This window comes from Acinetobacter sp. PFS20 (assembly GCF_052261015.1).
GTDB lineage: Bacteria > Pseudomonadota > Gammaproteobacteria > Pseudomonadales > Moraxellaceae > Acinetobacter.
Map to the genome: position 1 here is coordinate 3,228,869 of NZ_JBPVZE010000001.1, position 113,947 is coordinate 3,342,815.

Sequence of the window (113,947 nt, forward strand, 5' to 3'; positions counted from 1 at the left end):
TAAGTCTTCAGCTTCTACACCCGGTAGCTGTTTAAACTTCAATGTAATGGTTGTGTTTGTGCCATTAAAGTTGACGCTAAATGCTCGTCCAAACACCGAAGCGGCTGCATGAGGGGTATCACCTGAAAAGATCGTGAATACTCGGCCATTGTTCGCTTTGCTGAGCTTATATGCCAGATCAGTTGTGCTGGTACTATCCAAAGCCAAAGCGTTCGTGATTGTCTGGCCATATATACGAGGTGGATTTGCAGCAAGAATAAAATCTCCCACTGCCTCAACATCAGCGTCCGAAATTGGCTCAGCGATATCTAATCCATACCATTTAAGGGATTTATCCGCCAAATGTGTAATTGCATCCATCAAAGGTTCAGATGCATAACCATTGACTGGTACCGAAGCATGACCAACTGTTAAGCCCATTAGAGAAGAAACATCAGTGCCAGTTGCATTTGCTATCGCATATGAAATGGTTGAAGTGGTACCAGTTGTTAATGATGTAATTTCAAAGCGGTTATATACATCATTCCACGTTACAGAAGCGGTACCGAGCTTTGTGGTTAATGCCGAAGCCACACCATTTAAATTAGTCACAGCTGATAGATTTAATGCAGTGACAATTTTTTCAACACCATCAATGGTGATTTTCATCGAACCATCAGAAATAGCAGTAAAGTTCGCAATATCTCGCTGAGCTGTAGATAACACAGCACCTTTTAAAACTGCTGAACTAGCCGATTTAACCCAACGGCCAATGTATAAAACTCGAGGTTTTGGCACTTGCCCAAAGTATTTTTGAGCAGCTTTGTATTCTGGCGCATCAGTGCCAAAATCTAATGATACTGGCGTTGGATCTGAATATTCACGTAAACGCTCAACTGGATCTACTACGCCATCGGTAGCCCCCAATACAAGCAAAGAGCCAAAGCTACGCGGCCCTGCTGCTAAAGCCGCCAAACTAATGGAGACATTAACAACATCAGAGGTGGACAATGTCATGGATTACTCCTAGGAAATTCTATAGGTCCAGCATCTACAAATGACTTAACAGCAAACGTGCGGAATGTTTTCCGCTTGAATACCGCGGTTAGGTCATATCGATGTACATACTGATTATTGAGAAAGTCAGGCGCGGTGATGATCTCACCAACCTTGATAAATTTGATTTTTTGCGCTTTGAGCTGCGCAATGTTTTGCGGAATTGCTAGACCATCCTTAAGGACGTTTGCGATCGACTGGCCGTGGTCACCATAGAACGATAAAAATAGCGTCAATTCTTCATGTCGAATCGAATCCATTGATTCGTCTTTCTGGTCGAAGTAAGGCCCATCATCGGGAATTATTGACTTAACAGCGAAGGCACACCAATCCTCACCAATTTCAGGAAATGGCGGCGGATCCTTCTGGAAGCGTGGACGTACCATTGCACCAGGTAAAGTAGTAATCCCGACAATGAAAGCTTGAAAGATGTCCTCAAGTGCTTGGTCATAAGCAGATCCGCCACTAGGGGTGATATATCCCCCAGAAGCAGAGTCACCCATGATTTACCCCAGCGGCTTGAGCTCGCAAATTGCTTTTATGAAACCTTGCCCGTAGTGCAAATTGTCCAGCACTTGAGAAACAATGTAGGTCTTACCCTTCCATACAATCTCATCAGCTTTGGTGTTTTTATCACCGGCAATTAAAGCAAATTGCGTGTGAATGTTGATTGCACCCTTAATCAAGGTGCCATCTGCACGGCGGTCCATCTTGATACCGTTGTTAGTTGTAACTACGCCATTAAATGGTGTTGAGATGGTCGTCTCTTGCGGCCGTCCATTATTTCCTACGATGACTTCTGTACGCTTGCAAATAATGCCCGTGTACATAAAGTCAGGATCTAAGAGAACATCTGAGACATCAAGTTGAGGCACGTTTAATCTCCTTGTCCTTTTTCATAATGATGTAAGTTACCGACTTTCTGAGCTCACCTGTATCGATCAACGGCCGAACAAGACCAGACTCAGCAGATCCCGATTCAAGCTGCTTAAGATACTTCTTAGCGCCTTTACGTCCACGCCGTGATCGAGCACGGATAGTGGCTAGAGATAAGGGGGCAAATTCACCATTGACGAAATATGCGCGAACCGAATTCATTGCAATCATTCCAGCAGATTCAAGCAACATAATCATTCTTTGACTATTGCCGGCTAAACCAGCATCAACGGCTTTAACCAGTTTATCGCCTACCTTTTCTTGCACTTCCTCAACACCTGGCACAAGGAAAGGCCGTTCAGGAATATTCATGGCTGGTGAGCCATTTTCCTGAAGGTAGCCAATTTGAGCATTAGTGAGGCCATCACCATCAGTTCTGGCTTCACCGTGAGGAATGCCAACTAACACATCCATTTGCGACAATTCAGTGAAAGCTTGAAAGATATCCGCTAGCCCCTTGCCAGATGATTTAACACCGCTGCTCATAGCTGAATACCTCCAGCGCCCACTATCCTTATCAACATGAAGAATTGAATGCCGTAACTAGTCTGGTTCCAATAACCTGCATCAGGATAGAGAATCCCCGAAACATCCATTGATTTAGATACACCATCTACAGCCTTAGCAGTTTCATTCCCTACAACCTTGCCAGCCGCTCCAACTGAAGCTAATGCAGCGTTACGGGCAAATAAAGCCAAGTAGTGAGCAACAAAAAAGGTCAAGCCTTCATCGTAGAAATCAACCCAACGATCTTCAGGCAAGAGCTTTTTTCCCAATTTCAAATAAAAATTGAATTGGCTAGACGGATACCGACCAGTATCCGCAAACTCCGGCATGTTCTGCCGAAAGGTTGATTCATCCAACATGGTTACTTAGCCTTAGCTGCAGGTTCTTTTACTTTGTCGTCTGGTGTTGACTCTGGTTGTTGAGCTTTAGCCAAAAGAATTTGCAGATCATTAATCTGTTTATCCTTTTCCTTGATCTCACCAGCATGTGTATTGATTTGGTCTGTTGCCTTATCAAGCTGGATTTGCATCGCTGCAATAGCATCATCCTTTTCCTTGATTAAGCCTTCGAGCTCATTTGTATATGCAGAATTTGAAGGAATTTCCTGAGAGTGGGCTTTTACAAACCAATGCTCAGCAATTTCTTGATCAACCTCTTGCAAACCAGCTTCTAGCTTTAGAGTTCGTGGATTACCGTTTTCATCTTTACCCAGATTAACGGTCAATTGTTTTGGAAGGAGAATTTGTGCTTTCTTACTCATTGTGTAAATCCTTATAGCCCATCGCCGTAATACGCTGTTTCTGGGTAAACCCATTCAACAACACCAAGACGACCAAAATAGGTAGTCAATTGACGTAAATCGCGATATTCAATTGGGGTACGTTGCAAAGGCACCATTGGGAAACGAACACGATGTTGTGCTTGTGTATAAGCAAGCATACGGTCAGTACCGCCAGCACCACGGCCCACACACCATTTAGAAGGCTGAATATCCAAAGGACGGCCATTTTTGGCATTACAAAGAGAGTTGACCTTTAAGTACTCAAGAATAGAGATATTCCCCGCTTCAGAAACAATACGAGAAACAAGGTAACCAAATTGAACAGGTGGTAATAACAACTTATCTGGCACTACAGCAAATGCGGATGCAATCCAAGCATTGTTCAAGATGAGGTTTACATCATCTAAGATTTCTTGCACGGTTGCGGTTGCCCAAGAAGTGCCTACGTTAGTAGCACCTACTTTTGATGAGTTAAGCAAGCCTTCAACTCCAAGCATGCTATCACCGATATAAACTTGCTCGTCCACGTCCATGTTGTGCTTTAACAAGAGACCTGAGTATTTTTGGGTATCTATGGGGCGACCAACTTTAATTGCTGATTCTAGCTCTGGAATTGTCCAGCCAATCTGCATAGCCCAGAGTGTTAAGGGCTGTGCAGTTTTCCCGATATCCAAAGCAATACCTTGAATAGCATCCGCATCTTTACCTACCCAAGCTTTACCACCAGAGGAAGGACCGCCAGCAGCTGCAAAAGCACTATTGGAAAATGACGAGGTTTCATCGGCAATTGACACATCAGAACGCAAATCAATATCGCGTGACCAAGTGACATCTGCTAATGGATCATGAATCGTTTGATCTAAACGCTCCAGCTCACCTACTAAAAAAGCACCCGTGCTATCTTTAGTCTGCGAGTCAAAGGTCATCATCTGGTCACGTGTACGCGCACGAACTGGCGTTGCTGCTGTTCCCATTGCTACAGCTGCTGCCATGTTTGTAGCTATGAATAATTTTCTCATATTGTATTTTCTCCAGACACAAAAAAACCCGCATATAGCGAGCCGTGCCTTCAAATTGTGTTTTTAGATGTTGTATGAAATTTCTACATTGCCTTGAGCATCTGCGGCATGCATAAACATTGCACTAGGAACTACAATTGTATTTGCACCATCTGCCACTGCTTCAATACCACCCGCTGGTTTCGCCTCAGTGCCTGCCCCTACACGGACGTAAACAACTCCACCTTTTGCCGCTGTGCCTGCATTACATTTAACAGTCATGTAACCACGGCGCATAACATCAGTAATACCCGTTGCCAACGGTACAGCTTTACCCAATTCATTTTGTGCTGTTTGAGTTGGATAAGCGCGAACTAAAAGGCCATAGATTTTATCTACGGTATCAGCAGCAACTAATGTGACAAATTTACCCGTAGCTGTATCGATTTTTCCAAACAAACCGAATGCGGCGAATTGAGAGCCGATCGGATGTGATTCAATGGTTGAATGTGATTTTCGAGATACATCACCAGGAATGCCAGAAGGCATACGATATAGATATGCATTACCCATAATTTAGTAATCCTTATTTTTTATTCCAGTAAGCGCGGTTACGCTCATTGATCTGGTCGATGGTTAAAGGTTGACGGCCAAAGTCTTTTGTAGAAACACCTGAACGGAATCCCTTGGCATTGTTTTGCGATTTGATTAACTCTGCTGCTCCAGTAAAAGCTGCATCGATAGTGGCTTGTGGCATTGCATCAAAATCAGATTTACCACTGGTGAAGAGATCAATAGTCTGCTTAACATTTGGATCCTGATAAGCTTGCTTAAGTGCCGATCGTTTAACACCTAAAGCAACCTTGCCGACATCCGCTGCTTTTGCATCCATGGTCGGCAGACTAATACCTGGTACAAGAATTTCAGCACGAGAACGAATTTCTTGAAGAGAGTCGCCTGTATAGGTCTGCACACCTTTATCAGATAACTTTGCAGCTTCTTCAGCTTCTAAAACGTCATCCTTAGTTTCGGTCTCTTCCTCTTCATCCGTGTCATCGTCTTCGGTTTCTTCTTTTTCCGAATCTTTGGTTTTTTTCTTTTCCAAAGCGTCTAATCGAGCATCCATCGTATTTAGCTTTTTAAGAATTTGAAGGTTAATAGCATCACCAGTTTTACCTTCTTCGTCGTCGTTCTCCTCATCCTCTGTAGGAATTTCGAGCTCTTCGTCTTCCACAGCTTTAGCAATTTTTTCTGCTTCGTCTGCATCACCTGTTTTCACCAAATTACGAATACGGTCAGCAAAGCTGAGTTTCTTCTTTTTGACCTTGGTCGGCATAAAACTATCTCCAATCGAGCAGCGTGAACCGCATCGCCCTTTATCAACTAATGCAATATGGTTAACTACAATATTGCTCTGTACCCCTTTGCCCGGACTGATCTGTGTATATTCAGCATCGTAACCTAGGGAAATTTCTACTTTTCCTTTTTGCACAGCTTCTATGGCCGACTCATCCATAATTAACAAATCGCCCATTAAATACTCTGCGTCTTCACCCTCGCCCTGGTGAACGTTGTGGCCAGATCCTTTTGATAACTTCTGCCAATTTTTAGGTGTAACCCAATCGTCTGGATGATCGTCAACTACTGGTTTACCTTCTGTACTAGCTATGGTTGTTGGCGCAAATAAAACATCATCTCCACGGTAAACCTGAATCAAGCCCGTGTTGTCTGGTTTTACTGGCACCTCACCATCTCCATAAATCAAAATTCCAGTTCTGGCCAAGCGGACATCACGGCAAAGTAAATAGCCTTCTGGTGTAATTTCACGGGTACGGCCAATTTGCCCAGATGTGTAAATATTCGACCGATCAACCGTTTTTTGATCTTTCGTCTTTTTGTTTTTAAACATGGATCACCTTTTTGTAGTTATTAAAAAACCACTCTTAAAGAGTGGTTTAATAAAGTTTCTAATCATTTCAATGAATCGTGTCTAAATTCTGACAATCTCTTTAAAAGAGTGTCTCTTTCATTACCACTTTCAGTGTAATACTTTAAAATTACAGTGTTGAGTTCTTCATTGCTCTGACATTTTCTAACCTTTTCTATCCAATCATTAGTAAGTTTCTTGAAACCAACAATGTCAAATCTCAAAGATGAAGGATATTTAATACCATACCGCTCTAAAGTGAATAAGCAAAAGCCATATTTATCTTCAAATTCAACTTGCTTATCGTAAATTCTAATTAATATATTTGTGTATCTTTCTATTTCTTCTTCAGTCAAATCTCGAATAAACTCTATTTGAGCCATCTCAATCATTTGCTTCATTACATTACCTTGATAATGATAAAGAGCAATAATGTTGTTTTCATTATCAATTAATTTTTCACGATGCAACGCATATGTTTGCTGAATTTTCCAGGTTTTCCACATTCTCCAAGCAATAAATAAAGCAAAAAGAGTAGCTATAGCAGCTACAATTGTGAAAATTCCCGCGACAAATGTTATTAAGTCTAACGTTTCTTTTGATATCTGCATTCAAAAATCTCAATTATTATAAGCCACTAACATACCTTAGATTTATCTAATTAATCATCTGGGATTACTGGTTCAGCATAACATCTGCAATTAGGTAAACAACCAGCATGTCCTTTTAAGTTGTCCAAACTTGGCGGACTATCCCAAGCAACAAATTTGCCATTCATCACCTTATGGCTTGGCCGTACATCACCATCCTCACTTGTGCGCCAGATATATCCCTCAGAACCTAGATTCTCGGCTCTGGCTTGAGTGAATACACAAGATGCTCGGCTAACCTCAGTACGTGCAATTGTATTAGCTCTGGATCGAGTCACACGCCCCGTGGCCATGATCAATCCAGCTATCTCACTTGAACGGTTGCCCTCAATTAGCGATCGTGTGGATAGGTCATGTATGCGTTGAGCAGCATCAAGTGGCAAAGACTTAATAAGTCGCACTTGATCATTTAAGAGTTGTTGATATATGGCACCGGTATCAGTATTGCGGATCTGCTCTCTAACTCCTCGTGAAAGATCATTTGCATAGATGAGCCAAGTTTTCTCATCACGTAGTGCAACATCGGTAATGATTCTCCCTGCTGCATTTTGTGCCCAATGGTGGAGGGTATTGGCATAATCATTTAATGAAGCAACCATCAAAGGGTATTTTCGCGGGTCATTTACATCGAAACCCTTAACAATGGTATCGACATAGCCAGCAATTTTTCTAAGCTGCTGGCTGTACCGTATCTCGGTCTTTCTCGCCAGGTTCGGTGTTATTCGAGTTATTTGGCTCTTCATCGTCTACCTCACCTGGTGGCGGCGGATCTTCATCCTTAGCATCATTAATTTCATCATCACTGATATTTGAATAAATACCAGTAGTTTCACTGCTTTGACGAAGCTCTTTCATTGCAGTTTGACGAGAAATTAAACCTTGTTCCTCCGCCTTACACACCGCACTAGTAACCTTATCCGCAATTTCTGCTTTAGTAGAATCATCGATCTGCCATAGAGATTTAAAATCGAACTCAAACCCTTCTGGTACATCCCTACCTAAAGTTGATAACGAAATGATTCTAATCAGCTTATGGAGTGGTGTGCGTAAACGGCGCTCTTGCTGCTGGTTGATGTTGTCGTAATAGTTGGAAAGATCAGATTCACCTGTGGCATTTAAACCTGCTGGCGACTGACCAAATAAGCGGACTAACGGGATTTGAGAAGCACCTGAGAGCTGCTGCCCAAATTGAAGTAAAACAGCATCTAATCCTGAGAAAGAGTATTGATGTGTCTCAAATTCATCCTCAGCATCCATGAGTGTCATACCTTCATTGGACTGCCATAAGCGAATATGTTCAATCTGTTTTACCAGTGCTTCAAATGCTTTACCGCCAGCAGCAATGATTGATCTAAGCCCTTTTACCTTATAGGTCCTTAAATGGGCCTTATAGACTAATTGGGCCACACCCATAGAGGTACTATCAAATGCAGTAAGACGATCAAATAAACGTTCAATTACTGAGATGCCCCAAAGGTTCTCAGAGATACGTTGCCAATAAGGTAAGTTCACACCATCGAGACGGATAACACGGCTATGGTGAATACGCATACCACTTAAGCCAAAGGAATCGGCAACCACGTCATAGTATTTAGGTTTGCCAAAATCAACGCCAAAATCGGTGACTAAATCAGTAAGAGTTGGTGTAACAAGCCATCGATCCAGAACCAACAAGCCCTTAAACTGGCCCTTGCCGATAGTGTCGATATTTAACGGCGTACCAACGTTCTGACCATCTATAAGCATGACTGCAATAGCACCGCCATATAAGCGGCCCCATTTGATCGTATCGCTCAATCTGTCCCAAATTTCTAATTGGTCCATAACAGAATTGATTTTAATAGCATCGCTTGGATCTTCTAGGCCGCGTATATTTACGCCTTCACGCGTCATATCCTCAGCGACCACATCAACAACTTGACCGACTACCCAAGATGATCGATACATTGCTTCCAGTTTTACCCGGTCACGACTTAAAAAATCGAAACCATATGTTGACTGGTCATGTTGGCTTCCCGCGCCCAAGCCTAGGCGTGCTGCAAAGTTTTGAAAACTATCAGCAGTATATTTTAATAATCCCATAGATAGACTCTTTACAGCTTATTCCAGATGTTGATATCTGAAGTGGTAAGGTTAAAGCAGATCATGACAGAGTCGGCGCTGTTAGGTGACACAGTTCCATCTGGCTGCTTATTTACAAGAATTTTACCAACGGCGTTTTTTGTATAAGTTGGCTGTGATAGCTCCATGATGAGCTTAGTACGCTCTTTTTCTTCGATATCACTAGATATGGAAATAAGCATGTCAGGGTCATACTCCATACCATTTAAGGCGCGATATGTGTTTTGGAAAAGAAGGCGCAACCACCACCAAGACTGGGCTTTCAAATTGGCGAAGAAGTCTTTGTTTAAACGCTTCTCTACTATTTCACCTTCAGGATCATGAACAGCCCCAGAACCTCGGAACGGTTCTACATTTACCTCGTCCCAGCCTTTTTCTCGTTGCTGCTCGTTGATAACTCTAGCATCACCACGGACACCAGCGCCTAGTCCATCTGCGTCATAGAACATGGTTAAGTATTTACGCTCAAGGCAAATATCCATGCTCTTTTGAGTGGTATAGAAAATATCATCCCCTTTACCAGACCATGACTGGATATACTCCAAAACGATGCCATGACGACCAGCCAGTGAGTTTTTATCTCGTCCCTCATCAGCAACGTCTAAGCCGCCAATACGATCACCAGTAGGCTCAATTTTGAGCGTAACGTGCGCATCTACAGCAGCTTGTACCCAAGCACTAGGAATCAATACACCCTCTACAGAAGCGGCATAGTTAATATCGACCTCTTGCGCTAAAACGACATCGTCCAGTGTTGCAAGCTGCTTTTCATACCACGGGTAAATAACTTTGCCGTTATAGGTAACTGTCCAGTTCTTATCTGGATTAGCTCGCCAAGGCATAGTAAAGACGGAGTAACGGCCGCTGAATCGATCTTGGTGGAATCGGTCGCCAATACCGTTCGGTGTGGATCCTTTGATATGAACGTTCGTGTTTTGGGAAATTGCTGCATCTACAGCTTCTTGCCGTTCAACGAAGGCCCATTCATCCAAAAAGTACATCGTAGTACGACCACCACGGCCGATATTGTCGCCAGCTTCACCAGTAATGGTTGCGCCGTTATCCGGGTTGATGATGCGCATATAGTTATCATGAACTTTCTCGACAAAGCCCTTAGGTTTTAACCAATTGGGCATTTTGCTGAACATATCGCGGAATTTGTGGAATAGGGTTTTAGGGTCGCCCTTCTTATCTACAAGCTCTTCCTTACGGCTACCCACACCACCAGCAAAACCCTCAACGAATAACCAACGATGCAAGAAAAATCCAAGTACAACGTAGCTCATCCCTTCGTCACGAGACTTTTCAATCAAGCCATGTGTTTGTGTGCTCTCGCGCTCAATCAACCAATCGACAAGCTCGACTTGCTTAGGTCGCAACACAAAGGGAATATTTGCGGGTAATCCAAATGACATACCGCGCGGATCATATGTCCAGATCCAATTGTTAAACCAATGTGCTGGTTCTGTGCGGCACTTATATAACTCTGCCTGAATACTAAGTTCGTTTTGCTCAATGGCTGCCTTGTAGTAATAACGCCGTGTCATCTCAGTCATTACTTCAGGCAAGCGTACGTTAATAGTCCACTCTTTAATTAAAGGGGCTATTTCATCTAATGCGTATGTCATAGCTTTCCATTAATTGCTAAACGGGATAACTCTTGAGGGGTTAAATCTTTTAATTGGTCTGGTGTAAAAACTGGCTTGGCCTCTGGTGGCTTATCAGTATTTTCTGTTTTAACTGGCCCACCGCCAGCCCCTGTTATTTCCTTGCGATTGGTATAAAGCCCGCCGACCTCTTTAGCTGCCTGCTCCAATAAGCTTGGAACGATGACGGGGTTCTCCTTGAATTGCTCAAGGTCAATGAATCGCTGTAAGCGTCTTAAGCGGTAGGCAATATTAGCGATAGGAATAGATTCGAGATTTTGATTCATCTCTCTACGAATGCGGTAAAACTCAGTTTTAAATTCTTCGCTTAGGTCCTGCCCTGTCTTCTTTGTCGGGTCGTAGGCTTCACACTGCTGCTTAGTAACTTCGATACCAAATTCTTCTTGGACGCCCTTCGCTGTTTCTGTGGGTGTCTCATAGGTAGCAAGTGACCGTACTATATAGAGTTTTACCCGTTTATTTAGCCTTGCCATTTCTCTCTATCCGTCCAAGTACGTCCAAGTAGAGTGGCAAAAAAATTTAAACCACCTTCAAATTACAAGTGCCACAAGCGTAATGAACATCAGCACGTGACAACTGAGGTCTTTTATTAGCTGCTTCCACCATTCGTTTAACATCCTCTGTTGCTCCATATCGACGAACAACGCCCACAAACTCTTCAACATCATGTCCCTGAATAGCTAACTTAGGCATACCAGTTTCTCTGTTATAAGCTGGTGTTCCGTACTGGTCTTTCTTGTGTGCAATGTGGTAAAGCTCATGTTCTACCAATGCACAAAAGTCCACATCGTTCGCAATCATTGAATAAGAAGCGTCAAACGTAATTAAATATTCAGGTAGATATTCAAACTATTGGATGAATTGTTCTTCTTGTCGTTCTTTCTTCCAGCCACCAGCATTGATCATGACTTTTTCAGTTGTACCAATGACCTGACGCCCTTGCTTTTTAAAGCCAGATCTAGCCCACATCACAGCAATATTGGGATATCGAAATGACCGTAAATGCATGTGGTCAACGTTAAATAATTTTGATTTTGGATCTAGAAATACTTTGCCTATCCATTCCCACATTTCTGGTGCAGGTGCAAAGTTTGGCGTACCCATTTCGAAAATCCATTCTGGAGGCATTGGATGTACAGGAACATGAAAGCCGATTTCATTTTTCATAAATTCAATCCAATAAAAAACCACCCGAAGGTGGCTAAATAATTACGCAGGACAGTAACTTCTCCATTCCTTTTCTAAAACCTCCCTCTCTTGTGTGTTGAGAGCTCTTAAAGGGTAAATGTGGAAAATACAATCATGATATTCAATTATGATGGGATCAGTAATATGTCTATTTTTATCAATTTCAAAATATGAAATTTGATCGAACTTATAAGTAACTTCAGTTAAATCATCAAAAACAATTGCTTCAAAGTATCTAATTAACTTGTTAGACATAAATAAAATCCAAATATTTAAATTAAATCAATGTTATCAAAACAGTTCTTCATCCGCCAATTGCATTATGCGATATAATTTATCGAATATTTAATTGTTACTTTTAAATACTTAAAAGTAAAAAGCCCCGCCAATAATCGATATTTAGCGGGGCCATTTTGCGCCGTAATACGTCCGGCAAACGATAAAACTAACTTTTAGATGCGCGAAGAATCTCTAATACTTTGTTTGTTAGATCGTGAAGATCAACGCCGTGAGGATGCCAAAACTTATAAAACACATTGTCGCGATTATAGATTTGAAGGTAATAAGTTGTTGATGTGTAGCTTGGGTCAATTTCTGAAGCTTTAAATATCTTCACATCTTTTTCAATTTCTTGACCATCTAATTCACCGCCAACACAGAGTGTCATAAAATTTACCAGCTTTTAATTAGAATGGACTATAGCACAAAAGAAAACCTCCCTAAGGATGTAAAATTCAGCTAGGTAAATTTATGTTTTCGCGACCTAACCTAATATGATTCACAAACCATTTTATATATTGTTCACGTTCTTCAAATTCTGGACATTGTAATAAGTTTATTTCAGCAAAATTCTTATGCTGAAAGTAATAAGAATAAACCAATCCATAGCCAGAACGACTATAGTTAACCCTAAAAAATGTTTCAGCTTTAGTTAAAAACATAGCTGCTATTTTTCCTGTATTATCACTTAATAATTTAAAATCTTCTAAAGCAATAATTTCCTCATATAGGCTATTTAATTCTCGCTCTAATTTTTCTAATGACCAAGTCAGTGCCATCTTCTATCCCCTTTTTAATAGAGATAAATTTATAACACAGAAAAGCAAAAAGCCCATCGTTTGATGAGCTTTTGAATTTCAATGATTTGCATACAATTAGATCACTGTAATACAAATATGCCATACCCCGTGCGCACACTCAAGTGGTTTTTTCGAAAGTTTCAAATGCAAAGTTTGGATTACGGCTTTTGATATAAGCAAGTCCGCACTTTAAGTCTTGTCTAATTTGATTAACTGAAGTGTCATTACTTTGAGCTATATCTCTTAATGAATTACCCATTACGTGATGCGACCAAATTGCAGAGATCCATTCTTGTAAAATATAGTCTTCTATTAACTGCATATCTATAAACAATCTATGTACACCACGTGCTTCATTATCATTTAACTGGCAGCAAGTACCCTTACGACGAATACACAAGCGATCTTTCAAAGTTTCATCACTCATGTACATTGCCATAAGCTTTTCACGTTGTTTTTGAGTTATGCGTTTCGTCGGCATAGTCTTTACAATTCTAATCATGGTTTCAGTATCGCCATTTAGCCAAGCTCCAAGCTGGCGACACCATTCTTCAAAACTATACTTAGACCAATCGACCGCTTGTAAAATGTGTTGTACTGGCATATTCATATTCATCCCACCAATTGCTCAATTTGTTTAATCGCAACGCCTGCTTTCACTTGCTCTGTACTGAACCGTAAAACTGTAAAACCCATCATTGCTGCCGAGTTATATTTCTCCATATCCCCTATATAACCTTTGCCCCTTGTGTGACGACCACCGCTCCAGATCCCGCCTTCCACCTCTACTAAAATCTTTGTACCCGTAATTAAAAAATCCGACCGCCACTTTCGTTTCGGGTGGAATTTGTATTCCTGCTCAAAATTAATCTTGCAGGCTTTAAGATGTGTTGCTAATAAAACCTCCCCTACACTTTGTTCACGTGTTTGCTTTGCTGAACGGCGTTTTTTATTTTTCTGAATTGGAAATAATTCACGGTATTCAGCAAGGCTCATTGAAGTCATGCAGCCCCCTTTCCATTGAAACCAACCTGAATGAGATAAGGCATCAATTTTTGTTGTTGCTCAGGATCAGCAAGCTTAACTGCGATACGAGCTGCCAGTTGTTCATAGCTCTCGCTACCTTCTGCGTGTTTACTTGCGAACTCTGGATGAACAGAAAGTTTTTGAGCGAAAGAATAAATTTGTTTTGAACTAAGTGTGTTTGATTCACCCTGCGGGACTCGAACCTGTGTTCCATTGTTTTTAGCTTGTTCACGAGATTTGTATTTTCCACATGCGTTGATTAACCAGTCTGCAAAGTGGTAATTCATGAGTTCATCACAAAGATTCTTCTCTGAGTTGTAGAGTTCAAATGCTCGTAATTCACGATCAAACCAAGTCGCATTTTTGATCTGCTCGTAAATTTCCTGATCAGTTGCCAAAAGAATTTCTTCACCAAGTTTTTTTAAACTCATCCATGTTTTTTTATTTATAGATTCATCTGATAGATTCATTGATAGGTTCTGTGTCCCAATATTGGTACTGGTCTCGGTACCGTTTTTGGGACTGGTTACGGTCCCATTATTGGTACTAGTACCGCTTTTGGAACCAGTACCGAAATTGGAACTAGTTCCGTTTTTGGTACTAGTCCCCTTTTTGGGATTGGTTAAATCATTTTCTTCACGGCCCATCACACCAATTAACTGGTAAACCTTCACGCCATTTCCAGTTATTTCACCCGTGAACTTAATGAATGAACCAGCTTCAAGTTCATCTAAAACTTTGATAATCGTTTTACGGTTGAGAAGAGTATCTTTAACCATGCGCTTAATGCTTGGATAACACTTGTGGGACTCACCCGCTCTATCAGCTAAAGCCAATAAGACAAGTCTTTGACTAGAGGTTTTAACCTCAGCTTTAAAGGCCCAAATTGATGCGTCTAAGCTCATACAATCACCCATCTATCCGGCATAAGAAAAAAATCGCTAGCCCCCCCCATAAAGGGGTATCAAAAGCTTTCAATTCCTTTCTGAGTTGTTTCTCAATGTCGGCTTTAGCCAGACGCTTGTATTTCATTGGGCTTTTAAATATCTTTTTCCCATTTTTTAGCGCCTCAACATTTACTGTACGAGTAGCAAAATCCACTGAAGTAACATTTACTTGAACACTCATGAAACTTCTCCTTTCGCAATTAAAGCGTTGGCTGGGTATTTTGCTAAATCATCTAAAACGCGTTTTTTAATTTGAAGCTCTAGTGGAGTCGCTGGGCGAATATTTGTACCGTCAGCAAGACGCCCGTCCTCATCAGCAATTAAAATTCTTTCTTCCGAAACATAAACAACTGTTCGCAACTCGTTTGTCATTAGAGAGCTTTTATAGACAACAACATCACCCACCAAAAAATCCTGTGAGTTGCCTTCAGCCGTTTGATTTGATAAATTAGTTTGCATATTCATTGACCTCAAAATTAATGAATCCGAAACCACTCCTGTTCGCGCAGGTAGTGGTTTTTTATTTGAATAAAATTCGCATGTACTCAGGTGATGTAAATGCATGTGCCAAATACACTCTTGTTGCCTCAGCAATTGCAGGTGAACAATACACATCACTTTCTGGTACAACCTTCAAGCCAATGGCTGTCAACAAAGAGCTAATAAACTCAACTTCAGTCAATCCATTTGATTTCTTGTCAGTTTTCATTCGAGAAAGGATGCTTGCATCCACTCTTACCTTCTCTGCTACTTGTCTTTGGTTACTTGAATTTAATGCTTGCAATATGAGCGATTCGTTATTGCTGGCGCTTGCAGGCAATTCATTTAATAATTTGCTCATGGTTCAATTCCTAAGCGGTTAATACTTCTAGGTCTGCTTTAAGCTTCCCATCTGATTTGATTTGTAAAACTGCTTGAGTTGTCGCTGGTATTCCATTGTTCTCCCACTTCCATAGGGTCACAGTCGAATAACCAGTTTTTTTAGATAACTCTCTTTTATTTTTACAACCGTGATAATTCATTAAGTCACTAAGATTCATGGTCACACCAAGTTAACTATAGTTAATAGTTGGAATTTACCACTTGTTAACCATAGTTTCAATACGGTGTATTAACATTAGTTAATGTTTTTGGAAATTTTGTTATGTCTTTACACCAACGCATTAAACAAAAAATGGATGAAAAAAAGCTCAAAGCTGCTGATCTTGCAAGAGCAACCAAGAAGTCCCCAGTCGCAGCTAAAAAATGGCTGGATGGTGTAAGTGTTCCAACCGCAGATAATTTAAAAGTTATTGCAAAGTTTTTAGAAGTTTCTGATGATTGGTTATTATATGGTGGTAAAGAAGAACCAAAAATCGATAATAATATCTCAAAGAAAATAGCTACATTAGCTCCTGTACTTTCATGGGTTCAAGCAGGGCTTTTTACGAATGTTCAATCTGTGGACCTATCCCAAGTTGAAGAGTGGCTTCCCCTTCCTGATGAATGTACTAATTGTTTTTATCTAAAAGTTCAAGGTGTTAGTAATCAACCAGACTTTTTGGAAGGCGATTACATTCTTGTTGATCCAGATGTTTATTACAGTGATATGCAGTCTGGTGATATGGTTGTAGTGCGAAGATTTGAAGATGCAACTTTTAAAAAGCTTGTTATCGAGACAGATGGATCTCGCTTTCTACAGGCTCTAAATCCTAAATTTGAGCCGAATATCATTCCTTTGGATGAGCATTGTCATTTTGTAGGCCAAGTTGTTGACTGTATGCGATATACATACAGAGCAAAAAGAAGATCAAGACCCAAACATTCTTAAAACTGTGAACCTGGCGCAACATATTGATCTGCATGCCAGTTTTAGCGAGTTAAGTTATTAAAATTTTTAAAAAAGAGAACATAATGATCGCAACACTTAATAAATCAAAAACTGCGCTAACTATCAATCGTCAAGAATTTAAATTGGCATTGGAAAAAATTGGTGCAGGAATTGATAAACAAATAACCTCACTTAAAAAAGCCAAGCAGAGCTATGACGCTGCTGAAATGGCACGCGAGGTTATTAGCGAAGCCAATATTTTTGAAGCTATTATTGAAGGATTTAATGAAGTAGAAGAAACTAATCTAAAGTTAGCCGATATAACCAATCTTGAAGTAGCTCAAGAATGGATTGATGAGTTTTTGGAAAAGTATTCTGGGTTATGATGCGATTGAGGTAGTGATGCAATGAAAGAAATGATCTTCAAAACACATACCAAAATTCTTTTACTATTATTTGTATTTATTAGATTTGATCACCACCCTTATTTTAATAAATAACAGTAATTTATACCGATAAATCACCACTTTAGTCACCACCTTAACTAGCATAATTATTGATCTAAATATGAAAAAAATTGAAGTTAATTCCCGAAATATCAGCCATGTTCTTTACCAACACTTCTTATTGACAGTAGTGCTTAGAACTGGTGAAAGGTTTATTTATAGACTTCTTGAAGCAAGCACATTTAAAGAATTTATTGATTCAGAAGACAAAGATAAATTTTATAGAAGCCATATTGAGGCTAATAAGAAATTTAAGCGGATTCAGCTTTTTGTGTAATTGAAACCACGACTAGACACAGTCTTTTTCAACCCACCACCACGGTGGGTTTTCTTTTAGCTAATAAAAAATAAATTAAAGTTAATAATAAATATTAACCAATGTTAACTTTACTATTGACTATAAAATTAACCATAGTTAATATTTATCTCGTAGACAACAAAAAAGCACATCGACTCTTCTACCTTCCGATGTGCTTTGCAAACTGCGAGATAAGTATGAAACAAAACACTATCCCTAGTCAAACGACTGCACGCTTATATCAACACCCTACTGTTGAAGAACAGCGCCCTTCTCGTTTTGCCACTTACAAAGCTAATTCAATCGACTTTCTAAAGTTTATTGCCCTTTCAGTATTCCTTTGGGTAGTCATCTCATCTTTTATCACATGGATGTTTGGTGGCTAATCATGACTAATTTCAAAAAACACCCTGATGGTTACAAGTCTTACTTAGGCCGAGATAACACAGGCATTTATTCGGTGCGTATTGGCTGGACTGTTTATGCATCTAATGCAAATGGCACCGTTCTTTACAAAGTTAAAGATAACGTTAAGACGCCTTTAGACGTAGCTAAGTTCCAATCTGAATATCCGAAAGTTTGGGAAGTACTTACCCAAGAGATCAGCTTTCAACGTAAGAAAAAGCTGGCTATGGATCTTGGTAACTCGCACATCTCATCAATTGACCGCAAAGCTTATAAAACTAAGCGCGGCTTTACTGGCTCAAGATAAGGATAATAAAAATGGCTCTACCTATTATTACTGCTGACCAAACTTTATTGGTTCAAGCAATCATTGTGTACTTATATGCGGATCCAGGTTTAGGTAAATCATCAATGGGCTTTACCACAGAAAAGGCGATTTCATTCGACTTTGACCGTGGTGCTCACCGTACTGGTGAATTACGGCGTGGTGCTGTAGTACAGGTTCAACAATGGAAAGACATTACAAATTTAACTCCACAGGACTTAGCACCTTATAAAACTGTAGTGATTGATACGGTTGGTGCAATGCTCGAATGCATTAAATCCCACCTATTAGGTATTTCTGAAAACCGCCAAAAAGATGGAACCCTTAAATTAAAGGCTCAAGGCCTAGCAAACAATATGTTTAAAAGCTATGTACATATGCTCATAGCTCTGGGCAAGGATGTTGTTTTTATTGCCCATGCTGTTGAAAGTGAAAGTGGTGATCAAACAATTTATCGACCAGATCTTGGTGGTAAAAATCGTAATGAACTTTACCGAATTGCTGATGTCATGGGGTATCTAACTACTGTTCGTACTCAAGAGGGTAAATCAGCTCGGGTCATTAGTTTTAATCCATCCAATAGTCATCATGCGAAGAACGCTGGGGCTCTTGGTAATGAGGCTGGTGAAGTTTGGGTACCAGATCTAAAAGCTAACCCTACTTTCTTGGCTGACCTTATCACTCAAGCAAAGGACCACATCAACACTTTAACCCCTGCACAACTTGCAGCAGCTAAAGCTCAAGAAGAGTTAGAAAACTGGAAACAAAGCTGTGAAGAAGCTGAGCATGCCGGTGATCTAAATCAATTAACTGAATCGCTCGATAAAGAGCACATGTACTACCAGAACATGCGCCAAGCAATGTTAATGCGTTCAAAAGCCTTGAACTGCACGTTTGATAAAGAACGTGGTGTATGGATTAGTCCACCAGAGTTTAACGGTATTTCGGATGAGCAAAGAGACGAGCTTCAGAACTTTATCTCTGAGCGTGGTCTTGATGTGAAAACAGTTTGTGAGCACTTAGGTATAGATGCCCTAACCCAAATTGAAACGGCAAAACTGACGGCAGTTAAACAAGATATTGAATCTTTGGCTAAAACGGGGATGACAGCATGAAACTACTTAATAAAATTGAAGCAAAACTTGCTTGGGCCAATGGTGAATTACTTTTAGTAAATAATACTGAACGTAATGGCTGGGAACCATTTAATCCTTATGATTTTGGTTTTGACGTATTTGATAAATTTGAATTTCAACTTAAGCCTAGAACAATATTTATTGGCGAGTATGAAGTACCAGAGCCCTTAAAAGAAGCTCCTGATAAAGGCTTTACCTGCTCTTACCCTAGCCCAAATGCTGAATTAGGTGTACAGCAATTTAAGTGGAATGGCTCTAAAGGACAAGTACGCTTACTCCAACATGGCCAAGTTCATTCAAGCTTCGATAATGCCTTTGCCCATTGTTGTGCAATTATTAAAATCAGTAGCGGCGAATTTGCTGAAGATATTCTAAAACTTCTTAATAAGCCATCTGAAGAAGATCAAGATGAACTATTGAGCGATGAAGAAAATCAAAGCGAAAATACTGCTGAGATTGTCAATGTCCAAAAAACAACATCAAATGATGTTGAAAAAAAGCCCTTGCCTGAATCAGTTGCAGATACTGGAAACGGTAATGATGAATATCAAAAAACACTTGATACCCTTCTAAAGAGAGTATCGGAGTCAAAAACTCCTGCCGAAGTAAATGCTGTTTATCGATATACCCGCACCTGGTCTGATAAACAAATGGATCCCCTTCTAATTGCTACTCACAAACGACTTGAAGAGTTGGAAAATGAAAAGACTCCTTCAAGTGAACCACCTTCGTTAATGGTTCAGATCCAGAATGCACCAGATCTTACTACCTTGGATACACTTGAAATTGATGTGTCTGCACGCGATCCACAGATTCAGCCAAGACTGATGGACTTCGTTAAAAAGCGCCGTTTTGAATTAGAAACTGCAATTCAAAAATCTGAACCTGATTATTTACTAGGGGAACCATTCTAATGTCGAAAGAGAATATTCCTGAGTTCCTTTACGAGCCAAAGCTGCTACCCATGCAGCTTTTCGAGAAGTTCATTGTCTTCAATGTGAATGCTGGTTACCGCGGTAGAGGTACACCACACGGAGTGAACCTTATTAAAGGTAATAAAGCCACCCTCACCCTGACCAATGAAGGTGTGATGAACAAAGCAGCTCAAGAGCGATATAAATTAATGCTTTTGAAGTATTTCAAAGAAGGTCGGTCAGCAATGGATGAGCTAGATCATGAAGTTAAACGTATATATAAAATGGTGGCGTGAATGCTAAAAGATTTGAGAAATCTACCTGATGATGAACAACAAGAATATTTAGATCGCTTTATCATGGCAAATGAAGAACAGAAATTCCCACAAGAAGTGGTAGCTCTTTACTTAGATTGTTCGCCATGGACTTTAGCTAGAATGCGCTGCGATCAAACATCTATGCCATTCTCTAAAATTGGAAGACGTGTTTCTTATAAGAAGAAAGACGTATTAAAGTATGAACAAAGCAAGACTGTGCTGAACACAGCACAACTTGCTACGATATAAGGCGGTTATACCGCCTTTATTTCTTTTAATCTTTCCGCCCAAACTGATTGATAGTTAAAGCAATCAATTTTCCCTTGGTAAACTGCCTCAATCATATTCATTGATGCTTTTAATTCCTCATCAGGAATTTGAACATATCCACCTGTAACGTCAACCCTTGGACGAGCAGTATGATTCAGAAGTCTTTTTGTCACATAGATATTAAATCTTAATAGATTGCATATAGAGGCAAATGTACGACGGAAATCATGCATTGAAACGTAATAGTCAACTTCTTTGCCAACCCTATTAAGTAATGTATCCACTTTTGTAGCATGCATATTCCAAGAGGTAGGCATCTTTGTTGCGGGGAACACCCAATCGTTTTCTCTTAATAACCAGCGTTCTCGCAAAAGACTATGTAAATGTTCACCTATTGGAAAAGTATGATCTGTACCATTTTTGGTATCTCTAAAAGTTAAGGTACCATTTTTAATATTTACATCAGTCCACTTTAAAGTACATGCCTCCTGTTTTCGACAACCTGTATACATACACATTAATACTATATCTCGATGTGTATTTGACCTTGCTGTATTTTCAAGATTCACCTCATCTTCATAGTTAAGTACTGCTTTGTAATATTTGTGAATAATGTCTTTATGGAGATGCCTATCTCTACTCGCTATCTTGTTCCAACCTCTAGTTACAGAAATGATATCAACAGGATTGGTTTTAAGAATCGGATCTTCATCTGTTGAATAAAGAACATGGATGTACTTCCACAAAGTACCTAAAAGAGATACTGCTCCATTTGCTGATGATTCACTTATGTTTGATACTTCAATAAAACGATCTAAGACTTCCTGCTTCGTGATTTGAAAAAGCTTTCTATTACCCCACCCTAAATAAAGATTAAAGTATGTGTTGTATTGCTTTATGGTTTTTGGTCTAAAGTCATTTTTATCAATATAAATTTGAAGCGCTTCATTTACTGTAATGTCTAAAGGATTACTAACACTTTTTAATCTTGTTGGTTTTTCATATTCGTTGTTTGAAATTTTCGCAAGAATCATCTGAGCTTTTGCTCGGGCATTAGTCGCAGGAATATCTGTGGTCTTCCCAATCGTTACCCGAAATAACTCGCCTTCATGTCGACGCTCAACGATATATGTTTTACTTTTATTGGTTACCCGAACAGCAAAACCAATGAGCTCTGAGTCTCGATATATTTTTTGACCTTTATCTGTTAATGGAATAGCATCAACATTAGATTTGTTGAGTTTCATGTCTTAAACCAGTTTTAGCGAACTTTGATTTAAGCATGTTTCTCTACAGTCTACAAATAGTCTACAAGCGCTTTTTAGTCTCAATAAAATACGCACTTTTTCTAATTTAAGCTATTATTTTTTATAGAATTTATAAAACAACACAACCCACAAGCACACTATAAAAAAAGTAGAATCCGCCGAGTCTGGTTTGGATTGTAAGTGGTTGGAACAAGTTGTAAACCTTAGTAGTTTCAATAGGTTAAAATTAGAGATAATTGTATATTCAAAGCATCCCAACCCCACAATTTTAACACTTTGTTTTCCCATACAAATAACTAAATTATTAATAGCTTACTTCGCCTTTAAAAGCTTTTTTTATTGATAAGAAAGACTAAATGAATATAAGACAACTGTAATTTAATTTGTACAATCTGTTAACTTGTGTAAAAATACATTTAATATTCATAAGGTATTTATTCATCAGATGTTTTTTCTTATTTTTTTAATTTGCCTTTTTCTATTTTTACTTATTCTAAAACAACATTACCGTTGATTACCTTTTTACATCTATCTTTTCTTTAAAAGCTTTTACACCATCTTCAAATTAGAACAATTAAAAAATCAAATCTAAACCTCATGACTATTCGCATGAGCAACTCAATATAAAAACAGACTCAACTTCAAATTCTAACAGATTATTAATAAGTTACTGTAACAACTATCGTATCTGAGTACTTACCAGGTGTCGTTGAAATAGTTGTACCCTGCGGAATTTTCCCATAAACGTTTGTACTTTGGGCACTGCCTGAGCCTGTTTTAGAAACACCTCCAGAACCTCCCACCGTGTTTACACCACCAGTAGTGTCCCATACCGTACTATTGTTAGAATCTTTATATAATTGATAAGGAATATACTCACTACTGCCATTTGTCATACGTCTAAAACCACCAACAATACGGTTATTTCCATCGCCCAAATAAATACTGTATGGCGTACTATTATTACAAGTCGTGTTCACTACTCCTTGAGCTGTGTAATCACGACTCGTCGTACCAATATCATTAATATTGCCAAAATCCACATTTGATGTGGAATCTAATTGGCACAAACTCGGTACAATATAATTAGCAGTGATAGTGGTATTACCTGAATCCCAGCCCCCCCCACTATTTCCCTCACAAACACTGCTCGAATTTGCTTGCATGTCCCAGAATAGTTGAATGGAGCCTGTATAAGTTCCTATTGGATAGGTGGTTAAGGAACCCGATCTCGCTGGAACTTTAATACTTACTGAGTAACTAATAATATTACTTGGTGCAACCGTTGTAACTGGACCGTACCAAACATTTGAAGTTTGATTCGTAGTAGAAGAGCCAGCCCCACCTACAGTTGCCGTAACCGTATAAGGTAAGGTCACACTATTATTCGCAGTGGTTGCCCCTGTAAATACAGTCTTCATACACATGTATTGTGATATTTGAGCATTACTTCCCACATTCGTACAGCGAATGGTTCCCGTATAGGTAATAGTAGCATCACTATTAATAGTGGCAGCCGTATAGGTATACGTACCATTAGTGGTTCCAGTTACCGCACAAGCAGCATGTGCAGAGCTAAAAAATGCATATAATATAAAAAACAAAACAGGTGCTAAAATATACTTTATGGCCAATGAAAACTTTTCATTCTTCATCCAAAAACTATGACTCGCAGTAGTTATCGACATACATAAGGCCCCAATTTTTTAGCACTGTATTGCTTATTTTCATACGCAAAATTAACTTGGCATGAGCCATGATCCAGTAGATCGACTTCAAGCTTGTTTTGCTTTAAGAGGTTTGGAATAAATACTTCACCGTCATAGCCAACTACACCATTTTGTTGCCCATTAATGCGAACTGTATATCCCGGTAATAAAGGTGAATTATTTTGGTCAACAAGCTTCACTAATCCAGAAATAACCTGATGAGCATCAAAGTCAATCAAAGCTCCTTGGCGATAACCTACGAATGCTGTTTGGTTAGTGGATTTAACATCCCACTCTAAAGGTAAATATGATGGATCTAGATAGATATGATGAAGCTGATAGGGTCTTAAATTTGCAATTAAGAATCGACCAGTTCCATCAGTTGCTCCTAAATTTACCCCGCCATTTAAAATTTGGCTTTGTGGCCCAGCATTGGTCACGACTGCGTAACCATCACCAATTTCATGGGCTGCAAAAATTCGCCCTGCTGCCGCAACCAATGATCCTGTGGCTGAAAGTGCAACTTGGTCGTTATCCCCAATTCGGTTGTATCGACCAGTTAGGTAAGCTGCGCGAGCACGGTAAGAGGCATAGAACGATGCATTGTTTTGATTCGCATCCTGATCACGCTCAACATAAGCTCCCCATCCAAATGCACCGATTTGTGGATCGCTAAATCCATTTATTTCTTGTCTATACGTTGTTTTACCACTTTCATTAGAAATACTTGTAATCGCATTGATTCGGGTAGAGGGTGTGTAACGCAGCGCAAAGTAAATGCCATAGTCTTTTTGGTGTTCATAATCTTTATACGCTGACGCATAAAAGCCCCAGTTTTTGTTCAGGCTTCCGCTTAAATTGGCAGACACTAATTTATTAGAGTTGTCGCTATATTTGATCTGATTATAGCCCAGATAAGCACCATAGCCTGCGTAAAAATTATAGTTCATGCCTGCCCTAAAAATCTCATCTGCCAGCGCACTGTAGCTCAGATAGTTCTGTGGTTCAGGAGTCATCTGGTTATCTTTTAAATATCGAACTTGAGACACACGGGCAAGGTCAAAGTAATTATCAAACACTTTGCGGTAGCTAGTATTAAACGAAATATTCTTACTAATGCGTCCTTCTAAACCCACTAGAGCAGAATAACCGTTTTCATCTTTATACTGACTCGCTGCAATATCAGCATTAATCACCCCAAAACCAAAAAGATTCTTGGCAAAACCAGTGCCTAGATTTGATAGGCCATCTGTTGAAGCCTCTACCCCACCACTTAAGGTCAGCGAATTGCTGTAGCCATATCGAATCGCACCCGAAGCAAAAGTGGCATCATCATAATCGTTGGAAAACAGTCCGTAGTTATAGCGTGGAACACCGACATCTACTGAGAATTCGTTAATACCTTTTGCCAAAATTTTGGATGAAAAATAGTAAGCCTGTTTGGTAATGCTCTGCTGACCCGTTGCATCGGTGGTCACAAGAGTGACTTCATTGCCTGAAATAAACGGGAGCTGTTTAATGTCAAATGGACCTGATGGCACAAGCCCTGAATAAATCTTTTGCTGGTTAACGTATAAATCTAAAGTCGAAGGCAATGCAGCCGAACCGGAAAATTGTGGCAGTGCCGAGGTGACAAGATCACCTCGTTGAGTATAAGCACTCGACCATTGGAAACCAGTCAAACGTACACTGCTACCCCAGTCAGAACTATTGGAAATAAAATCCCCTAAGGTATATATCCTAACTTTTTCAGGATCTACATATTGCCACTTACTTTCTAAGCGCACCCATTTTTCATGGCTATAACTATTTTCATTACTACCGTTGTATAAAACACCTGAAGAAAAGTTACCAATTGCGCTGTTAAAGATCCCTTCTGCCGAACCTGAGAAAACATTCTCGTCATTGGTTATGGTGTTATACAGACTATAGTTCAGAATAGCCGCATTTAAGGGCTTCATTTTCAGCAAATGTGGGTTGGTACTCTGCTGACCATTTAAATCAACTGAATAATCCGTCAGCATGTTCGACGAAACTTGTAAATTTAGAGCCTGTTCGTTCTCTAGATACTTAAACTGAATTCCTTTTAGTTCATTAATACACACCCATTGATTATCCGGGATATGTTCATCCATTTTTATTCTTAAAACTTTCAAATCACGAGTACGGATATACAGCTTTCTATCTTGATCTTGGCGTACCGAAATCAAATCTGTTGAAATACTCGAATTAATAGAAATCTTTAAGAAAAGCTGTGTATACGCCTTATCAGAAATGAAGACCTGATGAGAAGAACTTGTAACTTCCGGAATACTTGGTAAAGCAGCATTGGTGCTATCTTGCAATGATTCAGCAAAAGCATGGATCGGCAAGTACATAACACATAAGGCACTTACGAGATATTTCATGTGTGCCTCTTTAAAGAGATGTTTGCTTACCGTTAATATTCAATGAAATATTATATTTATGATCCGTTTGAAATTTAAAATCAGGACTGATATTAAAATTTCTTGCTTTGCCAGCAAGAATATAACCATTCACTGTATTTACTTTAATTGCATAACTTTTATTTGCTGTTGTATCAACAATAGTTAGATTGCTTAAAAGTGCATGTCGATTTCCAATATTATTAATTATAAGAGAGGAATTATTTTGCTCTTGCTGAATTGACCAAGTAAGTTTAGTCATTGCGTCCTTATTGACTACAAATAGGGGCAATGAAGAACGTAGTAGTACGTTAACCCCCTGATCTACTTTACGGTTATCAATCGGTTTTGGTAACTCATCAATAATTATACGATAGGTTTGTTCACCAGAAACTGGTACTGGATTAATTCTAACTACACGTAAGTTATAAGAATCATTAGGTTGTAATTTTAAAAATGGTGGACTAATCGCGATCTCATCTGTAGGTATTAATTGATCTTGCCCAGCATTTTGGCGCCATTCAAATACACGTACCTGCAAATCACTACTTTCATTTGACTGATTATACAAACTAATTGAGGACGCAGCTTGATCACTTAATATTTCAACACTTACAGGCGAAAGACGAATTGATGCAGCATTCAGCATACTAGGCAAAAATAATAATAAACTTGTAGTAACAAAGATATTTTTTCTCATGATTTGCCCAGAACGACTTTTCTCAAATTAGGCTAGCTCTCTAAATCAAGAGCTAGCAATGACACAATAAAACTTATTAAAAATTAATAAGTTACTGTTACAGTCACAGTATCAACATAGCTACCAGCACTTGGTAAAGTTGAGCCAGCTGGAATACGACCATAGACGTTAACTGTTTGTGGTGCACCAGTACCAGTACCGCTATAAGCAGTAGTTGCAATACCAATCGCTGTTGCACGGTTAGTGTCAGAGAAAAGGTTGTAAGGAATATATTCGTTGCTAGTTGCACCACCAATCATACGACGTTGAGTCGTTTGAGCATTTTTGCCAGCATCGAAAGCCAAAGTCCATGGCACAGTGTTGTTACATAAAACTTTAATTGCAGTACCACCTGTCGTTGTGGTGTCTGCGTCTACATTGCTTGCAAGAGAACTTAAAGTACCAAAATCTAAAACTGCGTTAGCTGTTGTACCTGTAGCTGAAGTATTCAATACACAGCTATTTGTAATTGTTGCTTTAACGGTCAAAGTACCTGTTGCAGTTGCAGCATTTGCGGCATTGATAGACATTAAACCCAAAGTAATTACTGATAAAATGAGAGAATTTTTCATGGTTAAAAACCTTTTTACATTACGCCAATAAAATTAATAGATGTAAAAACTAGCCTTCCCCATCACAATCACTAGCTTTTCTGATTGTTTTTTCAAAGCGTTATTTTTTTACTCTACTTACGGCGCATAATACAAAAAAACAACAAAAACACTAATATAAGTTTCATTCTAAATATCAATTAACAATTCAACTTCTGATGAATTTCTCAATTATAAAAATTTTTAGGGTTTAGCGCGCTTTTTATGTCGATTTTCGATAATTTCATCTAGCTTTTGTTAGTTTTACTAAAAAAATTATAGATTTTCATTAGTTAAAGTTTACCATCACTTTTAGTATTTTATATTTTTTTAATTTTTGGTAAAAAAATTATGGACAAAAAGTAAGCTACTGATTGTTCTATATATTTTAAATGAATAACAAAAGAATATTTTATGAATAAGAAGTCTAAGTAACTTATAGATATTTTTAGGATTTTTCAATAATTTTCAGCAATTGCACACTATTTCCTTCTACGAGAAGGAGGGCGTGTTAGCTTAACTATTTCTAAAAATTAAATGAAAAATCAAACCAAGAAATCCACCGACCATAGCAAAACCTAACTGTATATAGGCTTTACCATACCAAGCTAATTCCCTAAATTGATAATCTGCACTTTGCGACCCCATTACTAAAATATTTTTAATATCCCAGCTATGGAATCCTTTAGGTCTTTCTGCAAAAAAATCTAGAATAGGTGTAAACCCAAAAACAAATAAAATACCCAATAAAGGATAAACAATAGATCCAGGAAATATAGGATTATTCTTTCTTTCCATAGAGTCAAATATTATAGTTGCAGCAACTAATATACTTTGTACTAGAGCGACTTTTTTGAAAGTATCTAGATCAAAACCTAGATAGAACATTAAGGTTAAGAAAAAAACTTCTGTGAGAAAAACGGAGCAGATTAATAGTTTCCAATTCATTTCAGTCCTTAAATGATTTTTTAGAATCTTATATAGTTGTAGTAATGTGTATTAAAAAAATATTTCAATTTATTTATATTAGCAAAAAATAATTAATTAGGACAACATCAATTAAATCAAAAAATATACAAATAAAAAAGTTATTATTAATTAAATCTAAAGTTAAATCTAATTAATCCATATCCCTTTTAATGAAAATACTTAATGGAAATATTCTTTATTACAGCTAAAAATTTATAAAATATATCAATTTAATAATTAAGTATTTGATAATTTATTCAATCTCCTAAACCTCCAAATTAGATAATAATAATCGCTTAAATACTTTTTTAAAAATCTATTTCTAAATTGAGTGAACCACAGCTGTACTGTTTATTTTCTCTTGAGACTAACAATTCCACACTTGTAGTTTCACTTACTTATTGGCAAGGTATGTACCAGTAAAACATTAGGAATTTGTTCCAATATGGCGAGTCCAGCACAAATCATTCGACATAAATTTCTCAATACATTCTTTTCGCGCCATTCTCTCTGGTTCTTATGTATTTTTACTGCACTGAGCATTACATGGTTTCGAACCGTATACACCCCTCATAGTATCTATTATTTTATTTCAGATACTCTCCTTAACGGGTTATGGGTGCTCACGGGTGCGCTAAGTTTATTAGGCCTTTATGATGTTTTGCAGAATAAACATTCAATTCTAAGAAACTACCCAATTATGGGGCATTTCCGTTTTTTATTTGAAGATATACGCCCAGAAATTCGCCAATACTTTATTGAAGCGGACCAAGATGCTCTACCTTTTTCTCGTATGCAAAGAAGTCTAGTTTATCAACGTGCTAAAAATGAAAATGCAGATAAACCATTTGGTTCAATCATTGACGTTTATCAAGAGAATTATCGATTTATTGTCCATTCAATAAGTCCTTGCCCACCAGCAGATCCAAAGAGCTTTCGTATTCAGGTGGGTAATGCACAATGCCTTCAACCGTATAGTGCATCAATTATGAACATCTCTGCCATGAGTTTTGGTAGTTTAAGTGCCAACGCCATTCGTGCGTTAAATAAAGGTGCACAGTTAGGTGGTTTCTATCATGATACTGGCGAAGGTAGTTTAAGCCCTTATCATCTGGAAAATGGCGGTGATATTGTTTGGCAAATTGCCAGCGGTTATTTTGGCTGCCGTACCTTAGATGGGAAATTTGACGAACAAAAGTTTGCCAAGCAATCTCAATTACCACAAATCAAGATGATCGAGCTGAAGCTTTCCCAAGGCGCAAAACCAGGTCATGGTGGTATTTTACCTAAACATAAAATTACTGCAGAAATTGCGCAAATCCGTGGTGTTTCTCGTGATCATGACTGTATTTCTCCTGCAAAGCATTCTAGTTTTTCTACCCCTATTGAAATGATGTATTTCTTGCAGAAATTGCGCACATTATCTGGTGGTAAACCAGTTGGTTTTAAACTTTGTATTGGTCAACCTTGGCAATTCATGAGTATTGTTAAAGCAATGCTAGAAACAAAAATTGTTCCTGATTTTATTGTGGTTGATGGTTCTGAAGGTGGTACAGGGGCAGCGCCAATCGAGTTTAGCGACAATATTGGTACTCCATTACGTGAAGGCCTACGTTTTGTTCATAACACCCTTGTGGGTGCAGGACTCCGAGATCAAGTTAAGATTGGTGCGAGTGGTAAAATCATTAGTGCCTTCGATATTGCCAGTACTTTTGCGCTAGGTGCAGATTGGGTTAATTCAGCACGTGGTTTCATGTTTGCTGTTGGATGTATTCAGGCACAAAGCTGTCACACTAACCAGTGTCCTGTAGGTGTTGCAACCCAAGATAAAGACCGTCAAAAAGCAATTGATGTACCCACTAAATCAGAACGTGTATTTAATTTTCATAAAAATACATTGCATGCCTTATCAGAAATGATTGCTGCAGCCGGTTTACGTCATCCTTCGGATATTAAAGCCCACCATTTGGCTCAGCGAGTAAATGACCGTGAAATTAAGAACTATGCTCAATTGCATTTTTTCTTAAAAGAAGGCGAACTTTTACAGTCTGAACTTAATAATGACGATGATAATTTTTATTATCGTATGTGGAATATGGCAGATGCTAATCACTTTTAATTTATATTAATTTGATATGTTGAGCATTACATTCATAGTGTGATGCTCTTCCACATTTAAAACAAATATGTGATTTTCTTAAATTTCATTCCCCTTTTAATTTGTCTTTAATAGATTTTTCACCTAATATAAAAGTATAAATAACGTACACACTTTAATTTTATTTAATAAAAATTTTTTAATGTTTATAACAAAAAGGTATCTCATCATGTTGAAAAAAACATTCATCTCTTCTTTTGTCGCACTAGCAGTAGGTTTAAGTAGCTATGCTGTTGCTTGTACACGTGCCGTATATTTAGGCAATAACCAACATATTATTACTGCTCGCTCAATGGACTGGAAAGTTGATACGGGTACAAATTTATGGATTATGCCAAGCGGGGTTAGTCGTGATGGTAGTGCTGGCTCCAATTCAATAAAATGGACGTCTAAATATGGAAGTGTAATTGCCACAGGCTATGAAGTTTCCACAACAGATGGAATGAATGAAGCTGGCTTGGTTGCTAATATTTTATGGTTAGTGGAGTCTCAATACCCAGATGTGAAAAAAACGGATAAGCCTTTACTTAGTATTGCGGCATGGGCTCAATATGTACTTGATAATTTCGCAACTGTCGATGAAGCCGTTAAAGCATTAGAAAAAGAACCTTACACGATTGTGACCGATAATGTTCCAGGCGAAACACGCCTCACTACCCTACATTTATCTATTTCTGACAAAACAGGTGATAGCGCAATTATTGAATATATTGGTGGAAAACAAGTGATTCACCATAGCCGCAGCTATCAAGTCATGACTAACTCACCTACTTTCGATAAACAACTTGCACTTGCCGAATATTGGAAACAAATTGGTGGAACAATCATGCTCCCCGGTACAAATCGAGCATCTGATCGCTTTGCACGTGCATCTTTTTACATTAATGCAATTCCTAAAAATGATGATAGTAAACAGGCTCAAGCCTCTGTATTTAGTGTCATTCGAAATGCGTCTGTTCCCTATGGACTCAATACGCAAGAAGAACCGAATATCTCTTCAACTCGCTGGCGAACTGTGGCCGATCATAAACAGATGCTTTACTTTTTCGAGTCAGCACTATCACCAAATGTATTTTGGGTTGATTTGAAAAAGATTAATTTTAAAGATGGTAAAACGCGTAGACTAGATTTAGGCCCTGATCAAAGCCATATATATGCAGGTGATGCCACGTCTTCTTTTAAAATTGCAAAACCATTTGTATTTTTAAGCCCATCTATGCGTTAATTTATGTCAAAATTTATACACTTAACATAAATAATATTAAGCATACTCTCTTGGAATTTATATGATGAAGAAATCTCTACTCTTATTGGGTTCATGTCTACTTACAGCGGCTTGTAGCACCACACAGGTTAGTACAACCGCTCCTAAAGAGGTAAAGACAGCGGGTCAGCTAAACTGCTCCCCAACTGAACTATGCCCAAGCTTGCTCGTGAAATGGAACGAGAATCAAAAAGATCAGCTTCGTGTAGATGTTCATTTAAGTAGTAGTTATAACTTTTATGATATTAACGAGTTAACATTTGATATTGATGGGAAACGATTTAACTATCAACCTGCTCAATCAACTGAAAAAACGAATGTGAGCCGATTAGTTCCTAAACATTCTACCACTTTCTTTATTATTCCAAGTAAATTCTTGCAAGAGTTTAAAAGTGCTCAAAATGTAAACGTTTTGATAAAAACGGATAAGGGAACAATCGAACGCAATATGTATAGTCCACAAAAGCAGTCTTCGGTTTATAAAAACTTTATGCAGCTTTATCAAAATTCAAAATAAAGTACAAAGATTAAATAATGCATCTATCCAATTTTTTTGGATAGATGCATTATTTTTTAATAATAAAAATGTTTTGGCTTCGCATGTAAAAATGCTGGAATCAATCCCGTTAAAGCTGCACGTATATCCGCACGCTCATTAATTAATTGATGAGACCCTTCTTCTAGCATTAATAACGTTTGTAGTCTAAATTTACGACGAATAAATTCAATGTTGTAACGCCAATCAACTGTCTGATCGAGAGCACCTTGTGCAAGCCAGACAGGAATACGACAAGCTGGCCGCTCTTCCATTTCTTGCATCCATTTAGACATTGCCAAAATCCAGTCCATGCCCATCATTCGAGGTTGCAAAGGATCTTTTAAACGAATGAAACGTAAAAATTCAGGATTATGATTATTACGTCTAAAGTGTCTTGGTACTTGGCGCTTAATACGGCGAATAATACCCAATCCAACTGGGTTATGCCACCATGCTGTTTTTGCAGGACGAATCAAAGGAGAAAGTAGCAAAACTCTATCTACAATCGGATCTTGGCGTTTTTCAGCATATTCCAATAAGTGATGCATCCAGATTGCGCCACCCGTACTTTGACCAATTCCTACCCAAGGTTTTGGTAACTGATCTGCATGTTTTACATATTGATAAACAGCCATTAAAACTTGTTGATAGTGATCAAAATTTTGAATACTTGCTGGTGAGCCATTGCTTAAACCATGCCCTGGTAAGTCATAGGTAATGACACTAAAGCCTTGTTCAAGAATTTCACGAATAATGGGCTGATAAATACCACTATGCTCAAGATAGCCATGTAATAAGCAGACAGTACCTTGTATTTTTTCTACTTTAGGCTTGAAAACTTGCACATGTAATCGGAACAAAGGCATTTGAACATAGCCCTGCCAATGATCACATTCAAGTAAATGCAAACCATATAACTTACGGTAAGCTAGTAAATCTCGAGACGGTTCTTCTAAGGTATTTAAATTAAGTGGACTTAAAACCTGTGGCGTAAGATCACGGTTAGGAACCGGCAAATCTAATTGTTTTAATACGGCAGGATTGAGAAATGGGATATCTGACATTAAGGTACCTCTCGACAATCGCTTGAGCCAAACAACATGTCGCGAATTGTCGCAAGTAATTCATAATTTGCACGACGGCTATGATCGTAATTTTGCACACTTGGTTGCCAGCGTGTCAGTGGTGTTGGCATTGGAGCCACCACAGGTATTGTTTCTATACCATTTAAAGCAAATAATCGGCGAGTACGTGGCATATGGTATTCATCTGTAACCAACATGACCGTCGGTGCTCCACCCTTTTTCTGAAGCAATAGAGAACTAAATCTTGTATTCTCACAAGTATTCATACTACGTTTTTCTAGTAACTTTGCATCAACGCCGCGCTCTTTTAACCAAGCTTGCATATAAGGTGCTTCAACACCGCTCAGTACAATAGGAAGCTGATTTTGTTTTTCAACTTCTAAAGTTTTTTCCAGTCTCAAGCGTGTATAACCATTAACTACAATATCTTTTCCATTTTTATCAAGCGTCAAACCACCACCTAATACAACAATTGCATAAGGTTGTGTTAACTTTTTAGATGAGGCTGGTAAAGGGTTTTTACGAACATACTCGATTTTCTGTTCAGGCTCGCTAACAGCTTTCTGGTGTTCTGGCACTACAGGTTTTCTTGCTAAAAACTCGGTATATTGCTCTGTAAGGGCCTTATTTTCTGAACTATTAATAAAGAGTGCCTCATCAATAGGGCTACTTGCTTCATCAGCAGCATCAATTTCTGAGTTTTTCACGACTAAAGGAACAGTTACAGAAGCGGCCGCCTCTGAATCTTGTTCCTTTTCTTCTAAAAGAATAATTTGCTGCAAAGCCTTATAGTTTTCTTGAAGATAAGTCAGATCTGTTGTCTTTTTTTCACGTAAAGCTTTTTCGGTCAGCTTTAAATACGCTTGACGAGCAATCCATAGATTTGAACCCGGCTCTAAATTATCATGTTCACTTAATGCAGCCTGTCTCTGACTTTCAGCGGCAACTTGATTCACATCGACCGGTACAAAATAATTAAGTCCAGCTACAATTAATTTTGAATAAAACGGCGAATATAAAAAAACCACGAAACAGCCTAATAGTACAAATAGCACGGTGACTACTTGTACTAAACGTACCATTAAGTGTACTTTTGGCATAAAACTATTCCGTATGATTTTCAATTAAACCTAAACTGTTATAAAGCACAGGCTCTGGTTCTAACATAATATGGAAATGCTGATCAACATCATGTTGTACAGCTTGATAAGTTTTCTTTACATCAGTAAGAGATGCATTGGCATAATTCACCAAAACTAATGCCTGTTTATGAAACATCCCTACCATATCGAGTTGCTTCCCTTTCCAACCCGCCTGATCAATTAACCATCCTGCTGCAATTTTAACGTTTCCACTGGCTTGAGGATAATGTGGAATTGTTGAGAATTGTGTGATTAGACGTTCAAATTCTTGAGGATTAACAATCGGATTTTTAAAGAAACTACCTACGTTTGGATACTCTTTTGGATCGGGGAGTTTACTTTGGCGAATATGGATCACTTGATTTTGTAAGTTCTCAGCAGTCTGATTGTCTCCCACTGCTTGCTTCAAATCACCATAGTTAAGTTTTAAATTTGGCTGTTTAAGTAATTTAAAAGTGACATGTGTGATGATGTAACGGTTCGGATCATCTTTAAAAATACTATGGCGGTAAGCGAAATGGCAGTCAGCCGCTAAAATTGTCTGAGTTTCTTTTAATTTACGGTCATACACTTGTACCGATTCAATAAACTCACCAACCTCTACTCCATAAGCACCAATGTTTTGTACGGGTGAAGCACCCACTAACCCTGGAATAAGTGCTAAATTCTGCAAACCAAACCAATTTTGCTGAGTGCTATATAAAACAAAATCGTGCCAAACCTGCCCTGCACCTACTTTGACTTGAACAAAATCATGATCTTCAGATAAAACTTCAATTCCTTGAATATCAAGATGAATCACTAAGGCATTGATCTGCTGCGGCAACAACATGTTACTACCGCCCGATAACACAAGTACATTTAAATGATGCTGCTTAGCAAAATCCAAAGCTTCTTCAATATCCTGAATATTACCGACTTTTGTGTAATGTGAAGCTGTTGCATCTAAACTTAATGTATTGAATGGCTTAAGCTGTACCTGATTCTGAATTTGCATTGTGTTGAAAAACCTATTCTTAAACATTCAATTGTTTTTTTAAAATATTAATCCACGCCAAACTACTAGACTCGCATTGGTCAAGTACGCGCTCGAAGCCATCAGCACCACCATAATATGGATCAGGTAAGGCTTGTTGTGGATATTCAGGATCATGCTCACTCATTAAAGCTACTTTTGCACGAATTTTATGAGTACCAAACTGAGAAACCGCGCTTTGTAGCATGTCATGAATATCATCAAAGTTTTGGTGATCCATTGCTAAAATCAAATCAAACTCTAAAAAGTCTTGAGTTGAAAGCTGCCTTGCACGTAAAGACGATAAGTCATACCCTCTTTTTTTAGCGTGCAACTGACTACGCTGATCAGGTGCTTTATTTGGATGATAATTACTCGTTCCAGCTGAATCGACAATGACATTAAGTTGATGTGCATCACAATAATGTCTGAAAACCACTTCAGCCGTGGGAGAACGGCAAATGTTTCCTAAACAGACACATAACACCTTATATTGTGTTTCCATTAGAAACTACTTCCAAGCATTTGAATTAAATAGAAATTAATATGGAGCATGTAAAATCCTGACAAAACTACCAATGATTGTCAGAATCGAATTGACCATTGTGACGTGTTGCATTTTGTCAAAACTCACATGGCTTGAAAAGGAAAATAATGTTTATCAATAGATTAAAAGTTGATAAATCAGTCGACAAAGTAGCTGACCTTCTAATTTTGAATAAAATAATAAAGCCCTCCGAAGAGAGCTTTTACATCTTAAAACAGGTTAGCAACTACTTAATGTACAACTTATGATTTTCTAATACAACTTTAGTAAAAGACCTAAAATAATCATTTAACGTTGCTAATCAACTCAATCATTTCCTTCGTTGGCCTTAAGCTACCTAATTGCCACTGTTCAGGCGGATATTCATCAATTCGTATCCAGACATGTTCTTGAAAAGCTGGATTTCCCTTTCCTTCTATCTCTACAAATAAATTTGTTATTCGTTTGAAAAGCTCGGCTTTACTATCTTTATCTAGTAAACCCTCTATAGTTTGTATATTTATAAATGGCATAATGCTACCTGAATTAAGTCTAGGTCTAAATTATAGACTCATGTTAATTGGAGCTCCCTAGAATGTCAAATATTATTCCAGATCATAGATTTTCAGTAGATGTATGTGGAATCTTCAAAATTGCTGAGATATTGAACGATAGCTGGACAATCCTATTGTTAAGAGAAGCTTTTTACGGCGTAACAAAATTCAATGATTTTCTGGAAAATACAGGTATATCGAAGCAAATTTTATCTAATCGTCTAAAACACCTCATCCAATTAGAAATATTTGAACTATCAATTTATAAAGAAGTGGGTGTACGAGAGCGCAAAGAATACTTACTCACCAAAAAAGGTAAAAGCTTAAATATTGTTTTGCTTGCCATGCTTGAGTCCGGTAGTAATTTTATTGAAGCAGATAAAGATGTTGTGAAAATTTTTAAGAAGAATTCAGAAGATCAACTCAAATTAAAGCTTGTTGATTCATCTAATCAAATCATAGATCTTAATAATCTGGAACTGAAACTCACTCCTCACAGAAATAAGGAATAACTTTTTATTTAGATATAAAAAAAGCCCAAGTATTATGGGCTTTCAAGCAACATGAAGACAAAAATCATTTATTTTTAAATAATTTATCAGTCATATTTCTATCAATCTTACTGCGATGCCCATTCTCAAAATATCGATCAACATGGCATAGTTTTGTGTTGGTATCACAGAACACACCATTTGAGAGTGTAAATGCTGAAGTATCAAAATCGCCTTGAGAGAATGCTCTGTTGGCTTTGGGAGTTCCTAAGTATTTGGCTGTAAGTTTTTTAGATACACCCTTCTTGTCAGCACAAATATATTTATCACAAATTACACCTTTTTTAGGTGAATAGACGCTAGAGCTTGTTTTCGCCATTGCTACGGAGCTCAGCATGAAGCAAGTGCATCCAATAACACTAAGTAAAGTTTTAGAAATTTTCACTTTTTGAACCGAATAAAATTATAAATTGTTAAGACATTATATGAATTAGCAGCCTTCAGGAAAATCTACTGAACAGTATAAATAACAAAAAGCCCACCTTTCGATGATCTTTTAAATTACTTGCATGATCTCCGTTTATCGTCTGAATCTAACCACATGAAAGTAGTGACTATCTCATATAACACTCAACATAATCGCCTCAGAACTACTTTATTTTAAGGTGTCTTATGCTAAGTTATTTGAAGATTGAATCTTATAGAACCATTCGACAATAATTTTCAAAAATAAGGAAATAATGTATATGAGCCATTTTCAATTTCAAACCGTTCCAAATATCATCTCTGGCTTAGGCTCTATACAAGAATTACAAAATGTTTTGTCTTCAAAAGCTTACCGTAAGCTATTGCTAGTCACAGATGCAGGCATGGTCAAAAATCAATTACACCTGCCCATTCTTCAAATTTTAAATACGCTCAATATTGAATATGTTATTTATGCAGATGTTCAGGCTGACCCACCAGAACAAGTGGTCTTAGATGCAGCCAATTATGCAAAACAGCAAAATGTAGATGCCATTATTGGTTTTGGTGGGGGCAGTTCTTTAGATGTTGCAAAAGTAATCGCTTTACTCGCCCACCCCAACCAAACACAAAGTTTGCAAGAGATGTATGGTGTAAATCAGGTCACTACAACTCGCCTTCCGCTTATTTTGATTCCTACTACGGCTGGTACTGGCTCAGAAGTAACGCCAATCTCAATTGTGACTACGGGTGAAACGACAAAAATGGGGATTGTCTCTCCAGTACTGTATGCCGACACAGCAATTCTTGATGCCACCTTTACTCAAAACCTTCCAGTCCATATTACTGCTGCGACAGGTATTGATGCGATGGTGCATGCCATTGAGGCATATACTTCTAAGCACAAAAAAAATATATATACCGATATTTTAGCCAAACATGCACTCAAGCTACTAAATCATAACTTACCGAAAGTTCTTAAAGATGGTAAAGATTTAGAAGCACGTCAAAATATGCTTTTCGGTTCAATGCTTGCAGGTCAAGCGTTTGCAAACTCGCCTGTTGCTGCTGTGCATGCTTTAGCTTACCCACTGGGCGGTCATTTTCATTTGTCGCATGGACATACCAATGCTTTAGTACTGGTTGAAGTATTAAAATTTAATGCACCTAATGCAAAAAAATACTATGCAGAACTTATGCAATGGCTCGATCCATATAGTAATGGCAGCACTGATGGCTTGTGTGATCTGTTTATTGATCATATGCAAAACCACTTAGACCGTAGTGGCTTGACCTTAAAACTTAGAGATTTGGGTATAGATGAGTCGAGCTTACCTCGGCTTGCACAAGATGCCATGTTACAAACTCGCTTGCTACAAAATAATCCACGAGACATGACAGAAGCCGCTGCTTTGGCAATTTATCAGGCGATTCATTAATGACTAAACCAGTTTTAAAAAACCGAGATCAATTTAAGTTCTTTTTAGATATTCAAACGCGTTGGGCAGATAACGATATTTATGGTCATGTGAATAATGTGACTTACTATAGCTATTTTGATACAGCAGCCAATGCGTTACTGATTCAAAAAACAGGTTTTGATATTCATGAAGCAAAATCAATTGGGTTAGTGGTTGATTCAGCTTGTAGCTTTAATCAGAAATTGTCATTTCCAGAAATTATTCAAGTGGGTGTTGCGATTGGGAAAATCGGCACCACATCTTTACGCTATGAATTGGCAATCTTTAAACAAGGTCAAGACCAAGCCTCAGCTCAGGGACATTTTGTTCATGTGTTTGTTGATCGCGAAACGCGTAAAACTGTACCTATTTCTGAGACAGTTCGTGAGGTTTTAAAGAGTTATTTATTATAAAAAACGGGGCAAAAAGAAAATAAACTACTCTTTTTGCCCCCTCTCTACTTATATCATTGCAGGATCACTAAAGGAGTCTTCACCCGTCTCAACTCGACCAGCAAAACGTCGGTAATAATACGGATCACTTTGACTGGTGATTTCAAAATCATACCAATGTCCCACGTCAGCCAAAGCCCAATGTTGCTTAACAACCTGTCCCGCTTTTACGGTAAGTTGTAAAGGCGCATCTTGTCGATATGCACAAGGTTTTACCGTCAATATTGCATCCTTGGTACCATCATTCATGAGCTCTACGTATACATCACCGTTGGCAATGTCATAGCACACTCGAATTTCAGGTTTAATGCCCCTATCGATAATACGTTGAGTATCGCCTTTAAAATGACGATGATAACCATTTGGACCAAGTACCCATAGGTCGTAACGACCTAAATTATCTTTTAAAGCGTCCCATTCATCATCTAGAGTTTTATTCGGCTCGACAATATAACGCTTTGGAATACGGTCCAAGTTGAGCTTGTCATATACATGGAAAACCGCTGCCTGTTTCCCCGTATTAGAGAAAATCAATTGCACTTTACCATCGGCTTTACAGCGCGCGCTGGTATGCAACTCGTAAGGTAGCGCACGTGACAGGCGTATGCCACTTTGCTGAATCGGCAACTTAATATCCGTTGGTACAGGCACAGCTGGTAAGGCTTCTTGATTTTCTCTTAGCTCATCTGCCTGCAAACGTGTTTGCTTACCATTCAGCTGCGGTAAAATATCTGCATTTGGTGTTTTAAAGTTAAATGCACTGGTTAAATCACCACACACTGCACGGCGATATGGACTGATATTCGGCTCTTTTACACCAAAACGTTTTTCTAAAAACATGAGCACGGAAGTATGGTCAAAAACTTGCGAGTTGACCCAACCACCACGGCTCCATGGGGAAATCACATATAACGGAACACGAGGACCCGGACCATAAACTCGTCCATCAGGTGTAGGCTGAGAATGGCTTCCTTCAGGCGCAGCATGGTCAAAATATTCATCCTGCATATCGGCACTACTTAATGTCGATTTACCTGCATACTGGCCATTTTTGAAACGAGATGGCGCTGATGGTGACGGTACGTGGTCAAAGTAACCATCATTTTCATCGAAATTGATAATGAGTGCTGTTTTACTCCAAACCTCTGGCACAGCAGTTAATGCATCAATAATTTCTTGAATAAACCAAGCCCCTTGAACTGGGCTTGAAGGGTCTGGATGTTCGCAGTAAATCGATGGCGCATTAATCCAAGACACTTGCGGTAATTTCCCTTCACGGATGTCGCGTTTAAAAGCGTCAAGATATTCTTCTGGTTTATTACCCGGCAACGTATTTGCAATGCCTTTGTACAATGGGTTTTTGGCATTATCGGTCGCAGCATCATAAGCTTTATACGGTAGCTTTTGACCTGTATCGGCATATGGTTTATTCGGCTCACCACCACTTGAAACTGGATAACCAGATGCAATGTTCGCCTTTCTAAACGTACGAAATGCACCAAGCATGTTATCACCCCATTCATCTGGCATATTTTGATAACAAATCCAGTTTACACCTGCTTCTTCTAAACGTTCGGCATAGGTCTTCCACGTATAACCGCGATCTGCCGTCGCTGGGTTACCATCAATCCAGTCCCACTCATTGTTTACAAATGAACGCTTGGTCGGTGTCGCCCCATTTGTACCTGTTAAATGATAAGAGCGGTTTGCATCTGTTCCAGTGTGCATAGAGCAATGGTAGGCATCACAAATCGTAAAGGCATTCGCAAGTGCAAACTGATATGGAATTTCTTTTTCTTTAAAATAACCCATGGATATATCAGTTTTATGGGTTGGCCAATTCGCCATACGCCCATTGTCCCAAGCCAACTGACTATCGTTCCACGTATGCGGAGTACCATCTGCACGCTGCGCATTATTGGCTGTACCATCTAAATGAAAAGGCGTTAAAACTTGCCCATTACTTCTAAGCTGCTCCCAAACACGGCGGCCACTTGGCAGAGGAATTGTAAAACGATCGGCAAACCCTCGGACGCCTTTTAACGTTCCAAAGTAATGATCAAAAGATCGATTTTCCTGCATTAAAATAATAACGTGTTCGACATCCTGGATGGTGCCAGTTTTATTGTTTGCAGGAATTGCTAAAGCTTTTTGAATACTAGATGGGAAAGCTGCCAATGCCGCAGCACCAAAACCCATATTTAAAGAATAATTTAAAAATTTACGACGTGTAATCATGATCAGGTTCTTTTTATTATTGAAGTTTATGGTGCACAGCGCATTACAGGCTTTTTACCTGTTTCTGGTGTATTTGAATTATCATTTGATGAGTCGTTACAACCACTCAGCAGAATCGCGCCGATTAATAAAAAATATGAATATTTAAAATAATTTATTCCAGTGCATTGCCTTTTCATTGCTATGTACAATCCATTTAAAATCTAAAATGGCTAACATAGAAAAGTACAATGACAGTGACATGACCCAAATATTTCAATCCAGTGAAAAATATGAAAATTCTATTATTTTCATATTCTGCACCAGATCAAAACTCAGTTAAATTTAAGGCTTTAATTGAATATTTTGTAATTCGCCATCAAAAGTTTCTATGAGACTCTTAATGATAGGTTGTTGCTGTAACAGCTCGGCTGCTCGGTGAAAGGCTTTTTCTTTACGCGCACTTTGAATGGTATATGGTGTAGATGTATTCAAAGCACCATATTCAACTGTAAATTGAGTATTCGGCCATTGCTCATTTAATGCATCAATAAGGCCTTGCTGTAACTGGGTCAGCATATTTTCGTATTCCTGAGGAATATGGAAAATAGTATTGCCACCAATTTCACCCGTCATCACACCATGCTGCGCAAGTTCTTGAACAGCTGGAGAAAGCTGACTGTTTCTAAACCAATATTCCCATTTTTCAAGTGTCCAATCACCTTCTAAAACTTGAGGAGCCAGCTTCAAGATATCTTGAGGCATCAGCTGTACGTTATCAGTTTCGCCAGGCTCTTTCACAACTGCAACTGTTTCTGTTTGAACCATTACTTCGGCTTGCACAAATGACTGTTGTTCAATAACAGGTTCAGAGACAAGATCAGGCGCATCTTGGGCCAACGAAAATTCAGTGTTAGGCGTTTCAAATAAACCCATAGGTTCAGCAGTGAAAGCTGGTTCAGGTTCAATATTTTTAGTTTGTGTTTCTGCCTGAACTTGTACTAACTTTTGTTCTGGTACCGGAATGAAATCTTCCTCTAGAACACTAACAGTCTCGTGAACAACTGCTGACTCAAGCCCAATCAACTCATGATGATTTGGGTCAAATACCATTAAATCCTGATTAGACTGAGGTTCAGGTTCAGGTTCAGGTTCAGGTTCAGGTTCAGGTTCAGGTTCAGGTTCAGGTTCAGGTTCAGGTTCAGGTTCAGGTTCAGGTTCAGGTTCAGGTTCAGGTTCAGGTTCAGGTTCAGGTTCAGGTTCAGGTTCAGGTTCAGGTTCAGGTTCAGGTTCAACCATAGCCGGTTGACTAATAACTTCAACAGGCTGAACAGCACTTACAGGAGCAATATCTTGAACTTGTTGCTGTACTTGGTGATTTAGCCCTACTACTGCTTGCTCATTTTGTTGAACAGGCTCTGATACTAAAATTTCATTTGGCGCTAAAGGACGGAATGCCAATAAGCGTAAAACGCACATTTCAAAACCTTGCTCTTGCGTCACAGCAAGTTGCAAGTCTGAACGACCTTTACATGCGATTTGGTAATAAAGCTGCAAATCTTGAGCAGAAATCAGCTTAGACAGCTGCATGATTTTGCGATTGATTTCATCGCTATATTTCAAACTCAAATCAGGTAGATATTGCAAAATTGCCAATTCATGCAATGTCGAAATCAACTGATCAAGCACAAGTGAAACATCTAGCGCTTGATGTCTAAATTGCAATAAAAGCTGACTAACTTTCTCACGTTGGTTCTGATGAATCGCTAAAATCAAATCATAAATAATCGTACGGTCAATCAAGCCAAGCATTTCTTTAACATCTTGATGATGTACAGAACCTTGACCATAAGCAATCGCTTGGTCAGTTAAAGATAATGCATCACGTAATGAACCTTGAGCAGATTCAGCAATCTGCCAAATTGCATCTTGATCGGCATTAATTTGTTCTTTTTCAAGAATAGCACCAAGGTGCTTGGTAATTTCATCAACAGCTAAAGGGCGTAATGTAAATTGCAAACAACGTGAAATAACCGTAATTGGTAGCTTTTGCGGATCAGTCGTTGCAAATAAAAACTTAACGTGTTCCGGTGGTTCTTCTAATGTTTTTAATAACGCATTAAAGGAATGCGTCGATAACATATGTACTTCGTCAATCAGGTAAACTTTAAAACGACCTTGCGTTGGCGCATAAGGAACGTTGTCTAAAAGTTCACGTGTATCTTCTACTTTTGTTCTTGAAGCAGCATCGATTTCGATCAGGTCAATAAAACGCCCTTCGTTAACTGCTTTACAGGTTGCACAGACTTCACATGGTGTAGAAGTCACACCCGTTTCGCAGTTCAAACACTTGGCTAAAATACGTGCAATTGTAGTTTTACCTACACCACGCGTTCCTGTAAATAAATAAGCATGGTGTAGACGACCGCGTTCCAATGCACTACTTAATGCACGAGAAACATGGTTTTGCCCCACTAACTCATTGAAATTACGTGGACGGTATTTTCTAGCAAGTACTTGATACATGTATGCTCCTTTTTACAGGCATAAGCATACTTTGTTTTTAAAAGAGTGTGAACGCATAAAGCTCATATCCGTACAGATAAACTGCGAACTGGCTACTTTTCTCTACCAGAACCCTTTATTTGTCTAAGGATGATCATGATGTAGCTCTTGATCAGTTACACCCTCATCCATCGTTTGGACCAACCCAACACCATCCTTAATTTCAGCCGAATAATTTCCCTTCTCGGTAAAAATCTGCATGATCGTATAGTGATCTTTTTGACTTTGAGTAATCGTAAAGAAATTTTGGTTTGGATCGCCCTGATCAAATTTTCCAGTCCATCGAACAATATCTTGGTCAACAGGTTCAATCTCTACAATTTTGCCCGTGCGATTAATGCCATATTCCAACATTTGAAATTTAACAGTGTCGCCCACTTTTTTAAGTTCAATCACATTTGGGTCATATTTAATGACCATACCTTTAGCATTTTTAAGCAGCGGAAAATTAACATTCGAAGGTAATTGATCCTTTTCTATTTCATTAAAAACAATCTGTTGCCTAGACAACTTTTCCTTTTCTGACGGACTCAAATTCAGCATATTTTGACGAGCAAATTCATTTTGGCGATCTGCGACTTTTGTCCCAGACTCTTGCCGACTTTCTAAAGGCGACGTTAAAGCAGAAGAGCTTTGCTGTGAAAAAGCAAACCAGATTAAAACTGCTAACGCCATGCAAGCGATAGCAGTTCCTATTAATAATTTATTTTTCTTCATTATTTACAGCTAAAATAGAAATTAGTTATATAGAGAAATTTTCTGCGCATTCAAGTTAATGACACTGACAGCATCGATCTTCCCTTCTTCACCTAAACGTACACCATATTTAGGGTTATACAGATACGGACTCGAATAGAAATTAATATTATTACCACCCATTGCAGTACTTCCTAACGGATGGGCAAAACCTGAACCAATGTTGGTTGAACCATTATGGTACAGACCAAGATTATGCCCGACTTCATGACGCATGGCCGCGAAAGAACAACCTGCAATATCATTTGCACCAATCATGTTATATGCAGAAGCATTAATCCAAGCCCAACCACAGCCACCGTCGCCCGGTTCATTACCTTGATAATAAACACCGTCTGCCAATACACGTTTACGCTCATTTTGTACCGTCGTGTCATCTCGTCCAGTCGAGATCGCCTCTTTTAAAGTGGTAGCAGGGATTTTATAAGTTAAATAGCCAACATCTCTTAAGTAAAAACGTGCATTTGAATTTTCAGCGGTTAAGTTTGTTAGATTTACGCCTTCAATCATTCTAAGTTTTGCAGCGCTCTCTCCTAAAATTGAATTTACTTCTGGGCTAGAAACCAACAACATATCAATTGTATAACTATCTACTGTCCAGCCTTGAGCGGTGTAAATAAAACGGCGATTTTCACCATTTTTAATTGCAGTAGACAAGCCATTAGCTGCATTAATATATGTGTCTGTCGATGCATTCGACACAATAACGACCTTATCCCCGACTTGAGCTTTAGCGGGTAGTTGCAAGGTCGGCTGCCAATTTGATGTAGACAATTTCACCTTTAAAGTGGGCTGAGTCATATTCGGTAAAGTTGCAGGGATTGTTGCCGTTGAATCAATTATCTTTGTAGGTGAAGAGATCAGCTGCCAATATCCTTTGTCGCTTACATACATAAACTCATATTGATCGCCTGTTTTAAGCGTTAAAGTCGCTTGGCTATTAATATTGGTGTTATTAATTTTTGCAGACCAAGTCGCTGTAGACTTAATAATAATTCTATCCCGATCACTTGCAGTGGTAGGCAAAGTGAAATTGGAAACCCAGTTCCCATCTCCAAATGCAATTTCGGTAAGCGGACTACTTACCACGGCTAAAGATGTTCCAATTTGCTGAACATTTAGCTTCTGAGGTTTTATATATTCTGGAACCCATTTTCCTAAAGCAGAATAATATTTAAACCAATATTCAGATCCATTTTTTAGTGTAAAACTGCTCGGGAATAGTAAATTTGTTTTATCAATCTCCGAGCTTGCACTTGCCGTAGAAACAATTTGTACGGTTGTTCCGTCACGTACATCACTCGGTAATGCAATGGTTTGTGCCCATTTGTCATTTTGAATAAGTACTTTTTGCATGGATGCAGTTGTTAATGGAACAACTTCATAGATTGCACCATTGGTAGGACTCACTGTTGCTAACTGAGCAATCCATTTATTTTGACTGCTATTAAAGATGAATTGATAAACATCTCCACTATTTATTTTCAACACTTCTAATGGAATATTCGTATTAGAAGTATCTAAATAACTACTATAGGCGGCACTAGAACGAACTGTAATTTTGTCCGAATTATTAGCGCTTGCCGGTAAAGAGAGATTTTTGACCCAATTTCCATTTGCTAAAGAAAATTCTAAATCTGAATAACCAGATGGTATTGATCCACTATTATTATTCTGATTTGGTGAAAGTACAGTTGCAGCATATACAAGTGAAGACGCAACAATTGCTCCAATAATAAGTGATGTTTTTAATTTAAAATTCACAGCGGCCTCTTTTATTTGTTTTTAGATTTTCGCATAGCAGGTTAACAAACCATTTTTTTACAGTCAATTTTCGATCAATTCATTTTTCATTAAATTTCAATAACATGAATATTGAATCATTTTGAAATAAAAACATGAAACCTATTAAAGAATAGTTTGTTTATGAGAATTAAATAACCAATTTTCGATATGAAGAAAATATTAAAAAAGATATTTAAGGATAAAAAGAAAGATAGTCTCTCTTTTTATCCTTTAGTTTTAATTTACTTTCTTAGGAAAACTAAACCAGACAAATACAGTTAGCAGGAAGAAACAAATGGCGGAGATTGTAAGCACCCAACTATGCGCATAGCTAAAAGCTTGCTGCGCAACCGCAACTAACTGCTCGCCCAAAGGTTTTTCGAGGCTAGCTGCTAACTGCATGGTTTCACCAATCGAGATACTGGCTTTCTCAATTAAGTTCGACGGAAGCTCTGCTGGCAAAATAATTGAGCGACTATAAAACCAAGACAACATTAACCCGAAAATAGCGACACCTAAACCAGCTCCAAGTTCATAGGCCATACCTTCAATCGCCCCTGCTGCACTTGCCTTTTGAGGTGGGACGGATGACATAATGGCGGCAGTTGAAGCCAGTAAGGCAATTTCAATGCTAAAGCCTAAAAAGACCATACACGTCCACGCTAAAAAATGATCGGTCGAAAAGTTAAGCTGGGCAAGCCCCCATAGACTAAATCCACTTATTAAAATACCAACAGTAGATACAAGTCTAAGCCCCCATTTATTTAAACAGATTCCGGCTAATGGACCACCTAAACTAATCGCGATCATGAATGGAATAATAAACATGGCTGCCTGTAATGGTGAAAACCCATGTACAAACTGCAACTCTTGAGACAAGAGTAATTCAAAGCCAACCAAAGCAATCATGGAAACAACAGCCATAACAATGCTGGTAGAAATCACTGGATGTTTAAATAACTCCAAATCAATCATTGGCGTGGTCGTTCTTTTTTGGCTTCGAATGAAGTGGATTAAAGTACTTATTCCAACCACAAACATCACAACCGTAAGCATCGAGAAGTTGTACATCGCCGATTTGATTGAATAGATGAGGCTTAAAATGGCTACAACTAAAATTAAAGCTTGCCCTAAATTAATTGGCTGATCAGTTTTCTCTTGTTGTTTAGGAATGATCATCGCGATCATGACCAAAACCACTAAAATAATCGGTATATTAATGAGGAACACGGCTCCCCAATGAAAATGTTCTAGTACAAAACCACCAACCAATGGACCAAAAGCTGCTCCACCACCACCCACTGTAGACCAAAGACCAAGTGCAAAATTTCTCTGCTTCTCTTCGGTAAAAGCATTACGAATGCCTGATAAAGTGGCAGGAATAAGCATCGCTGCCCCTAACCCCAAAACAGCACGTGAAGCAATTAAGGCATAAGCGGTTGGAGAAAAAGCCGCAGCTAAGGAACCAACTCCAAAAATTGCAGTTCCAATAAATAATAATTTTTTAAAGCCAATACGATCACCAAGTGCACCCATCGGCAAAATCAAACCCGCCATAATCAGTGAATAAATATCAATGACCCATAAAAGCTGATTGGCAGTTAAATTCAATGCTGCACTTAAAGATGGTGTTGCAACATGCATCACCGTTGCATCAATCGTAACGGGTAAATATATAAGGACGATAATTGTCAGGATTAACCATTTTTTTTGCATAACGCTCTTCAATATCCAAAACTTGGACATGTGTTCAAATTGTGGTTATTATATACACAATTGGACACTTGTCCAACTTTTAAATTTAATGTAATTTGTGTCGAATTCAGTCAGGTGAAACAAACATGGCCTATCTTAATCGCGATCAACGCAGAGAAATGATTCTGCAAGCCGCCATGCAAGTTGCTTTGGCTGAAGGTTTTGCAGCCATGACAGTACGTCGAATCGCAACAGAAGCACAAACCTCTACCGGACAAGTTCACCACCACTTTTCTTCAGCATCTCATTTAAAAGCTGAAGCCTTTTTAAAGCTGATGGAACAGCTTGATGAAATTGAACAAACTCTCCAAACAACCAGCCAATTTCAAAGAATCTTCATTTTATTGGGTGCAGAAAACATCGATAGACTTCAGCCTTATTTACGATTATGGAATGAAGCTGAACTCTTAATTGAACAAGATATTGAAATACGAAAAGCTTATAACCTTGCTATGCAGAGTTGGCATGAAACGATTGTGCAGGCCATTGAATATGGCAAACAAGAAGGTGAATTTAAAAACATATCCAACTCAACAGACATTGCGTGGCGACTCATTGCGTTTGTCTGCGGATTAGAAGGTATTTATCAACTTGGATTACAAGGTTTAGCTGAGGAAGACTTCAAGCGCCATACCGAAGCGATTATTCGCTTAGAATTATTATAAGTATTGGGCTGGTATTGCTTAAAAATACCAGCTTTAAAATACTAAAATTAGAACCAACCTTTACGGCCTTTTAAAATTTGGTCGGTACACCGTAAGGCTTCTTGAGTCAGCCCCCACAAACGGTAATCGCCCGTGATTGAACCAATTTGAAAGTTATGAGTATAGGCAAAACTCAGGTCGCGCTCAGGATCGCACCACGCTCCTGAACCATTGTAACCAATATGTCCAAAGCCATTTTTAGCGCGTTTACCCATGGTAATAATGCGGTGATATCCTAAGCGCCAATTCATCGGAATTGGCATGACACGATCACGTGCATAACTTTGAATGGTACTGAGCTCTTTAAATATTTCTGGGCGAATAACTTGCTGTCCATCCCATTCACCGTGATTTGCCAGCATCGCATAAATTTTAGCAAGACTATTTGCAGTAAACGTGCCGTTCGCCGCTGGAATGACTGCTTGTAACCCTTCATCACTAAAGAAACTAAAATGCTTCATTCCTTTTGGAATCATGGCATCCTGAAAATCTTGCGGATCTTGCCCCGTCCACGTAATCATTTTTTCAGAGAGTGAACTCTTGCGTGCTTGAGGCTTTTTAGGTTTTTCAACTTGGGGAGCCGCTGGTTTTTCAGGTTTGGGTTGAATAATTAAACGTGCTACACGGTCTAGCTCACTTGCAGGTGTACCAAAATAAGCGCCGTCTAACTGCAAAGGCTCAACGAGATATTTTTGCATGAGCTGATCTAAAGATTGACCAGTTGCTTTTTCAAGTACTCCACCGACAAGCCAGCCAAATGTTAAAGCTTGATAAGCATTGCCCTCTCCTGCAAGGAATCTAGGCTTAGTCGCTGCAATCACAGTTAACATATGAGACCAGTCGAGCATTTCTCTTGCACTTTCGATAATATTTCGAACATCAAACATACCGCTTTGATGACTTAGCACATGACGTAAAGTCATTTGCTCTTTACCATTTTGAGCAAACTCAGGCCAATAAGTCGCAATCGGTTTGTCGTATTCTAAAAAACCTTCACTTACTAAAATATGCGCTAAAGTTGCGAGTACGCCTTTACCTGTAGAGTAGCAAACTGCCAAAGTTTCAGGTTGCCAAGCTTCATTTTGTGATTTTAGACCGGTGTAGATATCTACAACTTTCTGGCCTCTAAAATAAACCGCTAATGCAGCTCCACCTTGTCCGGTTCTAGCATCTTGAAGACGGCTGAACTGGTGAGCTAAATCAATAAAACGTTCATCTAAAATACCGTGATAGTTATGGGTATCGGCCAGTAAAATTTGTTTAATCACATGAAGTTCCTTGCATTTTTTGTTATTTTGCTCAAAAGCAGCCCAAACATCTGTTCAGGCTGCTGATATTTTTATAATGCTTTTACAGTTCCTGCAACATGCGGTTTTTGTGATTTGGCATTACGAATCAAGAAATCAGTCTTTTTATCTGCATTTGCAGTTAAGAACTCAACTTTTGACGGTAAGAACATTGGTAGCTTAAACCATACATCTGCTTCATAAGCATTTGGTAATTCAAGGTTCGCTAGTGCTTTAGCTTTGCTCCACATGCCATGTGCAATTGCTTGCTTAAAGCCAAATGCTTTTGCTGTAATAGCATGAATATGAATTAAGTTAAAATCACCAGACACTTTCGCATAACGGCGGCCTGTGTTTTCTAAAATATTCCACTCAGCCTTTGGAACATAAGCTGGTGCTTGTTCTTCTTTGGCTTTCTCACCCACTCTTTTCTCAACTTTTTGGCGAGATAAATAAGTCGTTAAGCCTTCCATTACCACTTCATTGCCAACTTTAGCCGTGGTAATAAAGTCAAACTGAACACCTTTATCATGCGGTTTTAGTTCCCCAAATTTACATGACAGAGTGAGTTTTTCAGTCACACCAATCGGTCTAGTTTGTTTAATCTGGTTACGGATATGAACTAAACCTAAAATTGGAAATGGGAATGCTTCTGCTGTCATCATGTGCATTTGCAAGCTTTGAGAAAGCACAGCCAAATAAATTGCGGGTACAAAGCCATTGTTTTTAAAGCCACATACTTCGTTATAAGCTTTGAGATGACTCTGATCAATTTCTAGACTATCAACCACATATTCAACTTGCGGTAAGATTTTTGGCCCTTTAGGCTTTTTAAAAATTAAACCTTGTACCACTTTTGGATAAGCCAATGCCGCTTTTGGTAGCTGGCTAAAATGACGAGTATTCATACCTAACCTTTTATAATTTATAGATTTTTGAATAAAAAAGGGATGCACAAGCACCCCTTTTTAGCTAAAAGTGCTTAAGCGCCCAACAAGCTTTGACCACACACACGTACAACGTTGCCATTTACGCCTGTAGAAGCAGTTGATGCAAACCATGCAATCGTTTCTGCTACATCAACAGGTAAACCACCTTGTTGCATTGAGTTCATACGGCGACCAGCTTCACGAATTGCAAATGGAATCGCAGCAGTCATTTGAGTTTCAATAAAGCCAGGTGCTACTGCGTTAATGGTAATACCATCTTTTAATATAGGTGCAGTAAATTTCACCAGACCAATCACACCAGCTTTAGATGCAGCGTAGTTGGTTTGACCAAGGTTACCAGCAATACCACTAATTGATGATACACAAACAATGCGACCATTTGCATTTAGACCATCGTTTTCTAACAAGTAGTCATTTACACGTTCAGCAGCAGACAAGTTAATGTTAATTACTAAGTCCCAAAGCTCTGGCTTCATGTTTGCCAAAGTTTTGTCACGAGTAATACCTGCGTTATGAACGATAATATCTAAACCGCCTTGTTTTGCCGCAGCAGTTTTAATTTTTTCGCCAGCATCAGCAGCAGTAATGTCAATTGCCAATGTAGAACCACCAATGTCAGCAGCTACACGGTCAAGGTCAGCTTGTTGTTGTGGTACGTCTAAACAGATAACGTGAGCGCCATCACGTGCAAGCACATGTGCAATTGCCTCACCAATACCACGGCTCGCACCAGTTACTAATGCAGTTTTACCAGCAAGCGGTTTTGCCCAATCAACATCAACCACATCTGCTTTAGACACACGAACAACTTGACCAGACACATAAGCTGAACGTGGAGAAAGTAAGAAACGTAAAGTTGATTCAAGGTTTGCAGCAGCGCCTTCATCAGCATAGACAACTTGAGCAGTAATACCCTTTTTAAATTCTTTACCTACAGATTTGATAAAGCCTTCAAGTGCACGCTGAGCAATCGCTTGTTTTACAGTTTTTGCAGTTTCAGGAGTTGTACCAATGACAATAACACGACCAGAAGTCGCAACTTGACGTGCAATCGGGTTAAAGAATTTATAAAGTTCGTTTAACTGTTCTGAGTTTTGAATACCAGAAGCATCAAATACGACTGCTTTGAATTTTGATTCTTTGTCGCCTGCATTAAATGGGCGTAAATTTAAACCAACTTTTGCAGCTTCTTGTTGTAATGCAACATTATTGCCTACATAGCTGTCAGCATGAATATTGCTAAGTACTTGTGCAATCGCACCAGACAATACACTTGACGGCGCTGCGCCAACCAATACTGCACCATTCACTACTGGCTGAGCACTTTCAAAACGCTCTAATGCAACTGGTGATGGTAAACCCAGATTTTTAACAACGAATTTACCAATAGGAGATTGTGTAAATGCTTGGTATTGATCAGTCATGATTATTATCTCTCAAAGAAATGAATTTTCTACGACAGGCTTCATTATGTTATGAGATGAATAGCAACAATATGAAATCAGTCGTTCATTAGAGTTACTCCAAATCATACTTGAGTTCATCTTTGGATGTCTTGACCTGAATGCTATCTACAATGTCATTCTAGTCAATACAGGTCTATTTGAATTGTGTTAATGTAGCTTATAAGAATATCGTTAATATGCTTGGAAAAGCCTTATGAGCAAGACAACTCAAGAAAATCCAGCAGTCGAGAATTCTGCTGAGGAAAAAGTGTCAAATACATCAAAGCCGGCTTTTAACACGGCTAAGCGTAACAGCACAACTCCTAAAGCAGCAACTAATACTCCAAAAACGACACGTACTCGTTCAACGACTGCACCTGCACGTAGCCCTCGTAATAAGAGCGCTGCTACAGCAACCTCATCTACATCTTCTAATAATGTAGTTGCAGCACCAAAAGCAACAAAAACCAAAACTTCTGTTCAACAGGATAAAACCATGAGCCAAAACACTGTTCGCCGCGTTGCAATTATTGGTGGCAACCGTATTCCATTTGCACGTTCAAATACTGCTTATTTTAAAGCGTCTAATTCTGACATGCTGACAGCAGCATTGAATGGTTTGGTTGAGCGCTTTAACTTACAAGGTAAGCGTATTGGTGAAGTCGTTGCGGGTGCTGTTTTAAAACATAGCCGTGACTTCAATATGACTCGTGAAGTTGTATTGAGCACAGATCTTGCTCCTGAAACTCCTGCTTATGACATTCAAATTGCTTGTGGTACAGGTTTACAAGCTGCTTTTGTTGTTGCAAACAAAATTGCACTTGGTCAAATCGATGTAGGTATTGCAGGTGGTGTAGACACAACTTCTGACGCGCCGATTGCTGTAGGTGATGGTTTACGTAAAGTTTTACTTGAGCTCAATGTTGCTAAGACTGGTAAAGATCGTCTTAAAGCATTAACAAAAATTGATTTTAAAAAACTACTTGATGCACCAAGCAATGGTGAACCACGTACTGGCCTTTCAATGGGTGAGCATCAAGCAATCACTGCATTAGAATGGGGTATTACTCGCGAAGCGCAAGACGAATTAGCTGCAAGCAGCCATCAAAAACTTGCTGCTGCTTATGAACGTGGTTTCTTTGATGACTTAATCACTCCATTCTTAGGTCTTAACCGTGACAACAACTTACGTGCAGACAGCACAATTGAAAAACTTGCTAAATTGAAACCAGTTTTCGGTAAAGGCGAAACTGCGACAATGACAGCAGGTAACTCAACTCCGTTAACTGATGGTGCTTCTGTTGTCTTGCTTGCTTCTGAAGAATGGGCAAAAGAAAATGGCCATGAAGTTTTAGCTTACCTTTCTTTCTCTGAAACAGCAGCTGTTGACTTCATTGGTAAAAATGGTCCTAAAGAAGGCTTATTGATGGCTCCTGCTTATGCAGTACCTCGTATGCTTAAGCGTGCAAACCTTAAACTTCAAGATTTTGATTTCTACGAAATTCATGAAGCATTCGCATCTCAAGTGTTGTCTACATTGAAAGCTTGGGAAGATGAAAAATTCTGTAAAGAACGTCTTGGTTTAGATGCACCTTTAGGTTCAATTGATCGCTCTAAACTGAACGTAAATGGTTCATCTTTAGGTGCAGGCCATCCATTTGCTGCAACTGGTGGCCGTATTTTAGCAACTGCTGCTAAATTGATTAATCAAAAAGGTTCAGGCCGTGCATTAATCTCGATCTGTACAGCAGGTGGTGAAGGCGTTGTAGCAATCGTAGAGAAATAATTTTACGATTCACCTTTAAAAAAAAGCACCCTGATGGGTGCTTTTTTAGTTTAACAACTTAATTTTTAATGCAGTGATGCTGCTTTAGCATCTGGGAAAAACTTATCTTCGATATGGTCATAACACCACTGGAAAATAAAGGTATAAACCAAAATACATAAGGTTAAACCAATATCTAAAATAAGTGCATCAATGACACTCATCTGAAGCATATATGCAATCATCGGTACTGTTGCAATCAACAAGCCGCCTTCAAAACCAATGGCATGTAAAATCCGAACAGGGATCGTTCTTTCCCAATTATATTTATGCTCTACTTTTTCGAAATAGTGGTTAAAAATCATATTCCAGAAAACTGAAACAACTGCCATAAACACACCGAGTGTTCCGGTTACATCCATTGGCATATCAAAAATAAAACTTAATGCAATCGCAATGATGACCAATAAAATTCCTTCATAACTGATTGCATGAATGAGCCTTCTCTTGGAAATCAACATTTTTAAATACTCAATAATAACTTGGATAATGTGCATTTTATTTTTATAATATTGATTAATCCAATCAGGTTCTTTCAGTTTTTTTGACAGATGAATATTAATCAAGAACAACTACTCATGTTTCAGGCCGTGATTGAAACAGGCTCTTTTTCAGCAGCAGCGCGAAAACTGGGTAAAGTCCCCTCTGCTGTAAGCATGTCTATTGCCAACTTAGAAATTGATCTAAACCTGACTTTATTTGACCGTAAAGGCCGTGAACCCGTCCCTACTGACGAAGCACGGGTATTATACGAAAAGACATCTCAACTTTTAATTGAGATGAATCAATGGAAACAACACGCTCACGCGTTAAGTACAGGGTTAGAAGCCAATTTAACTCTTGTGATTGTCTCTGAACTTTTACACACCAATTGGACCGACTATATTTGTCTTTTAGAGAGCCGCTTTCCAGACCTACAAATTAATATTGTGTCTGCCCCTCAAGAAGATGCACTTCAAATGCTATTAGATGGCTCTGCCCAACTTGCACTGATGTTTGAACGCGAACACCTAGATAACAGAGAACAATTTGTAGAACTTAAACGTGAAGCTTTAATTCCGGTAATTTCAAATAGCCATCCCCTCGCAAGCCAAAATCAGGTTTCTTATGAACAAATCCTTACTACACGACAAATTGTAGTTGCAAGCCGAGATGAGACTTTAAAACCTGAATTGCTATTTTCGAAACATTACTGGCGTACAGACAACCACCACTCTGCTTGTTTAATGATTTTACGCAATCTAGGTTGGGGTGTTCTTCCTCAAGAAATGTTTAAAGAAAACCCTGAATTAAAAAACAAGCTTAAAGTATTGGATTTATTAGATTTCACTCCAAGATTTGAATATTACGTCGACTTAGTATGGAGCCGTGAAAGTGAACTCGGTGCGGCTGCTAGATTTCTGATTGAATATATCCGTAAGCAACGAATGCAACAGACACCTTAAAATTATTTCAATTGAGATGCAGAACCTAAACGTTTTTCTTTGAAATATAACAATTGATATATCGACAGCATGAATAGACTTTGTGCTATAAAAGAAAACATAAGATTTATTACTGAAGATGTTGAATATCAATGACTCATACAGCACTTGACCAATTAAAAACATTAACGACCGTTGTTGCCGATAGTAGTGACCTTGATGCAATTCGTAAATTTCGTCCATTAGACGCGACGACAAACCCTTCGTTGATTACGGCAGCAGCAGAACAACCTGAAAGTAAAGAGCTGATTGAAGATGCTTATTATCAAGCCAAAGAAGAAGGCTATAGCAACGATGAGTTAATCGAAAGAACGATTGATATTTTGACTGTAAAATTTGGCGTAGAAATTTTAAAACTCATTGAAGGTCGTGTTTCTACAGAAGTTGATGCTTCACTTTCATACAACACTGAAGCAACCATTAAAAAAGCACATGAATTATGTGAACTTTACAAAGGTTATGGTATTGATCAGTCACGTATTCTGATTAAAATCGCGTCAACTTGGGAAGGTATTCAAGCTGCTAAAGTACTCGAAGCTGAAGGAATTGCTTGCAACCTCACTCTCCTTTTCGGTTTACATCAAGCTCAAGCTTGTGCAGATGCTAAAGTAACTTTAATTTCACCATTTGTAGGCCGTATTTTAGACTGGTACAAAAAGGCCGAAGGTGTAGACGCTTACCCAATCGAAAAAGACCCAGGTGTGGTTTCAGTTAAGAAAATCTACACTTACTACAAACAGCAAAATATTCCTACTCAAGTGATGGGTGCGAGCTTCCGTAGCATTGATCAAGTGCTTGGTCTTGCAGGATGCGATTTGCTAACGATCTCTCCTGGTCTACTTACTCAGCTTGAACAAGATACGCGTACAGTTGATGCGGCACTTGATGCCTCTGAAGCAAAACAAGCAGAAGCGATTGTTCGACCAGCGCAAGATGAACAAAGCTTTAAAGATGAACTTAATCATGACTTAATGGCATTCCAACTTTTACAAGGTGGTGTTGATGGCTTTATTAAAGCTCGTGACCAATTAAGTTTTTTATTACGTCAATCTTTCGGAATTGATGCGGAAATTAAACCTTAAAAAACTGCACTTTTCATACAAAATCACCGATTTTTGTTATCATGGCAAAAATCGGTTTTTTATTGGGTTTCTCGTGTTCGGCATAACAGATCTAACAACATATATTATTGGTACATTCCTAATTGTGTTATTGCCAGGGCCCAACTCTCTTTATGTGATGTCAATTGCTTCACGTTACGGCATTAAAACCGGATATATGGGCGCATTGGGTATTTTTACCGGCGATCTCATTTTAATGTTGTGTACCGTACTAGGAGCTGCATCTCTACTTAAAGCATTTCCATGGGTATTTGTTATTCTTAAATTAACAGGTGCACTTTACCTATCTTATTTAGGCTTTAAACTCTTACAAGGTAGTATTCAAAGGTGGAAACAACGTAATCAACCACAACCAGAAATGGCTGATTTACCCGCTTTAGATAAAATTCATCCTTATAAAACCGCCTTAAGTATTAGTTTACTTAACCCTAAAGCAATTTTATTTTTCCTATCTTTCTTTGTTCAATTTGTTGAACCCGACTATGCCTATCCTGCTCTAAGCTTTTTAATTTTAGCGGTTATTTTACAGGTGATTAGTTTTAGCTATTTAACGGCATTAATCTTCTCTGGAATTAAACTTTCAGCATTTTTTAAACAAAACCATAAAATTGCTGCGAGTAGTATTTTTTTAGTCGGAATTCTATTCTTCGGATTTGGTCTAAAACTAGCAACCTCAACAATCTAATCATCGTTACCTATCCGTTTATGCACTATAAAGTTAAAACATGATGAGCTGTTAAAATGCCAGCATGCCATCTGTTTTAACCTCATTGAGCACAAAAAATGTTCTGACTTGTCTTACTCCAGGTAAGGCAATAATCTTTTCACTATGGAATCGGTTAAACGCAGCTAAATCTTTAACACGAATTTTTAGAAAATAATCGACCTCTCCCGCCACCAGATAACACTCTAGAACATTTTCCAAATCACCTGATGCTTGTTCAAATGCCTGAAAGCTATCAGGCGTTGAGCGATCTAAAACCACACCAACGAGTACTACCGTATCACGTTGCACCATGCTCGGATTGATCCGAGCACGCACATCTAGAATTGCTCCAATCTTAAAAAGACGCTGAGTATGATTCCAACAAGATGAAGTACTTATGCCTACGAGCTTAGCCAATTCGGCATTACTTAAGCGTCCATTTTCTTGTAATGCACGCATAATTTTCAATTCGAGTGGTGATAAATTCTCAGCTTGCTCTTCCATAAAACAATATTCCAAATTTAGTGTTATTTATGGAAGGAATAATATCATTATTCGACATTTTAAAAATATTATTTCCATTTTAGGTTAAAAATAGAAAGCACCTTTTTTAAAAAAATTGTTAGATTTAGCGAGCTGAAAGTAAAGGCAGAAACATATTAATTTTTCAGGGATTTAGAACATTTAGCTATGCAAAAGATTCTTCAAGATTTTTCTATTCCAGCCGTATTCGCGGGTTTCATTACCTTTCTTATTGGTATTAGTGTTTCGGCTATTTTAGTGATACAGGCTGCCCAAGCTTTAGGTGCTTCACCTGAACAAATTACCTCATGGTTTTGGGCTTTAGGTTTGGGTCTTGGTTTATCAGGACTTATTCTTTCATGGAAATTTAAATACCCTGTAGCAACTGCATGGTCAACCGCTGGTCTCGCTTTAATTATTGCAACTGGCGGTGGATATAGCATAAATGAAGCAATTGGTGCTTTTTTAGTGGTTGGTTTACTGACTGCGATTTTAGGTTTTTCAGGAATTTTCCAAAAAGCGCTTTCCTATATTCCGCAAAGCTTAACTAGTGCCATGCTTGCAGGCGTTTTACTCAAATTTGGTATTTCACTTTTCGCCAGTTTACAAAATGATTGGGCATTCGTTTTATCTTTGCTCGTCATTTATATCATTACAAAAAGATTATGGCCGCGTTATAGCATCGTGTTCACAGCACTTGCTGGTGTTGTGCTCTGCCCTGTATTTTTAGAATTTCATATGCCTACGCTTCACTGGTCTTTGGCTAAACCTGTTTGGATTAGTCCTGTCTTTAGCTGGTCGGCTCTTTTGGGCTTAGCCTTACCTCTTTTTGTGATTAGTATGGCTTCGCAGTATTTACCCGGAATTGCCATGATCAAAAGTTACGGCTATAAACCACATGTTAACCAACTGATTGGCTGGACTGGTTTAACCCAAGTTTTGCTTGCACCTTTTGGTTGCTATAGCGTCAATATTGCTGCGATTAGTGCAGCTGTATGCCTTGACGATCAAGTTCATCCTGACCCAAGTAAACGTTATATTGCTGGCATGAGCTCTGGTTTTTTCTATGCATTGATGGGACTATTTGCAGCAACACTCACAAGCTTACTCATGTCTTTCCCTCATATTTTTATTGTAGCTTTAGCTGGCATCGCATTACTTGGTACCATTAGCCATAACATTGCGCTTGCCTTTGGCCCTGTTGAAGACCGTGAAGCCGCATTATTTACCTTCTTATGCAGTGCTTCGGGCATTCAATTTTTTGGTATTGGTTCAGCATTTTGGGGTCTGATTGTCGGTCTGATTGTATTTGTAGTACTTAAATTTAAGGTTAAAAAAAGTTAATAAAAAAGCGTTCATAGCCCCATTTTTAATGCTATGAACGCTTTTGAATCTTATTTTTATAACTCTCTTACTACCACTGATTTTGCCATTTTGTCATGCCAGCCTTGTTTTTTAGCATCAAATGCCACCCAAAAAAGACCAATACCAAACACTAAAATTGACGGAATATAGCCAACATATCGAATAATACTCTGCGTAACTGTTAGCTTATTACCTGTTTTTTCATCTAAAACTTTTAATCGCATCAAACGCTTACCTGGAGTACCTGCAAAATACAGCCAACATGAAACTGAATACAATAAAGGAAATGCATAGTTCACAATCAAATCGAACCAATAATTTTGTGGCTTAGCACTTAAACCTGTTGCAAAGACTAAGTCGTAATCCCCTTGATAAAAAATCCATGCTGCAGGAATAATAGCCAAAAAAAGAATAAGAGTATCAATGATCATTGCACCAAATCTTAACCAGAACCCTGCATACTCATACTTATAAGTCATGCTCACCTCGCTTTGTTATTGTTTAATAGCTAAAAACGCTTTTACAATTTTACTTTTATCCTAAATGAAACTTTTTTATTTTTAAATACTTAAATAAATTTAAAATATTCTACTTTTATATTTTATTGTAATAATGCTGATCAAAAAAACGTTATTGCATCAATATTCATCAAAAAACTAATATTTTTAGAACTGAATTTTTTCATTTCAGTTCTATTGGAACAATATTACAGGAAATTAAAATATAAAATCATATTATATTTATTTCCAAAATAGAATATCTAATTTAAATTCTTTTTTTAATAATAATGCTGCAAATAATAGAGCTAATCCAATAACAATTAAAAAAACACTTAAAGTGACTAATCCATAAACAATAGCTACACTGCCTAATATAGTTAAAACATAAAATATAATTACACTGAATGTTGGCATTTCAATTTATTCCACTACTTAAAATAAAAGCAATTTATTCTATCGAGTTTATAAACGATTGCTGTTTTCAAATGTTGGCTACACTATTAATTTGTATCATCATACAATAATCATGTTATTAAATATATTTAGTGTTACTTTGCTTTAATAACAAGTGATGAAGTTCACATAATTTTTATTTAATTTCAAAATAATGTTTTTCAGTGACAAGTTTAATTTTTAGATTTTTATATAAGCGTTCTTTTGAATCTTCAAGTGAAGGAACAACTTTTTCTGCAAATTTATCTTCGGTCATCAATCTGGCATAAGTTTTATAACCGATAACTAACTTTTCGGGTTCTTTGCCTGTTTGACGGAACTCTTCAATAAGTTTATTAACTTTCTTTGCTGTTAAATCAGCCATCTTCCTCACTCTCCCCTTAATTCACTATTTTGTTATACGTTTTCTATATGACAGAAAGATGAACAGTAATTTTTTGTAATTTTCATGTAAATATTATCGATTCTTTAGCAATGCCACCTAAACACCATCTCAACCAATAAAAAAATAAACACAAATATATGATTTAAAATAAATTTATTTAATTTCTCTTTCCAATGACTGAATAGATGTTTACCGTGAATGAAATATGTTAATCTTTAATTAATAAATGCTTCATACATATAACAACTGTAAATAAGAGGAATAACATTATGAATTACCAACATATTATTGTACCAGTCGATGGTTCGGAAATTTCTTTAGCGGCAGCAAGACAAGCAGCTCATATTGCAAAAGCATTTGGGAGCAAATTGACCGCTATTAGCTTAGTTGCGGTAGATCCTTTTAGCGGGGTAGATTTTTATTACATCTCACCTGTTGTAAAAGATTATTTTGTTGAAGCACGAGCAAATGCAGAAAAAACACTCGCAACTGTAAAAGCTTTATGTGCCGAAGAAGGTATTGATGCCGAAACTCAAATCATCCAAGGTGAAATTTCTTCAGATGGTATTTTAAAAGCTGTAGAAGACTTAGGTTCCGATTTGATTGTGATTGGTTCTCATGGTCGCAAAGGCTTCCAAAAACTTATTTTGGGTAGCTTTGCTCAAGATGTTTTAAACAGTACCAAAATTCAGGTATTGGTTGTAAAAGAATAAACTTTTTAGATGTAAAAAAACCCAATCCAACGATTGGGTTTTTTAATAAAATAAATTGCATAAATTTTACACTAATCAAAAATCCAGCTAGAATAGTTTCTTATTCTTCCAATTTCGTGAGTCACGCCAATGAAGTAAGTCTTTTTTCTCATCAATTTTTCTTTTTTTGATGTGCAAAATAGACTATTTTTTGTGATTTAACGTCTCTGCTTAAAACTACTTTCCTATTTTGTACATCCTGTATTTATGAGGTTTTTTTATGACTCAGCAGGCATGTGTAATATCACAACTCTCTTTAGAATTTCCATCTAAAGTCATGTTTCAACAACTAAATTTTAATCTTGAACCGCATCAAGTATCTGCTTTAATTGGCCGTAATGGTCAAGGCAAATCTTTGCTTATGCAAATGTTAAATCAGACGCTTAAATCAGATTTAGTTCTGACATCTGGGCAAATATCTTGGCATGTAAAGCATGCATATTTACCTCAATTGCATCGTTTGACAGCACTGACCATTGCCGAAGCATTAGATATCTTAGATATTTATCACGCTTATAAAAGAGTTGAACAAGGTGTTGCCAACTTCGATGATTATGATTTGTTAGACGGTAAATGGGATCTGCCAACCTTATGGAATAATTTATTGGAGTCTACGGGTTTACCAACAGATTTAGACTTTCCAGTGAAAAATCTAAGCGAAGGTCAAAAAACCAAATTGGCATTAAGCTGTTTATTTCTAAAATCAGATCACTACTTGCTACTTGATGAACCTAGTAATCATCTAGATCAGCAATCTAGAAAATGGTTAATTGATCATTTGAGGAAACACCCAGCAGGTGCGCTTATCATTAGTCATGATCGTAGTTTACTGAATGAAGTAGACCATATTTATCATTTGAATGAACATGGGTTACATCACACAGCGGGAAACTATGAAAAATTTTATGGCCAGTACCAAATTCATGTTGCAGCTTTAGAGCAATCTGTTCAACAAGGCCAACGCGACGTTAAACACATGAAGCAAAAGCAGCATGAAGTATTAATGAAAGCTCAAAAACGTGAACGTGCTGGCAATAAGTTAAGAGAATCAAATTCTCAAGCCAAAATTTTGCTCGACTTTAAAAAGGAACAAGCAGGCCAAAGTATTGCTGCTATACAGTCTCAGCACCAACGACAAATTTCGAACAGTCAAAATGATTTAACAGACAAAAAAATGCGTCTTGAAACCGTCAAGCCACAACAGTTTGTCTTCCCCACTTTTCACAAGAAATCTGGAGAAATTCTTCGCATTAAAAAACTTAAACTGAAATATGGAACGCAAAAACCCATAGATTTAGCGGTACAGGCAGCCGAAAAAATTCACGTAACCGGTCAAAATGGTATTGGTAAATCGACACTACTCAAAGCAATTCAAGCTCAAAACAAACAGCCATGTGACAGCATTCACTTATTTGTAGAGTGCTTTTATCTGGACCAAAACTTTAGCTTTTTATGTGATGAAATGACGGTGATTGAAAATCTAACCCACCTGAATAGTGAGCTTTCAGAACTAGAATGGCGAAATCTATTAGGTCAACTTCGAATTCGAGGTGATAAAGGTACACAACTTTTATCTCAGCTCAGTGGTGGTGAAAAACTCAAAGTAGCCTTATTGGCGCTTAGCCAGATACATCCTACCCCTGAACTCTTGTTATTAGATGAACCAGAAAATCATTTAGATATTGAATCTAGAGAACTATTAGCTACCGCTATTCAAAGCTATGAAGGCGCTGTATTACTCATTTCACATGATCAAACTTTTGTTGAAAGTTGTGCTATTCATGAGTCTTTTTCTTTAGCCGATTAATCTTTATTGATGTCTTTTTCAAATTTACTAGTTCTCTTTTGAGAACTAGTAAATTCTAGCAACCATTATTTTTTTACTTTATTTAATATTTCAATTTCTAAATTATATGTCACAGTTTTATTTTTACGAGCACTATTTCGCATTTGATAAACTTGAACAATATAATCTCCATCAACTGGTAAAGTAAGTTCACCTTTAGATCCTACAGTTGAACCAATTAATAATGCCTTATCCTTGCCGGGCTTTTTACCTGGGGCAAAAATATTAACATAGGCTAAATTACCAAGACTATTAATATTGAATTTCAATATTTGACCATTCTTTGCATAAACTCTATATCTCACATCATCATAACTATGAAATTTTCCAGTTAATGTGGTATGAGTAGAACCTTGTAAAAAATTAACTTTTTGCTCAACATTTTTAGCTAAAACTGTGAATGATGCAGTTGAAATTAGCGTAGATAACAATAAAGTTTTAATGATTTTTTTCAATTTATAATCCTCAAAAATATTTTTAAATTATTATATTAAAATATTTTTTATAGAGTTTTACTTTATGTATGAGTTTAACAAGTAGTAGTTATTTTTTATAATTAGTAACAAATAAGGTATCTCAAAGTTTAAATATGATTAACTCCGAGATACCCTTTTTTAAAAAATATTAGAATCGATAACCTACCCCTAAATAGGTAATCAGTGGGTCAATATCAACTTTTGTTGTGGCATGTATTAAGCGAGTCCCCGTATTTTGATTGATGACATCAATTTGGGCATTGTTACTTAACTTTGCATAAGACACAGAAGCTACCGTATACCATGAATCATTAAAATCATAGGTAAAACCAGCGGTAAAAATAGGCGCTATCGAATCATCTGCATCGACATTAACGACCATTTTTCCACTCGATTCTTTTCGGTCTAAAGCCGCTCCAGCTTTGCCATCCAACACGTTTTGGATCATATGGCCTGCAGACACTAAATCAGAACGAATTCCATCGTTGAGTTTAATATCATTAAAATGAGCATACATTAAACCCACTCCAACATACGGTCTAAACTTATTTACCCCACTTTTACCAAACTGATATTGTGCTTCTATGGTTGGCGTCCATGCTCGAATAGTTGCAGCTTTAGATTTATTGCCTAGGTTGGTAATAGGAATCGCCTGACCTAAAGTAAAGCCATCAGGGAAAAGGTATTTCACTAAGTCATTAGGAGACATTGCGATTCCACTTAACGGTGCTAGGATCTCTCCTTTTCCTTTAACATCAACTTTAGGTGGAATTCCGCCAATAAATTGTAAAGACACATTGTCATTCAGATAATAGTTAAATGTTAAACCTAATGTGTCTACATCATCGACTTCTAGTCCCGCATCTTGCTGTTGCCAGTTTTCCAATCCCTCAATTCGTGCTGTACCAGCAACTTCAGCTAGAATATTACCCTTACCATCGGTAAGTTGCTCTTGGATTTCGGGTTGGGCTAGAAACTCTGTAAGGGTTTCTTTTAAATTCCAAACCTCTCCACCCATATCAGTCATAGTGGCATTGGGATCAATAGAGTTTAAAAAACTTGTTGTTGAAATAGTGCCGACTTTAGCTTCTGTTCCATTTTTAACTGCGGTATTAATATTAAATGGATTAGCTTTACCCTGTGGCATTACATGTAGCCAACCAGCAGAGACAGAGAATCTTTTAAATTCCTGCGCATAACTCATGCTTGTGATTACAGATAATGAACTCAATATTGCTATTTTTATTACTCTTTTTTTCATTTTTATTCCATCCTAGAAATATATTGCTGATTTTGCAATATAGATATGGAATATAGCCAAGTTGCCTTTTTTATCAATCAGTATAATTTTTAAACCAAATTGATTTAGATAAATTTATCAATTTATCTCTTTAATTACATGAAATAGTTATCCAATTTTTCTGACGAATGACATAATTAAAATTAAAAACAATTTAACGAACGGTAAAATAACTAAATAGAATTAGTCTTATTTGACTAGCTGTTATGCTTGAGTTATTTAAATTAGAATCTAACTAGACTTTTAATTTTCGTTTATAGACATTTCAATAAAAACCTACGAAGAGAGCTTATCTAAAGAAGTTACCTCGTATAGCTAATCAATAAATCTGGAAGAATTTTTAATGAATATTATTATTCGTGATGAACAAAATGAGGATATCGAAGCGATCGAAAACCTAACTAAAGCAGCTTTTCAAAATGCTGAGCACACGAGTCATACCGAACATTTTATTGTTAATAGTTTAAGAAACCACGGTCAACTCACTATTTCTCTGGTGGCAGTTGAAGACGGTTCTATTATCGGGCATGTTGCTATTTCTCCAGTTCAAATAAGTTCAGGGGAAATAGGTTGGTATGGTTTAGGCCCTATTTCAGTTCATCCAGATAAACAAGGGCTGGGTATTGGTTCCCTTCTGATGAATAAATCACTAGAAAAATTAAAAAACTTAGGTGCAAAAGGATGTGTTTTATTAGGTGATCCCAACTATTACAGCCGCTTTGGTTTTAAAAACTATCCTGAGCTAATTTTACCTGATGTACCGAGTGAGTATTTCCAAGCCTTAAGCTTCTCAGGTCATTTTGCTAAAGGCTATGTAAACTATCATGAGGCATTTAATGCAACGCAATAATAAAAATTATTATCTTTCAAAAGAAAACTCCTAAAATAGGAGTTTTCTTTTTTTACTTTGAACACTATTGATATAAATAATCTAGTTTTATTTAATACGCTCAATCTTAAAAACTTCAATATCGGTAGGCTTAACTCGATGTGTATCTACCTCTCCTACAATACGCACTTTATCCCCAGCTTTTAGTTGTAGAGGCTTCCACAAGTCATCATCAATATCAATTACAATCGAACCGGTAGCATCTTTAAACTCGAAATGATCACCAGCAATATGCTTTACGATCGTACCCGTCAAAGTTACTCCAGATTCATCAGCCAAAGTTTTTGCTTTAGATACTGTGACTACATTTTTTGTCGCTTCTTTTATTAATGTAGCATCGGGTTTAGCTAATACCGCATTACTGCCCAATAAAGCCAACCCAGTGAAAGTTGCTAAGAATATTTTTTTCATTACCATGACCTAATTTTTAATGTTCTTAGTTATATAAACAAATTCTTTTAAAGTTATAGATTTAGCTTTTGTGGCTTTTTGTATCTTATAAGAGAGTTTCTTTAATCATGTCATGTAGAAGCACCAAATAATTTACGGCAAAAATTTAGAAAGACTCCATAAGGTCTTCCAGAAACGCTAACAATTAAAAGAATAGAACTGACAGCCGTAACTATCTGCACTAAAGTTGCTCCATTAAAAGCAAGTATCAAAATATAAAGTGGAATCTGGAATGTTAAATTAGCGAATGTGTCTAGCAAAAAGCTTTGTACAGCTGTTTTATGTCTTGCCCATATTTTTTTAAAAATCCAATCGCGATAAAACCCATATGGTCGACCAATCAGTAGAGAAACAGGTATTGCGGTAGCACGTATTTTAAATGTTTGTTCAAGTGTCAGACCCATAATTACTAGTTCAACAAAAGTACCTATGGCTAACGAAAATAGAACCATTGCAAATGTATCTGCAAAGAATTTCTTTAGGTTCTCTTTTGCAACAACCATTTATAGCCTTTAGTTTTGTCATGAATTTACTTAAGAAAGCATGTTTCTTAAGTAAATTAAACCCAGCATTAAAATATAACTTAATTGTTAAGCTACAAGTTGGCCTAAATTCAATAAAATATTTATGGCTTCTGTCTCATCCTCTGTTTGCCCAACAATCATTCTGTCATATGAAATTCCACCAATCTCAATATAAATTTTTGGATGAGGAAGCTGAGGGATATAAACTTTGAGCGGTTGATAAAGAGCAAGAAGATAACCAAATGAATCATAAGGATAATGATCATCTTTTAATGTCTTCTTTATCACCATATAAGTGTTCAGAATATCTAGAATAAAACCATATTCATTTTCAGAATGAAATTTAGCGTCCATACCTACCTCCTTGATTAATTAATATTTTTATAATCAAATTTAAAGGTTAAATTTCTGATCTGATGGTGTTTAAACCAACACACTTTAAATATAGAGTTATATTTAAAGTGATTCATGTTGAATTAAATATATTTAAAACCAAGTATATTAGTCAACATATTTTTGAACAGTGCCATTAAAAATAAATATTTCGAGTTGCAAATCACACTTTAAGATTAAAATAAAAAGATATAAAAAAACCCATCTTACGATGGGTTTCGAAATTCACTTGGATTATGAATCTTTGTCCATTGAATGAGGAGTAGTCGTTTTATCTTGCTGCTTTGTGTCATTTTCACCTTGGCAAGCACTCACACTTAAAGAAATAATGGTAGCTAAACCTAAGGTAGCCATAATTTTTGTCATGTTTCACCTCATGAATTATTCAGATAGTGAGTTAATAAATACTTTTTATTAGTTTTACGATCAGCATAGGTTTCTAGGCTTTTTTGTAGATTTAACGCAAAAATGTAAAGCGCTTTACTTTCACCTTTCAATATTGACTTAAAATTGACTATTAAACATTAACTGAGTGTCTGAGCGTTTTAATGAGTAATTCATATAGGTGGTCTACAGCTTTTGACTCTAAAGAAGACCTACTCCGATAAACAGCAGCCTCCATCGGCTCTAATGGCCCAAGTCCATGATCTGCACCTAATATAGTTAAATGCTCAGGTGCACTGCATTGTGTAAACACAGCAATTGCTAAACCACTTTCAACTGCTGCAATTTGACCAGCCAAACTTGAACTGTTGTATACCACACGGTAACGGCGCCCTTGTAATGCCAAAGAATGAATAGCACTCTTTTTAGCTTGGCTGGTACTTTCGTAAACTGCAATTGGAAGCGGATCTTCTCGCCAGAGTTCAAATTGTGGAGAACCAACCCATACCATTGGTTCATGAAATAACAGTGTTCCTTGACGAGCGTTATCTCTTGAAATTAATGCCAAGTCTATATCACCACTTTCTACTCGTGGAATTAAAGAAGTCGACTGCTCGCAGATCAATTCAATTTCAACACCTCCGTAACGTGGTGCAAAACGTTTAAGTACGGGCGTTAAATATTTAGCAGCATAGTCATCAGGTACTCCAAGGCGTATACGGCCCTTTAATTCATCTCCATGAAATGCCATTTGAGCTTCTGCATGTAAGTCAAGAATTCGGCGCGCATAACCTAAGAGTAGCTGTCCTTGCGACGTTAATTCAATTTGTCGATGTGTTCGTATTAAAAGTTGGCAATGCAGCGCGTCTTCTAGTTTTTTCAGTTGCATGCTAACCGCAGACTGAGAGCGATATAACTCAGGTGCTGCATTCGACAATGAGCCTGTATCTACGACTGTGACAAAACACTTTAACCAATCAATCTGTAAGTTTTTTATATTCATTACGATTTATCTATTCGATTTTCAAATAGTATATAAAAGAATTATGCGCTTTTCTTTATCTATTCTCTCTCCCATACTGAAATTAGAAGAAGTTAAAACAATTCATTTTTCTAAAAGAAGCTATCCGTGAATTGATTAATGTCTGAATAACACGTTAATAGCGACACCTACTAACAATTTCATCACTTCGTATTTCTTAGGTATTACGCACTAGGAGGAGGTTTTATGCGCCTAAATAAACAGATGCTTGCATCACAAAGTGCGACATCTATTTTCGTTTTACTTTGGGGAAGTGCCGCAATTTTTACTCGTTGGGGACTCGATAATGCCTCACCCATAGCCTTATTAATTCTGCGCTTTTCAACTGCTTTAATTGCTCTGTCGGTATTGGCTATTTTTAGAAAACGATTCTTACCCAAGCATGGAACCCGAAAGCAAGTTTTACTAACGGGATTACTCATGATTGCAGGTTATTCAATCTGCTATTTTAAAGCGATGGCTCATGGGGTCACTCCTGGCTTAATGGCCACAATCATGGGAATACAACCCATTTTAACGCTTTGCCTTCTAGAAAAGAGATTACAAAAAGAAAGGCTTTTCGGTTTACTCATTGCTTTAGCTGGACTCATTCTTTTAGTCTGGAAAAGCCTAACAATGTCGTTTATTGCGCCAATCGGCATATTCTTTGCCTTGGCTGCCCTCATCTGTATAACCTTTGGGGCTATCATGCAAAAGAACATTCAACAGGCTCCGACAGATGTCTTACCGCTACAATATATAGTTAGCCTTGTGGTTTGCTTATTTATAGTTCCCTTTGAACATTTTGAAATAACGTGGAATTCGCAACTGATTATTTCAGTCTTATTTCTTGGAATTTTAATTTCTGTAGTTGCGCAGCTTTTACTTTATCGACTTTTAAGTCAGGGCAATATTGTCAACGTGACAAGCCTGTTCTATTTAGTTCCCATTGTTACTGCGCTCTTAGATTTTCTAATTTTAAAAAATACATTACCTCTGGCAGGTTTAATTGGAATGATTGCAATTTTACTAGGCTTATTGCTTGTATTTAAAAAGAAATAACTCATACAAATAATATAGAACCCTCAACTGAGGGTCTTATTCTGAGTAAAAAATTAATCTAAATTTTTCCAGTCTGTACCAATTTGGGCTAATGCTGGAAGCTCATCACTATTAAAAACATTAGAATTACGGTCAATAGCAAATCGATAAATGGGCATAGAATCAGCTTCAGTTTTCTTAAAGAAACTGAAGTTTTCATTAAGATGATAATTCCCCCCTTCTATTGATTTTGTTGCTGTTCCTGAGGGTATATGAGTATAACTTTCACACTCTACTTCAACATTATTTCCGGCAAGATCTTGGTAGGAAAATTTCATGTGTTAATCCTTTCTAAATTTTTATGATTGAGAAAAACTTAACATGCTATCTGGCTAGATTATTGAAACTTTTTTAACTAATTGTTTAAGTGTGTATCTTTGGTTAAAACTAAAAATGTTATTTAAGATAAAAATCCTATTTCAAATGCTTCTGCTCTCACTCATAAATCTAAAAATTTTAAAGCCCGCTCATCAAGTTCTTTAAGTTCCTCAAGGGTATATAACCGCCCCTCTGGATCAAAAAACTTATCAAAATCGAATTGCCCTTCTTTATATAATTTATATCGTTTAGGTCCTAACCATTCTTTTTGAAAGAAATCATCTGTCAGTTTAAAAAACTCTTTAAAAGAAGTATTTGCATCTAGCTGACCAGTTAATTGTTCGCGCTCATCTTTAGGAATATCTTTAAATTTTCTTTCATCCATAATGAAAGCTCGACTACCCACTAGCTGACCATCCTCAAGTGTTGGAACTAAAATGCTGCGGCAATGAGGATGTAAAGGAGGAACTTTTTTTGCCGGATCGTTAAGCTGCCATACTGAACCATCAAGTGAAGCACATGTTTTCGATGTCCTTCCATCAAGAACGCTTACAAATCGGACATATTCAAACTTTAATTGTTTATAGCTATTTAAATATGCCTGATTGGATATATGGCTTCGGATAGTACGTACGGTTCGTTCAATATCTGTTTTAATACTATTGAGTAGCCCATCTTCATATTTAAGACGTTTAGTTCCATGAATACGCTGAATAATTTGGAGGGTTGTAGCGCCAATATTAAGCCCATCTCGAATCGCATATTCAACTCTTTGACGAGCTAGCTCAGCAATTTTAGAGAGTAGTTCATCTACTAATGCTCCACCCGCTAAAGGAACGCGTTTAGCAGCTTTATAGAGTTGCTCGCCTTTTAACTCTTTATGTTGACCACCAAAAATTTTTGACATATATCTGGCTTCATAGAAAGCCAATGCCACAGCAGATATTGTAAAAGTGTCAATGAGAGCTTCATTAATCAAATTAAACCACTGAGAAATTAACGCACGTATCTCTCTTAAATTAGCTGTTGAATAAATTCCACCAGCCAATGCTGCTTTTTCCTTTTCATTTAGCCCATCTAATAAGTTAGCCAACTTAGCAAGCATGGTAACCGTTTCAGAATTAAATAAATTAATAAGTTCGTTGACCGATCTTGATGATGCTCTATATAGATAGGCCTGATGCTGAGTCAGAATATCAAAAAGTGTTTTTTGATGAAGATTAGCCATAAAAATTTACCTCTACAGAAGTGCTTTTTTATTGTTTTGCTATTTATATTTCCAGTATCACTAGATTAAGTTATGACTAACAAGCACACCTACGTAAAGTTATTTAGCTAAATGCTCATCCTTGTAATGCGTTTTTTATAAACGTACCTTAAACCTCATCTAAATAGGATCTTTCTTGCTGAGTAAAACAGCATTACTCGGAATACTTTTAAGTATTTTCTTTTGTTGTTTCAGCCATTCTTTATAAAATTTTTTATCAGATTGTTCCGAAAAGTTATCTTTAGGCTTGTTATAGGAAGCATCACGCATATTTTCAGATCGTACACACGGCCAATTGTTTAATTGGGGTGTCAACACAGCATTACTTACCAATGAAAGCTCTTCTAATCTAATCAAATTCATCTCTACTTCCTTACTTCCCTCTAGCGTCCTCACTCTTCAATTAATTCATACAAAGCTTTATTTTGAATAATCTATAGACGGCTATTGTTTATTCCCTAAACCGATCCAATTAGGGCTACACACAAATAACATGCCTTCAAAAATGCAAAGTGCAAATTTTGTGTATTGATTTATCAAACATGTAAGTTGCTATAGGAATGAATAAATTGAGTTTAAATAGAGTGATGAAGATATTTAGAATGTTTTCTTCTTTGTTGCTTCAATTTCAGATATACTGAACTTAGTATGAGATGAGCCTTATATAGTTCATTGCTAGATCAATGAACGACTAAGCCCTTCGCTTTCGAGCAAGGGCTTTTTTAATGCCTAAAATTTGAGAAAACTTATACTTATATGAACTGTCTGGTCGGCCATCGGTTTGCCTTTATAGATCAGGTCTGTTAGATTGGTCTTGTTCATCAACTCCTATTGTCGATGAATACTGAAGCCTGATTCGTAGCATCAGGCTTTTTTAATGCCTAAAATTTGTATAAATGATCTTGTCTTATCTTACTTTTAGCCAAGTGCCGACTTCTTTTAATACATCAACTAAACCATTTAATTTCTTGCCATCTTCCGTTAATGAGTACTCAACTTTAACAGGAACCTCTGCAAAAACCTCTCTGTTAATAAACCCTTCTTCTTCAAGAAAACGCAATTCTAAAGTTAACATTCTTTGTGAAATATTAGGTATTGCGCGTCTGAGTTCATTAAAGCGCATAGGTCTTTCGATGAGAAATGAAATAATTAACATTCTCCAGCGGCCACCCAATACTGTCATTGCCTCTTCTACAGAACAGCCAGAAATATTATCTTTCATTGCTTAATTAGGTATAAAAAATATACCTATATAACAAAATAGTGCCTAATTTACAATCTATACCTAGTGGTAAATAATAGTTTTTTATCACGAAAAGACTGACCAATATTATGGAATATAAAGAAGTTGCTAAAAAAACGATTAATCATTTGTACTCAGCACATGCATCTATTCGTACCTCAGGCATCGACCCTCAAATCATTGCTTTAGCTGAGTTGTATGTGTCACAAATTAACGGCTGTGCTTACTGCTGCGCTTTTCATGCTCAGGAATTAAGAGATATGGGAGTAAGCCAAGAAGTCATTGATAAAATTCCGGGCTATAAACATTCGAATGCCTTTTCAAAAAAGCAGCTTCTTGCTCTTGAACTTGCGGAGGCAGTCACTTTTCTATCTGACAAAATTGAAACTGTAAAAGCTCATTTAGCTGAATATTTTAGTGAAAGAGAGATTGTAGAGTTAACGACTAGCATTTCACTTATGGGAGCATTAAACCGACTCAGAATCACTTTAGGTGATAAAAGTTAATTTATTCACTTCCTATATGAAAAAGCCCTGATTATTTGGGGCTTTTAATGAATTTTTGACAAAGTTTAATAAAAATTGAAAGTACTATTTTGACGATAAAAATAATTTCTTTTCCATTGCACGGCGATTCACCAGCCCTTGCAAACGCTTACCACCAGCATTTACCCATACATCAAACTGATTTGCAGCCTCTTGGTAATCACCTAAATTTAACTTTTTGAGTAAGGTCGAGTTTTTAAAAGCGCGTACTCCAATATTATACGTTAGAGAGACTAATGCATCGAATTGATTCTGTTTTAAAGGAACTGTTACCGAACTATTTATTGCATGTTCAAATATTTTTAAATCATGCCTCATATAGGTTTTTGCCTGTTCAAGTGTGCATCGGTCTCCTTCACTTACACGCTTACCATTAGGATATCGCGTTGTGCCATATCCAATAGTCCATACCCCATTACCATCATCATAAGCACTGAATTTCAACCCTTCAAAATTACAGATTTGGTTTACACCCTCCAAACTAAGAGACATCTCATCAATAGCGATACCTACTAATTCATCACCATTATCAGTTGCCGTAGCAATGAAGCTATCTGTGGCATCATTTGGCCGAGACTTGATCGTAAAAATCTTACGGAGATAATCCAATATTTTTTGCATTTAATGCCCTGTCATCTTACTTTTTCTCTGTCACCCAAAGCGTAATATATCCTTTAACTACAGGCTGTCCATCTGCTCTATATGCATCAATTTTTACTTGCATATCTCCAACTTTCCACGCTTCCTCAATTGTTGCCACTAATTTAATATCAGAATCTGCCTTAGCTACATAATTTACGCTCATGCCTTTAGGTAACCATCTTAAATGCTGAGGCACAGATGCTTCAGCTAACACGCCCATGACAAACTCCAATCCATTACATATAGCAATAACGTGTACAGTCCCTATATGATTTTCGATTGATTTATTTTTTTTGATTGAGGCTTCACACACATTTAAATCTAATTTTTGAATCATTGGATTTACAGTCTGAAAATATGGAGCCACTCGACTAACAACTTTTGATAATAGTTTTAATCCGCCCGGTACATTTTTCAAAGTCTTAAATGCGAGCAGAATATCATTGACCGGTGGAACTGCTTTATTTTTGATTTTGTTGGTAAATGTAGAAATATAAATACTCATAGTTTTACTTCAATTCGAGAATTAATCATTCAATAAATATATATGTACCTACTTCTACACTCATTGCTTAGTTCTCAATTTTTTGAGTCATTAATGATAATGATTAAATAACCTCGAACGTAGCGTACTGTTTGACTAGAAATCCCAAATATTAAAAATGCCCAATATTGAATTGGGCTTTAAATTATTCTTCAATTTCGATGGGATCACCATCTTCAGGGCGAATGTGACGCTCACCATCATCGGCCGGATCTACACTCGAGCCATCTTTGGTGATGCTGTTATATAACTCATCCTCTTTTTTATCATCGATAAATTCTTCATCGGCAAAATCGAGAGGCTCTTCATCATCGTCAAAATTTAAGGGTTTTTCTTCATCTATCATGAGATTCATCCTCTACTTAACTTGTGTCTTTCCATGCTTAAATAATTAATGGCTACATTCAACCCTAAACAATCATCATTTGTGTAACTGACACTTTCGGATACGTTTTAGTTTTTGTTATTTTCAAGATGGTTCAAAATACTACTAATTTTTAAAAGCAAGTAACCAAACAGTAGTCCATTAAATATAATAAAAAGACCGACTGTAACCATCTCTTTAGACCAGACTTGAATAATGTCTAAATTATCATTTCTTGTTTCAACTTGCCCATATGACAAAATAAAGGCTATTCCCAAAACAATTCCAAATAAAATTATGCCCCACGCGACAATTGAGGTAGCCTTACTTTCACTATGGGGTTTGCTTACTTGACTCATACTTTTTCATGTCACATTTTAGGACTCATATCAATTTTTTATATTAATTTAAGGCCTATTTAAAGTTTTGTTTATGTTATGTTTTGATAGCAATGTAAGTAATCTTTATATTTTGTTTACCTATACATGAACTGTCTTATTTTCAATTTAAGATAATATGTTGCTTTTAATTTTGAAAGAAATTTATATACAATTTTAACTAACTACCTCCGCTATTTATAAAATAAGAGAGCAAATTTATATACATTAATAGTTTTAAATTTGCCCCCACGCTGAAGAAGAACTTGCTTATTTAGCCTGAAATTTCATATTGAATTTTCTTGCTTGCTTTCTTACTTCAGGATTTGAAGGCAAAGCAAATGGGCTTGCACGCCAGATCGCTTTTTCAATACTTGTTTTAAATTTTTGTTCTTCTTTATCTAAAAAGATGATTTGCTCAATTTCTCCACTGTCAGTTAAAAATACTTTAACGCTTGCACTCATACCAGCTGAAGACATTGGAATATCCCATATTTTATAAATTTTCTTTTGATATTGCTTTTTATATTTTTCAGCTTCTGAAGTAATTTTATTATCGGTAACTTGAACAGATGTAACCTGTTTATGGCCAGTCGCACACCCAACTAATAAAAATAAAGAAGCAATAATAGTGAAGTTTTTCATTTAAAATACCTTTTTTCAATAATTAAAATTTAACAGTTTAAATTTAAAAAAACCACCCGAAGGCGGTATTAATCACTGATTATCCCTAGCCAGTAAAGGTAGTAGGTCATCCCGATCTATCTTTGTTTAAATTAATTTTTTATTTTTCTTTAAAAGGGAACTTCATAGCGAAAATTCATATTTGAGTTTTCTGGCATATTATAGACGTCTTGATTGGTAACAATTCCGTGTTCAGGTGTTTTAAAACTATTAAATGCTTTATTTTCTGGAGCAATTGGAGCGTTATTTAAATCATTTTCTTGAGAATTATATGGAGATGAAGCACAACCAATCAGCCCAAAACCCAATAAAGATATAAGTAGAAATGTCTTCATAAATTTTGACTACCGTTAAAAAACTACACAACTTAACAAATTGAACAGCTATTGTCACACCAAAACTATTTAGCAATACTTAACAATAAATTTATAAAGCCGGCATTAATAAAATGAGTAACTCTATTTAAATCATATAAAAACCCATAAATCTGGACCATATAACTTTTAAAAACTGGATGTATTAGATAAAGCCTACAGCTCTTAATCTATCCTCGATTTATAACGAATGATCCATCAATTAACGCTTAGATTTTGAGGACTAACATGCGCCTACATTTTATTGTTCATGAAGATTTTGAAGCACCCGGAGCGTATGAAATATGGGCTCAAAATAATGACTTCAAAATTACATATTCAAGAGTATATTTAAATGAAGCTTTGCCATCTTCAGCTGAAGATATAGATTTTCTTATTGTAATGGGTGGCCCACAAGATCCAGATACGACACTAGAGATGTGCCCTCACTTTAATTCATTAGCTGAACAATCAATCATTAGAAAAGCCATTGAAGCAAATAAAGTAGTTATCGGGGTATGTTTAGGGTCTCAATTGATAGGTCAAGCTTTAGGGGCCAACTTTGAGCATAGCCCTGAAAGAGAAATTGGCAAATTTCCAATTATGCTTACAGAATATGGCATAACAAACTCTAAGTTTTCACACTTAGGAAAAATGACCGAAGTTGGGCATTGGCATAATGATATGCCGGGTTTAACTCCCAACGCAAAAATCATCGCTTTTAGTGCAGGTTGTCCAAGACAAATTATTGAATATTCAAAATTAGTGTATGGATTGCAATGTCACATGGAATTAACTTCAGAAGTCGTTGAATTGCTGATTCAACACTCAGAAACCGAGTTAAATCAGGCTCAACATTATAAATTCGTGAATAGTCGTGAAGAATTACGGAATCACAATTACCAAGAGATGAATCAAAACCTCTTTATTTTTCTGGATAAACTGAAAGAAGAATACTCAAAACAACATTAAAAAAATGAGTGTAAAAAGCCTTTTCAATTTGGCTTTTACACTCGCCTATAGATCTTATTATTTACTAGATGATCAAATTCACTCAAAATTTAATCTCCAAAAAAATCAACTTTAATGTTACAATACAGTGATTTACTCAATTTCAATTGGACTTCAAAAGAAATGAATAGATTGTTATTAATTTTTTTATCTTTAAATATTAGTCTTTTTTCTCCCGTAGCTTTTTCTGCAACAAACACATTTCAAATGAAACAAGAATATACCCCACCTAACTTTAATCAGCATAAGAGCATGCTTGCAGTAAACGCAAATTCTCAAGAACATAAATTTAATGGGCAACCAAAAGAGTTTTCTAATTCTGGCACTAATCATCAAAATGTAGATTTTTTTGAAATTGCAAAACAATATCAAGAAAAGGAAACTAAGCCGTCTTACTCTGCTGAAGAAACAGTCAATATGAGTGATCATGAGCGTAGTCTTTACTACATTAGAAACCATGATAATGTTGGCATTCAAAGAGAAATTAATGGTCAGCAGTTTAAATCGCTAAAACAACAGCGCGATAAAGGCGTGATTTCAAATGATGTATATAAAGAAAAAGTCTACAAAATCTTAAGTCAGCCTTCTATTAGATAAGTTAAAAGCCCTCGCGAGAGGGCTTTTGAATATTACTTAGCAGCTTGTGGAGTATTTCTAAAACTAATTGCCATACGGTTATATGCGTTCATCAAGCTAATGGCTATCGTCAAATCAACTAGTTCTTTTTCATCAAATACAGAATGAGCAAGTTGGTAAACATCATCAGGTACTCCTGTAGTAGAGACTTTGGTTACTGACTCAGCCCAAGCTAAAGCTGCTCGCTCCCGTTCATCAAATAGATGATCACCTTCTTGCCAAGCCTGAACTAAAGCTAGTTTCTCGATGGCAACACCTTTCTTGATTAAGTCTCTCGTATGCATGTCCAAACAATATGCGCAATTATTAATTTGCGATATACGTAGATAAACCAATTCTACTAACTCTGTTGGTAAACCGCTTTGCACTACATAGCTATAGACACCACCTAGAGCTTTAACGCCTGCTGGAGCGACCTGATTATAATCAATACGTTGGGCCATAATAAACACCTATTTACTTTCAATTATTTTACTGGGGTAACTAATTCTTTATCATCAGTATCTACAACAAATACTGCCAATAACTTTGCTGGTTTGGTCTTACTCACATTACGACTAATAGAATGAACTGCTCCTGGCTCTTCAAACCAGCTTTGACCTACCTGATAAATTTTTGACTTCTCATTATTCACTTTAGACTCAATACTTCCCTCAACTACATAGGCATATATAAAAGATGATTTCGCATGGGTATGAGGAATAGAAGCACCACCAGGTGGATAATCGACTTCTAATGCAATAAGCGACTTACCCGGTATATTCGGAATTGCGTGTTCAAAATTAGGTTTAACTTTTTCCACTGGCTCATGTGCCATAGAGGGTGCAATACATGCAAACATTAGACCTAAACCTAAAAAGAATCTTTTTTTGATCATTTCCATTCAAATTAAACCTACATAAAGATAGGGAGTTGTTTTTATTTTATAGATCCGTAGTATAAATTCATGAACCAAAAATGCATTAAAAGGCTGTACCACGAATGTACCAGCAGCTCAAAATTAATTTAGATCGCAAATTAAAAATACCATTAGCAGAACAAATACGCCTTGAAATTGAACAAGCCATTATTTCTGGAACGCTACAACTCGGTGATCGTTTACCCTCATGGATCGTTTTAGCCAGTCAACTCGGTGTTTCTAGAGGTACTGTAAAAGTTGCATATGAAAGGCTTGCCGATGCTCAATTTATCATTGCGTCTAGATCGCAAGGTACACGGGTTGCCTACCAAGCAGTTAAACCAATCTCTACTCAAGAAGGTCATAAAAATAGTTCGTTTACACAGATGTATTTAGATATGACATCTATACATGGCATTTTCCAATTAGGTGTTCCCTCAAAAGAAATCTTTCCTGCAAAGTTATTTTCAAAAATTAGATCAAGTTCTGTACGTAATGAGTCAAGTGGGTGGCCAAGTTACCCTGACCCTCGGGGTGAATATAGTCTTCGCCGAGAAATTGCTGCTTATTTAGCCTTATCAAGAGGAATTCAATGTACTCCTGACCAAGTATTTATTACTTCTGGTTTCTCTGGTGGGCTAGGTCTTACACTACATGTTTTAGGATTAGGTGGGAAAAAGGCATGGGTTGAAGATCCGGGTTTCCCTTTTTCTAAACATGCGCTTGAAGTTGGAAGAATGCAAATATGTCCAATCCCTGTTGATAAAGATGGGATAGATGTAGAGTTTGCAATGAAAAATGTACCCGATGCTTCCCTTGCATTAGTCACGCCAGGACAGCAAGCACCTTTAGGAATGTCTCTTTCTTTGGCTAAACGATTAAAGTTACTTGATTGGGCTAACCAGAATGAAAGCTGGATTATTGAAGATGATTATTTAGGAGAATTACAATTAGATGGTCGAGCAGCACCTGCCCTATTTTCATTAGATACTGCTGGAAGAGTGATTCATTTGGGAAGCTTTAGCAAAACGATCAGCCCCAAATTGCGAATCGGATTTGCAGTAGTGCCTTTTCACATGATTAATCATTTTGCAGAAACGACAGCAACATTAGCACCAGCTCCGTCTCCATCATTACAACATTCAATTCAAGAGTTTATGCATGAGGGACATTTTTTAAGACATTTAAGACGAACAAAGAGAACTTATAACGCTCAGCGTGATGAATTAATAAAGTGCTTAAAAAGCTTTAATCTTCAAACATATACGGCGGGCTTATCAGTTCTTATTAATTTACCGTCCTCGTTATCTGATCAAAAAATTGCTAATGAAGCATTAGCTTTCAATCTGGCTCCCTCTCCATTATCGCTTTGGTATCAAGACGCTCAAAATGCTGTTTCAGGTTTAATGCTAGGGGTTGCAACATCGCCCATATCAAAGGTAAATCAGTCCTGTGAAAAGTTAGTTGAAATCATCGAACAACATAAAGTTCAGGTTTAGGAGCTTTATTCTATACTTCTGCTCTTAACACCAATTTATTTTAGAAATTGTTTAAAATTCTGAGAAAAAAACATAAACCAATTTATAAAATTTTGTTACTTTTTCGCTATAATGATTATAATTATCGTTTAGGATTTCGATACATCAACATGGAACGCTCATCTTCTCTTTCACTCCCAAATTTTAAGTTCAAAGTTTCTACACTGAGCTATGCAATCGGACTGGCTTGTACTTATTTAGCACTTCCTGCACATGCTGAAGATACAGCTACTAGTGCATTACCGACCATTACCATTAAGGCACAAGGTAACTGGTTAGAAGAAGCAAATGCTGAAACTGTTCACAAGCATGCTGGCGCTCGAACTATTGTTGACCGCAAACGTTTAGATGAAACTGCTGCAACCTCAATTCGAGAAGCTCTAAAACAAATTCCTGGAGTTCAAGCTCAAGATAGTAGTGGAACAGGTGGTAGTGATGTGTCTCTCAATATTGGGGTTCGTGGTTTAGCATCTCGCCTATCACCTCGCTCAACTGTTCTTGTTGATGGTGTTCCACTTTCATTTGCACCTTATGGTCAACCACAGTTATCTTTAGCACCTGTTTCAATTGGTAATATTGAGTCAGTCGACGTAGTGCGTGGTGCTGGATCTGTTCGTTTTGGGCCTCAAAACGTCGGCGGAATTATTAACTTTGCGACCCGATCAATTCCTCAAGATTTTAGTGGAACTGTTAGCCTAACTTCAGAATATGCATCTGGCACGGACCAAGTAAAACTGAGCCCTAATCTATTTGTAGGGGGAACTTTAGACAACGGATTAGGCCTTGCCCTGTTATATTCAGGGACTAAAGGAAACAATTATCGAGAAGCAAATAATAAGATTGATATCGATGATGTAATGTTAAAGTCTGCTTATCAATTTAATGATAAAGACTCGGTCGCTTTAAATCTTCATCATTATGAAGGTCGAGGCGAAATGCCAGAGGGTTTAACTCAAGCCCAATACGCGGAAAAACCTTATCAATCTTCTGGTGAAAAAAACTATTTTGCAGGTCGACGTACTGATGTCTCTTTACGTTACAACCATAAAGATGAAAAAAATAACTTCGAAGTTCTGAGTTACTACATCGACTCTTTCCGCACAAGTAATCTTGAGACCGTGTTAGCGAGTGGTGACAAGCGCCTCGACTCTGCTCCACGCGATTACAAAGTCTATGCGATTGAACCGCGTTACTCTCGTATTTATGAACTTGGTAATACTCAAAATGAATTGACAGTTGGCTACCGCTATTTAAAAGAAGAAAGTTCTGAGTTTGCTGGCCGTACTGCATCTTATGCAGCAGATTCATCAGCTCCAGATTTTGCTCCACGTAGTAGCAGCGAAGGTGGTACTAAAGCGCATGCAGTATATATCGACAACCGTATGGAACTCGGCCGCTGGACAATCACACCGGGCGTACGATTCGAATCAATTGAAACCCATAATAGCTTTACTGGCTATGACAAAAATGGGATAGCGAATACAGTTCATCCAAAAATTGATTCAGACGAATTTTTGCCAAGTTTATCTGTGATGTACTCGGCAAATGAAAATTGGAATATATTTGCAAACGCTGGTGTATCTTTTGGTCCACAGCAATACAGCCAATTAGCACGTCTTGAAGGAACAACCGCAACGGCTACAACCGAAGGTTTACACCCTGAAAAATCGAATAACTATGAAATCGGCACCAAATATCTAGGTAATGGTTTAAATGCCGAATTTACTGTGTTCTATCTAGACTTTGATAAAGAGCTTTCTCTGGTACGTGATGCTGGTAATAACGGAATCTGGACAGACTTAGGGGCAACCAGCCATAAAGGTATTGAAACTGGTATTAGTTATGATTTTGGTCAATTAACAGATGCATTAGAAGGCTTAAAAGTATATGGGAACTATACTTTCACCAAAGCAGTCGCCGAAGCAGGTCAATTTAAAGATAAAGATCTACCGTTTTACTCGCGCCATGTCGGTAATGTTGGCTTAGGTTATACCGTGGATAAATGGTCGTTAAATGCTGACATGTTTGCACAATCTAAGCAGCATTCACCAGATCTTCCTGATAGTAATGTCTATCAAACAGAAGAAACTGCTGATGGTAAATATGGAGATATTCCGGGTTATACCACTTTTGCATTACGTACCTCTTATGACTTAAGTTCACAAGTTAAAGGTTTAAAAATTGCTGGCGGAATCAAAAACGTTTTTGATAAGCAATATTTTACGCGCTCAACAGACTCTACTGGAGGTAAGTATGTTGGACTGCCACGTACTTTCTATCTACAAACCTCTTTTGACTTTTAAAGCCCAATTAAATTGAACAAAAAGCCCTCACCAGAGGGCTTTTCTTTAAGCATTAAAGTTTTCGCCAATTTAAGCAAGCATCGACATAAAATATTCTAATAACTTATCTCTTTCATCGATCTTATCTTCACTTAAAAGTTGAACCATTGCCCCATCAATCACAAATAAAAACATGTAGGCGTCTTCAAGTGTAGCGGTAACTTTTATAGTTAAAATCAGCTTATAAATTTCTTTAATGAACCAATTTCGATAATCAATCACGAGTTTATAAGCCGTTGGATAAACCTTTTCAATTTCAAAAATGGCTTTAAATGGCAACCTATAAAAGCCATCTAAGTTCGCATGTAAGGAATAGATTTTCTTTAGTTTATCGAACACCATAAGTTCTTGGTACGAATGAACAATTGAAAACACCTCGTCTTTTAATGCATCTATTTGAAAAGTTAAGCTCATCTGAATGAGCCTTTCTTTGGAGTGAAAGTAATTATAAAAAGTGGCTTTGGGAATTTTGGCTTCCTCAACAATTTGGTCAATTCCGATGTAAAACCCATGTTGATTAAATAAATCTTTTGCAGCGTGGAGCACGCGCAATGCTCTAAATGAAGATTCTAAATTTGGCATATTTGTACTATTTAAAATAATTTTTTGTTGTTTATAAAAAGAGATAACAATGCCGTCACTCTTAAAATGAGTGCTAAATACAGGCATGCAAAAACGGCACAAAAAAGGTGTGCTCGCCTATCTCAGGTTTATTGTTGCTATGATTTTTAGTCGTAATTGATTTAAAGGTTAAAACCTATAGTCGATTAAACCTTTTTTAAAGACCGTTTAAATGATATGAATAAAGAAATTTTGGCAAAGACCAATAAAGAAGAAATAGTACGCATGAGCGAACTCCTTTGGGTAATAAAGAAGCTTCACCACACTACTGTCAAATAATGGTGGCGAAACGAGAGAGGGTTGACAGACTGATACCCAAAAGATCAGCACACCCGAGGGTGTCCCCCTCCCGTTCCGCCGCAGAGGGGGCACGCAGGGATGCCCACAAAAAAGAAAGACTTTTTCGTGTGCTTTGGGTATACAGCCTGTCAAAGCCGACTGGCAATGTGGCCAGCAGGCAAAGAATAATCGGAGCGGTTTTGGGTGTCAATGTGATATTGGCTAGAAAACGGTTAAATAATTATTGTTTTTCATTAGATTAGAGTATTTAATTATTTATTAAAAAACTCATTATTAGCTCATCTTTAGTTAATATGAACCACTACTTAATAATATATTTCATCAACTACTTTAAAATAAGGATAATTATGTTAGACCTAGACGAAATGAATGGGAATTTTTTTAATTTTGATCATGTAGATACATTCAAGCTAGAACATGATCCTATAATGAATTGCTACAACCTTGTTTTGATTCTATCTAAAGATCTACATGATCCTTCAGCCCCAAAATTCACTGTATGCTTTAACCATATTTCAGATTTAAGTCTCAATGATAGTTTTAGAAATAATTCTCAACAATTCCCTTCTTTAATTATCGAAAAGCATAAAAATCAGTGGGATAATGTTAATTATGAAATCAGACAAGTGGAAGATGAAGACTTAAGTTTCAAATGCAAGAGTTTTACTGCTTTCTTAACTTAATCTCTTATTGGTTCCGCAAAGAACACTGTTTAAGCATACTTACTAAAACAGTGCTCTTCACTCTTTTATTTATTCGACATGTTCATCATTTTAGAATGATCCATTTCGCCCATTTTAGAGTGATCCATTTGAGACATATCTGCCATGTTGCCATGCTCATGCTGCATCTGGTCTTGTTGCCCTTTTTCATCATTGTTCATGCTACAAGGTTTTGAGCATTTTTCTTGAACTTTAGCGTTTGCCTTAATTTCCGCATTCGCAGCCACTGTTTGCTTAGTATCACCTGCCCAAGACTGAGTTCCAGCGATTAAAGTGCCAACACACATAAGCGTTGTTAAACTACGACGAAATAGAGCTTTCATTTCTGGGTCCAAAATTAACTTTATATAAATACCATATAGGCTTCAAACGAACATCTACGTGACCTGAAAATGACATTTTTGTAATCTACACCGAATCATGTCTTTATAACGTTATTATGTTCTAAATGAATGATATGAGATTTTTTATAAATGAGAATCTTATTGGTTGAAGATGAAATAAAAACAGGTGATTACCTTAAACAAGGCCTATCTGAAGCTGGATATATTACCGATTGGGTTACTGATGGATTAACAGGTAAACATCAAGCCCTTTCCGAAGAATATGACTTGATTATTTTGGATGTGATGTTACCGAAGTTAGATGGTTGGACGATCATTAGCGACATCAGAAAAAGTGGCAAAACCATGCCGATTCTTTTTCTCTCAGCGCGTGACCAAATTGAAGATAGAGTAAAAGGTTTAGAACTAGGGGCCGATGATTATCTAGTAAAACCTTTTGCTTTTGCTGAACTGTTAGCCAGAGTAAAAAGCCTACTCCGCCGTGGGCAGCAAAAAGAAGACAGCAATATTATTAGCATTGCTGATCTTGAGCTTGATTTACGTAAACGTCGTGTCACTCGAGCTGGTCAACGTATTGACTTAACAGCCAAAGAGTTTGCACTGATGGAATTATTTATGCGTAGACGTGGTGAAATTTTACCTCGTGCCCTTATTGCATCTCAAATATGGGATATGAATTTTGATAGTGACACCAATGTTGTAGAAGTCGCTATTAAACGCTTAAGAAATAAAATAGATACTAACTTCAGTCCTAAGCTAATCCAGAACATACGTGGAATGGGCTATGTTTTAGAGGTTGAAGATGCCGAATAAACTGTTTAATGCGATCAGTTTTCGTATAGCAATTATTTTCTCTTTCTCTACTGTTCTTATCTTAATGATTATGGGATTGGTCATTCACCAACTCGTCATGCATCATTTTGAAACTCAAGATAGAACTCAATTAGAAGGAAAAATTCAACTTGTAGAAAACTTGCTTGAACAGAATTATCAAAACCCATCTGAATTAAACGTATATTTAAAAGATGCCTTAGTGGGACATCATGATTTAATCGTGCAAATAGAGCGGCCAACTGGTCAAATTATTTTTAGCTCATCGCCTACCGTGCTTAACAGCAAAACATTAGTAAAATCTAAGCATGGCCCGTGGCTTGAGTGGAAAGTTCAAAATAAAATATATCATGGCTTAGTTTATAAAAAGTCTTTTGATCAAAACACTGCTATTCCATCAGCTCAAATTATTGTCGGTATTGATACATCGGAACACCTACATTTTTTAAACGATTTTAGACGTCAGCTCTTATATATCGGGGTTATCGGTACAATTTGTTTAATGCTGTTGGGTTGGGTTGCTGCTTGGCGAGGGCTCCGTCCAGTTCAAAAAATGGCAAAGGTTGCAGAAGGCATTTCAGCTCAACATCTTTCCGAGCGGTTAGAAGTCGACAACACACCAACTGAACTAAGATCACTAGCTATCGCATTTAATGACATGTTAGATCGGCTAGAAACCGCTGTAGGCAAACTCTCAGATTTTTCATCTGATCTAGCTCACGAAATTAGAACGCCGATTAACAACTTGATGACTCAGACTCAAGTTTGTCTATCTCGTAGTCGAGATATCAACACCTATCAGGAAGTTTTATTTTCAAACTTGGAAGAATTCGAACGTTTAGCCCGAATGGTGTCTGATATGCTCTTTCTTGCCAAAGCAGAGCATGGTTTGCATAGAGCGAACCTACAAAAAGTAAATTTAGTTAAAGAAGTCACGGTATTATTTGACTTTTATGATGCGATTGCTGCTGAAAAAGGAATGACACTACAACAAACTGGCCTAGGTTACGTCGAAGGTGACCCTTCGATGTTACGCCGAGCACTTAGCAATCTTTTATCAAATGCAATTAAATATGGAAAATCAGATTCGGTCATCAAAATTAAATGCCAACAGAACATTGATACAACTGTACTCACAATTCAAAATGAAAGCTCGCCCCTATCACAAGAGCAACTCTCTCGGTTGTTTGATCGTTTTTACCGTACCGATGCATCCAGACAGCGAGTTGAAGAAGGCACAGGTTTGGGCCTAGCAATTACCAAATCTATTCTTGATGTACATGGCGCTACAATTCAAGCTAGCTACGCTGAGGGACAAATAATTTTTAAAATTATATTTAAAAAATAACTCTATTTCTGATTTCGCGTATTCATTCAAATATTGAATTGAAGTATGTAAGTGGTCTAACTAGAAAATATTGCCAAAACAGAAAAAGCTTTTAGGGCTAATGCATGCTGAAATTCTAAAAATGACAAAAATGTAATTTTGAAGTCATCCCCCCGTTTCTCTCTATCTTGAATAATAGGTCTACAAAGCGTGTGACCAATAAAGCACGTTCTTTATTTTAATTTGGTCATGACTGAATCAAATATTCGTTTTACGAGGATAACAACATGAAGTTTTTTCACAATAAGATGACTGCTCTACGAAACGTTTTAGTAGGAGCGACTCTAGTTGTTGCTGCTTCAAATGTATTCGCACATGTCAGCCTTGAAAGCGCAAGCCCCAGCATTAATGCTGTAGTCGTAAGCCAACCTAAAAATATAACGCTTAATTTTGGTGGCGAAGTTATGTTAATGAACGTCAAGTTACTTGATGCTCAACGTACAGATATCCCTTTAAATTACCAAGTCAGTCATGATTTAAAAAAATCATTTAAATTCGCTGTACCTAACCTGAAGAAAGGAAAATATACCGTAGTCTGGACCACAATGGGAGCCGATGGTCATAACATGAGTGGCGAATACAACTTCACGATTAAATAAACCAGAAAAATAAAAAATCATGATCAACATGCTATTTGCTTTATTGCATGTTGACCTAACCAGAGAAAAAATATGATTTCTGAAATTTGGATATATGCCACATGGTTAATTAAAGTCTTTTTATATCTAGGCGTCTCTTTTGTTATTGGGGGTGCTTTCTGCTATTTCTTGCTTGGACACTATGTAGAAATTAAAAGAATTATTATCAAATACATCACTATCGGTGCAGGGTTAGGATTTGTCTCAAGTACGCTTGGTTTCTTCATTCTCATAGGAAGTTTTGCCAATACTGGCCTTTCAGGTATGTGGGATAGTAACTACATAAACATATTGATAAATACCCCTACAGGGCATGCCCATATCATTCGATCAATCGGTTTTCTGCTTTTATTGTTCTTGATGCTCATAAAATTAAGCAGTGGAACTAGCCAGATTTCTAAAATTGAAGGAACAATTTTCGCGCTACTATTAACGTCGATTGTTTTCAGTTTTTCTCAATTAGGTCATGTCACCAATTTACCCTTATTTGCCCAAATTTTACTGTCAACACATGTATTGGCAATGTCTTTATGGATGGGGTCGCTCTACCCGCTATGGAAAACAAGCAAAATAATTAAGGGTTTACCTTTAAAAGAGCGTATGCATCTTTTTGGAAAGATTGCAGCCGTTATTGTCGGAATCTTACTTGCCTGCGGTGCCAGTATTGCCCTGCTTTTGCTTAAAGATTTCAATACGTTGCTCAATACTCCGTATGGTCATGCGTTCATTATAAAACTACTTTTTGTTCTAGGTATTTTGCTGCTAGCTGCCTTTAACAAATGGTATTTCACCCCTCGCTTACAATATTCAAAATTTGCAAATCAGTTGGGTTATGCCATTTTATTTGAAATGTCTTTAGGCCTAGCTATTCTTTTAACCACTAGCTACATCACAACTGTCGTTGGTATTGAATAAAGAGGAAATCTATAACAGATCAGCCTCTATTTAGGATAGTTTGAATTTTAATCATTATAGAGTGAAATCAATAATGATTAAAATTCAAACTACAATTTAGTAATTCAACTTTATTAGATAATATTATTATTTATATAATGTATGTAATTCGAACCATCAAACAATTAAATTTTTCATTAGCCTATTAAACATACAGAGTAAAATCTGTAATATAATGCTAATAAGAAAAAATCGGTAAAATTTAAATAATAATAATTAGTAACTATATATATTAAAAACCAGTTATTTTTGAGTATATCTAACGAATCCAAAAAGAATATTTTAAAGGCCGAGCCTAAATATTTTGATAAATTATGCAATATACAGATCTGTCTGTATAAACACATACCCTTCTTAAATATATTATACTTTAGTCTAATGTTTTTGTGACGAAATAAAAATAAGATGTCGGCTGGGTAACGAGTGAATAAATAATTACACCCAAAATATCATTAATAAATCAGGAACATAACAATGACTTCGCCTTTAATGAATAATTACCTTAACTTTGCTTCTGGGATTGCCCATCAGCAGTATTTGCCAGCTGAAGAAGGTATTCTTAGAGCATTTAACGATGGTTGCACCCATTGGTATGTGGATGGAAGTTTGCATGGGGAAATGGTTCCAGACTGGTCTTCTGAACGAATCGAAAATCTAAATAGCTTAATCAAAAAATATAATATTCAACCGATTTTCCATGGTAACTTCAAAGCACCATTAGGTAGCGATGTTGATTATTTACGAGAAGCAGCCGTTGTATATGTTAAAAAAGAAATTGATATTGCCGCAAAAATTGGGGCACCTTTAGTTATTCACGGTGGTGGTATTGTAGAACCAAAGAAAATTGTATTGGCTAAACAAAAAGCTCTCGATAACTATATTTTATCTGTTAAAGAATTAGCTGAATATGCGGCTGAAAAATCAGTTGATATTTATTTAGAGAATTTATCAAATTATAAAAACTATCGTCCTTTCCATTATGTGTTTACCCATATGGAAGAATACGATTATGTTTTTAATAAAATTGACCACAAAAATGTCTATTTCTTCTTAGATGCAGGACACGCAAATGTGGGTGAAGGTGACCCAGTTGCTGTGGTAGACAAATACCATGACAAAATTAAAGGTATTTCTTTTAGCAATAATAATGGTGAACAAGATCAACACTTTAGTATTGGTCGAGGTACTGTAAATTATTCTGACTTTATCGAAACAATTAACCGCCACAATTGGAAAGGTCTTGTTGCCTTTGAGGTGAGAGACAAAACCACTTTAGATTCAGTTAAAGAATTGGCAAGCGCATAAAACTAAAAGCCTTCTGAGGAACATCAGAAGGCTTTTTTTAACTTAAGTAATTCATTTTTAAAAGGATATATGTAGTGAGTGGTTTACTAGTTTTCATAACAATTGCCTTTCTTACGCTGTCTAGTCCAGGCCCTGGCGTTTTATTTACAGTTACAAACTCAATCAATTACGGCGTCCGTACAGCCCTATTTGGAATTATTGGGTTAATTATTGGCATGTTTGTCATTGCAGTCATTTCGGCAAGTGGAGTGGGTTTAATCATTACCAGTAATCCCACTATTTTTACTGTATTGAAATTTGTTGGTGCATTTTATTTAATGTATCTAGGTTATAAAAACTTTGTAAAAACATCACCTTCTCAAGATTTATTAGACACTGAAACAAGTGAAAAAGCGGTAAGTAAATCTAAATTATTCTATCAAGGATTATTCGCATCACTTCTCAATCCGAAAACGATTGTTTTCTTTATTGCCTTATTTCCACAATTTATTGATATAAAAGAAAAAATAATAAACCAATTTTTAATACTTTCTTTAACTTTTTGCCTAATTGGTTTCTTAATTCATTTGGTATACGCTAATTTTTCTTCAATTTTTAAAGAAAAAATGCTGTCTGGAAATAACTTCGCCAGATTAAACAAAATCAGTGGTTGTATCTTTTTTATTCTCGCTGTTTTACTGATTACTCAATAAATGAAAAAACAGTTATAAACGCTTTTAAGCTAAAAGCGTTTATCCTTTAAAGTATTTCCGCACTCATCCGACGTCTGTTCTACAAATTTAAGCTTGAAGAGATTGCTGATTTAATCTGGATTGAATCAGCAATCTATATGCCCTGCTTTATAAACCTATTGTTTTAACTTAACTTAATTTTATTTAATGTCATACATAAAGCTTTTTTATCGGCCTCTTTAAGTTGAGGATGCTGTACAGACCACATATAGCTACAGCTATGAGGTGCTTTGTTATTACTTTTCTTGAGCTCATAGGCAATATTTTTTAAAAGCTCAGTATTTAGCGTACTAATTTTTAAACGTACTTCGGCTAAATCTTGCGGTTTCCAATTGGTTTCTGGACTCGACAACCAGTCTGCGCGATATCGGTACTGAATTGCTTTGGCAACATTCATTTGAGTCACAATAAATGGCTTAACTGTTTCACTATTTAGGCCAAAAGAATCAGCTTCAGAAAGTGATTGATCAAGAACTTTCTTTTCTTGAGTTAAATCTTCAATCGGCAAATGCTGTTCTGCTTTATAACCCGCGACATCTTTCATATAAGATAAACGCTCGTTAATTAAACGAGCAGTTTGATCATATTGATATGCTTGCGCTAAAGAAGTAACACACATGAAAACTGCCAACGTACAAACCACTTTAACAGCTGGCTGAGCACTCTTAATTTTTGTCATGTAAATACCTATCGAAATTATTGTTCTGTCGTCATTCCAGATCAGTACTGTATTTTAACAACATGCGAAAGTAAAATTTCAAGATAGGCTGAGTTCTTGGCTCCATGCCGAATTAGGCTGCTGATAGATATGTTGGCACACTTGCTTAACAGATGAAATGAAATGCTGGTTCTGTCCATCCCATTTTTCAATCATGCAATAGCTAATATGAATGCCTTTAGGATGAAACTCTCTTGCTAATGACTGCGCTAAAGCACGAATACCCGCAAACATGCTTTGGCTTAACACATCATAATAAGTCGAGTTGTTAAATAGTGCGCCAAGAAAAATAACAGTGCCCCGCTGCTGCTTTAACATCGGCTTAATCACAGCTTGCGCCACACTCACCGCACTTAAACCTGTGGTCTGCCAATTGTGTTCAATCTCTTCTAAAGATAAAGCCTCAATATTGGGCGAAGATGAAAAATTCGGCTGAAACACACAGAGTTCAATTGTATGTCTTTGATTGGAAATATAACGCACCAAGCTTTTTAAATGATCTGCATTTACTAAGTTCAAATGAACTGCTGTTACGCCATCGTTGATGGAGTGAACTTGGATTTTTTGCACAGCTGAATCATGCACAACTTGATAAAGGTGTAATGGAAATTGTGCGTTTTTATCTAGAACTACAAAATCACGCTCGATTAGATGTAAATCATGACCAGCAACGACAACACAGCCCTGCTTTTTTTGAAATCTCTGACATATTTTTTTTAGCATTTTCGTCTCTCTCAAAATTTTTCTTGGTAAGGGCGTAAATCGAGTTCATGTGTCCAAAGCTTCGGCGTTTGTTGGTAAAGCATCCAATAGTTTTCTGCAATGGCATCAATATTGAGGCCACCTGTGCCACGTGTAAGTCGGGCTAACCGCCCCAGACCAAATAATGCTTTATTTACCCTATCGCCATCGACCATTCCATCAATAATCACATGAGCAATATGTATGCCTTGTGATTTATAAATTTGAGCTAGATTGAGTGCATAAGCCCGCAAAGCTGATTTACCCATGGTAAAAGCTGCGAAAAAAGGTTTCCCTCGCAAAGAAGCGCTCGCACCTGTAAAAATAAGCGTACCGTGGTTTTGATCTTTAAAGATTTTCAGACAGCTTTGAGAAACTAAATAAGCTGATAAAAAAGTGGATTGCCACATTTGCGTAAAAAATGACAGTGGACTTCTTAAAAAGATTGAGGGAATATTTCCCCCCACATTATGAATGACAGCAGTAATACGCTCATTTTGACTAGTGATTGTGTCAAACAAAGCTTGTACTTGTTTTATATCCTCTGCATCTAGGCGAAATGCAACTGCGTCTCCACCTTTCGAATGAATTTCGGCAGCCACTGCTTCAATTTTCTGGAAAGTACGCCCAGCGACATAAACTTTTAAACCTTCTTTTGCAAAGCGATGGCAGACTGCTGCGCCAATACCTTGTAATGCCCCAACGCCAATGACAACTGCACAATCTAATTTTTTATCTGGTGTTGCTAATGTCATGGTCATTTCACCCTGTTTGTTTTTTATACCATAAAGCAATAAACGGACGATCCAAAATTTCTTTACTAAATTTTTTGCTTGTGCGTACCACTTCACCAAGTTGAGCGACCACAGCAATGTCGGCAATGGTCTGAGAGTCTCCAACTAGCCATTCACTTTGCGATAAAACTTGTTCGATACGGTCGAGGTGTCTTCTAAACTCTGCTTCAACATTTTCAGCTTTCATTCGACCTAGACCTTGAAAGAAAAGCTGTGTTTTTAACTCGGCTAAAATAAATCCTTTTACCATTGGTCTTTCATACGCTGGGCGGCCTACGCTGCTAATACGAATGGCTTCTTTTAGAGCTTCTGGGTCATTTACGCGTAAATAGACTTCAAAGAAATAAAGAGATTCATCTGCCCAGTCTTCCCACAGCTCTGCAAGTGCTTTTTGGCTTGGATCTTCTGGATAAAGCCGTGGTGTATCTGGATAAGTTTCTTCTAGATAGCGGGCAATTCGAGTACTGTCTTGAATCCGCTGTCCATTATGGTCAATTACAGGTACCTTGCCCACTTTACTGAGTAAAGGAACTTTAGCCCCCAGAATGCCGTTATAGTTCACTGTTTCAAATGAGATTCCTTTAAATTTCAAAATTCTTGAAACTTTCTGACAAAATGGGGAAATTTCCCATTGATGCAAAATAATATCCGACATTAGTTCACCTTTATTTTAATTGCCTATTTAGCCAACTAGTTCTTTTTTAGAACTAATCAATAAATATACAGAATGTATTTTTAAATCAAACCATTTTTAATGACGAATAAGTTTTAAAATGCCAAAATTAATTGATTTATATCATTTTATGTTTAGCCATTTTTAATGAATATAATTGAAATTACGCGGAACCATGCGACTAAAATAGAACCGCGTATATTTGATAAATTAATAAGTCACCGTAACAACAACACTATCAGAATAAGTGCCTGGTGTACTTGCAATGGAAGTACCTTGCGGAATTTTTCCATAGACTGGCGTAGTTTGAGCGCTACCTGTTCCTGTGCCAGACACTCCACCCGCCCCTCCAACATTAGTCACGCCTCCTGTAGCATCCCAAACCGTACTATAGTTGGAGTCTTTATATAACTGGTAGGGAATAAATTCATTATTGCTATTAATCATACGTCTAAATCCACCCGCTATACGATTGTTTCCATCTCCTAAATAAATGCTATATGGCGTTCCATAATTACAAGTCGAATTTACAGCTCCTTGTGCTGTGTAATCACGCTTGGTTAGGCTAATATCATTTATATTGCCGAAATCTACAGTCGAGGTCGAGTTTAATTGGCACAGACTTGGAACCACAAAATTTGCTGTTAGCAGTGTATCGCCTGAATCCCAGCCACCAAGTAAATCACCACATGACAAACCCAAAAGATCCATATCCCAATACAACCGAACCGAAGCCGTATATGTTCCTTTAGGATAGGCAATGAGTGATCCCGTTCGAGCTGGTACTTTCACATTTACTGAGTAACTCACAATATTATTTGATGCGATTGTTGCTACTGGTCCATACCACACATTAGAGGTTAGATTATTGGTAGAAGACCCCGCTCCACCTACAATTCCGGTTACCGTGTAAGGTAATGAAACATTGTTAATTGCATTTGTGGTTCCCGTAAATACGGTTTTCATACACATGAAATTAGAAATCTGGGGAAGTCCTAAATTCGTGCAAGTAATTGTGCCTGAAAGGTTTACAGTTGCATCACTATTAATATTTGCTGCAGTGTAGGTAAAAGTACTATTAGTAGTTCCGCTTACTGTACAAGCAGCATGTGCTGGACTAAAAAAAGCATAAACGAGATAAAATAAGCAAATGCCTATAAAGTATTTTAAAGACAATGAAAATTTCTTATAGCTCTCTATTTGAGCCTTATTCATAATATTTAATGACATATATAAGGTCCCAATTTCTTAGTTGAGTACTGATTACTGTTATATGTGAAGTCAACTTGGCATGAGCCATGATCCAAAAGATCGACTTCAAGTTTATTTTGCTTTAATAGGTTTGGAATAAATACTTCACCGTCGTAGCCAACTACACCATCTTGCTGACCATTAATATGAACCGTATAACCTGGTAATAACGGTGAATTGTTTGCATCAACAAGTTTGACTAATCCAGAAATGACCTGATGAGCACCAAAGTCAATAAGACCACCTTGGCGATAACCCACTACTGTTTTCTGATCTGTAGACTTCACGCTCCAATTCAAAGGTAGATACGATGGATCTAAATAAATATGGTTTTCCTTATATGGCATGAGGCTTGGAATCAGAAATCTTCCAGAATTATCGGTTACGCCTAAATTTACCCCGCCATTTATAATCTGACTCTTCGGCCCAGCATTGGTCACAACTGCATAGCCATCACCAATTTCATTAGCCGCAAAAATTCGCCCTGCTGCCGCAACCAATGATCCTGTCGCTGAAAGTGCAACTTGGTCGTTATCCCCAATTCGGTTGTATCGACCAGTTAGGTAAGCTGCACGAGCACGGTAAGAAGCATAGACCGATGCATTGTTTTGATTCGCATCCTGATCGCGCTCAACATAACCTCCCCATCCAAATGAACCGATTTGTGGTTCTGATAAGCCGAATATTTCTTGACGGTAACTCAGCCTGCCACCATCATTAGATACACTTGTAATCGCATTGATTCGGGTAGATGGTGTGTAACGCAGCGCAAAGTAAATGCCATAGTCTTTTTGGTGTTCATAATCTTTATACGCTGACGCATAAAAGCCCCAGTTTTTGTTCAGGCTTCCGCTTAAATTGGCAGACACTAATTTATTAGAGTTGTCACTATATTTGATCTGGTTATAGCCCAGATAAGCACCATAGCCTGCGTAAAAATTATAGTTAATGCCTGCCCTAAAAATCTCATCTGCCAATGCACTGTAGCTTAAATAATTTTTTGGTTCATCATCGGATTGGTTATCTTTTAAATATCGAATTTGAGACACACGGGCAAGGTCAAAGTAATTATCAAACACTTTGCGGTAGCTGGTATTAAACGAAATGTTCTTGCTAATACGTCCTTCTAAACCCACTAGAGCAGAATAACCGTTTTCATCTTTATACTGACTCGCTGCAATATCAGCATTAATCACCCCAAAACCAAACAGATTCTTGGCAAAACCAGTGCCTAGATTTGATAGCCCATCTGTTGAAGCCTCTGCACCACCGCTTAAGGTCAGCGAATTGCTGTAGCCATATCGAATCGCACCCGAAGCAAAAGTGGCATCATCATAATCGTTGGAAAACAATCCGTAGTTATAGCGTGGAACACCGACATCTACTGAGAATTCGTTAATACCTTTTACCAAAATTTTGGATGAAAAATAGTAAGCCTGTTTGGTAATGCTCTGCTGACCCGTTGCATCGGTAGTCACAAGTGTGACTTCATTACCTGAAATAAACGGGAGCTGTTTAATGTCAAATGGACCTGATGGCACAAGGCCTGAATAAATCTTTTGTTGGTTAACGTATAAATCTAGTGTTGAAGGAAGTGCTGCTGAGCCAGAAAATTGTGGGAATGCTGAAGTGACAATATCACCTCGTTGAGTATAAGCACTCGACCACTGGAAACCGGCCAAACGTACACTGCTACCCCAGTCAGAACTATTGGAAATAAAGTCTCCTAAGGTATATATCCTGACTTTTTCAGGATCTACATATTGCCACTTACTTTCTAGTCGCACCCATTTTTCATGGCTATAACTATTTTCATTACTACCGTTGTATAAAACACCTGAAGAAAAGTTACCAATTGCGCTGTTAAAGATCCCTTCTGCCGAACCTGAGAAAACATTCTCATCATTGGTTACGGTGTTATATAAACTATAGTTCAGAATAGCCGCGTTTAAGGGCTTCATTTTCAGCAAATGTGGGCTAGTAGCCTGCTGGCCGCTTAAATCGACTGAGTAACCCGTCAACATGTTGGAAGGAACTTGTAAATTGAGAGCCTGTTCATTCTCTAAATATTTAAATCTGATTCCTTTTAGTTCATCAATACATACCCATTGGCTATCAGGAATGTACTCATCCATTTTCACTCTTAAAGTTTTTAAGGCACCTGAACGAATATATAGTTTTCCATCCTTAGATTGCTTCGCAGCAACTAAGTCTTCAGAGGCATTAGAATTAATAGAAACATTTAAAAATAATTTAATGAAATTAACATCTTGACCCTGCTCATTCGTCTCTAATTGTGTATATTTATTATTACTACCAACAGATTTAGGAACACTGGGAACTGCAGTATTCGTATGATCTTGTAACTGTTCGGCAAAAGAATATGCAGGAAAATACGTAACACATAAGACACCTATAATGTATTTCATATAAGCCTCTTAAAGTGTGGTTTTCTTACCATTAACTGTTAGAGATACGCTGTATTTATGATTTGGTTGATAGGTAAAGTTACTAATCGAGTAACTTCGCGATTGCTCCGCAAGGATATAACCATTTACGGTATTTACTTTAATGGGGTAACTTTTATTCGCTGTTGTATCAACAAGCATTAAATTATTTAAAAGTGCATGCCGGTTTCCAATATTACTAATATTTAAGGAAGGTGCTTCCTGATTTGTATCAATCTTCCAATTCAATTTGGTAATGGCATCTTTATTGACTACAAATACGGGTAATGATGAGCGAAGTAATACATTTACGCCCTGAGCGGCTTTACGGCTATCAACTGGTTTTGGTAGCTCATCGATAATAATACGATAAGTTTTTTCACCAGAAACAGGTGCTGGATTAATTCTGACTACACGTAAGTTATAAGAATCATTAGACTGTAATTTTAAAAATGGTGGACTAATGGCAATCTCATCTGTAGGTGTTAACTGATCTTGTCCATTTTTTTGAGTCCATTCAAATACGCGAATCTGCAAATCAGTACTTTCATTTGACTGGTTATATAAACTAATTGAAGCTGCATTTTGATTACTTAATATTTCTACATTCACAGGCGAAAGACGGATTGTCGCGGCGTTAATAGAGCTAGATAAAGATAAGAATAATCCCGTAATAATAAAAATATTTTTTTTCATAATTTGCTCAAATATGACTTTTTAATGTATTAGCCCTTTTAAAAGGGCTAATGTATTTTTAATTCATACAAATTAATAAGTTACTGTTACAGTTACACTATCAACATAACTACCTGCGCTTGGCAAAGTTGTACCAGCAGGAATACGGCCATAGACGTTCACTGTCTGAACATTACCAGTCGCAGTCCCACTGTAGGCAGTGGTTGCAATACCTATTGCAGTGGCACGTCCTGTGTCTGAGAAAAGGTTGTAAGGAATATATTCATCGCTAGTGGCTCCACCGATCATACGTCGTTGGGTTGATAAAACATTTTGACCACCATCAAATGACAGAGTCCATGGCACAGTATTATTACAAAGGACTTTAATTGAGGTACCACCTGTCGTGGTGGTATCAGCATCGACATTACTAGCCAGTGAACTTAAAGTACCGAAGTCTAAAACTGCATTTGTTGTCGTTCCGGTTGCAGAGGTATTTAAGACACAACTATTCGTTACGGTTGCCTTAACAGTTAATGTACCTGTTGCTGTAGCTGCATGTGCTGCATTGAGAGAAAATACTCCCGCAACAACTGCTGATAAATAAAAAAAAGTCTTTTTCATGGCCAAAACCTTTTAAACTAAATTGTCGAATTAATAGATATAAAAAATTTAACCCTTATTCTTACAATCATTTTTATTTGACTGCTTTTTTAAAGCTTATTTTTTTATCTACTTTTCATCATAATACATAAAAATAAATAAAATGCATGTTCACGTTATTATTTTTATTTCCAATCGATAAAACAAAGTTACCTAAACTTGCCCTATGGATACAAAAAACAATATTTACAAAACCTAAATATATGATTCAACTTGTTTTAATAAAATTATTAGAAAAAAATATTAAGTTAAATTTAAATAAATATTACAGGATTCAGCTCATCTTAAAAAATTAGATACTATTTCTTAATTTATTTATTTTTATATTATTTATCTCTTTAATTTTCATTTTATATTATTTCTTAAAGGTACATCTTCAAAAACTATTAAATATTATAATTTATACAACAATAAAATGATAAAATTTAGAGCTACACATGAACTATAACAACGATAGTTTTGTTTATTTTAAGCGTTAACTAGCTATTAAATATATAAAAAACAAAGGCCTCTTAAGAAGCCTTTATTTAGTAAATTTAAATAATTAAACGCTTAACATACTATTTAAAGTTTCAGAAACGTTTTTCGATTTCACTTTAGGTTGCAATGCTTGTAAAGCCTGTTGCACTTGAGTACGTTGTGGTTCAGCAAGTGTATACCAACGTGACAATACCTGTAACAGACGTGAACCTAAAATTGGGTTCTTTTCATCAAGGTATTGTGCAAGGTTAATAAAGTGAGCTACACCAAAGCCCCAAGTGTTTTCAGGGTTATTTGACAACCCTCCACTTACCGCACGAATACGGTTTGGAGTTGTTAAATCATAGTCAGGATGTTGAGTCAGGTACTCGATTGTTTCTGCTGTCGCATTTGGGTTTGCTGCCTGAATCATGAACCATTGATCTAAAGATAAAGCTTCATCTTTAAAACGGTCATAGAAATCAGCAAGTGCATCTTGAGCTTGAGGTGCATTTTGCCAAACCAACACACGTAATGCCCCTAAGCGTTCAGACATATTACCTGTGTTTTGATATTGCACGTGTGCAAGTTCAAATGCAGTTTGATCGCCCTGTCGAGCCATCATCATCAGCATAATGTTCTTTAATGCACGCACCCCCATTGCCAAAGAAAATTCTTTTTGCAGATCTGGGTCAAGTGTAAGGTAAGTATCTTTCCAGAATGAACCTAACTCTTGTGCCAAACGATTCAGCAAGGCTTCACGTTTGACATGAATATCAGATGGTGCATAGTTCTGATCAATACGACTACCCAAATAACCTTCACTTGGTACATCAAACAAACGCGATGCTAAAAGCGGGTCACGACCCACTAACTCAGGTAAAGTGCTTTGAATCGCTTGAATGTAAGCATCTGCTGAATGGTCTTCTAGCAAGATACGTTCAAGCAAGGTTTGGGTGGCTTGCCACTGGTTAAAACCATTCGTTTCGTGCTGAATTAAGAATGCTAATTCTTCATCGGTATAATCAAACACAAGATTTACAGGCGCAGAGAAATTACGAAGTAGAGACACCACTGGTTGCTCAGTCACGCCAGTAAATTCAATGCTTGCCTCATCTTGATCGAACAAGTAAACGCCATCTTTAACATCGTTTACGAATAGGCTCTCACTGTGCAATGTATATTGCTCACCTGTTTTCGCATTAAATAAAGCTAAAGCCACAGGAATTGGAACAGCTTTTAAATTTGGGTATTTAGGATGTGCTTTCAGGCTTTGTTTAAAGCTTAAACGGTAAGTTTGTGCTGCTGCATCATATTCACCTTTTGCTTCAAGCTTTGGTGTACCTGGTTGGTTATACCAAGTTAAGAATGCAGATAAATCTACGCCAGAACCCGCTGTTAAAGCAGCAACCCAGTCTTCTACAGTCACGGCTTGGCCATCATGACGGCGGAAATATTCGTCGGTTCCTTGACGGTATTTTTCTTTACCCAACAAAGTCGACATCATGCGGTTAATTTCCGCACCTTTTTCATAGACTGTCGCTGTATAGAAGTTATTAATTTCTACAAAGTGGTCTGGACGTGGCGGATGCGACAATGGACCTGCATCTTCGGGGAACTGATGAGATTTAAGCACAGCGACATCATCAATACGTTGAACCGCAGCAGATTGTAAATCTTCTGAGAAAGATTGATCACGGAATACCGTTAAACCTTCTTTTAAGCAAAGTTGGAACCAGTCACGGCAAGTAATACGGTTCCCTGTCCAGTTATGGAAATATTCATGGGCAATCACAGACTGAACACGCATAATTGCTGCGTCAGTTGTGTATTCTTCATCAGCAAGTACACATGACGTATTAAAGATATTTAAACCTTTATTTTCCATTGCACCCATGTTGAATTGGCTTACCGCAACAATCATATAATTGTCGAGGTCATAGGCACGGCCATAGTGTTCTTCATCCCAACGCATAGAATGCTTTAATGCTTCCATTGCGATATGGCATTTTGGAATGTCTTTCTCAATCGCATAGATTTCTAAAGCAACATCACGCCCTTCAGACGTCGTATAACGATCTTTAAGAACAGCTAAATCACCAATGACACAAGCAAATAAATAGCTTGGTTTTTTAGTCGGGTCTTGCCAGATCGCAAAGTGACGGTTTTCACCTACCTCACCTGTTTCAAGCAAATTACCATTGGCAAGTAACACTGGATATTTTTTGTCTGCTTCTACGCGTGTCGTAAAGACTGAAAGTACATCTGGACGGTCTGGATAGAACGTGATTTTGCGGAAACCTTCAGGTTCATTCTGGGTTACAAACAACTCATCTGCTTTATATAAACCTTCAAGCTGAGTGTTGGTTTCCGGATGAATAATCACTTGAGTCTGTAAAATGACTTCATCTGGTGCATCAGTGATCACCAATTGTTCACTATCGAGTGAATATTGTGCAGGAGTAATATCTTGACCATTGAGCTGAATAGATTGCAACTCAAGATCACGGCCCAATAACACCAAGTCTCCAGCAGTTTGGCGCTTCATCACCAATGTTGAATCAACAATTGTTTTATCGTCATATACTTGAATATCAAGATTAATTGATTCAACTAAAAACGCAGGTTTTTGATAATCTTTTAAATAAACTGTTTGATCTGCCTGAACTGGAGGCTGCGCCGCAATATTCATCTTTATTCCTTATATACTCGTCTAAAACGGCAGTATGAGTCGCCATGAAATATCATACGCCAAGTCATACATACTGTATTTGCTTACCTTTATAAAATTAATGGGACTTCATTGATACATTTCAAATTAGAATCTGGTTTTATTAGCACAGATTAGACCAAATTTACGATAATCGTTGTTTATATAAGCAATCTATACAATAAAAATAAAACACCTTTAGCTTTTAACATTTTTTAGAGTCAGCTTACATTTTGGGCATGGTTCTTGCCTATTTAAATAGACCAATATGGGTATTTCAATAAGAGCAAGAGGTGTCAATATGGAATTAAAAGCACATTTTCATCGTTTAGAAAATATTAAAGCGATTCATGATTTACACGCAGCAGGACTCGATCACCATGTGATTGCAGTGTTCTTAACTGCGGAAGGTATCTCTATGACGACTCAGGAGGTTAGCTCCATTGTGAATACTTACGATGCACTAGGCAAAGTAAAATTACCAAGTAAAAAAGTACAGGCACTTATTAATGCCAAAAAACTTGGACAGAATGATGAGAATTTGCCGTGCCCTGTTTAATCAACAATTTAACTCGAGATGAAGACCTAAAATTCTCACATAGATTTTAGGTCTTTTTATTTTAACAACAAACGGAACTCGCAATCTCAGCCATACACAGTACGGCTGTGTATAATAGCCCCATCATTTTTCATTTTATGTTCGGAGCAAAATGGCCTTACAAATTCTACAGAAACAACTGGATGAAAGTAGCCATTGTCCTCTCTGCCAAGCTTCAATGTACTGGGTAGATGCCGAGCAATTTGAACAAGACGTTCAATTTCATGAATGCAGTCATTGTCAGCATCGCGTATTTAAAGATGAAAGAATGACTTGCCACTGTGATCAGTGTACAAAACAACGTAAAAAGCTTGTACAACAAACCCGCTTACAAGAACAACGCCAATTTAAGTCAAAAGAGCAGCCACAACGCAGTCTGGAACAGCTTAGCTTCTTACATAAACTTTTCTTGCTGAGTCTTTTAGATGAATATGCGCGTGAAGAGATTACTCATGATGAATATATTCATTGGGACAAAGTTAAATACCATCACATCACCCCTAACTGGATGTTTCAGAGCTATTTAATTAAACAGTTGCATAAAGATGGAATTTTGAATGCAAATGATCAAACTGATGATCCACAGTGTTTTCACTTAAATATTCGTTTAGATGGTTATAGCGATCCAAGTTTATTTAGTGTGGCTCAACAGCTACGCAACTGGTTTTATGAAAATTTAAGTGCAGGAATTCCTTTTCGCAGTGCAGACGAAGTGAAAGACGTACTTTTTCAAGTGCTCTATCAAGAAATTATCCAGTTTATGCAGTTCTATTGTCGAACTTGGGGAATCCAAATTGCGGGCAATACAAATTTTCAAAGCTTTTGTTATCGTTTAATGGATTCACTCGCAATTGGACAGATTTATTATCTAGTACAGACTGCGCTCGAATATCTTTATAAGCAAAAAGCCTTACAGCCCCGTAATGATAAATTTATTAACACCAATTTGTTAAAGAAAACTTTAGAACAATATCGCGAGAGAGCGTTAATTGAGAAGTGGGAAACTTCTATGCTACCTCGTCCCCACAATATTCCTTATAGTAAAATGAGCTACATTCTATTGAACCGTTTCTTAGGTTATGACGAACAGATATTTGTGCAGCCTGTATGGAAAGCATGGCGAAAAATTGAACCACGTTTAAATTTTTATTCTGTGAAACGTTGTATGTATTGTGGCTCAAATGATTTAAGCGTTGACTATGATGCCGCAGATTATGTGTCTTTGATTTGCCAAAAATGTAAGCATCAAGACCACTATTTTACCCACTAAAACTTTAATCACTCTGGCTTAATAAGGATAGATAATAAGATGACATCGACATCTAGTTTGATTGAACAGGTCATTGAAGCTTGGCAAAGCATGCAGGCAAAAACGCCTCTTGTGCAATGTATTACCAATAGCGTTGCAGCTAACTATACAGCCAATGTATTACTCGCTTCTGGTGCTTCCCCTGCCATGATTGATAATCCTTATGAAGCAGAAAGTTTTACTAAAATTTCATCAGCTTTAAGTATTAATTTAGGTACTCCCACCTCAGAGCAAATGCAAGCTATGCAAATTTCTGCAAAAACGGCGCAAATGAGTAATATTCCCTGGGTGCTTGATCCTGTGGGCTATGGGCCAGTTTTAGCTTGGCGCAGTCAAATGACAGATGAACTTTTACAGTTTAAGCCGAGCGTTATTCGTGGTAATGCTTCAGAAATCAGTACACTTGCAGGTAATCAAGTTCAATCTAAAGGTGTTGATAGTACCTTAAGCAGTGATGATGCCTATCGACAAGCTTACGCGCTATTAGTACATACCGACTGTATCGCAATTTCAGGTGAATCAGATTACATTTTATCTAAAGAACTAGATGTCGTTATCCAAGTTAACGGTGGAAGTCCCTTACAACCTAAAATTACAGCAACTGGTTGTGCTTTAGGTGCATTAATCGCTGCATATAGTGCGGTAACGACTCCAACCCTTGCAGCGCTTTCAGCCCATGTACATTTTGCAATTGCGGGTAAACTTGCTGCCAATCAGGCACAAACCATGGGAAGTTTTAGTACCATTTTTATGGACTATATCCATATGTTAGATGATAACCTGATTGAGCAATATGCAAATATAAAGCTATTAGGTTTAAAGGCATAACCGCAAGTTATGCCTTTATCCCCACTACTCTTATTTTAAAAGTAAGTAGATATCTGTAATAAGATCACATTCTTTCACATCATGCACAAAGTTATGATAGTGAAAGAAAACTGGATATTCCCCTGCTTCTTCGGTTTGCTCAGGTAACCAGTTTCTAAAGATGTAATAAACACTATCTTTAATCTGGTCGTGGCTACCCAAATGTCTTACGGTCGCATAACGACCCGCAGGAATTTCACCTGTTTGTACGCCGTAATTATTTTCAGGTACAGCCTTTTCAATTGAACCAGCAATGTCAAATCTAAATTCGTCAGATGGAGTCTGCTCAGGGTCAGCAAATGGAATACCATAAGTTCTAGACTTGGTCACAGGCGACAAACCTGTTTCTTTGCGCCAAGCAATAAAACGCGCAGCGGTTTCAAAGACTTTATCTGGACTGCCTAAATGAGACAGATAGGCAATCTTTTCAGCAGGACGCTCAACAATATTTACATTCATTTTTAGCTCACTTTTTGGAAGTGTAAAAACAAACTTCTGGTGCCAAGATTCCCAGTCTGGTTTATCTCTAAAAGCCCGAGGAGTTTGATCAAATGAACGCTTAAATGCACGAGTAAATGCCTCGGGACTATCAAACCCTGCTTGCAATGCTATCTCAATAATTTTGAGGTCAGGTTCAAAAGCCAATTGAAAAGAGGCCCGCTTTAAACGAGATAGTTGAATAAACTTCATCACATTTAGGCCAATATGAATGGCAAAAATTCGATGAAAATGAAACTTAGATAAGGCCGCAATCTGGCTCAATCGGTCAACATCTAAATCTTCATCTAAATGTCTTTGAATATAATCGCAAACCAGTTGCAGCTTTTGTATATATACAGCCATACATTTATGTCTGTTCATTCGATAGCACTACTTTTACATAGTGCTGATCTCTATTCTTGATCGAAATTGCGCTTTTAAGTGTTATACAACTTGCTTGAAATAGTCTTCTCTTGGCATATCGACAAGCTCAACGCACAATTGAATTTCTTTATTAAACTCTTGTTGTAAATAATTTTTATTGCTGAGTGCCGTTAATAGCTGATCGCCAATGAGCTGTTTTTGTTCAGCAGTTCTTCCAGACAAAATATAAACTTTTACATGAATATAAGCTTGATCAACTCCTAAGCCAATCAGGAAAACCTCGTCTTTACGCGCACGGCTTTTAATGTCTTCTGGACTAAATAGCTCTGTCTCAATCAGTGTGGTATTAATTTCTTCAAGTAATTGTTTTGCGTTTAATCCAGTTAAATTATCTGAATAATCAACTACAACGTGCGGCATAGCCACCTCAATTTATGTAATAAGTCATTAAGCCAATTAAACTTTACTCAATAAATAATAAAGCTAATCGAACCTGATCATATCCCATTCGTGGACTAGTTGCTTCAACGATTGGTCTTAGTTTGATCGAACCGTCATCAGAAAAATGATCTGGATTTTGACGTTTTTTCAGCTTCTTATAAATTTTACGAATTTCTTCGACCACTTCTTCACCCGGATGAGCAACCGAAATATCTAGCTTTTGTTCTTTATGAAGTCGAGCCAAATGATTAATGATGGTTGCTGGTGTCAGACCACGCTCATGCGCGATGTCTTCAATTTCATAGCCTTCTTCAAACAACGCACGTGTCTCGTCTAACGTTGCCGTAGCGTAATTTTGCTTTCCACCTTTTGCGAGTTTCTTCTCATTACGAGAAATCTCATTTTCATTTAAGGTGCCACCACAGTGACGAATAAAGGCTTTGTGCTGAGCAGTTAAATCTACATCTGCAAAGTTGTCTTCAGCTTCTTTAGAAAGTTCTTGGAAACGACGATCCGCTTTTACAGCCAGACTGTCTAACTCTAAAGCTTGCTCGTTAATTCCTAATAACTTAAGACCAGTTAAAGATTTTAAACGCGACAATGCTACATAACCCTGACCTTTTTCGAAGGTATTCGTGAGGTTAATTTCAGCAGCTTCTAAAGTCATGCCTTGGCTTTTATGAATGGTAATTGCCCACGCTAAACGAAGTGGAATTTGCTGAAAACTTGCAATCACTTTACCGGCTTCGTTTTCAACTGACCATGTTTCAGGAGCAACCAGCAAAGTCGTGCCATCAGTTAGTTTTACCTTTGGCAGTAACCCGTTTTCATCATCTTCCTCAAAGCCAATAACTTCGCCTAAACTCCCGTTGATATAACCCATATCAAAGTTGTTTTTAACAAACATAACTTTTGCATGTTTCTTCAAGGTGAGTTCTTCTGGAGCACGAACTGAAGATTTCAAAGTTTCTAATAATTTTTCATTACCATCTAAAACGGCATTGAATTGATGTCCGTCATTATCAATTTCATTTAAGTGCTGATAATTGATATTGTCGACATCCATATTGTGCGTATAAAGACGAGTAAAGGTCTCACCAATATCATGCGAGCGTGATTGACGCAGTGCTTGTAAATGATCTGATTGAATATTCTGCGCACGAATGGCATTTAAAATCTGATTAAGAATTTCATCATCTTGCCGGTGTTGTTCCGTTAAATAACATACGCGAAATTTGGCTTCGACCCATGCATCAGACATAAAACAGAACTTGTCACGGTTGGCTTCACTATTACGTCCAACGGGTGGCAACTGAAAGAAATCTCCAGCCACAATGACTTGAATACCGCCAAAAGCTTCATCACTTTCTTTAAAATACTTTAAAACCTGATTGACCAGATTAAGCTGCTTAGCATGCAACATCGAAATTTCATCGATGACGAGAACTTGAGCATTTTCAAGGTGTTCCTTGAGATATTTACGCTCTTTCATACGTTTTAGGTCATCGTCAGTTAACTGATCTTTAATGCCAATGCCCGCCCATGTATGAATGGTCATGCCGTTCATATGTGTTGCAGCAATACCTGTAGATGCCGTAATTGCCACAGGCACTTTACGTGCTTTTAGGTATTGGATGTACTGATTAAGTGTATAGGTTTTCCCTGCACCAGCCGAACCGGTTAAAAAGACATTTTCACCTGCTTTAAGCAGTTTAAGCGCAGTTTCCTGTTTCATAATCTCATAAGTACATCTTCAACAGCCCATAGCTTAACGACTTTCCCGAAAAAATTAAATGAATGCGCCAGAATTTCTGTAAAATCATTATAAATCAATAACTAATAATAAAATAATATTTGGTAGGTTTTTGGTAGGTAGGAAAATAATCTTCACATCACAATACTAAGCCCATGGTGAGGCTCACCTGTAATAACAAACAATGGATTTATGGAAGAAGGAATCACTCCATGGCTTTTAAAAATATTGCAGATCAAACAAACGGTTTTTATATTCCATGCGTATCACTCTTTGGACCAGGATGTGCTAAAGAAATTGGTACAAAGGCACAAAACCTCGGCGCAAAAAAAGCATTAATTGTGACCGATGAAGGCTTATTTAAATTTGGTGTCGCAGATCTTATCGCAAACTATTTAACTGAAGCAGGCGTTGCGAGCCATATTTTCCCAGGTGCAGAACCTAACCCAACCGATATTAATGTTCATAACGGTGTAAATGCCTATAACGAAAATGGCTGTGACTTTATTGTCTCTCTAGGTGGTGGTTCATCTCATGACTGCGCAAAAGGGATTGGTTTAGTCACTGCTGGTGGTGGTCATATTCGTGACTATGAAGGCATCGATAAAAGTAAGGTTCCGATGACTCCTCTGATTGCAGTGAATACAACGGCTGGTACTGCTTCTGAAATGACTCGTTTTTGTATTATTACCAATACAGACACTCACGTAAAAATGGCAATTGTTGACTGGCGCTGTACCCCTCTCATTGCAATTGACGACCCGAAACTCATGATTGCAAAACCAGCTGGTTTAACCGCTGCAACAGGTATGGATGCATTAACCCATGCAGTTGAAGCGTATGTTTCTACAGCGGCAAACCCAATTACTGATGCGTGTGCAGAAAAAGCGATTACGATGATTAGCCAATGGTTACAACCTGCTGTCGCAAATGGTGAAAACATCGAAGCGCGTGATGCAATGAGCTATGCACAGTACTTAGCTGGTATGGCATTTAACAACGCATCTTTAGGTTATGTTCACGCAATGGCTCACCAGTTGGGCGGTTTTTATAACCTACCGCACGGTGTATGTAACGCAATATTGTTACCGCATGTCTGCGAATTTAACTTAATTGCTTGCCCAGATCGTTACGCAAAAATCGCCGAGTTAATGGGTGTAAGAACTCACGGGTTAACAGTGATGGAAGCTGCATATGCTGCAATTGATGCCATTCGTAAACTATCTTCATCGATTGGTATTCCATCTGGTTTAACAGAGCTTGGTGTGAAAACCGAAGACCTTGCAGTGATGGCAGATAATGCTCAAAAAGATGCATGTATGTTGACCAACCCTCGTAAAGCAAACCATGCTCAAGTTGTGGAGATTTTTAAAGCAGCACTTTAATCCTGATGTAATAGTTTGTCCCTCTAGTAAGTCAAATCCCTCCGACCGGTGACTTACTTTTTTAGGGAATACTTAGCTCCAGCGGTATTCCCTTTTTTTAAGAACGATACTTCAACCTTCTCTAAACCTGATTGACAATTCGCCCATTTCATTGAAGGATACTCTGCATGTCTTAATTACAATAGCTCGATAAAAATGAATACATCTTCAGCTAATCAAACTTATGTTCCAGATATTTTAGGTACTGGCTACGAACAGGTAACACTCAACTTTCCTAATGATTACGAAGGAAAAGTTGTAGCTACCTTAGTGCGTAAAAAGGCCGCTCAATCGACTCAAAAAGCCGTGCTGTATATTCATGGTTTTTTAGATTATTTCTTTCAAACCGAAATGGCTGAGCAATTCAATGCACATGGTTATGACTTCTACGCACTCGACTTAAGAAAATATGGTCGCTCAAAGCTGCCTCATCAAATTTTTTATAATGTGCTTGATTTAAATGAATACGATGCCGAAATTACACAAGCATTAGAGATTATTGGCAAAGAACAGCACACTCAAGTCTTGCTTGCAGGGCATTCGACTGGCGGTTTGACAGCAACACTTTATGCTGCCCATAACCCAAACCATCCTCTGATTAAAGCGCTTTGGGCAAATAGTCCGTTTTACGATTTTAATTTAAGTTTGGTCGAGAAAAAATTGGGTATCCCTGTACTCAGTCGAGTAGGAAAATATCTGCCAAAAGTTAAATTCCCAAGTCAATTAAACAAATGGTACACCGCGAGCCTTCACAAACAGCTCAAGGGCGAATGGGACTTTAATCTGGACTGGAAACCGACCTCTGCCCCTACTGTTCAACTCAGCTTTCTACATGCGATTCATACAGCACAAAAAGAAATACATCGCGGGGTTAAACTCAATGTTCCCGCACTCATCATGCATTCCCACCAAACTAAAAACCCTAAAAAATGGGGAACAGATGCGACTCAAAGCGATGTAATTTTAGACGTTAAAGACATTGAAAAATTTGGTAAAAAAATCAAAGGCGATGTCTCTGTTGTCTCTATTCACAATGGGTTGCATGATTTAGTCCTTTCGGCCCAGCCAGTACGAGAACAAGTCTATCAACAATTGTTTCAATGGCTGGATCAAAAAATTACTTAACTAAGCTTAGGTGAGTCAAGGTATTTCATCAGCAATTGATGCGCGGGATGTTCGCTCGGAACTAACTCCATAAGACGTTCTACCGCATCGATTGCTTCAGGGAAATGAGCTAAATGCTTGAGTAATAAATCCGTTTCTTGAGTTTTAAAAATCGCATCACTTAAACGTGATTCAAGGCAGTCACGCCATGCGCACAAAAACGGACTTTCAGTTTTTGCCAGAAATACACCTGTGTAAAGCTGCAAAGCCGAGGCTGCATATCCTGCATCGAGTGCTTGTTCAGCTTGTAAAAAATCAGCTTCAACATGCACCAGCAAACGATATGGACGTGAACCAAGTAAACCACCCAAAATATCTCGTAGTTGAGACATTTCAGCTTTAAGCGTACCCATACTGACTTTACGTTCGCCATAGAGCGCCTGATAAAGATGCTCTAAAGTTAAGCCATGAGGACATAACGCCAATATGGTTAAAATTTCAATTTGACGCGGTGTTAATAACAAACTTTTGCCATTAAATTTAACTTGTGGCGTCGAAAATGCACGAATATGTAATTGTTGGCGCTGCTGCTCTAACAAAGCAGACTGAATAATGGATGCACAACGTTCAGCAGCCAATATTCCTAAACTATTATGGTTCTTCCAAGTGGTTGATAAATCAACGACACCTAGGGTTTGTTTTGAGTATGGATCGATAATCGGTGCGGCATAACACACCCAATCATGAACCGATTCCATATAGTGTTCATTTGAAAAAACACAGCTTGATTGTTGAGTTTTTAAAGATAAAGCCAAGGCATTTGTGCCTACAAATTCTTCACGCCACTGACCACCCTGCACAAAATGTACACGTTCAGCAGCACTTTGCATTTGAGCACTTGGTGCCGTCCAAATGATCGTACTACCAATGTCACCGACAGCAATTACCATTGAAGATTGCTCTGCAATATGACGTAAATCGTCGGCACACTGACTTAAAGCCATATCTAAAGCATTTTGTGAAGCAGATTTTTTTTCGACTAAAGGAGCCGCAAAACGCTCTTTAGGAATCGCAGCAGAAGCTGATCGTTCCCACGAGCTTGCAATACTTTGGCCGAGTTTGGCAGCATTCTGAGGAGAGAGACTATTTTGCGTGCGCAGTTGATCAATCAACGTCCGTTGCTGCAATAAATCCTTTTTTGTGAACATTTGTAAATTCCTTATATATCCACATTTCTATTCCAACCTTTCTCCAACCTTCTTCTTTATATCCTAATTATACAAAGTACGAAAGTACCTACTGACAGGGTTCTTGTTAGTCTTTAGTCCTAAAAAGCAAAGGAATATTTATATGCGCTATATCGATCCAAATCAACCAGGCTCAAAAGTTCAATTTAAATCACAATACGAAAATTTTATTGGCGGTGAATGGGTAGCACCTGTAAAGGGTGCGTATTTTGACAATGTATCTCCTGTTGACGGAAAAGCTTTTACACGTATTCCACGCTCTAGTGCCGAAGATATTGAACTCGCTCTAGATGCAGCGCACAAAGCGAAAGCAACATGGAATAAAGCATCACCAACAGTACGCTCGAATATCCTTTTAAAAATTGCTGATCGTTTAGAAGCAAATCTTGAAATGCTTGCTGTTGCAGAAACTTGGGATAACGGTAAAGCAGTCCGTGAAACTTTAGCAGCTGACCTTCCGCTTGCGATTGACCATTTCCGTTATTTCGCTGGATGTATTCGTGCTCAAGAAGGTGGCATCTCTGAAATTGATGAAGATACCATTGCGTATCATTTCCACGAACCACTAGGTGTAGTTGGTCAAATCATTCCATGGAACTTCCCGATTTTGATGGCAGCATGGAAACTTGCACCTGCTTTAGCAGCTGGTAACTGTGTTGTGATTAAGCCAGCTGAGCAAACGCCAGTGGGTATTTTGTTGGTGGCGGAACTCATCCAAGATATTTTACCGCCGGGTGTCCTTAATATTGTTAATGGTTTCGGTTCAGAAGTCGGCCGTCCTTTAGCGACAAACCCACGTATTGCAAAAATCGCATTCACAGGTTCAACTCAAACTGGACAAATGGTGATGCAATATGCGACTGAAAATATTATTCCAGTTACCTTAGAACTTGGCGGTAAGTCACCGAACCTTTTCTTTGAAGATATCATGGATAAAGAAGATGACTTCTTAGAAAAAACGCTTGAAGGTTTCGCCATGTTTGCCTTAAACCAAGGTGAAGTATGTACTTGCCCTTCTCGTGCTTTAGTACAAGAAAGCATTGCTGATCAGTTCTTAGAGATGGCTGTTGAACGCGTAAAACGTATTAAAACTGGTCATCCACTTGATACTGAAACGATGATTGGTGCTCAAGCATCTCTACAACAACAAGAGAAAATCTTACGTTGTATTAACACTGGTCGTGAAGAAGGTGCAGAGCTCTTACTTGGCGGTAGCGGCCGTAAAGAAGTAGGCGATGGTTACTATGTTGATCCAACTATTTTTAAAGGTCACAACGGCATGCAAGTTTTCCAAGAAGAAATTTTTGGACCTGTACTTGCTGTAACAACGTTCAAAAACTTTGACGATGCAATTAAAATTGCCAATGACACTATGTATGGTTTAGGTGCAGGTGTTTGGTCACGTTCAGCTCACATTTCTTATCGTGCTGGTCGTGCTATTGAAGCTGGCCGTGTTTGGACAAACTGCTACAACATCTACCCTGCACATGCTGCATTTGGTGGCTACAAGAAGTCTGGTATTGGCCGTGAAAACCATAAGATGATGCTAGATCATTATCAACAAACTAAAAACTTGTTGGTGAGTTATTCAACTAAACCAATGGGCTTCTTCTAAGTTTCGCACCAAGTTGATACCAAACTATCAACACTAGAAAGAAGTAAGATGACTAATTATATAAGAAGCCAGTAATTTAGATTGCTGGCTTCTTTGTATGGTGCCAATAAGCTTGCATTTTTATCATTTGGAATAAAAAAGCTCCATCTACTCACTGAAGTTCTTCATTTAGGCACTGCTTTTGCATTGATAAATACAAACCCACTCGCAGGAGTATTGTATGAATCAACCAGAAACAGCTTCCGTCATTTCTTCAAGCACAGAAGTCTCATCAGCAGAATATTTTGCTCAGCGTCAACTCAAACAAGGTACGGTTGGTTGGTTACTCCTGATTGGTTTAGGCGT

The 113,947-nt window shown here is 37.5% G+C and carries 127 protein-coding genes and 2 pseudogenes (2 of these 129 cut by a window edge); 44 read left to right on the plus strand and 85 right to left on the minus strand.

Annotation, left to right across the window (positions count from 1 at the left end; translation table 11 throughout):
- From ACS125_RS15200 to ACS125_RS15320, 25 genes and pseudogenes are all read right to left on the minus strand, one after another.
- Positions 1-996, minus strand: partial view of a DUF3383 domain-containing protein gene (locus tag ACS125_RS15200; RefSeq protein ID WP_443273072.1) — the 5' portion only. Its footprint begins 480 nt before the window's first position; 996 of the gene's 1,476 nt are visible here — the first part of the coding sequence; the start codon lies at positions 994-996; its stop codon lies beyond the left edge, outside the window.
- Complete coding sequence (locus ACS125_RS15205) at positions 993-1,538, minus strand: phage neck terminator protein (protein WP_443273074.1); 546 nt, start codon at positions 1,536-1,538, stop codon at positions 993-995. Before ACS125_RS15205 ends, ACS125_RS15200 begins: the two co-directional genes overlap by 4 nt.
- Positions 1,539-1,541: 3 nt before the next feature.
- The gene (locus ACS125_RS15210; RefSeq protein ID WP_443273076.1) at positions 1,542-1,910 is read right to left on the minus strand and encodes a hypothetical protein; all 369 of its coding nucleotides are present in this window, start codon (positions 1,908-1,910) and stop codon (positions 1,542-1,544) included.
- Positions 1,897-2,457 (minus strand): hypothetical protein, encoded by a 561-nt coding sequence (locus ACS125_RS15215; RefSeq protein WP_443273078.1) that lies wholly within the window; start codon positions 2,455-2,457, stop codon positions 1,897-1,899. The genes ACS125_RS15210 and ACS125_RS15215 overlap by 14 nt, the downstream gene beginning before the upstream one ends.
- On the minus strand, positions 2,454-2,837 hold the full coding sequence (locus ACS125_RS15220; protein ID WP_443273080.1) for a DUF4054 domain-containing protein: 384 nt from the start codon (positions 2,835-2,837) through the stop codon (positions 2,454-2,456). The genes ACS125_RS15215 and ACS125_RS15220 overlap by 4 nt, the downstream gene beginning before the upstream one ends.
- A 2-nt stretch (positions 2,838-2,839) precedes the next feature.
- Positions 2,840-3,238: an STY1053 family phage-associated protein gene (locus tag ACS125_RS15225; RefSeq protein WP_443273082.1), complete on the minus strand. Its 399-nt coding sequence runs from the start codon at positions 3,236-3,238 to the stop codon at positions 2,840-2,842.
- 11 nt (positions 3,239-3,249) lie between these two features.
- A complete protein-coding gene (locus ACS125_RS15230; protein ID WP_443273084.1) occupies positions 3,250-4,278 on the minus strand; it encodes a DUF2184 domain-containing protein in 1,029 nt (342 codons plus the stop codon).
- A gap of 63 nt (positions 4,279-4,341) precedes the next feature.
- A complete protein-coding gene (locus tag ACS125_RS15235; RefSeq protein ID WP_443273086.1) occupies positions 4,342-4,830 on the minus strand; it encodes a structural cement protein Gp24 in 489 nt (162 codons plus the stop codon).
- 13 nt (positions 4,831-4,843) lie between these two features.
- Positions 4,844-6,166 (minus strand): DUF2213 domain-containing protein, encoded by a 1,323-nt coding sequence (locus ACS125_RS15240; protein ID WP_443273088.1) that lies wholly within the window; start codon positions 6,164-6,166, stop codon positions 4,844-4,846.
- Positions 6,167-6,228: 62 nt separating this feature from the next.
- Positions 6,229-6,795 carry a hypothetical protein gene (locus tag ACS125_RS15245; protein ID WP_443273090.1) on the minus strand — a complete coding sequence of 189 codons (567 nt, stop codon included), beginning with the start codon at positions 6,793-6,795 and terminating at the stop codon, positions 6,229-6,231.
- Between the two features lie 50 nt (positions 6,796-6,845).
- Positions 6,846-7,433, minus strand: coding sequence for a phage head morphogenesis protein (locus ACS125_RS15250; RefSeq protein ID WP_443274001.1), 588 nt, complete (start codon positions 7,431-7,433; stop codon positions 6,846-6,848).
- 70 nt (positions 7,434-7,503) lie between these two features.
- The gene (locus tag ACS125_RS15255) at positions 7,504-8,916 is read right to left on the minus strand and encodes a DUF1073 domain-containing protein (protein ID WP_443273092.1); all 1,413 of its coding nucleotides are present in this window, start codon (positions 8,914-8,916) and stop codon (positions 7,504-7,506) included.
- 11 nt (positions 8,917-8,927) lie between these two features.
- Positions 8,928-10,583: a terminase gene (locus ACS125_RS15260; protein ID WP_443273094.1), complete on the minus strand. Its 1,656-nt coding sequence runs from the start codon at positions 10,581-10,583 to the stop codon at positions 8,928-8,930.
- On the minus strand, positions 10,580-11,095 hold the full coding sequence (locus ACS125_RS15265; protein ID WP_443273096.1) for a DUF2280 domain-containing protein: 516 nt from the start codon (positions 11,093-11,095) through the stop codon (positions 10,580-10,582). The genes ACS125_RS15260 and ACS125_RS15265 overlap by 4 nt, the downstream gene beginning before the upstream one ends.
- Positions 11,096-11,141: 46 nt before the next feature.
- A pseudogene (locus ACS125_RS15270) lies at positions 11,142-11,789 on the minus strand (putative metallopeptidase).
- 42 nt (positions 11,790-11,831) lie between these two features.
- Positions 11,832-12,065 (minus strand): hypothetical protein, encoded by a 234-nt coding sequence (locus ACS125_RS15275; RefSeq protein ID WP_443273098.1) that lies wholly within the window; start codon positions 12,063-12,065, stop codon positions 11,832-11,834.
- A 190-nt stretch (positions 12,066-12,255) separates the two neighbouring features.
- Entirely contained in the window at positions 12,256-12,477 is a 222-nt protein-coding gene (locus tag ACS125_RS15280; protein ID WP_443273100.1) for a hypothetical protein, read from the minus strand.
- A gap of 67 nt (positions 12,478-12,544) precedes the next feature.
- Positions 12,545-12,868 (minus strand): hypothetical protein, encoded by a 324-nt coding sequence (locus ACS125_RS15285; protein WP_443273102.1) that lies wholly within the window; start codon positions 12,866-12,868, stop codon positions 12,545-12,547.
- Positions 12,869-13,007: 139 nt separating this feature from the next.
- Complete coding sequence (locus tag ACS125_RS15290) at positions 13,008-13,505, minus strand: hypothetical protein (RefSeq protein ID WP_443273104.1); 498 nt, start codon at positions 13,503-13,505, stop codon at positions 13,008-13,010.
- Positions 13,502-13,894 carry a DUF559 domain-containing protein gene (locus ACS125_RS15295; protein WP_443273106.1) on the minus strand — a complete coding sequence of 131 codons (393 nt, stop codon included), beginning with the start codon at positions 13,892-13,894 and terminating at the stop codon, positions 13,502-13,504. Before ACS125_RS15295 ends, ACS125_RS15290 begins: the two co-directional genes overlap by 4 nt.
- Positions 13,891-14,820 (minus strand): helix-turn-helix domain-containing protein, encoded by a 930-nt coding sequence (locus ACS125_RS15300; protein ID WP_443273109.1) that lies wholly within the window; start codon positions 14,818-14,820, stop codon positions 13,891-13,893. Before ACS125_RS15300 ends, ACS125_RS15295 begins: the two co-directional genes overlap by 4 nt.
- Before the next feature lie 4 nt (positions 14,821-14,824).
- Complete coding sequence (locus ACS125_RS15305; RefSeq protein WP_443273111.1) at positions 14,825-15,043, minus strand: hypothetical protein; 219 nt, start codon at positions 15,041-15,043, stop codon at positions 14,825-14,827.
- The gene (locus ACS125_RS15310; protein ID WP_443273113.1) at positions 15,040-15,321 is read right to left on the minus strand and encodes a hypothetical protein; all 282 of its coding nucleotides are present in this window, start codon (positions 15,319-15,321) and stop codon (positions 15,040-15,042) included. Before ACS125_RS15310 ends, ACS125_RS15305 begins: the two co-directional genes overlap by 4 nt.
- A gap of 61 nt (positions 15,322-15,382) precedes the next feature.
- Positions 15,383-15,703 carry an XRE family transcriptional regulator gene (locus ACS125_RS15315; protein WP_443273115.1) on the minus strand — a complete coding sequence of 107 codons (321 nt, stop codon included), beginning with the start codon at positions 15,701-15,703 and terminating at the stop codon, positions 15,383-15,385.
- 10 nt (positions 15,704-15,713) lie between these two features.
- A complete protein-coding gene (locus tag ACS125_RS15320; RefSeq protein ID WP_032063113.1) occupies positions 15,714-15,902 on the minus strand; it encodes a hypothetical protein in 189 nt (62 codons plus the stop codon).
- A gap of 104 nt (positions 15,903-16,006) precedes the next feature.
- Here ACS125_RS15320 and ACS125_RS15325 point away from each other — a divergent pair, with 104 nt between their 5' ends.
- The 9 genes from ACS125_RS15325 to ACS125_RS15365 all read left to right on the plus strand — a co-directional run bounded on the left by ACS125_RS15325 (position 16,007) and on the right by ACS125_RS15365 (position 20,822).
- The gene (locus ACS125_RS15325) at positions 16,007-16,672 is read left to right on the plus strand and encodes a LexA family protein (protein ID WP_443273117.1); all 666 of its coding nucleotides are present in this window, start codon (positions 16,007-16,009) and stop codon (positions 16,670-16,672) included.
- 83 nt (positions 16,673-16,755) lie between these two features.
- Positions 16,756-17,058: a hypothetical protein gene (locus ACS125_RS15330; RefSeq protein WP_443273119.1), complete on the plus strand. Its 303-nt coding sequence runs from the start codon at positions 16,756-16,758 to the stop codon at positions 17,056-17,058.
- A gap of 181 nt (positions 17,059-17,239) precedes the next feature.
- Positions 17,240-17,455, plus strand: a complete 216-nt coding sequence (locus ACS125_RS15335) for a KTSC domain-containing protein (protein ID WP_032063116.1) — start codon at positions 17,240-17,242, stop codon at positions 17,453-17,455.
- Positions 17,456-17,673: 218 nt separating this feature from the next.
- Entirely contained in the window at positions 17,674-17,862 is a 189-nt protein-coding gene (locus tag ACS125_RS15340; protein ID WP_443273121.1) for a hypothetical protein, read from the plus strand.
- A gap of 2 nt (positions 17,863-17,864) precedes the next feature.
- Complete coding sequence (locus ACS125_RS15345) at positions 17,865-18,188, plus strand: hypothetical protein (RefSeq protein WP_262445143.1); 324 nt, start codon at positions 17,865-17,867, stop codon at positions 18,186-18,188.
- Positions 18,189-18,199: 11 nt separating this feature from the next.
- Positions 18,200-19,321, plus strand: coding sequence for an ATP-binding protein (locus ACS125_RS15350; protein WP_443273123.1), 1,122 nt, complete (start codon positions 18,200-18,202; stop codon positions 19,319-19,321).
- Positions 19,318-20,256 (plus strand): hypothetical protein, encoded by a 939-nt coding sequence (locus ACS125_RS15355; protein WP_443273125.1) that lies wholly within the window; start codon positions 19,318-19,320, stop codon positions 20,254-20,256. Before ACS125_RS15350 ends, ACS125_RS15355 begins: the two co-directional genes overlap by 4 nt.
- Positions 20,256-20,552: a hypothetical protein gene (locus ACS125_RS15360; RefSeq protein ID WP_443273127.1), complete on the plus strand. Its 297-nt coding sequence runs from the start codon at positions 20,256-20,258 to the stop codon at positions 20,550-20,552. The genes ACS125_RS15355 and ACS125_RS15360 overlap by 1 nt, the downstream gene beginning before the upstream one ends.
- Positions 20,553-20,822, plus strand: a complete 270-nt coding sequence (locus ACS125_RS15365) for a DNA-binding protein (protein WP_443273129.1) — start codon at positions 20,553-20,555, stop codon at positions 20,820-20,822.
- Between the two features lie 5 nt (positions 20,823-20,827).
- Here the strand turns inward: ACS125_RS15365 and ACS125_RS15370 are convergent, their stop codons facing one another.
- The 6 genes from ACS125_RS15370 to ACS125_RS15395 form a co-directional block, all read right to left on the minus strand.
- On the minus strand, positions 20,828-22,090 hold the full coding sequence (locus ACS125_RS15370; protein WP_443273131.1) for a tyrosine-type recombinase/integrase: 1,263 nt from the start codon (positions 22,088-22,090) through the stop codon (positions 20,828-20,830).
- Between the two features lie 680 nt (positions 22,091-22,770).
- Positions 22,771-23,799, minus strand: coding sequence for a Csu type fimbrial protein (locus tag ACS125_RS15375; protein ID WP_443273133.1), 1,029 nt, complete (start codon positions 23,797-23,799; stop codon positions 22,771-22,773).
- Complete coding sequence (locus ACS125_RS15380) at positions 23,790-26,198, minus strand: fimbria/pilus outer membrane usher protein (protein WP_443274003.1); 2,409 nt, start codon at positions 26,196-26,198, stop codon at positions 23,790-23,792. Before ACS125_RS15380 ends, ACS125_RS15375 begins: the two co-directional genes overlap by 10 nt.
- Positions 26,199-26,238: 40 nt before the next feature.
- Positions 26,239-26,946 carry a fimbrial biogenesis chaperone gene (locus ACS125_RS15385; RefSeq protein WP_004791755.1) on the minus strand — a complete coding sequence of 236 codons (708 nt, stop codon included), beginning with the start codon at positions 26,944-26,946 and terminating at the stop codon, positions 26,239-26,241.
- Positions 26,947-27,029: 83 nt separating this feature from the next.
- Positions 27,030-27,557: a Csu type fimbrial protein gene (locus tag ACS125_RS15390; RefSeq protein WP_004791753.1), complete on the minus strand. Its 528-nt coding sequence runs from the start codon at positions 27,555-27,557 to the stop codon at positions 27,030-27,032.
- 534 nt (positions 27,558-28,091) lie between these two features.
- Positions 28,092-28,523, minus strand: a complete 432-nt coding sequence (locus ACS125_RS15395) for a hypothetical protein (protein WP_443273136.1) — start codon at positions 28,521-28,523, stop codon at positions 28,092-28,094.
- Between the two features lie 466 nt (positions 28,524-28,989).
- Here ACS125_RS15395 and ACS125_RS15400 point away from each other — a divergent pair, with 466 nt between their 5' ends.
- From ACS125_RS15400 to ACS125_RS15410, 3 genes are all read left to right on the plus strand, one after another.
- Positions 28,990-30,663 carry an FMN-binding glutamate synthase family protein gene (locus tag ACS125_RS15400; protein WP_443273138.1) on the plus strand — a complete coding sequence of 558 codons (1,674 nt, stop codon included), beginning with the start codon at positions 28,990-28,992 and terminating at the stop codon, positions 30,661-30,663.
- Between the two features lie 208 nt (positions 30,664-30,871).
- Positions 30,872-31,927 carry a linear amide C-N hydrolase gene (locus ACS125_RS15405; protein ID WP_013197447.1) on the plus strand — a complete coding sequence of 352 codons (1,056 nt, stop codon included), beginning with the start codon at positions 30,872-30,874 and terminating at the stop codon, positions 31,925-31,927.
- 61 nt (positions 31,928-31,988) lie between these two features.
- Entirely contained in the window at positions 31,989-32,483 is a 495-nt protein-coding gene (locus ACS125_RS15410; protein ID WP_005306413.1) for a hypothetical protein, read from the plus strand.
- A gap of 56 nt (positions 32,484-32,539) precedes the next feature.
- Here the strand turns inward: ACS125_RS15410 and ACS125_RS15415 are convergent, their stop codons facing one another.
- The 5 genes from ACS125_RS15415 to ACS125_RS15435 all read right to left on the minus strand — a co-directional run bounded on the left by ACS125_RS15415 (position 32,540) and on the right by ACS125_RS15435 (position 36,805).
- A complete protein-coding gene (locus ACS125_RS15415; protein WP_004791742.1) occupies positions 32,540-33,568 on the minus strand; it encodes an alpha/beta hydrolase in 1,029 nt (342 codons plus the stop codon).
- Complete coding sequence (locus tag ACS125_RS15420) at positions 33,568-34,689, minus strand: YdcF family protein (protein ID WP_443273141.1); 1,122 nt, start codon at positions 34,687-34,689, stop codon at positions 33,568-33,570. The genes ACS125_RS15415 and ACS125_RS15420 overlap by 1 nt, the downstream gene beginning before the upstream one ends.
- A gap of 4 nt (positions 34,690-34,693) precedes the next feature.
- Entirely contained in the window at positions 34,694-35,728 is a 1,035-nt protein-coding gene (murB, locus tag ACS125_RS15425; protein ID WP_443273143.1) for a UDP-N-acetylmuramate dehydrogenase, read from the minus strand.
- 19 nt (positions 35,729-35,747) lie between these two features.
- Entirely contained in the window at positions 35,748-36,251 is a 504-nt protein-coding gene (locus tag ACS125_RS15430; protein ID WP_004791736.1) for a low molecular weight protein-tyrosine-phosphatase, read from the minus strand.
- Positions 36,252-36,577: 326 nt separating this feature from the next.
- Positions 36,578-36,805, minus strand: a complete 228-nt coding sequence (locus ACS125_RS15435) for a tautomerase family protein (RefSeq protein ID WP_174741043.1) — start codon at positions 36,803-36,805, stop codon at positions 36,578-36,580.
- Between the two features lie 62 nt (positions 36,806-36,867).
- Between ACS125_RS15435 and ACS125_RS15440 the strand changes: the two genes are divergently transcribed.
- On the plus strand, positions 36,868-37,338 hold the full coding sequence (locus ACS125_RS15440; protein WP_443273145.1) for a winged helix-turn-helix transcriptional regulator: 471 nt from the start codon (positions 36,868-36,870) through the stop codon (positions 37,336-37,338).
- A gap of 64 nt (positions 37,339-37,402) precedes the next feature.
- On the opposite strand, the gene ACS125_RS15445 is transcribed toward ACS125_RS15440, so the two are convergent.
- Entirely contained in the window at positions 37,403-37,714 is a 312-nt protein-coding gene (locus tag ACS125_RS15445; RefSeq protein WP_443273147.1) for a YcgJ family protein, read from the minus strand.
- Positions 37,715-38,063: 349 nt separating this feature from the next.
- Between ACS125_RS15445 and ACS125_RS15450 the strand changes: the two genes are divergently transcribed.
- On the plus strand, positions 38,064-39,221 hold the full coding sequence (locus ACS125_RS15450) for an iron-containing alcohol dehydrogenase (RefSeq protein ID WP_443273149.1): 1,158 nt from the start codon (positions 38,064-38,066) through the stop codon (positions 39,219-39,221).
- Positions 39,221-39,655: an acyl-CoA thioesterase gene (locus ACS125_RS15455; protein WP_443273151.1), complete on the plus strand. Its 435-nt coding sequence runs from the start codon at positions 39,221-39,223 to the stop codon at positions 39,653-39,655. Before ACS125_RS15450 ends, ACS125_RS15455 begins: the two co-directional genes overlap by 1 nt.
- Before the next feature lie 48 nt (positions 39,656-39,703).
- Here ACS125_RS15455 and ACS125_RS15460 read toward each other — a convergent pair whose 3' ends face one another.
- From ACS125_RS15460 to amvA, 5 genes are all read right to left on the minus strand, one after another.
- Positions 39,704-41,932: a phosphocholine-specific phospholipase C gene (locus ACS125_RS15460; RefSeq protein ID WP_443273153.1), complete on the minus strand. Its 2,229-nt coding sequence runs from the start codon at positions 41,930-41,932 to the stop codon at positions 39,704-39,706.
- A gap of 324 nt (positions 41,933-42,256) precedes the next feature.
- Entirely contained in the window at positions 42,257-44,437 is a 2,181-nt protein-coding gene (dnaX, locus tag ACS125_RS15465) for a DNA polymerase III subunit gamma/tau (protein WP_443273155.1), read from the minus strand.
- 123 nt (positions 44,438-44,560) lie between these two features.
- The gene (cpaB, locus tag ACS125_RS15470; protein ID WP_443273157.1) at positions 44,561-45,193 is read right to left on the minus strand and encodes a metalloprotease secretion chaperone CpaB; all 633 of its coding nucleotides are present in this window, start codon (positions 45,191-45,193) and stop codon (positions 44,561-44,563) included.
- Between the two features lie 21 nt (positions 45,194-45,214).
- Positions 45,215-46,996, minus strand: coding sequence for a metalloendopeptidase CpaA (cpaA, locus tag ACS125_RS15475; RefSeq protein WP_443273159.1), 1,782 nt, complete (start codon positions 46,994-46,996; stop codon positions 45,215-45,217).
- A 258-nt stretch (positions 46,997-47,254) separates the two neighbouring features.
- Positions 47,255-48,733: a multidrug efflux MFS transporter AmvA gene (amvA, locus tag ACS125_RS15480; RefSeq protein ID WP_443273161.1), complete on the minus strand. Its 1,479-nt coding sequence runs from the start codon at positions 48,731-48,733 to the stop codon at positions 47,255-47,257.
- Positions 48,734-48,858: 125 nt separating this feature from the next.
- Here amvA and ACS125_RS15485 point away from each other — a divergent pair, with 125 nt between their 5' ends.
- Positions 48,859-49,437, plus strand: a complete 579-nt coding sequence (locus ACS125_RS15485; RefSeq protein ID WP_081173442.1) for a TetR family transcriptional regulator — start codon at positions 48,859-48,861, stop codon at positions 49,435-49,437.
- Positions 49,438-49,484: 47 nt separating this feature from the next.
- Here ACS125_RS15485 and ACS125_RS15490 read toward each other — a convergent pair whose 3' ends face one another.
- The 3 genes from ACS125_RS15490 to ACS125_RS15500 form a co-directional block, all read right to left on the minus strand.
- Positions 49,485-50,744 carry a serine hydrolase domain-containing protein gene (locus ACS125_RS15490; RefSeq protein ID WP_443273164.1) on the minus strand — a complete coding sequence of 420 codons (1,260 nt, stop codon included), beginning with the start codon at positions 50,742-50,744 and terminating at the stop codon, positions 49,485-49,487.
- A gap of 71 nt (positions 50,745-50,815) precedes the next feature.
- Positions 50,816-51,670 (minus strand): MaoC family dehydratase, encoded by an 855-nt coding sequence (locus ACS125_RS15495; RefSeq protein WP_151963065.1) that lies wholly within the window; start codon positions 51,668-51,670, stop codon positions 50,816-50,818.
- Positions 51,671-51,744: 74 nt separating this feature from the next.
- On the minus strand, positions 51,745-53,136 hold the full coding sequence (locus ACS125_RS15500; RefSeq protein WP_443273166.1) for a 3-oxoacyl-ACP reductase: 1,392 nt from the start codon (positions 53,134-53,136) through the stop codon (positions 51,745-51,747).
- 235 nt (positions 53,137-53,371) lie between these two features.
- On the opposite strand from ACS125_RS15500, the gene ACS125_RS15505 reads away from it, so the two are divergent.
- Positions 53,372-54,943, plus strand: coding sequence for an acetyl-CoA C-acetyltransferase (locus ACS125_RS15505; protein ID WP_443273168.1), 1,572 nt, complete (start codon positions 53,372-53,374; stop codon positions 54,941-54,943).
- Between the two features lie 65 nt (positions 54,944-55,008).
- Here the strand turns inward: ACS125_RS15505 and aceI are convergent, their stop codons facing one another.
- A complete protein-coding gene (aceI, locus tag ACS125_RS15510) occupies positions 55,009-55,443 on the minus strand; it encodes a chlorhexidine efflux PACE transporter AceI (protein ID WP_005073799.1) in 435 nt (144 codons plus the stop codon).
- Between the two features lie 90 nt (positions 55,444-55,533).
- Here aceI and ACS125_RS15515 point away from each other — a divergent pair, with 90 nt between their 5' ends.
- From ACS125_RS15515 to leuE, 3 genes are all read left to right on the plus strand, one after another.
- Positions 55,534-56,427 carry a LysR family transcriptional regulator gene (locus ACS125_RS15515; protein WP_004791696.1) on the plus strand — a complete coding sequence of 298 codons (894 nt, stop codon included), beginning with the start codon at positions 55,534-55,536 and terminating at the stop codon, positions 56,425-56,427.
- A gap of 131 nt (positions 56,428-56,558) precedes the next feature.
- Positions 56,559-57,548 carry a transaldolase gene (gene tal, locus ACS125_RS15520; RefSeq protein ID WP_443273171.1) on the plus strand — a complete coding sequence of 330 codons (990 nt, stop codon included), beginning with the start codon at positions 56,559-56,561 and terminating at the stop codon, positions 57,546-57,548.
- Between the two features lie 73 nt (positions 57,549-57,621).
- Positions 57,622-58,272, plus strand: coding sequence for a leucine efflux protein LeuE (gene leuE / locus ACS125_RS15525; protein WP_174739738.1), 651 nt, complete (start codon positions 57,622-57,624; stop codon positions 58,270-58,272).
- Positions 58,273-58,323: 51 nt separating this feature from the next.
- On the opposite strand, the gene ACS125_RS15530 is transcribed toward leuE, so the two are convergent.
- Positions 58,324-58,797: an Lrp/AsnC family transcriptional regulator gene (locus ACS125_RS15530; RefSeq protein ID WP_004791690.1), complete on the minus strand. Its 474-nt coding sequence runs from the start codon at positions 58,795-58,797 to the stop codon at positions 58,324-58,326.
- A gap of 186 nt (positions 58,798-58,983) precedes the next feature.
- On the opposite strand from ACS125_RS15530, the gene ACS125_RS15535 reads away from it, so the two are divergent.
- The gene (locus ACS125_RS15535) at positions 58,984-60,159 is read left to right on the plus strand and encodes a benzoate/H(+) symporter BenE family transporter (protein WP_443273174.1); all 1,176 of its coding nucleotides are present in this window, start codon (positions 58,984-58,986) and stop codon (positions 60,157-60,159) included.
- A gap of 56 nt (positions 60,160-60,215) precedes the next feature.
- Here the strand turns inward: ACS125_RS15535 and ACS125_RS15540 are convergent, their stop codons facing one another.
- From ACS125_RS15540 to ACS125_RS15550, 3 genes are all read right to left on the minus strand, one after another.
- The gene (locus ACS125_RS15540; protein WP_443273176.1) at positions 60,216-60,659 is read right to left on the minus strand and encodes an RDD family protein; all 444 of its coding nucleotides are present in this window, start codon (positions 60,657-60,659) and stop codon (positions 60,216-60,218) included.
- A gap of 261 nt (positions 60,660-60,920) precedes the next feature.
- Positions 60,921-61,094, minus strand: coding sequence for a hypothetical protein (locus tag ACS125_RS15545; protein ID WP_151963068.1), 174 nt, complete (start codon positions 61,092-61,094; stop codon positions 60,921-60,923).
- Between the two features lie 175 nt (positions 61,095-61,269).
- Positions 61,270-61,497: a hypothetical protein gene (locus tag ACS125_RS15550; protein WP_004791683.1), complete on the minus strand. Its 228-nt coding sequence runs from the start codon at positions 61,495-61,497 to the stop codon at positions 61,270-61,272.
- 290 nt (positions 61,498-61,787) lie between these two features.
- Here ACS125_RS15550 and ACS125_RS15555 point away from each other — a divergent pair, with 290 nt between their 5' ends.
- Positions 61,788-62,231, plus strand: coding sequence for a universal stress protein (locus tag ACS125_RS15555; RefSeq protein ID WP_005306472.1), 444 nt, complete (start codon positions 61,788-61,790; stop codon positions 62,229-62,231).
- A 259-nt stretch (positions 62,232-62,490) separates the two neighbouring features.
- A complete protein-coding gene (locus ACS125_RS15560; RefSeq protein ID WP_443273179.1) occupies positions 62,491-64,077 on the plus strand; it encodes an ATP-binding cassette domain-containing protein in 1,587 nt (528 codons plus the stop codon).
- 65 nt (positions 64,078-64,142) lie between these two features.
- Here the strand turns inward: ACS125_RS15560 and ACS125_RS15565 are convergent, their stop codons facing one another.
- The 3 genes and pseudogenes from ACS125_RS15565 to ACS125_RS15575 all read right to left on the minus strand — a co-directional run bounded on the left by ACS125_RS15565 (position 64,143) and on the right by ACS125_RS15575 (position 65,853).
- Positions 64,143-64,571: a DNA breaking-rejoining protein gene (locus tag ACS125_RS15565; protein WP_151963069.1), complete on the minus strand. Its 429-nt coding sequence runs from the start codon at positions 64,569-64,571 to the stop codon at positions 64,143-64,145.
- Positions 64,572-64,593: 22 nt separating this feature from the next.
- Positions 64,594-64,692 (minus strand): annotated as a pseudogene (locus ACS125_RS15570) (hypothetical protein); the annotation flags it as partial.
- A 48-nt stretch (positions 64,693-64,740) separates the two neighbouring features.
- On the minus strand, positions 64,741-65,853 hold the full coding sequence (locus tag ACS125_RS15575; protein ID WP_174732789.1) for an OmpW/AlkL family protein: 1,113 nt from the start codon (positions 65,851-65,853) through the stop codon (positions 64,741-64,743).
- 382 nt (positions 65,854-66,235) lie between these two features.
- Here ACS125_RS15575 and ACS125_RS15580 point away from each other — a divergent pair, with 382 nt between their 5' ends.
- Positions 66,236-66,742 (plus strand): GNAT family N-acetyltransferase, encoded by a 507-nt coding sequence (locus ACS125_RS15580; RefSeq protein ID WP_443273182.1) that lies wholly within the window; start codon positions 66,236-66,238, stop codon positions 66,740-66,742.
- An 87-nt stretch (positions 66,743-66,829) separates the two neighbouring features.
- On the opposite strand, the gene ACS125_RS15585 is transcribed toward ACS125_RS15580, so the two are convergent.
- The 5 genes from ACS125_RS15585 to ACS125_RS15605 form a co-directional block, all read right to left on the minus strand.
- Positions 66,830-67,192 carry a NirD/YgiW/YdeI family stress tolerance protein gene (locus ACS125_RS15585; RefSeq protein WP_107880893.1) on the minus strand — a complete coding sequence of 121 codons (363 nt, stop codon included), beginning with the start codon at positions 67,190-67,192 and terminating at the stop codon, positions 66,830-66,832.
- A 110-nt stretch (positions 67,193-67,302) separates the two neighbouring features.
- Positions 67,303-67,734: an L-alanine exporter AlaE gene (gene alaE / locus ACS125_RS15590; RefSeq protein ID WP_174732749.1), complete on the minus strand. Its 432-nt coding sequence runs from the start codon at positions 67,732-67,734 to the stop codon at positions 67,303-67,305.
- 87 nt (positions 67,735-67,821) lie between these two features.
- Positions 67,822-68,109: a hypothetical protein gene (locus tag ACS125_RS15595; RefSeq protein WP_049836941.1), complete on the minus strand. Its 288-nt coding sequence runs from the start codon at positions 68,107-68,109 to the stop codon at positions 67,822-67,824.
- Positions 68,110-68,382: 273 nt separating this feature from the next.
- A complete protein-coding gene (locus ACS125_RS15600; RefSeq protein ID WP_004791664.1) occupies positions 68,383-68,514 on the minus strand; it encodes a hypothetical protein in 132 nt (43 codons plus the stop codon).
- Between the two features lie 151 nt (positions 68,515-68,665).
- Entirely contained in the window at positions 68,666-69,535 is an 870-nt protein-coding gene (locus ACS125_RS15605; RefSeq protein WP_443273186.1) for a LysR family transcriptional regulator, read from the minus strand.
- A gap of 225 nt (positions 69,536-69,760) precedes the next feature.
- Between ACS125_RS15605 and ACS125_RS15610 the strand changes: the two genes are divergently transcribed.
- Positions 69,761-70,615, plus strand: coding sequence for a DMT family transporter (locus tag ACS125_RS15610; RefSeq protein ID WP_443273188.1), 855 nt, complete (start codon positions 69,761-69,763; stop codon positions 70,613-70,615).
- Between the two features lie 53 nt (positions 70,616-70,668).
- Here ACS125_RS15610 and ACS125_RS15615 read toward each other — a convergent pair whose 3' ends face one another.
- From ACS125_RS15615 to ACS125_RS15630, 4 genes are all read right to left on the minus strand, one after another.
- Positions 70,669-70,932, minus strand: a complete 264-nt coding sequence (locus tag ACS125_RS15615) for a hypothetical protein (RefSeq protein ID WP_004791659.1) — start codon at positions 70,930-70,932, stop codon at positions 70,669-70,671.
- A 161-nt stretch (positions 70,933-71,093) separates the two neighbouring features.
- Positions 71,094-72,200, minus strand: coding sequence for a minor capsid protein (locus tag ACS125_RS15620; RefSeq protein ID WP_443273190.1), 1,107 nt, complete (start codon positions 72,198-72,200; stop codon positions 71,094-71,096).
- 159 nt (positions 72,201-72,359) lie between these two features.
- On the minus strand, positions 72,360-72,602 hold the full coding sequence (locus tag ACS125_RS15625; RefSeq protein WP_238612963.1) for a hypothetical protein: 243 nt from the start codon (positions 72,600-72,602) through the stop codon (positions 72,360-72,362).
- A gap of 544 nt (positions 72,603-73,146) precedes the next feature.
- Positions 73,147-73,461: a winged helix-turn-helix transcriptional regulator gene (locus ACS125_RS15630; protein WP_004791654.1), complete on the minus strand. Its 315-nt coding sequence runs from the start codon at positions 73,459-73,461 to the stop codon at positions 73,147-73,149.
- Between the two features lie 110 nt (positions 73,462-73,571).
- On the opposite strand from ACS125_RS15630, the gene ACS125_RS15635 reads away from it, so the two are divergent.
- On the plus strand, positions 73,572-73,988 hold the full coding sequence (locus ACS125_RS15635) for a carboxymuconolactone decarboxylase family protein (RefSeq protein ID WP_151768793.1): 417 nt from the start codon (positions 73,572-73,574) through the stop codon (positions 73,986-73,988).
- A gap of 84 nt (positions 73,989-74,072) precedes the next feature.
- On the opposite strand, the gene ACS125_RS15640 is transcribed toward ACS125_RS15635, so the two are convergent.
- From ACS125_RS15640 to ACS125_RS15665, 6 genes are all read right to left on the minus strand, one after another.
- Positions 74,073-74,648, minus strand: a complete 576-nt coding sequence (locus ACS125_RS15640) for a lysozyme (RefSeq protein ID WP_443273193.1) — start codon at positions 74,646-74,648, stop codon at positions 74,073-74,075.
- A 16-nt stretch (positions 74,649-74,664) separates the two neighbouring features.
- On the minus strand, positions 74,665-75,174 hold the full coding sequence (locus ACS125_RS15645; protein WP_312823927.1) for a hotdog fold domain-containing protein: 510 nt from the start codon (positions 75,172-75,174) through the stop codon (positions 74,665-74,667).
- A gap of 184 nt (positions 75,175-75,358) precedes the next feature.
- Complete coding sequence (locus ACS125_RS15650; RefSeq protein ID WP_004791647.1) at positions 75,359-75,559, minus strand: hypothetical protein; 201 nt, start codon at positions 75,557-75,559, stop codon at positions 75,359-75,361.
- 107 nt (positions 75,560-75,666) lie between these two features.
- Positions 75,667-75,936, minus strand: coding sequence for a hypothetical protein (locus ACS125_RS15655; RefSeq protein WP_004791645.1), 270 nt, complete (start codon positions 75,934-75,936; stop codon positions 75,667-75,669).
- 288 nt (positions 75,937-76,224) lie between these two features.
- On the minus strand, positions 76,225-76,599 hold the full coding sequence (locus ACS125_RS15660; protein ID WP_443273196.1) for a TonB C-terminal domain-containing protein: 375 nt from the start codon (positions 76,597-76,599) through the stop codon (positions 76,225-76,227).
- Positions 76,600-76,748: 149 nt separating this feature from the next.
- Positions 76,749-76,973: a hypothetical protein gene (locus ACS125_RS15665; protein ID WP_443273198.1), complete on the minus strand. Its 225-nt coding sequence runs from the start codon at positions 76,971-76,973 to the stop codon at positions 76,749-76,751.
- A 267-nt stretch (positions 76,974-77,240) separates the two neighbouring features.
- Between ACS125_RS15665 and ACS125_RS15670 the strand changes: the two genes are divergently transcribed.
- Positions 77,241-77,963, plus strand: coding sequence for a type 1 glutamine amidotransferase (locus ACS125_RS15670; RefSeq protein WP_443273200.1), 723 nt, complete (start codon positions 77,241-77,243; stop codon positions 77,961-77,963).
- A 114-nt stretch (positions 77,964-78,077) separates the two neighbouring features.
- Positions 78,078-78,599: a hypothetical protein gene (locus ACS125_RS15675; RefSeq protein WP_443273202.1), complete on the plus strand. Its 522-nt coding sequence runs from the start codon at positions 78,078-78,080 to the stop codon at positions 78,597-78,599.
- Between the two features lie 32 nt (positions 78,600-78,631).
- Here ACS125_RS15675 and ACS125_RS15680 read toward each other — a convergent pair whose 3' ends face one another.
- Together ACS125_RS15680 and ACS125_RS15685 are read right to left on the minus strand one after the other, a co-directional pair.
- Complete coding sequence (locus ACS125_RS15680) at positions 78,632-79,081, minus strand: carboxymuconolactone decarboxylase family protein (RefSeq protein ID WP_443273204.1); 450 nt, start codon at positions 79,079-79,081, stop codon at positions 78,632-78,634.
- Positions 79,082-79,104: 23 nt separating this feature from the next.
- Entirely contained in the window at positions 79,105-79,521 is a 417-nt protein-coding gene (locus ACS125_RS15685) for a cupin domain-containing protein (protein WP_443273206.1), read from the minus strand.
- Between the two features lie 98 nt (positions 79,522-79,619).
- Between ACS125_RS15685 and pdxR the strand changes: the two genes are divergently transcribed.
- Together pdxR and ACS125_RS15695 are read left to right on the plus strand one after the other, a co-directional pair.
- Positions 79,620-81,035, plus strand: a complete 1,416-nt coding sequence (gene pdxR, locus ACS125_RS15690) for a MocR-like pyridoxine biosynthesis transcription factor PdxR (protein WP_443273208.1) — start codon at positions 79,620-79,622, stop codon at positions 81,033-81,035.
- A gap of 149 nt (positions 81,036-81,184) precedes the next feature.
- A complete protein-coding gene (locus ACS125_RS15695) occupies positions 81,185-83,377 on the plus strand; it encodes a TonB-dependent receptor family protein (RefSeq protein ID WP_443273210.1) in 2,193 nt (730 codons plus the stop codon).
- Between the two features lie 69 nt (positions 83,378-83,446).
- On the opposite strand, the gene ACS125_RS15700 is transcribed toward ACS125_RS15695, so the two are convergent.
- Positions 83,447-83,998, minus strand: a complete 552-nt coding sequence (locus ACS125_RS15700) for a TetR/AcrR family transcriptional regulator (RefSeq protein ID WP_443273212.1) — start codon at positions 83,996-83,998, stop codon at positions 83,447-83,449.
- Between the two features lie 686 nt (positions 83,999-84,684).
- Here ACS125_RS15700 and ACS125_RS15705 point away from each other — a divergent pair.
- On the plus strand, positions 84,685-85,020 hold the full coding sequence (locus ACS125_RS15705; RefSeq protein WP_174730850.1) for a hypothetical protein: 336 nt from the start codon (positions 84,685-84,687) through the stop codon (positions 85,018-85,020).
- A gap of 65 nt (positions 85,021-85,085) precedes the next feature.
- Here the strand turns inward: ACS125_RS15705 and ACS125_RS15710 are convergent, their stop codons facing one another.
- The gene (locus ACS125_RS15710) at positions 85,086-85,382 is read right to left on the minus strand and encodes a hypothetical protein (RefSeq protein WP_443273214.1); all 297 of its coding nucleotides are present in this window, start codon (positions 85,380-85,382) and stop codon (positions 85,086-85,088) included.
- Between the two features lie 150 nt (positions 85,383-85,532).
- Here ACS125_RS15710 and ACS125_RS15715 point away from each other — a divergent pair, with 150 nt between their 5' ends.
- The 6 genes from ACS125_RS15715 to ACS125_RS15740 all read left to right on the plus strand — a co-directional run bounded on the left by ACS125_RS15715 (position 85,533) and on the right by ACS125_RS15740 (position 91,210).
- Positions 85,533-86,216, plus strand: a complete 684-nt coding sequence (locus ACS125_RS15715) for a heavy metal response regulator transcription factor (RefSeq protein ID WP_443273216.1) — start codon at positions 85,533-85,535, stop codon at positions 86,214-86,216.
- Positions 86,206-87,582 carry a heavy metal sensor histidine kinase gene (locus ACS125_RS15720; RefSeq protein ID WP_443273218.1) on the plus strand — a complete coding sequence of 459 codons (1,377 nt, stop codon included), beginning with the start codon at positions 86,206-86,208 and terminating at the stop codon, positions 87,580-87,582. The genes ACS125_RS15715 and ACS125_RS15720 overlap by 11 nt, the downstream gene beginning before the upstream one ends.
- Positions 87,583-87,848: 266 nt before the next feature.
- Positions 87,849-88,220 (plus strand): copper resistance CopC family protein, encoded by a 372-nt coding sequence (locus ACS125_RS15725; protein ID WP_174730863.1) that lies wholly within the window; start codon positions 87,849-87,851, stop codon positions 88,218-88,220.
- 72 nt (positions 88,221-88,292) lie between these two features.
- Positions 88,293-89,174 carry a copper resistance D family protein gene (locus tag ACS125_RS15730; RefSeq protein WP_443273220.1) on the plus strand — a complete coding sequence of 294 codons (882 nt, stop codon included), beginning with the start codon at positions 88,293-88,295 and terminating at the stop codon, positions 89,172-89,174.
- A 513-nt stretch (positions 89,175-89,687) separates the two neighbouring features.
- A complete protein-coding gene (locus tag ACS125_RS15735; RefSeq protein ID WP_443273222.1) occupies positions 89,688-90,518 on the plus strand; it encodes a sugar phosphate isomerase/epimerase family protein in 831 nt (276 codons plus the stop codon).
- A gap of 74 nt (positions 90,519-90,592) precedes the next feature.
- Positions 90,593-91,210 (plus strand): LysE family translocator, encoded by a 618-nt coding sequence (locus tag ACS125_RS15740; RefSeq protein ID WP_016137774.1) that lies wholly within the window; start codon positions 90,593-90,595, stop codon positions 91,208-91,210.
- Positions 91,211-91,373: 163 nt separating this feature from the next.
- Here ACS125_RS15740 and ACS125_RS15745 read toward each other — a convergent pair whose 3' ends face one another.
- The 9 genes from ACS125_RS15745 to pepN all read right to left on the minus strand — a co-directional run bounded on the left by ACS125_RS15745 (position 91,374) and on the right by pepN (position 102,362).
- The gene (locus ACS125_RS15745; protein WP_443273225.1) at positions 91,374-91,928 is read right to left on the minus strand and encodes a chorismate mutase; all 555 of its coding nucleotides are present in this window, start codon (positions 91,926-91,928) and stop codon (positions 91,374-91,376) included.
- 78 nt (positions 91,929-92,006) lie between these two features.
- Positions 92,007-92,690 carry an SDR family NAD(P)-dependent oxidoreductase gene (locus ACS125_RS15750; RefSeq protein ID WP_443273227.1) on the minus strand — a complete coding sequence of 228 codons (684 nt, stop codon included), beginning with the start codon at positions 92,688-92,690 and terminating at the stop codon, positions 92,007-92,009.
- Between the two features lie 11 nt (positions 92,691-92,701).
- Positions 92,702-93,463 (minus strand): SDR family NAD(P)-dependent oxidoreductase, encoded by a 762-nt coding sequence (locus ACS125_RS15755; RefSeq protein WP_111854591.1) that lies wholly within the window; start codon positions 93,461-93,463, stop codon positions 92,702-92,704.
- Positions 93,464-93,470: 7 nt separating this feature from the next.
- Positions 93,471-94,157, minus strand: a complete 687-nt coding sequence (locus ACS125_RS15760) for a glutathione S-transferase (RefSeq protein ID WP_443273229.1) — start codon at positions 94,155-94,157, stop codon at positions 93,471-93,473.
- 228 nt (positions 94,158-94,385) lie between these two features.
- The gene (locus tag ACS125_RS15765) at positions 94,386-95,405 is read right to left on the minus strand and encodes a Csu type fimbrial protein (protein ID WP_151963089.1); all 1,020 of its coding nucleotides are present in this window, start codon (positions 95,403-95,405) and stop codon (positions 94,386-94,388) included.
- The gene (locus ACS125_RS15770; RefSeq protein ID WP_443273232.1) at positions 95,396-97,855 is read right to left on the minus strand and encodes a fimbria/pilus outer membrane usher protein; all 2,460 of its coding nucleotides are present in this window, start codon (positions 97,853-97,855) and stop codon (positions 95,396-95,398) included. The genes ACS125_RS15765 and ACS125_RS15770 overlap by 10 nt, the downstream gene beginning before the upstream one ends.
- Before the next feature lie 9 nt (positions 97,856-97,864).
- Positions 97,865-98,569 carry a fimbrial biogenesis chaperone gene (locus ACS125_RS15775; RefSeq protein WP_151963091.1) on the minus strand — a complete coding sequence of 235 codons (705 nt, stop codon included), beginning with the start codon at positions 98,567-98,569 and terminating at the stop codon, positions 97,865-97,867.
- A gap of 72 nt (positions 98,570-98,641) precedes the next feature.
- Positions 98,642-99,172, minus strand: a complete 531-nt coding sequence (locus ACS125_RS15780; RefSeq protein WP_004791615.1) for a Csu type fimbrial protein — start codon at positions 99,170-99,172, stop codon at positions 98,642-98,644.
- 583 nt (positions 99,173-99,755) lie between these two features.
- Positions 99,756-102,362, minus strand: coding sequence for an aminopeptidase N (gene pepN, locus ACS125_RS15785; protein ID WP_443273234.1), 2,607 nt, complete (start codon positions 102,360-102,362; stop codon positions 99,756-99,758).
- A 319-nt stretch (positions 102,363-102,681) separates the two neighbouring features.
- Between pepN and ACS125_RS15790 the strand changes: the two genes are divergently transcribed.
- The 3 genes from ACS125_RS15790 to thiM all read left to right on the plus strand — a co-directional run bounded on the left by ACS125_RS15790 (position 102,682) and on the right by thiM (position 105,115).
- Positions 102,682-102,939, plus strand: a complete 258-nt coding sequence (locus ACS125_RS15790; RefSeq protein WP_013197392.1) for a hypothetical protein — start codon at positions 102,682-102,684, stop codon at positions 102,937-102,939.
- 151 nt (positions 102,940-103,090) lie between these two features.
- Complete coding sequence (locus ACS125_RS15795) at positions 103,091-104,248, plus strand: hypothetical protein (RefSeq protein ID WP_443273236.1); 1,158 nt, start codon at positions 103,091-103,093, stop codon at positions 104,246-104,248.
- A 39-nt stretch (positions 104,249-104,287) separates the two neighbouring features.
- A complete protein-coding gene (thiM, locus tag ACS125_RS15800) occupies positions 104,288-105,115 on the plus strand; it encodes a hydroxyethylthiazole kinase (protein WP_443273239.1) in 828 nt (275 codons plus the stop codon).
- Positions 105,116-105,145: 30 nt separating this feature from the next.
- Here the strand turns inward: thiM and ACS125_RS15805 are convergent, their stop codons facing one another.
- The 3 genes from ACS125_RS15805 to ACS125_RS15815 all read right to left on the minus strand — a co-directional run bounded on the left by ACS125_RS15805 (position 105,146) and on the right by ACS125_RS15815 (position 108,194).
- Positions 105,146-105,997, minus strand: a complete 852-nt coding sequence (locus ACS125_RS15805) for an AraC family transcriptional regulator (protein WP_151963328.1) — start codon at positions 105,995-105,997, stop codon at positions 105,146-105,148.
- An 81-nt stretch (positions 105,998-106,078) separates the two neighbouring features.
- Positions 106,079-106,438, minus strand: coding sequence for a 5-carboxymethyl-2-hydroxymuconate Delta-isomerase (locus tag ACS125_RS15810; protein WP_443273241.1), 360 nt, complete (start codon positions 106,436-106,438; stop codon positions 106,079-106,081).
- Between the two features lie 43 nt (positions 106,439-106,481).
- On the minus strand, positions 106,482-108,194 hold the full coding sequence (locus ACS125_RS15815) for a helix-turn-helix domain-containing protein (protein ID WP_443273243.1): 1,713 nt from the start codon (positions 108,192-108,194) through the stop codon (positions 106,482-106,484).
- Positions 108,195-108,424: 230 nt separating this feature from the next.
- Here ACS125_RS15815 and mdh point away from each other — a divergent pair, with 230 nt between their 5' ends.
- Both mdh and ACS125_RS15825 read left to right on the plus strand, forming a co-directional pair.
- Positions 108,425-109,597: an iron-dependent methanol dehydrogenase gene (gene mdh, locus ACS125_RS15820; RefSeq protein WP_004791599.1), complete on the plus strand. Its 1,173-nt coding sequence runs from the start codon at positions 108,425-108,427 to the stop codon at positions 109,595-109,597.
- Between the two features lie 195 nt (positions 109,598-109,792).
- A complete protein-coding gene (locus tag ACS125_RS15825; protein ID WP_443273245.1) occupies positions 109,793-110,761 on the plus strand; it encodes an alpha/beta hydrolase in 969 nt (322 codons plus the stop codon).
- On the opposite strand, the gene ACS125_RS15830 is transcribed toward ACS125_RS15825, so the two are convergent.
- Positions 110,758-111,948, minus strand: coding sequence for a transcriptional regulator (locus ACS125_RS15830; protein WP_443273247.1), 1,191 nt, complete (start codon positions 111,946-111,948; stop codon positions 110,758-110,760). The two genes, ACS125_RS15825 and ACS125_RS15830, sit on opposite strands and share 4 nt — an antisense overlap.
- A 142-nt stretch (positions 111,949-112,090) precedes the next feature.
- Between ACS125_RS15830 and exaC the strand changes: the two genes are divergently transcribed.
- A complete protein-coding gene (gene exaC, locus ACS125_RS15835; protein WP_443273249.1) occupies positions 112,091-113,602 on the plus strand; it encodes an acetaldehyde dehydrogenase ExaC in 1,512 nt (503 codons plus the stop codon).
- A gap of 220 nt (positions 113,603-113,822) precedes the next feature.
- On the plus strand, positions 113,823-113,947 hold the 5' end (the start) of the coding sequence (eat, locus tag ACS125_RS15840; protein WP_274569142.1) for an ethanolamine permease. It continues 1,312 nt past the right edge of the window; the window shows 125 of its 1,437 coding nt (coding positions 1-125); the start codon lies at positions 113,823-113,825; its stop codon lies off the right edge, out of view.

Bases quoted from the DNA above. Each gene is read 5' to 3' on its own strand.
- ACS125_RS15205 (WP_443273074.1), bottom strand. From the start codon at position 1,538: ATGGGTGACTCTGCTTCTGGGGGATATATCACCCCTAGTGGCGGATCT.
- ACS125_RS15215 (WP_443273078.1), bottom strand. From the start codon at position 2,457: ATGAGCAGCGGTGTTAAATCATCTGGCAAGGGGCTAGCGGATATCTTT.
- ACS125_RS15220 (WP_443273080.1), bottom strand. From the start codon at position 2,837: ATGTTGGATGAATCAACCTTTCGGCAGAACATGCCGGAGTTTGCGGAT.
- ACS125_RS15225 (WP_443273082.1), bottom strand. From the start codon at position 3,238: ATGAGTAAGAAAGCACAAATTCTCCTTCCAAAACAATTGACCGTTAAT.
- ACS125_RS15230 (WP_443273084.1), bottom strand. From the start codon at position 4,278: ATGAGAAAATTATTCATAGCTACAAACATGGCAGCAGCTGTAGCAATG.
- ACS125_RS15235 (WP_443273086.1), bottom strand. From the start codon at position 4,830: ATGGGTAATGCATATCTATATCGTATGCCTTCTGGCATTCCTGGTGAT.
- ACS125_RS15240 (WP_443273088.1), bottom strand. From the start codon at position 6,166: ATGTTTAAAAACAAAAAGACGAAAGATCAAAAAACGGTTGATCGGTCG.
- ACS125_RS15245 (WP_443273090.1), bottom strand. From the start codon at position 6,795: ATGCAGATATCAAAAGAAACGTTAGACTTAATAACATTTGTCGCGGGA.
- ACS125_RS15250 (WP_443274001.1), bottom strand. From the start codon at position 7,433: ATGGTTGCTTCATTAAATGATTATGCCAATACCCTCCACCATTGGGCA.
- ACS125_RS15255 (WP_443273092.1), bottom strand. From the start codon at position 8,916: ATGGGATTATTAAAATATACTGCTGATAGTTTTCAAAACTTTGCAGCA.
- ACS125_RS15260 (WP_443273094.1), bottom strand. From the start codon at position 10,583: ATGACATACGCATTAGATGAAATAGCCCCTTTAATTAAAGAGTGGACT.
- ACS125_RS15265 (WP_443273096.1), bottom strand. From the start codon at position 11,095: ATGGCAAGGCTAAATAAACGGGTAAAACTCTATATAGTACGGTCACTT.
- ACS125_RS15275 (WP_443273098.1), bottom strand. From the start codon at position 12,065: ATGTCTAACAAGTTAATTAGATACTTTGAAGCAATTGTTTTTGATGAT.
- ACS125_RS15280 (WP_443273100.1), bottom strand. From the start codon at position 12,477: ATGACACTCTGTGTTGGCGGTGAATTAGATGGTCAAGAAATTGAAAAA.
- ACS125_RS15285 (WP_443273102.1), bottom strand. From the start codon at position 12,868: ATGGCACTGACTTGGTCATTAGAAAAATTAGAGCGAGAATTAAATAGC.
- ACS125_RS15290 (WP_443273104.1), bottom strand. From the start codon at position 13,505: ATGAATATGAATATGCCAGTACAACACATTTTACAAGCGGTCGATTGG.
- ACS125_RS15295 (WP_443273106.1), bottom strand. From the start codon at position 13,894: ATGACTTCAATGAGCCTTGCTGAATACCGTGAATTATTTCCAATTCAG.
- ACS125_RS15300 (WP_443273109.1), bottom strand. From the start codon at position 14,820: ATGAGCTTAGACGCATCAATTTGGGCCTTTAAAGCTGAGGTTAAAACC.
- ACS125_RS15305 (WP_443273111.1), bottom strand. From the start codon at position 15,043: ATGAGTGTTCAAGTAAATGTTACTTCAGTGGATTTTGCTACTCGTACA.
- ACS125_RS15310 (WP_443273113.1), bottom strand. From the start codon at position 15,321: ATGCAAACTAATTTATCAAATCAAACGGCTGAAGGCAACTCACAGGAT.
- ACS125_RS15315 (WP_443273115.1), bottom strand. From the start codon at position 15,703: ATGAGCAAATTATTAAATGAATTGCCTGCAAGCGCCAGCAATAACGAA.
- ACS125_RS15320 (WP_032063113.1), bottom strand. From the start codon at position 15,902: ATGAATCTTAGTGACTTAATGAATTATCACGGTTGTAAAAATAAAAGA.
- ACS125_RS15325 (WP_443273117.1), top strand. From the start codon at position 16,007: ATGTCTTTACACCAACGCATTAAACAAAAAATGGATGAAAAAAAGCTC.
- ACS125_RS15330 (WP_443273119.1), top strand. From the start codon at position 16,756: ATGATCGCAACACTTAATAAATCAAAAACTGCGCTAACTATCAATCGT.
- ACS125_RS15335 (WP_032063116.1), top strand. From the start codon at position 17,240: ATGAAAAAAATTGAAGTTAATTCCCGAAATATCAGCCATGTTCTTTAC.
- ACS125_RS15340 (WP_443273121.1), top strand. From the start codon at position 17,674: ATGAAACAAAACACTATCCCTAGTCAAACGACTGCACGCTTATATCAA.
- ACS125_RS15345 (WP_262445143.1), top strand. From the start codon at position 17,865: ATGACTAATTTCAAAAAACACCCTGATGGTTACAAGTCTTACTTAGGC.
- ACS125_RS15350 (WP_443273123.1), top strand. From the start codon at position 18,200: ATGGCTCTACCTATTATTACTGCTGACCAAACTTTATTGGTTCAAGCA.
- ACS125_RS15355 (WP_443273125.1), top strand. From the start codon at position 19,318: ATGAAACTACTTAATAAAATTGAAGCAAAACTTGCTTGGGCCAATGGT.
- ACS125_RS15360 (WP_443273127.1), top strand. From the start codon at position 20,256: ATGTCGAAAGAGAATATTCCTGAGTTCCTTTACGAGCCAAAGCTGCTA.
- ACS125_RS15365 (WP_443273129.1), top strand. From the start codon at position 20,553: ATGCTAAAAGATTTGAGAAATCTACCTGATGATGAACAACAAGAATAT.
- ACS125_RS15370 (WP_443273131.1), bottom strand. From the start codon at position 22,090: ATGAAACTCAACAAATCTAATGTTGATGCTATTCCATTAACAGATAAA.
- ACS125_RS15375 (WP_443273133.1), bottom strand. From the start codon at position 23,799: ATGTCGATAACTACTGCGAGTCATAGTTTTTGGATGAAGAATGAAAAG.
- ACS125_RS15380 (WP_443274003.1), bottom strand. From the start codon at position 26,198: ATGTACTTGCCGATCCATGCTTTTGCTGAATCATTGCAAGATAGCACC.
- ACS125_RS15385 (WP_004791755.1), bottom strand. From the start codon at position 26,946: ATGAGAAAAAATATCTTTGTTACTACAAGTTTATTATTATTTTTGCCT.
- ACS125_RS15390 (WP_004791753.1), bottom strand. From the start codon at position 27,557: ATGAAAAATTCTCTCATTTTATCAGTAATTACTTTGGGTTTAATGTCT.
- ACS125_RS15395 (WP_443273136.1), bottom strand. From the start codon at position 28,523: ATGAATTGGAAACTATTAATCTGCTCCGTTTTTCTCACAGAAGTTTTT.
- ACS125_RS15400 (WP_443273138.1), top strand. From the start codon at position 28,990: ATGGCGAGTCCAGCACAAATCATTCGACATAAATTTCTCAATACATTC.
- ACS125_RS15405 (WP_013197447.1), top strand. From the start codon at position 30,872: ATGTTGAAAAAAACATTCATCTCTTCTTTTGTCGCACTAGCAGTAGGT.
- ACS125_RS15410 (WP_005306413.1), top strand. From the start codon at position 31,989: ATGATGAAGAAATCTCTACTCTTATTGGGTTCATGTCTACTTACAGCG.
- ACS125_RS15415 (WP_004791742.1), bottom strand. From the start codon at position 33,568: ATGTCAGATATCCCATTTCTCAATCCTGCCGTATTAAAACAATTAGAT.
- ACS125_RS15420 (WP_443273141.1), bottom strand. From the start codon at position 34,689: ATGCCAAAAGTACACTTAATGGTACGTTTAGTACAAGTAGTCACCGTG.
- murB (WP_443273143.1), bottom strand. From the start codon at position 35,728: ATGCAAATTCAGAATCAGGTACAGCTTAAGCCATTCAATACATTAAGT.
- ACS125_RS15430 (WP_004791736.1), bottom strand. From the start codon at position 36,251: ATGGAAACACAATATAAGGTGTTATGTGTCTGTTTAGGAAACATTTGC.
- ACS125_RS15435 (WP_174741043.1), bottom strand. From the start codon at position 36,805: ATGCCATTTATAAATATACAAACTATAGAGGGTTTACTAGATAAAGAT.
- ACS125_RS15440 (WP_443273145.1), top strand. From the start codon at position 36,868: ATGTCAAATATTATTCCAGATCATAGATTTTCAGTAGATGTATGTGGA.
- ACS125_RS15445 (WP_443273147.1), bottom strand. From the start codon at position 37,714: ATGCTGAGCTCCGTAGCAATGGCGAAAACAAGCTCTAGCGTCTATTCA.
- ACS125_RS15450 (WP_443273149.1), top strand. From the start codon at position 38,064: ATGAGCCATTTTCAATTTCAAACCGTTCCAAATATCATCTCTGGCTTA.
- ACS125_RS15455 (WP_443273151.1), top strand. From the start codon at position 39,221: ATGACTAAACCAGTTTTAAAAAACCGAGATCAATTTAAGTTCTTTTTA.
- ACS125_RS15460 (WP_443273153.1), bottom strand. From the start codon at position 41,932: ATGATTACACGTCGTAAATTTTTAAATTATTCTTTAAATATGGGTTTT.
- dnaX (WP_443273155.1), bottom strand. From the start codon at position 44,437: ATGTATCAAGTACTTGCTAGAAAATACCGTCCACGTAATTTCAATGAG.
- cpaB (WP_443273157.1), bottom strand. From the start codon at position 45,193: ATGAAGAAAAATAAATTATTAATAGGAACTGCTATCGCTTGCATGGCG.
- amvA (WP_443273161.1), bottom strand. From the start codon at position 48,733: ATGCAAAAAAAATGGTTAATCCTGACAATTATCGTCCTTATATATTTA.
- ACS125_RS15485 (WP_081173442.1), top strand. From the start codon at position 48,859: ATGGCCTATCTTAATCGCGATCAACGCAGAGAAATGATTCTGCAAGCC.
- ACS125_RS15495 (WP_151963065.1), bottom strand. From the start codon at position 51,670: ATGAATACTCGTCATTTTAGCCAGCTACCAAAAGCGGCATTGGCTTAT.
- ACS125_RS15500 (WP_443273166.1), bottom strand. From the start codon at position 53,136: ATGACTGATCAATACCAAGCATTTACACAATCTCCTATTGGTAAATTC.
- ACS125_RS15505 (WP_443273168.1), top strand. From the start codon at position 53,372: ATGAGCAAGACAACTCAAGAAAATCCAGCAGTCGAGAATTCTGCTGAG.
- aceI (WP_005073799.1), bottom strand. From the start codon at position 55,443: ATGTTGATTTCCAAGAGAAGGCTCATTCATGCAATCAGTTATGAAGGA.
- ACS125_RS15515 (WP_004791696.1), top strand. From the start codon at position 55,534: ATGAATATTAATCAAGAACAACTACTCATGTTTCAGGCCGTGATTGAA.
- tal (WP_443273171.1), top strand. From the start codon at position 56,559: ATGACTCATACAGCACTTGACCAATTAAAAACATTAACGACCGTTGTT.
- ACS125_RS15530 (WP_004791690.1), bottom strand. From the start codon at position 58,797: ATGGAAGAGCAAGCTGAGAATTTATCACCACTCGAATTGAAAATTATG.
- ACS125_RS15535 (WP_443273174.1), top strand. From the start codon at position 58,984: ATGCAAAAGATTCTTCAAGATTTTTCTATTCCAGCCGTATTCGCGGGT.
- ACS125_RS15540 (WP_443273176.1), bottom strand. From the start codon at position 60,659: ATGACTTATAAGTATGAGTATGCAGGGTTCTGGTTAAGATTTGGTGCA.
- ACS125_RS15545 (WP_151963068.1), bottom strand. From the start codon at position 61,094: ATGCCAACATTCAGTGTAATTATATTTTATGTTTTAACTATATTAGGC.
- ACS125_RS15550 (WP_004791683.1), bottom strand. From the start codon at position 61,497: ATGGCTGATTTAACAGCAAAGAAAGTTAATAAACTTATTGAAGAGTTC.
- ACS125_RS15555 (WP_005306472.1), top strand. From the start codon at position 61,788: ATGAATTACCAACATATTATTGTACCAGTCGATGGTTCGGAAATTTCT.
- ACS125_RS15560 (WP_443273179.1), top strand. From the start codon at position 62,491: ATGACTCAGCAGGCATGTGTAATATCACAACTCTCTTTAGAATTTCCA.
- ACS125_RS15575 (WP_174732789.1), bottom strand. From the start codon at position 65,853: ATGAAAAAAAGAGTAATAAAAATAGCAATATTGAGTTCATTATCTGTA.
- ACS125_RS15580 (WP_443273182.1), top strand. From the start codon at position 66,236: ATGAATATTATTATTCGTGATGAACAAAATGAGGATATCGAAGCGATC.
- ACS125_RS15585 (WP_107880893.1), bottom strand. From the start codon at position 67,192: ATGAAAAAAATATTCTTAGCAACTTTCACTGGGTTGGCTTTATTGGGC.
- alaE (WP_174732749.1), bottom strand. From the start codon at position 67,734: ATGGTTGTTGCAAAAGAGAACCTAAAGAAATTCTTTGCAGATACATTT.
- ACS125_RS15595 (WP_049836941.1), bottom strand. From the start codon at position 68,109: ATGGACGCTAAATTTCATTCTGAAAATGAATATGGTTTTATTCTAGAT.
- ACS125_RS15600 (WP_004791664.1), bottom strand. From the start codon at position 68,514: ATGACAAAAATTATGGCTACCTTAGGTTTAGCTACCATTATTTCTTTA.
- ACS125_RS15605 (WP_443273186.1), bottom strand. From the start codon at position 69,535: ATGAATATAAAAAACTTACAGATTGATTGGTTAAAGTGTTTTGTCACA.
- ACS125_RS15610 (WP_443273188.1), top strand. From the start codon at position 69,761: ATGCGCCTAAATAAACAGATGCTTGCATCACAAAGTGCGACATCTATT.
- ACS125_RS15615 (WP_004791659.1), bottom strand. From the start codon at position 70,932: ATGAAATTTTCCTACCAAGATCTTGCCGGAAATAATGTTGAAGTAGAG.
- ACS125_RS15620 (WP_443273190.1), bottom strand. From the start codon at position 72,200: ATGGCTAATCTTCATCAAAAAACACTTTTTGATATTCTGACTCAGCAT.
- ACS125_RS15625 (WP_238612963.1), bottom strand. From the start codon at position 72,602: ATGAATTTGATTAGATTAGAAGAGCTTTCATTGGTAAGTAATGCTGTG.
- ACS125_RS15630 (WP_004791654.1), bottom strand. From the start codon at position 73,461: ATGAAAGATAATATTTCTGGCTGTTCTGTAGAAGAGGCAATGACAGTA.
- ACS125_RS15635 (WP_151768793.1), top strand. From the start codon at position 73,572: ATGGAATATAAAGAAGTTGCTAAAAAAACGATTAATCATTTGTACTCA.
- ACS125_RS15640 (WP_443273193.1), bottom strand. From the start codon at position 74,648: ATGCAAAAAATATTGGATTATCTCCGTAAGATTTTTACGATCAAGTCT.
- ACS125_RS15645 (WP_312823927.1), bottom strand. From the start codon at position 75,174: ATGAGTATTTATATTTCTACATTTACCAACAAAATCAAAAATAAAGCA.
- ACS125_RS15650 (WP_004791647.1), bottom strand. From the start codon at position 75,559: ATGATAGATGAAGAAAAACCCTTAAATTTTGACGATGATGAAGAGCCT.
- ACS125_RS15655 (WP_004791645.1), bottom strand. From the start codon at position 75,936: ATGAGTCAAGTAAGCAAACCCCATAGTGAAAGTAAGGCTACCTCAATT.
- ACS125_RS15660 (WP_443273196.1), bottom strand. From the start codon at position 76,599: ATGAAAAACTTCACTATTATTGCTTCTTTATTTTTATTAGTTGGGTGT.
- ACS125_RS15665 (WP_443273198.1), bottom strand. From the start codon at position 76,973: ATGAAGACATTTCTACTTATATCTTTATTGGGTTTTGGGCTGATTGGT.
- ACS125_RS15670 (WP_443273200.1), top strand. From the start codon at position 77,241: ATGCGCCTACATTTTATTGTTCATGAAGATTTTGAAGCACCCGGAGCG.
- ACS125_RS15675 (WP_443273202.1), top strand. From the start codon at position 78,078: ATGTTACAATACAGTGATTTACTCAATTTCAATTGGACTTCAAAAGAA.
- ACS125_RS15680 (WP_443273204.1), bottom strand. From the start codon at position 79,081: ATGGCCCAACGTATTGATTATAATCAGGTCGCTCCAGCAGGCGTTAAA.
- ACS125_RS15685 (WP_443273206.1), bottom strand. From the start codon at position 79,521: ATGGAAATGATCAAAAAAAGATTCTTTTTAGGTTTAGGTCTAATGTTT.
- pdxR (WP_443273208.1), top strand. From the start codon at position 79,620: ATGTACCAGCAGCTCAAAATTAATTTAGATCGCAAATTAAAAATACCA.
- ACS125_RS15695 (WP_443273210.1), top strand. From the start codon at position 81,185: ATGGAACGCTCATCTTCTCTTTCACTCCCAAATTTTAAGTTCAAAGTT.
- ACS125_RS15700 (WP_443273212.1), bottom strand. From the start codon at position 83,998: ATGCCAAATTTAGAATCTTCATTTAGAGCATTGCGCGTGCTCCACGCT.
- ACS125_RS15705 (WP_174730850.1), top strand. From the start codon at position 84,685: ATGTTAGACCTAGACGAAATGAATGGGAATTTTTTTAATTTTGATCAT.
- ACS125_RS15710 (WP_443273214.1), bottom strand. From the start codon at position 85,382: ATGAAAGCTCTATTTCGTCGTAGTTTAACAACGCTTATGTGTGTTGGC.
- ACS125_RS15715 (WP_443273216.1), top strand. From the start codon at position 85,533: ATGAGAATCTTATTGGTTGAAGATGAAATAAAAACAGGTGATTACCTT.
- ACS125_RS15720 (WP_443273218.1), top strand. From the start codon at position 86,206: ATGCCGAATAAACTGTTTAATGCGATCAGTTTTCGTATAGCAATTATT.
- ACS125_RS15725 (WP_174730863.1), top strand. From the start codon at position 87,849: ATGAAGTTTTTTCACAATAAGATGACTGCTCTACGAAACGTTTTAGTA.
- ACS125_RS15730 (WP_443273220.1), top strand. From the start codon at position 88,293: ATGATTTCTGAAATTTGGATATATGCCACATGGTTAATTAAAGTCTTT.
- ACS125_RS15735 (WP_443273222.1), top strand. From the start codon at position 89,688: ATGACTTCGCCTTTAATGAATAATTACCTTAACTTTGCTTCTGGGATT.
- ACS125_RS15745 (WP_443273225.1), bottom strand. From the start codon at position 91,928: ATGACAAAAATTAAGAGTGCTCAGCCAGCTGTTAAAGTGGTTTGTACG.
- ACS125_RS15750 (WP_443273227.1), bottom strand. From the start codon at position 92,690: ATGCTAAAAAAAATATGTCAGAGATTTCAAAAAAAGCAGGGCTGTGTT.
- ACS125_RS15755 (WP_111854591.1), bottom strand. From the start codon at position 93,463: ATGACATTAGCAACACCAGATAAAAAATTAGATTGTGCAGTTGTCATT.
- ACS125_RS15760 (WP_443273229.1), bottom strand. From the start codon at position 94,157: ATGTCGGATATTATTTTGCATCAATGGGAAATTTCCCCATTTTGTCAG.
- ACS125_RS15765 (WP_151963089.1), bottom strand. From the start codon at position 95,405: ATGTCATTAAATATTATGAATAAGGCTCAAATAGAGAGCTATAAGAAA.
- ACS125_RS15770 (WP_443273232.1), bottom strand. From the start codon at position 97,855: ATGAAATACATTATAGGTGTCTTATGTGTTACGTATTTTCCTGCATAT.
- ACS125_RS15775 (WP_151963091.1), bottom strand. From the start codon at position 98,569: ATGAAAAAAAATATTTTTATTATTACGGGATTATTCTTATCTTTATCT.
- ACS125_RS15780 (WP_004791615.1), bottom strand. From the start codon at position 99,172: ATGAAAAAGACTTTTTTTTATTTATCAGCAGTTGTTGCGGGAGTATTT.
- pepN (WP_443273234.1), bottom strand. From the start codon at position 102,362: ATGAATATTGCGGCGCAGCCTCCAGTTCAGGCAGATCAAACAGTTTAT.
- ACS125_RS15790 (WP_013197392.1), top strand. From the start codon at position 102,682: ATGGAATTAAAAGCACATTTTCATCGTTTAGAAAATATTAAAGCGATT.
- ACS125_RS15795 (WP_443273236.1), top strand. From the start codon at position 103,091: ATGGCCTTACAAATTCTACAGAAACAACTGGATGAAAGTAGCCATTGT.
- thiM (WP_443273239.1), top strand. From the start codon at position 104,288: ATGACATCGACATCTAGTTTGATTGAACAGGTCATTGAAGCTTGGCAA.
- ACS125_RS15805 (WP_151963328.1), bottom strand. From the start codon at position 105,997: ATGGCTGTATATATACAAAAGCTGCAACTGGTTTGCGATTATATTCAA.
- ACS125_RS15810 (WP_443273241.1), bottom strand. From the start codon at position 106,438: ATGCCGCACGTTGTAGTTGATTATTCAGATAATTTAACTGGATTAAAC.
- ACS125_RS15815 (WP_443273243.1), bottom strand. From the start codon at position 108,194: ATGAAACAGGAAACTGCGCTTAAACTGCTTAAAGCAGGTGAAAATGTC.
- mdh (WP_004791599.1), top strand. From the start codon at position 108,425: ATGGCTTTTAAAAATATTGCAGATCAAACAAACGGTTTTTATATTCCA.
- ACS125_RS15825 (WP_443273245.1), top strand. From the start codon at position 109,793: ATGAATACATCTTCAGCTAATCAAACTTATGTTCCAGATATTTTAGGT.
- ACS125_RS15830 (WP_443273247.1), bottom strand. From the start codon at position 111,948: ATGTTCACAAAAAAGGATTTATTGCAGCAACGGACGTTGATTGATCAA.
- exaC (WP_443273249.1), top strand. From the start codon at position 112,091: ATGCGCTATATCGATCCAAATCAACCAGGCTCAAAAGTTCAATTTAAA.